This is a genomic window from Micromonospora sp. CNZ299 (assembly GCF_002754415.1).
Window position 1 is genome coordinate 1,019,189 of the sequence record NZ_PEFG01000001.1, and the last position, 114,052, is coordinate 1,133,240.

Annotated in this window: 102 protein-coding genes, 3 tRNA genes, 1 other RNA gene and 4 pseudogenes (2 of these 110 cut by a window edge); 47 read left to right on the top strand and 63 right to left on the bottom strand. The window is 71.3% G+C overall.

Annotated elements, in window-relative coordinates; all coding sequences use genetic code 11:
• Together CLT68_RS04880 and CLT68_RS04885 are read left to right on the top strand one after the other, a co-directional pair.
• Positions 1-77 carry the 3' portion of an FtsK/SpoIIIE domain-containing protein gene (locus CLT68_RS04880; protein WP_099849132.1) on the top strand. It extends 2,485 nt beyond the left edge of the window, so 77 of the gene's 2,562 nt are visible here — the last part of the coding sequence; the start codon falls outside the window, past its left edge; its stop codon occupies positions 75-77.
• Positions 78-105: 28 nt separating this feature from the next.
• Positions 106-825: a hypothetical protein gene (locus tag CLT68_RS04885; RefSeq protein WP_099849134.1), complete on the top strand. Its 720-nt coding sequence runs from the start codon at positions 106-108 to the stop codon at positions 823-825.
• A gap of 90 nt (positions 826-915) precedes the next feature.
• Here the strand turns inward: CLT68_RS04885 and folE are convergent, their stop codons facing one another.
• From folE to CLT68_RS33070, 4 genes are all read right to left on the bottom strand, one after another.
• On the bottom strand, positions 916-1,575 hold the full coding sequence (folE, locus tag CLT68_RS04890; protein WP_088950542.1) for a GTP cyclohydrolase I FolE: 660 nt from the start codon (positions 1,573-1,575) through the stop codon (positions 916-918).
• Between the two features lie 35 nt (positions 1,576-1,610).
• The gene (ftsH, locus tag CLT68_RS04895) at positions 1,611-3,629 is read right to left on the bottom strand and encodes an ATP-dependent zinc metalloprotease FtsH (protein ID WP_088950543.1); all 2,019 of its coding nucleotides are present in this window, start codon (positions 3,627-3,629) and stop codon (positions 1,611-1,613) included.
• A 524-nt stretch (positions 3,630-4,153) separates the two neighbouring features.
• Positions 4,154-4,729 carry a hypoxanthine phosphoribosyltransferase gene (gene hpt, locus CLT68_RS04900; RefSeq protein ID WP_088950544.1) on the bottom strand — a complete coding sequence of 192 codons (576 nt, stop codon included), beginning with the start codon at positions 4,727-4,729 and terminating at the stop codon, positions 4,154-4,156.
• A 100-nt stretch (positions 4,730-4,829) separates the two neighbouring features.
• Entirely contained in the window at positions 4,830-4,967 is a 138-nt protein-coding gene (locus CLT68_RS33070; RefSeq protein WP_185755438.1) for a hypothetical protein, read from the bottom strand.
• Between the two features lie 150 nt (positions 4,968-5,117).
• On the opposite strand from CLT68_RS33070, the gene CLT68_RS04910 reads away from it, so the two are divergent.
• Complete coding sequence (locus CLT68_RS04910; protein WP_099849138.1) at positions 5,118-6,080, top strand: GlxA family transcriptional regulator; 963 nt, start codon at positions 5,118-5,120, stop codon at positions 6,078-6,080.
• 7 nt (positions 6,081-6,087) lie between these two features.
• Here the strand turns inward: CLT68_RS04910 and tilS are convergent, their stop codons facing one another.
• The 3 genes from tilS to dacB form a co-directional block, all read right to left on the bottom strand.
• Positions 6,088-7,080, bottom strand: a complete 993-nt coding sequence (tilS, locus tag CLT68_RS04915; protein ID WP_099849140.1) for a tRNA lysidine(34) synthetase TilS — start codon at positions 7,078-7,080, stop codon at positions 6,088-6,090.
• Between the two features lie 10 nt (positions 7,081-7,090).
• Positions 7,091-8,161 carry a zinc-dependent metalloprotease gene (locus CLT68_RS04920; RefSeq protein WP_088950548.1) on the bottom strand — a complete coding sequence of 357 codons (1,071 nt, stop codon included), beginning with the start codon at positions 8,159-8,161 and terminating at the stop codon, positions 7,091-7,093.
• Positions 8,162-8,264: 103 nt separating this feature from the next.
• Positions 8,265-10,001, bottom strand: coding sequence for a D-alanyl-D-alanine carboxypeptidase/D-alanyl-D-alanine endopeptidase (gene dacB, locus CLT68_RS04925; protein WP_199176988.1), 1,737 nt, complete (start codon positions 9,999-10,001; stop codon positions 8,265-8,267).
• Between the two features lie 302 nt (positions 10,002-10,303).
• On the opposite strand from dacB, the gene CLT68_RS04930 reads away from it, so the two are divergent.
• On the top strand, positions 10,304-10,810 hold the full coding sequence (locus CLT68_RS04930) for an inorganic diphosphatase (protein ID WP_099849144.1): 507 nt from the start codon (positions 10,304-10,306) through the stop codon (positions 10,808-10,810).
• 32 nt (positions 10,811-10,842) lie between these two features.
• On the opposite strand, the gene eccD is transcribed toward CLT68_RS04930, so the two are convergent.
• On the bottom strand, positions 10,843-12,246 hold the full coding sequence (gene eccD, locus CLT68_RS04935) for a type VII secretion integral membrane protein EccD (protein ID WP_099849146.1): 1,404 nt from the start codon (positions 12,244-12,246) through the stop codon (positions 10,843-10,845).
• Between the two features lie 101 nt (positions 12,247-12,347).
• Between eccD and eccCa the strand changes: the two genes are divergently transcribed.
• From eccCa to CLT68_RS04955, 4 genes are all read left to right on the top strand, one after another.
• A complete protein-coding gene (gene eccCa / locus CLT68_RS04940) occupies positions 12,348-16,331 on the top strand; it encodes a type VII secretion protein EccCa (protein ID WP_099849147.1) in 3,984 nt (1,327 codons plus the stop codon).
• Positions 16,332-16,405: 74 nt separating this feature from the next.
• Positions 16,406-17,746: a type VII secretion-associated serine protease mycosin gene (gene mycP / locus CLT68_RS04945; RefSeq protein ID WP_099849149.1), complete on the top strand. Its 1,341-nt coding sequence runs from the start codon at positions 16,406-16,408 to the stop codon at positions 17,744-17,746.
• A 52-nt stretch (positions 17,747-17,798) separates the two neighbouring features.
• Positions 17,799-18,590, top strand: coding sequence for a phosphatase PAP2 family protein (locus tag CLT68_RS04950; RefSeq protein ID WP_099849151.1), 792 nt, complete (start codon positions 17,799-17,801; stop codon positions 18,588-18,590).
• A gap of 37 nt (positions 18,591-18,627) precedes the next feature.
• Positions 18,628-19,335 (top strand): phosphatase PAP2 family protein, encoded by a 708-nt coding sequence (locus tag CLT68_RS04955; protein ID WP_099849152.1) that lies wholly within the window; start codon positions 18,628-18,630, stop codon positions 19,333-19,335.
• A gap of 13 nt (positions 19,336-19,348) precedes the next feature.
• On the opposite strand, the gene CLT68_RS04960 is transcribed toward CLT68_RS04955, so the two are convergent.
• The 6 genes from CLT68_RS04960 to CLT68_RS04985 all read right to left on the bottom strand — a co-directional run bounded on the left by CLT68_RS04960 (position 19,349) and on the right by CLT68_RS04985 (position 24,638).
• The gene (locus CLT68_RS04960) at positions 19,349-20,527 is read right to left on the bottom strand and encodes a MarP family serine protease (RefSeq protein ID WP_099849154.1); all 1,179 of its coding nucleotides are present in this window, start codon (positions 20,525-20,527) and stop codon (positions 19,349-19,351) included.
• 63 nt (positions 20,528-20,590) lie between these two features.
• Positions 20,591-21,283, bottom strand: coding sequence for an NUDIX hydrolase (locus tag CLT68_RS04965; protein ID WP_088950556.1), 693 nt, complete (start codon positions 21,281-21,283; stop codon positions 20,591-20,593).
• Positions 21,280-21,915 (bottom strand): TlpA family protein disulfide reductase, encoded by a 636-nt coding sequence (locus CLT68_RS04970; RefSeq protein WP_088950557.1) that lies wholly within the window; start codon positions 21,913-21,915, stop codon positions 21,280-21,282. Before CLT68_RS04970 ends, CLT68_RS04965 begins: the two co-directional genes overlap by 4 nt.
• Entirely contained in the window at positions 21,912-22,700 is a 789-nt protein-coding gene (gene nth, locus CLT68_RS04975; RefSeq protein ID WP_099849155.1) for an endonuclease III, read from the bottom strand. The genes CLT68_RS04970 and nth overlap by 4 nt, the downstream gene beginning before the upstream one ends.
• 40 nt (positions 22,701-22,740) lie before the next feature.
• On the bottom strand, positions 22,741-23,919 hold the full coding sequence (locus CLT68_RS04980) for a CapA family protein (protein WP_088950559.1): 1,179 nt from the start codon (positions 23,917-23,919) through the stop codon (positions 22,741-22,743).
• A gap of 56 nt (positions 23,920-23,975) precedes the next feature.
• Positions 23,976-24,638, bottom strand: a complete 663-nt coding sequence (locus CLT68_RS04985) for an adenosylcobinamide amidohydrolase (RefSeq protein WP_099856798.1) — start codon at positions 24,636-24,638, stop codon at positions 23,976-23,978.
• A 143-nt stretch (positions 24,639-24,781) separates the two neighbouring features.
• Here CLT68_RS04985 and CLT68_RS04990 point away from each other — a divergent pair, with 143 nt between their 5' ends.
• The 8 genes from CLT68_RS04990 (at position 24,782) to CLT68_RS05025 (ending at position 35,005) form a co-directional block, all read left to right on the top strand.
• Entirely contained in the window at positions 24,782-25,459 is a 678-nt protein-coding gene (locus CLT68_RS04990; protein WP_007466162.1) for a Crp/Fnr family transcriptional regulator, read from the top strand.
• A gap of 412 nt (positions 25,460-25,871) precedes the next feature.
• The gene (locus CLT68_RS04995; protein ID WP_088950560.1) at positions 25,872-26,477 is read left to right on the top strand and encodes a TetR/AcrR family transcriptional regulator; all 606 of its coding nucleotides are present in this window, start codon (positions 25,872-25,874) and stop codon (positions 26,475-26,477) included.
• 37 nt (positions 26,478-26,514) lie between these two features.
• Positions 26,515-27,312, top strand: a complete 798-nt coding sequence (locus tag CLT68_RS05000) for a TIGR03084 family metal-binding protein (RefSeq protein WP_099849157.1) — start codon at positions 26,515-26,517, stop codon at positions 27,310-27,312.
• A complete protein-coding gene (locus CLT68_RS05005) occupies positions 27,231-28,985 on the top strand; it encodes an acyclic terpene utilization AtuA family protein (RefSeq protein ID WP_486482076.1) in 1,755 nt (584 codons plus the stop codon). Before CLT68_RS05000 ends, CLT68_RS05005 begins: the two co-directional genes overlap by 82 nt.
• A complete protein-coding gene (locus CLT68_RS05010) occupies positions 28,982-30,178 on the top strand; it encodes an acyl-CoA dehydrogenase family protein (protein WP_099849161.1) in 1,197 nt (398 codons plus the stop codon). Before CLT68_RS05005 ends, CLT68_RS05010 begins: the two co-directional genes overlap by 4 nt.
• Positions 30,175-31,776, top strand: a complete 1,602-nt coding sequence (locus tag CLT68_RS05015; protein ID WP_099849162.1) for a carboxyl transferase domain-containing protein — start codon at positions 30,175-30,177, stop codon at positions 31,774-31,776. Before CLT68_RS05010 ends, CLT68_RS05015 begins: the two co-directional genes overlap by 4 nt.
• A 14-nt stretch (positions 31,777-31,790) precedes the next feature.
• Positions 31,791-33,845, top strand: coding sequence for an ATP-binding protein (locus CLT68_RS05020; RefSeq protein WP_099856800.1), 2,055 nt, complete (start codon positions 31,791-31,793; stop codon positions 33,843-33,845).
• Complete coding sequence (locus tag CLT68_RS05025) at positions 33,842-35,005, top strand: acyl-CoA dehydrogenase family protein (RefSeq protein WP_099849164.1); 1,164 nt, start codon at positions 33,842-33,844, stop codon at positions 35,003-35,005. Before CLT68_RS05020 ends, CLT68_RS05025 begins: the two co-directional genes overlap by 4 nt.
• A 176-nt stretch (positions 35,006-35,181) precedes the next feature.
• Here the strand turns inward: CLT68_RS05025 and CLT68_RS05030 are convergent, their stop codons facing one another.
• Entirely contained in the window at positions 35,182-36,372 is a 1,191-nt protein-coding gene (locus CLT68_RS05030; RefSeq protein WP_099849165.1) for a hypothetical protein, read from the bottom strand.
• Positions 36,369-37,310 (bottom strand): transporter substrate-binding domain-containing protein, encoded by a 942-nt coding sequence (locus CLT68_RS05035; RefSeq protein ID WP_099849166.1) that lies wholly within the window; start codon positions 37,308-37,310, stop codon positions 36,369-36,371. The genes CLT68_RS05030 and CLT68_RS05035 overlap by 4 nt, the downstream gene beginning before the upstream one ends.
• A 176-nt stretch (positions 37,311-37,486) precedes the next feature.
• On the opposite strand from CLT68_RS05035, the gene CLT68_RS05040 reads away from it, so the two are divergent.
• Positions 37,487-37,822 carry a hypothetical protein gene (locus CLT68_RS05040; RefSeq protein WP_141911636.1) on the top strand — a complete coding sequence of 112 codons (336 nt, stop codon included), beginning with the start codon at positions 37,487-37,489 and terminating at the stop codon, positions 37,820-37,822.
• On the opposite strand, the gene CLT68_RS05045 is transcribed toward CLT68_RS05040, so the two are convergent.
• The 8 genes and pseudogenes from CLT68_RS05045 to CLT68_RS05075 form a co-directional block, all read right to left on the bottom strand.
• A complete protein-coding gene (locus CLT68_RS05045) occupies positions 37,806-39,305 on the bottom strand; it encodes a serine/threonine-protein kinase (RefSeq protein WP_099849168.1) in 1,500 nt (499 codons plus the stop codon). The two genes, CLT68_RS05040 and CLT68_RS05045, sit on opposite strands and share 17 nt — an antisense overlap.
• A gap of 30 nt (positions 39,306-39,335) precedes the next feature.
• A complete protein-coding gene (locus CLT68_RS05050; protein ID WP_088950570.1) occupies positions 39,336-39,839 on the bottom strand; it encodes a hypothetical protein in 504 nt (167 codons plus the stop codon).
• Positions 39,840-39,958: 119 nt separating this feature from the next.
• Positions 39,959-41,968 (bottom strand): annotated as a pseudogene (locus CLT68_RS33655) (ATP-binding protein); the annotation flags it as partial.
• A gap of 141 nt (positions 41,969-42,109) precedes the next feature.
• Positions 42,110-43,678, bottom strand: a pseudogene (locus CLT68_RS33660) (adenylate/guanylate cyclase domain-containing protein); the annotation flags it as partial.
• Positions 43,675-44,511, bottom strand: a complete 837-nt coding sequence (locus CLT68_RS05060) for an MBL fold metallo-hydrolase (RefSeq protein WP_099849171.1) — start codon at positions 44,509-44,511, stop codon at positions 43,675-43,677. The pseudogene CLT68_RS33660 and the gene CLT68_RS05060, both read right to left, overlap by 4 nt.
• A gap of 132 nt (positions 44,512-44,643) precedes the next feature.
• A complete protein-coding gene (locus CLT68_RS05065; RefSeq protein WP_088950573.1) occupies positions 44,644-45,105 on the bottom strand; it encodes a RidA family protein in 462 nt (153 codons plus the stop codon).
• Positions 45,102-45,257, bottom strand: coding sequence for a Sp36 family protein (gene sp36 / locus CLT68_RS05070; protein ID WP_088950574.1), 156 nt, complete (start codon positions 45,255-45,257; stop codon positions 45,102-45,104). The genes CLT68_RS05065 and sp36 overlap by 4 nt, the downstream gene beginning before the upstream one ends.
• Before the next feature lie 44 nt (positions 45,258-45,301).
• Positions 45,302-45,784, bottom strand: a complete 483-nt coding sequence (locus CLT68_RS05075) for a hypothetical protein (protein WP_099849172.1) — start codon at positions 45,782-45,784, stop codon at positions 45,302-45,304.
• A 561-nt stretch (positions 45,785-46,345) separates the two neighbouring features.
• Between CLT68_RS05075 and CLT68_RS05080 the strand changes: the two are divergent.
• The 3 genes and pseudogenes from CLT68_RS05080 to bagB form a co-directional block, all read left to right on the top strand.
• A pseudogene (locus CLT68_RS05080) lies at positions 46,346-46,933 on the top strand (Rv0361 family membrane protein); the annotation flags it as partial.
• Between the two features lie 26 nt (positions 46,934-46,959).
• Positions 46,960-47,937, top strand: a complete 978-nt coding sequence (bagA, locus tag CLT68_RS05085; RefSeq protein ID WP_099849175.1) for an ATPase BagA — start codon at positions 46,960-46,962, stop codon at positions 47,935-47,937.
• A gap of 54 nt (positions 47,938-47,991) precedes the next feature.
• A complete protein-coding gene (gene bagB, locus CLT68_RS05090; RefSeq protein ID WP_199176989.1) occupies positions 47,992-49,143 on the top strand; it encodes an ArsA family ATPase in 1,152 nt (383 codons plus the stop codon).
• Between the two features lie 6 nt (positions 49,144-49,149).
• On the opposite strand, the gene CLT68_RS05095 is transcribed toward bagB, so the two are convergent.
• Positions 49,150-49,470 carry a WhiB family transcriptional regulator gene (locus CLT68_RS05095; RefSeq protein WP_007466209.1) on the bottom strand — a complete coding sequence of 107 codons (321 nt, stop codon included), beginning with the start codon at positions 49,468-49,470 and terminating at the stop codon, positions 49,150-49,152.
• Positions 49,471-49,877: 407 nt separating this feature from the next.
• On the opposite strand from CLT68_RS05095, the gene CLT68_RS05100 reads away from it, so the two are divergent.
• Positions 49,878-52,319, top strand: coding sequence for a transglycosylase domain-containing protein (locus CLT68_RS05100; RefSeq protein WP_099856802.1), 2,442 nt, complete (start codon positions 49,878-49,880; stop codon positions 52,317-52,319).
• A gap of 118 nt (positions 52,320-52,437) precedes the next feature.
• Here CLT68_RS05100 and CLT68_RS05105 read toward each other — a convergent pair whose 3' ends face one another.
• Positions 52,438-52,893, bottom strand: a complete 456-nt coding sequence (locus CLT68_RS05105; protein WP_088950579.1) for a GatB/YqeY domain-containing protein — start codon at positions 52,891-52,893, stop codon at positions 52,438-52,440.
• Positions 52,894-52,918: 25 nt separating this feature from the next.
• Between CLT68_RS05105 and CLT68_RS05110 the strand changes: the two genes are divergently transcribed.
• Together CLT68_RS05110 and CLT68_RS05120 are read left to right on the top strand one after the other, a co-directional pair.
• The gene (locus CLT68_RS05110; protein WP_099849178.1) at positions 52,919-53,812 is read left to right on the top strand and encodes a metallophosphoesterase; all 894 of its coding nucleotides are present in this window, start codon (positions 52,919-52,921) and stop codon (positions 53,810-53,812) included.
• A 268-nt stretch (positions 53,813-54,080) separates the two neighbouring features.
• A tRNA-Pro gene (locus tag CLT68_RS05120) sits at positions 54,081-54,157 on the top strand.
• Between the two features lie 65 nt (positions 54,158-54,222).
• Here the strand turns inward: CLT68_RS05120 and CLT68_RS05125 are convergent.
• From CLT68_RS05125 to CLT68_RS05150, 6 genes are all read right to left on the bottom strand, one after another.
• On the bottom strand, positions 54,223-55,386 hold the full coding sequence (locus CLT68_RS05125; RefSeq protein ID WP_099849179.1) for a site-specific integrase: 1,164 nt from the start codon (positions 55,384-55,386) through the stop codon (positions 54,223-54,225).
• Positions 55,383-55,601, bottom strand: a complete 219-nt coding sequence (locus CLT68_RS05130) for a helix-turn-helix domain-containing protein (protein ID WP_099849181.1) — start codon at positions 55,599-55,601, stop codon at positions 55,383-55,385. The genes CLT68_RS05125 and CLT68_RS05130 overlap by 4 nt, the downstream gene beginning before the upstream one ends.
• 82 nt (positions 55,602-55,683) lie before the next feature.
• Positions 55,684-57,177: a replication initiator gene (locus CLT68_RS05135; RefSeq protein WP_199176990.1), complete on the bottom strand. Its 1,494-nt coding sequence runs from the start codon at positions 57,175-57,177 to the stop codon at positions 55,684-55,686.
• Positions 57,174-57,407: a hypothetical protein gene (locus CLT68_RS05140; RefSeq protein ID WP_099849182.1), complete on the bottom strand. Its 234-nt coding sequence runs from the start codon at positions 57,405-57,407 to the stop codon at positions 57,174-57,176. Before CLT68_RS05140 ends, CLT68_RS05135 begins: the two co-directional genes overlap by 4 nt.
• Entirely contained in the window at positions 57,404-57,826 is a 423-nt protein-coding gene (locus CLT68_RS05145; RefSeq protein WP_099849184.1) for a hypothetical protein, read from the bottom strand. Before CLT68_RS05145 ends, CLT68_RS05140 begins: the two co-directional genes overlap by 4 nt.
• A gap of 511 nt (positions 57,827-58,337) precedes the next feature.
• Positions 58,338-58,550 carry a helix-turn-helix transcriptional regulator gene (locus CLT68_RS05150; RefSeq protein WP_099849185.1) on the bottom strand — a complete coding sequence of 71 codons (213 nt, stop codon included), beginning with the start codon at positions 58,548-58,550 and terminating at the stop codon, positions 58,338-58,340.
• Between the two features lie 435 nt (positions 58,551-58,985).
• On the opposite strand from CLT68_RS05150, the gene CLT68_RS05155 reads away from it, so the two are divergent.
• Together CLT68_RS05155 and CLT68_RS05160 are read left to right on the top strand one after the other, a co-directional pair.
• Positions 58,986-60,269, top strand: coding sequence for an NsdA family TPR-like regulatory protein (locus CLT68_RS05155; RefSeq protein WP_486482077.1), 1,284 nt, complete (start codon positions 58,986-58,988; stop codon positions 60,267-60,269).
• 14 nt (positions 60,270-60,283) lie between these two features.
• Complete coding sequence (locus CLT68_RS05160) at positions 60,284-60,841, top strand: GNAT family N-acetyltransferase (RefSeq protein ID WP_099849189.1); 558 nt, start codon at positions 60,284-60,286, stop codon at positions 60,839-60,841.
• Here CLT68_RS05160 and CLT68_RS05165 read toward each other — a convergent pair.
• The 5 genes from CLT68_RS05165 to CLT68_RS05185 all read right to left on the bottom strand — a co-directional run bounded on the left by CLT68_RS05165 (position 60,838) and on the right by CLT68_RS05185 (position 65,973).
• Entirely contained in the window at positions 60,838-61,569 is a 732-nt protein-coding gene (locus tag CLT68_RS05165) for a HEPN domain-containing protein (protein ID WP_158240862.1), read from the bottom strand. The genes CLT68_RS05160 and CLT68_RS05165 overlap by 4 nt on opposite strands.
• 121 nt (positions 61,570-61,690) lie before the next feature.
• Complete coding sequence (locus CLT68_RS05170; protein WP_099849192.1) at positions 61,691-61,975, bottom strand: DUF3027 domain-containing protein; 285 nt, start codon at positions 61,973-61,975, stop codon at positions 61,691-61,693.
• Positions 61,976-61,989: 14 nt separating this feature from the next.
• Entirely contained in the window at positions 61,990-63,828 is a 1,839-nt protein-coding gene (locus tag CLT68_RS05175) for an IS481 family transposase (RefSeq protein ID WP_433653345.1), read from the bottom strand.
• A gap of 726 nt (positions 63,829-64,554) precedes the next feature.
• Positions 64,555-64,722, bottom strand: a complete 168-nt coding sequence (locus CLT68_RS32795) for a hypothetical protein (protein WP_158240863.1) — start codon at positions 64,720-64,722, stop codon at positions 64,555-64,557.
• Between the two features lie 492 nt (positions 64,723-65,214).
• Entirely contained in the window at positions 65,215-65,973 is a 759-nt protein-coding gene (locus tag CLT68_RS05185; protein WP_143743131.1) for a hypothetical protein, read from the bottom strand.
• Between the two features lie 691 nt (positions 65,974-66,664).
• Here CLT68_RS05185 and CLT68_RS05190 point away from each other — a divergent pair.
• Both CLT68_RS05190 and CLT68_RS05195 read left to right on the top strand, forming a co-directional pair.
• Positions 66,665-69,256: an AAA family ATPase gene (locus CLT68_RS05190; RefSeq protein ID WP_099849197.1), complete on the top strand. Its 2,592-nt coding sequence runs from the start codon at positions 66,665-66,667 to the stop codon at positions 69,254-69,256.
• Between the two features lie 75 nt (positions 69,257-69,331).
• Complete coding sequence (locus CLT68_RS05195) at positions 69,332-70,156, top strand: class I SAM-dependent methyltransferase (RefSeq protein WP_099849199.1); 825 nt, start codon at positions 69,332-69,334, stop codon at positions 70,154-70,156.
• A gap of 49 nt (positions 70,157-70,205) precedes the next feature.
• On the opposite strand, the gene CLT68_RS05200 is transcribed toward CLT68_RS05195, so the two are convergent.
• Entirely contained in the window at positions 70,206-70,679 is a 474-nt protein-coding gene (locus tag CLT68_RS05200; protein ID WP_099849200.1) for a hypothetical protein, read from the bottom strand.
• Between the two features lie 153 nt (positions 70,680-70,832).
• On the opposite strand from CLT68_RS05200, the gene CLT68_RS05205 reads away from it, so the two are divergent.
• Positions 70,833-72,116, top strand: coding sequence for an MFS transporter (locus tag CLT68_RS05205; protein WP_099856806.1), 1,284 nt, complete (start codon positions 70,833-70,835; stop codon positions 72,114-72,116).
• A gap of 378 nt (positions 72,117-72,494) precedes the next feature.
• Here the strand turns inward: CLT68_RS05205 and CLT68_RS05210 are convergent, their stop codons facing one another.
• Positions 72,495-74,222 (bottom strand): bifunctional metallophosphatase/5'-nucleotidase, encoded by a 1,728-nt coding sequence (locus CLT68_RS05210; protein WP_099849202.1) that lies wholly within the window; start codon positions 74,220-74,222, stop codon positions 72,495-72,497.
• Between the two features lie 278 nt (positions 74,223-74,500).
• Between CLT68_RS05210 and CLT68_RS05215 the strand changes: the two genes are divergently transcribed.
• The gene (locus CLT68_RS05215; protein ID WP_199176991.1) at positions 74,501-75,298 is read left to right on the top strand and encodes an alpha/beta fold hydrolase; all 798 of its coding nucleotides are present in this window, start codon (positions 74,501-74,503) and stop codon (positions 75,296-75,298) included.
• A gap of 110 nt (positions 75,299-75,408) precedes the next feature.
• On the opposite strand, the gene CLT68_RS05220 is transcribed toward CLT68_RS05215, so the two are convergent.
• Complete coding sequence (locus CLT68_RS05220) at positions 75,409-76,104, bottom strand: histone deacetylase (RefSeq protein ID WP_099849203.1); 696 nt, start codon at positions 76,102-76,104, stop codon at positions 75,409-75,411.
• 11 nt (positions 76,105-76,115) lie between these two features.
• Positions 76,116-76,895 carry a phosphodiesterase gene (locus tag CLT68_RS05225; RefSeq protein WP_099849205.1) on the bottom strand — a complete coding sequence of 260 codons (780 nt, stop codon included), beginning with the start codon at positions 76,893-76,895 and terminating at the stop codon, positions 76,116-76,118.
• 228 nt (positions 76,896-77,123) lie between these two features.
• Between CLT68_RS05225 and CLT68_RS05230 the strand changes: the two genes are divergently transcribed.
• Positions 77,124-78,533, top strand: coding sequence for a diguanylate cyclase (locus CLT68_RS05230; RefSeq protein WP_099849207.1), 1,410 nt, complete (start codon positions 77,124-77,126; stop codon positions 78,531-78,533).
• A 122-nt stretch (positions 78,534-78,655) separates the two neighbouring features.
• Here the strand turns inward: CLT68_RS05230 and CLT68_RS05235 are convergent, their stop codons facing one another.
• Together CLT68_RS05235 and CLT68_RS05240 are read right to left on the bottom strand one after the other, a co-directional pair.
• Positions 78,656-79,717 (bottom strand): aspartate-semialdehyde dehydrogenase, encoded by a 1,062-nt coding sequence (locus CLT68_RS05235; protein ID WP_099849209.1) that lies wholly within the window; start codon positions 79,715-79,717, stop codon positions 78,656-78,658.
• Between the two features lie 5 nt (positions 79,718-79,722).
• Entirely contained in the window at positions 79,723-80,988 is a 1,266-nt protein-coding gene (locus tag CLT68_RS05240) for an aspartate kinase (RefSeq protein WP_088950592.1), read from the bottom strand.
• 259 nt (positions 80,989-81,247) lie between these two features.
• Between CLT68_RS05240 and CLT68_RS05245 the strand changes: the two genes are divergently transcribed.
• Positions 81,248-82,036 (top strand): hypothetical protein, encoded by a 789-nt coding sequence (locus tag CLT68_RS05245; RefSeq protein ID WP_486482078.1) that lies wholly within the window; start codon positions 81,248-81,250, stop codon positions 82,034-82,036.
• An 84-nt stretch (positions 82,037-82,120) separates the two neighbouring features.
• On the top strand, positions 82,121-82,651 hold the full coding sequence (locus tag CLT68_RS05250) for a nitroreductase family protein (protein WP_088950593.1): 531 nt from the start codon (positions 82,121-82,123) through the stop codon (positions 82,649-82,651).
• A gap of 13 nt (positions 82,652-82,664) precedes the next feature.
• Here CLT68_RS05250 and CLT68_RS05255 read toward each other — a convergent pair whose 3' ends face one another.
• Positions 82,665-83,651, bottom strand: a complete 987-nt coding sequence (locus tag CLT68_RS05255; protein WP_099849214.1) for a helix-turn-helix domain-containing protein — start codon at positions 83,649-83,651, stop codon at positions 82,665-82,667.
• A gap of 75 nt (positions 83,652-83,726) precedes the next feature.
• On the opposite strand from CLT68_RS05255, the gene CLT68_RS05260 reads away from it, so the two are divergent.
• Both CLT68_RS05260 and leuA read left to right on the top strand, forming a co-directional pair.
• Complete coding sequence (locus tag CLT68_RS05260) at positions 83,727-84,998, top strand: MFS transporter (RefSeq protein WP_099849216.1); 1,272 nt, start codon at positions 83,727-83,729, stop codon at positions 84,996-84,998.
• A 237-nt stretch (positions 84,999-85,235) separates the two neighbouring features.
• The gene (gene leuA, locus CLT68_RS05265) at positions 85,236-86,987 is read left to right on the top strand and encodes a 2-isopropylmalate synthase (RefSeq protein WP_099849218.1); all 1,752 of its coding nucleotides are present in this window, start codon (positions 85,236-85,238) and stop codon (positions 86,985-86,987) included.
• A 25-nt stretch (positions 86,988-87,012) separates the two neighbouring features.
• On the opposite strand, the gene CLT68_RS05270 is transcribed toward leuA, so the two are convergent.
• Positions 87,013-88,506 (bottom strand): MFS transporter, encoded by a 1,494-nt coding sequence (locus tag CLT68_RS05270; protein WP_099849219.1) that lies wholly within the window; start codon positions 88,504-88,506, stop codon positions 87,013-87,015.
• Between the two features lie 107 nt (positions 88,507-88,613).
• On the opposite strand from CLT68_RS05270, the gene CLT68_RS05275 reads away from it, so the two are divergent.
• Positions 88,614-89,270, top strand: a complete 657-nt coding sequence (locus tag CLT68_RS05275; RefSeq protein WP_099849221.1) for an HNH endonuclease family protein — start codon at positions 88,614-88,616, stop codon at positions 89,268-89,270.
• The gene (locus CLT68_RS05280; RefSeq protein ID WP_486482079.1) at positions 89,267-89,644 is read left to right on the top strand and encodes a hypothetical protein; all 378 of its coding nucleotides are present in this window, start codon (positions 89,267-89,269) and stop codon (positions 89,642-89,644) included. The genes CLT68_RS05275 and CLT68_RS05280 overlap by 4 nt, the downstream gene beginning before the upstream one ends.
• Positions 89,645-89,677: 33 nt before the next feature.
• On the opposite strand, the gene CLT68_RS05285 is transcribed toward CLT68_RS05280, so the two are convergent.
• The 7 genes from CLT68_RS05285 to CLT68_RS05315 all read right to left on the bottom strand — a co-directional run bounded on the left by CLT68_RS05285 (position 89,678) and on the right by CLT68_RS05315 (position 96,801).
• A complete protein-coding gene (locus CLT68_RS05285; protein ID WP_099849225.1) occupies positions 89,678-90,781 on the bottom strand; it encodes an oligopeptide/dipeptide ABC transporter ATP-binding protein in 1,104 nt (367 codons plus the stop codon).
• Positions 90,778-91,791 carry an ABC transporter ATP-binding protein gene (locus CLT68_RS05290; protein ID WP_088950601.1) on the bottom strand — a complete coding sequence of 338 codons (1,014 nt, stop codon included), beginning with the start codon at positions 91,789-91,791 and terminating at the stop codon, positions 90,778-90,780. The genes CLT68_RS05285 and CLT68_RS05290 overlap by 4 nt, the downstream gene beginning before the upstream one ends.
• A gap of 65 nt (positions 91,792-91,856) precedes the next feature.
• Complete coding sequence (locus CLT68_RS05295; protein WP_088950602.1) at positions 91,857-92,819, bottom strand: ABC transporter permease; 963 nt, start codon at positions 92,817-92,819, stop codon at positions 91,857-91,859.
• Positions 92,816-93,820 (bottom strand): ABC transporter permease, encoded by a 1,005-nt coding sequence (locus tag CLT68_RS05300; RefSeq protein WP_088950603.1) that lies wholly within the window; start codon positions 93,818-93,820, stop codon positions 92,816-92,818. Before CLT68_RS05300 ends, CLT68_RS05295 begins: the two co-directional genes overlap by 4 nt.
• An 82-nt stretch (positions 93,821-93,902) precedes the next feature.
• Entirely contained in the window at positions 93,903-95,567 is a 1,665-nt protein-coding gene (locus tag CLT68_RS05305) for an ABC transporter substrate-binding protein (protein WP_099849227.1), read from the bottom strand.
• A 323-nt stretch (positions 95,568-95,890) separates the two neighbouring features.
• The gene (gene recR, locus CLT68_RS05310; RefSeq protein ID WP_088950605.1) at positions 95,891-96,484 is read right to left on the bottom strand and encodes a recombination mediator RecR; all 594 of its coding nucleotides are present in this window, start codon (positions 96,482-96,484) and stop codon (positions 95,891-95,893) included.
• Between the two features lie 8 nt (positions 96,485-96,492).
• Positions 96,493-96,801 (bottom strand): YbaB/EbfC family nucleoid-associated protein, encoded by a 309-nt coding sequence (locus tag CLT68_RS05315; protein ID WP_007466279.1) that lies wholly within the window; start codon positions 96,799-96,801, stop codon positions 96,493-96,495.
• A 212-nt stretch (positions 96,802-97,013) separates the two neighbouring features.
• On the opposite strand from CLT68_RS05315, the gene CLT68_RS05320 reads away from it, so the two are divergent.
• Entirely contained in the window at positions 97,014-97,688 is a 675-nt protein-coding gene (locus tag CLT68_RS05320; RefSeq protein WP_099849228.1) for a DUF998 domain-containing protein, read from the top strand.
• Positions 97,689-97,771: 83 nt separating this feature from the next.
• Here the strand turns inward: CLT68_RS05320 and CLT68_RS05325 are convergent, their stop codons facing one another.
• On the bottom strand, positions 97,772-100,801 hold the full coding sequence (locus CLT68_RS05325; protein ID WP_099856812.1) for a DNA polymerase III subunit gamma and tau: 3,030 nt from the start codon (positions 100,799-100,801) through the stop codon (positions 97,772-97,774).
• A 266-nt stretch (positions 100,802-101,067) separates the two neighbouring features.
• Positions 101,068-101,157: signal recognition particle sRNA small type (ffs, locus tag CLT68_RS05330), an RNA gene on the bottom strand.
• A gap of 82 nt (positions 101,158-101,239) precedes the next feature.
• On the opposite strand from ffs, the gene CLT68_RS05335 reads away from it, so the two are divergent.
• Positions 101,240-101,324 (top strand) — tRNA-Ser (locus tag CLT68_RS05335).
• A gap of 109 nt (positions 101,325-101,433) precedes the next feature.
• Here the strand turns inward: CLT68_RS05335 and CLT68_RS05340 are convergent.
• Complete coding sequence (locus CLT68_RS05340; RefSeq protein WP_099849230.1) at positions 101,434-101,676, bottom strand: flavin reductase; 243 nt, start codon at positions 101,674-101,676, stop codon at positions 101,434-101,436.
• Between the two features lie 190 nt (positions 101,677-101,866).
• Here CLT68_RS05340 and CLT68_RS05345 point away from each other — a divergent pair, with 190 nt between their 5' ends.
• Positions 101,867-102,634 (top strand): helix-turn-helix domain-containing protein, encoded by a 768-nt coding sequence (locus CLT68_RS05345; protein ID WP_099849232.1) that lies wholly within the window; start codon positions 101,867-101,869, stop codon positions 102,632-102,634.
• Positions 102,625-102,816 (top strand): DUF397 domain-containing protein, encoded by a 192-nt coding sequence (locus CLT68_RS05350; RefSeq protein WP_099849233.1) that lies wholly within the window; start codon positions 102,625-102,627, stop codon positions 102,814-102,816. Before CLT68_RS05345 ends, CLT68_RS05350 begins: the two co-directional genes overlap by 10 nt.
• Positions 102,817-102,874: 58 nt before the next feature.
• On the opposite strand, the gene CLT68_RS05355 is transcribed toward CLT68_RS05350, so the two are convergent.
• Positions 102,875-103,513, bottom strand: coding sequence for a DUF1349 domain-containing protein (locus CLT68_RS05355; protein WP_099849235.1), 639 nt, complete (start codon positions 103,511-103,513; stop codon positions 102,875-102,877).
• 134 nt (positions 103,514-103,647) lie between these two features.
• Between CLT68_RS05355 and CLT68_RS05360 the strand changes: the two genes are divergently transcribed.
• Both CLT68_RS05360 and CLT68_RS05365 read left to right on the top strand, forming a co-directional pair.
• Positions 103,648-104,202 carry a hypothetical protein gene (locus tag CLT68_RS05360; protein ID WP_099849237.1) on the top strand — a complete coding sequence of 185 codons (555 nt, stop codon included), beginning with the start codon at positions 103,648-103,650 and terminating at the stop codon, positions 104,200-104,202.
• A gap of 92 nt (positions 104,203-104,294) precedes the next feature.
• Positions 104,295-104,789, top strand: a complete 495-nt coding sequence (locus tag CLT68_RS05365) for a hypothetical protein (RefSeq protein ID WP_172862127.1) — start codon at positions 104,295-104,297, stop codon at positions 104,787-104,789.
• A gap of 125 nt (positions 104,790-104,914) precedes the next feature.
• On the opposite strand, the gene CLT68_RS05370 is transcribed toward CLT68_RS05365, so the two are convergent.
• The gene (locus tag CLT68_RS05370; protein WP_099856814.1) at positions 104,915-105,547 is read right to left on the bottom strand and encodes a TetR/AcrR family transcriptional regulator; all 633 of its coding nucleotides are present in this window, start codon (positions 105,545-105,547) and stop codon (positions 104,915-104,917) included.
• 130 nt (positions 105,548-105,677) lie between these two features.
• On the opposite strand from CLT68_RS05370, the gene CLT68_RS05375 reads away from it, so the two are divergent.
• Entirely contained in the window at positions 105,678-106,427 is a 750-nt protein-coding gene (locus CLT68_RS05375) for an SDR family oxidoreductase (protein WP_099849238.1), read from the top strand.
• A 62-nt stretch (positions 106,428-106,489) separates the two neighbouring features.
• Here the strand turns inward: CLT68_RS05375 and CLT68_RS05380 are convergent.
• Positions 106,490-106,576 (bottom strand) — tRNA-Ser (locus CLT68_RS05380).
• Between the two features lie 75 nt (positions 106,577-106,651).
• Here CLT68_RS05380 and deoD point away from each other — a divergent pair.
• A complete protein-coding gene (gene deoD, locus CLT68_RS05385) occupies positions 106,652-107,359 on the top strand; it encodes a purine-nucleoside phosphorylase (RefSeq protein WP_074315244.1) in 708 nt (235 codons plus the stop codon).
• A gap of 195 nt (positions 107,360-107,554) precedes the next feature.
• Here the strand turns inward: deoD and CLT68_RS05390 are convergent, their stop codons facing one another.
• From CLT68_RS05390 to CLT68_RS05400, 4 genes are all read right to left on the bottom strand, one after another.
• Positions 107,555-108,001, bottom strand: a complete 447-nt coding sequence (locus tag CLT68_RS05390) for a nucleoside deaminase (protein WP_172862243.1) — start codon at positions 107,999-108,001, stop codon at positions 107,555-107,557.
• A gap of 145 nt (positions 108,002-108,146) precedes the next feature.
• On the bottom strand, positions 108,147-108,674 hold the full coding sequence (locus CLT68_RS05395; protein WP_099849242.1) for a tRNA adenosine deaminase-associated protein: 528 nt from the start codon (positions 108,672-108,674) through the stop codon (positions 108,147-108,149).
• 118 nt (positions 108,675-108,792) lie between these two features.
• Positions 108,793-108,960, bottom strand: coding sequence for a hypothetical protein (locus tag CLT68_RS33075; RefSeq protein ID WP_172862128.1), 168 nt, complete (start codon positions 108,958-108,960; stop codon positions 108,793-108,795).
• 142 nt (positions 108,961-109,102) lie between these two features.
• The gene (locus CLT68_RS05400) at positions 109,103-109,495 is read right to left on the bottom strand and encodes a hypothetical protein (protein WP_370453060.1); all 393 of its coding nucleotides are present in this window, start codon (positions 109,493-109,495) and stop codon (positions 109,103-109,105) included.
• A 64-nt stretch (positions 109,496-109,559) separates the two neighbouring features.
• On the opposite strand from CLT68_RS05400, the gene CLT68_RS05405 reads away from it, so the two are divergent.
• Positions 109,560-110,321 (top strand): M23 family metallopeptidase, encoded by a 762-nt coding sequence (locus CLT68_RS05405; protein WP_099849243.1) that lies wholly within the window; start codon positions 109,560-109,562, stop codon positions 110,319-110,321.
• A gap of 29 nt (positions 110,322-110,350) precedes the next feature.
• A complete protein-coding gene (locus tag CLT68_RS05410) occupies positions 110,351-111,421 on the top strand; it encodes a PHP domain-containing protein (RefSeq protein WP_099849245.1) in 1,071 nt (356 codons plus the stop codon).
• Here the strand turns inward: CLT68_RS05410 and CLT68_RS05415 are convergent.
• Positions 111,304-112,497 (bottom strand): annotated as a pseudogene (locus CLT68_RS05415) (DMT family transporter); the annotation flags it as partial. The gene CLT68_RS05410 and the pseudogene CLT68_RS05415 sit on opposite strands and share 118 nt — an antisense overlap.
• 130 nt (positions 112,498-112,627) lie before the next feature.
• Here CLT68_RS05415 and CLT68_RS05420 point away from each other — a divergent pair.
• A protein-coding gene (locus CLT68_RS05420) for a DUF885 domain-containing protein (protein WP_088950624.1) crosses the window boundary here: on the top strand, positions 112,628-114,052 show its 5' portion. 246 nt of this gene lie beyond the right edge of the window; 1,425 of the gene's 1,671 nt are visible here — the first part of the coding sequence; its start codon is at positions 112,628-112,630; its stop codon lies off the right edge, out of view.

The following is a 114,052-nucleotide window of genomic DNA, read 5'->3' on the forward strand; positions in this document are numbered from 1 at the left end:
CCGACCGGGCGGTGCTCTGGGACGGCCCGGACGAGCGGGGCCGGGTCCTGGTGCCGTTCGCCGACGAGGCCGGCTGATCCGGTGACGCGAGCGGGGGGTGTCGAGATGGGTCCGAACGCGACGGTGACCGGGCCGGGGCGGCAGCGGGCCGCTGCGGCGGGCGGAGACGCCACGCCGACGGCGATCGAGCCCGGCGCGGCCTGGGGTGAGTATCTGGCCGCGGCACGTCAGCTGGACGGGGTACGCCGCAGCGCGGCTGCCGCAGCGGGTGAGCAGGCCCGGTCGGCGGAGGCTGCCCGGGAGGAGCTGACGGTGGTCCGTAGTGGGCTCGCGAGTCAGCAGGAACTTCTGCGGGAGCTGGGCGTACCGGCGATCTCCCTGGTGCCGTCGCCGCCGGAGCTGACCGAGGCGGCCCGGTCGATGGCGGGCGGCCCGGCTGCGGTGTTGGCGGCGCTGCGGGCCGCGCGAGGTCGGGCCGAGGCGGCGGACGCGGCCCTGGCCGCGCGCGGTCGGTTCCGGCCGGGGTCGTGGCCGGCGCGGGCCCGCAACCTCCTGGTGTACGGGCCGTTCGCGCTGGTGGTGCCGCTGATCCAGGTCGCGGTGTACGCGGCCACGGGAATCGGGCCGGCCAGTGTGGCGGCGTTGATCTGCGGTCTGCCGATGCCGGCGGTCGCGTTCGTCGCCGGGTGGGTGGGCATCGGTCGGTTGTTCCGTGTGGGCCCCGCCGAGCGGCTGGACCGTACGGTCCGCTTCGGTGCGCTGGTGTGCCTGGTGCCGGCGGTGCTGGTCACGGCAGGCCTGTTGCTGGCCCTGCTGGCCGGCTGACCCACCGGGGTCTCCCGGGAGGACGGGCAGCAACGGAAACGGCCGGCCGCCCCGGGAGGGGGTCGGCCGGCCGTGGTGTGTCCAGGGGTGTCAACGGGGGATGATCAACGCCATCGCCTCAGCCCGCGACTTGGAGTCCGTCTGCAGGATGCCGCGCACGGCTGAGGTGATGGTCTTGGCACCGGACTTCTGGATGCCGCGCATCGCCATGCACATGTGCTCACACTCCAGCACGACGACGACGCCGCGTGGGGCGAGCTTGCTCATCAGCAGGTCGGCGACCTGCGAGGTGAGCCGCTCCTGCACCTGGGGTCGACGGGCGAAGACCTCGACCAGTCGGGCCAGCTTGGACAGGCCGGTGATCCGCCCGTCCGGGCCGGGGATGTAGCCGATGTGCGCGCTGCCGCGGAACGGCAGCAGGTGATGCTCACAGAGGCTCATCACGTCGATGTCCCGGACGATCACCAGCTCTTCGTGGTTGGCCTCGAAGGTGGTGCTGAGCACCTGAGCCGGGTCGACCCGCAGGCCGGCGAAGAGTTCGGCGTACGCGCGGGCGACCCGGGCCGGGGTCTGCTGGAGCCCGTCGCGGTCCGGGTCCTCACCGACGGCGATCAGGATCTCGCGGACGGCCTTCTCGATCCGGCCGAGGTCGACGGCGTCCTCGACGGGACGGCCGGTCAGCTTGCCGCTGATCAGCCGCGCGGCCACGAAGTCGAGCTCGTCGTCGGGTTCGGTCGCGGAGACGGCCAGCTCCCGGTGGGGGGAGCTGGCCGTCGGGTCGTTGCTCAGTGCGTGCCGTCCGAGTTGTTGGACGGCGCCCCGCCACCGACGGACGCCTGCGCGCCGTCAGCCTCGGCCTGCGCCTTGAGCTTGTCCTTCTCCGCGGGGGTGAGCACGGGCGGCTCGGTGGACGGCTGGCGCTTGCCGAAGCCGTTGTACGGAGCCAGCGGCGGGCGCTTGACCACCCGGGAGCAGATCCGCGCCATGTCGGCCGTGGAGAGGGTTTCCTTCTCCATCAGCTCGAGCACGATGTTGTCCAGGACGTCCCGGTATTCCACCAGGATCTCCCAGGCCTCGTCGTGCGCCAGCTCGACGAGTGCCCGCATCTCGCCGTCGATCTCGGCGGCCACCGAGTCGGAGTAGTCCCGCTCGTGGCCCATGTTGCGACCGAGGAACGGCTCGTCTCCGCTGGTGCCGTACTTGATCGCACCGAGCTTGGAACTCATGCCGTACTGGGTGATCATCGCGCGGGCCAGTTGGGTGGCCTTCTCGATGTCGTTGCCGGCACCGGTGGTGGGCTCGTGGAAGACCAGCTCCTCGGCGGCCCGGCCGCCCAGCGCGTACGCCAGGGTGTCGATCATTTCGGCGCGGGTCTGGGTGTACTTGTCTTCGGTCGGGAGCACCAGGGTGTGGCCCAGCGAGCGGCCACGGGACAGGATCGTCACCTTGTGCACCGGCGCGGCGTGCGGCAGCGCCCAGGCGACCAGCGCGTGCCCACCCTCGTGGTACGCGGTGATCTTCTTTTCGTTGTCGCTCATCACCCGGGTCCGTCGCTGCGGACCGGCGACCACCCGGTCGATCGACTCTTCCAGCGAGTCGTTGGTGATCGCCCGCTGCTCCTTACGAGCGGTGAGCAGGGCCGACTCGTTGATCACGTTGGCCAGGTCGGCGCCGCTGAAGCCCGGCGTGCGACGGGCCACCGCGTCGAGGTCGACGTCGGGCGTGAACGGCTTGCCCTTGGCGTGCACCCGCAGGATTGCCTTGCGGCCCTCCATGTCGGGGGCGTCCACCGGGATCTGCCGGTCGAACCGGCCCGGGCGCAGCAGCGCCGGGTCGAGGATGTCCGGCCGGTTGGTGGCCGCGATCAGGATGACTCCACCCTTGGTGTCGAAGCCGTCCATCTCGACGAGCAGCTGGTTGAGCGTCTGCTCCCGCTCGTCGTGGCCGCCACCCATGCCGGCGCCACGGTGCCGGCCGACGGCGTCGATCTCGTCGACGAAGACGATCGCCGGGGCGTTCGTCTTGGCCTGCTCGAACAGGTCACGGACCCGGCTGGCGCCGACGCCGACGAACATCTCCACGAAGTCGGAGCCGGAGATGGAGTAGAAGGGCACCCCGGCCTCGCCGGCGACCGCGCGGGCCAGCAGCGTCTTGCCGGTGCCGGGCGGGCCGAACAGCAGCACGCCCTTCGGGATCTTGGCGCCCAGGGCCTGGTACTTCGCCGGGTTCTGCAGGAAGTCCTTGATCTCGTACAGCTCCTCGACGGCCTCCTCGGCACCCGCGACGTCCGCGAAGGTCGTCTTCGGAGTGTCCTTGGTGATCATCTTGGCCTTGGACTTGCCGAAGTTGAGCACCCGGGAGCCGCCGCCCTGCATCTGCGACATGAAGAACAGCAGCAGGAGCACGAGCAGCGCGATCGGCAGCAGGTTGACCAGCAGGCTCACCCAGATGCTGTCCGACGAGACCTTGGCGTCGGCCGGGCCGGTGACCCGGTTGTTCGCCTTGGCGTCCAGCACCTCGTTCCAGATCTGGTCGCCAGCCTGGTACGGGAACTGAGCCTCGATCTTGTTGGTCTCGGTCTTACCGAACTTGGTCTTCTGGGCCAGGTCGAGCTGGAGCGTCTGCTCCTTGTCCTGGAAGACAACTTTGTTGATCTTGGCGGTGTGCAGCTGATCGAGCGCAACGGAAGTGTCCACGCGGTGGTAGCTGGGACCAGCGGTGAACAGCTGACTGAGCACAACGGCGCCGAGGATGACCAGGATGATCCAGACCACCGGTCGGCGGAAGAAACGCGTACGTTCCATACTGTTGTCGAGCGCCGGGGCGCCCGCATCCTCCTGATCGACGTCCTGACCGTCTGATGGTGTCGCCGCGGTGAGCGGCAGCCGGAGCCGCCGTGCGGGCCGGCCTCGACCCCGAGGCGCGAAACTGCCGCGCCGCGGTCATTCGACGGTACACCGTGTACGCGAGGAGTGAGCTTGCGAGCCCCGCAGTCGTGCACCATCAAAAGCCGCGCGTACGCGAGAAGCGAGCTTGCGAGCCTCCGCACCAGGCGCACCTTCGGGATCGACGGCACGCACCGTGGGCAGGCCCACCAGCCCGGCACCGAACGTACGGCGGGTCCGGGTAGGAACCGGCGTGGCGGGGAGTCCTGCCCGGCCACCTGAACGCCCGGTCACGCGGTCGAGGGGGTCGGGCGCGGAGTTACCTCCGGGCCACCGTGGTCCACGGTAACCGCAAGAGCTGAGAGCGCGCTGAACGTCGGCTTGATGGATGCCGATGCGAGTTGGCCTCACTACGCCGCCGGGTCGTCCCGACAGCTCCCGCGTCAGGTGCGGGCGTAGACCTCGGGCTTGAGCACACCGACGTACGGCAGCTCCCGGTAGCGCTCACCGAAGTCCAGGCCGTACCCGACCACGAACTCGGTGGGGATGTCGAAGCCGACGTACTTCACCGGGACCGGCACCTTGACCGCGTCCGGCTTGCGGAACAGCGCGACCACCTCGACGCTGGCCGCCGAACGCGACTCCAGGTAGCGCAGCAGCCAGGAGAGGGTGAGCCCGGAGTCGACGATGTCCTCGACGACCACCACGTGCCGGCCGGCGATGTCCCGGTCCAGGTCCTTGAGGATGCGGACCACCCCGGAGGAGGTGGTGCCCTGGCCGTAGGAGGAGATGGCCATGAAGTCCAGCTCGGCCGGCGGGCCGTTGCGGCCCAACGCCCGGGCGAAGTCCGCCATGAACATCACCGCGCCCTTGAGTACGCACACCAGCAGCAGGCCGTCAGTCACGTGGGAGTAGTCGGCGGAGACCTGCTTGGCCAGCTCCGCCGTCTTCTCGCGGATCTGCGCCTCCGAGATGATCACGTGGTCGATGTCGGCGTCGTACCAGGAGCCGTCAGCCATGACTCCTAGCCTGCCGTACGTCGGATGGCCTCCGTCGGCGGGGCCGCACCTTTTGGCGCGGTCCCGCCGGGGATTTTCTCGGCAAATTACGCTAATCACATCAGTTGGTGCGTGACCGCCAGCGGCGGCCGTCGTCGGTGGGCTTCCAGTCGGCCGAGTCGTGGCTGTCGGCGGTGAGGCCGGCGGCCGAGGCGGCGACGAGCAGGACGAGGAACAGGAGGAAGAACAGGAACTCCATGGCGGCGCTCGCTTTCGCATGATTGCTGTCGGTTTCGCCGCCGGTGCGCACCGGACTGAGACCAGTCTGCGACCACTCACGCCGACCGGACAGTGGCAGCAATGCCATTGGTCATCGATTTACTGCCACCCGTCGGGTTACCCTCGTCACATGCTCCGGTCCATCGCCGTTCTCGCTCTCGACCAGGTCGCCCCCTTCGAGCTCGGCGTGCTCGCCGAGGTGTTCGGCACCGACCGCACCGCCGACGGTTTCCCGGGCTACCGCTTCCAGGTGTGCAGCCCCGACGGTGCTCCGGTGCGTACGTCGTCCGGCTTCCACCTCACGCCGCACGCCGACCTCGGCCCGGTCGACGAGGCCGACCTGGTGGCCATCCCCGCGCACAGCCAGGGCACCACCGTTCCCGGCCCGGTGCTGGACGCGCTGCGCCGGGCCGACGCGCGCGGCGCACACCTGTTCAGCGTCTGCTCGGGCGCCTTCCTGCTCGGCGAGGCCGGCCTGCTCGACGGCCGGGAGTGCACGACCCACTGGCGGTACGTGGACGAGTTGCAACGCCGCCACCCGCTCGCCCGGGTGCGCTGCAACTCGCTCTACGTCCAGGACGGTCGCCTGCTCACCAGTGCAGGCACCGCGGCCGGCATCGACGCCTGCCTGCACCTGATCCGCCAGGAGCACGGCTCGGCCACCGCGACCCGACTGGCCCGGCGGATGGTGGTCCCGCCGCACCGCGACGGCGGTCAGTCCCAGTACGTCGAGGCCCCCATCCCGAAGGCACCCGAGGCACCCACCCTGGAGCCGGTGCTGGAGTGGCTGATGGGTCACCTGGACCGGGCGATCACCGTGGAGGAGTTGGCCGCCCGCGCCGGGATGGCGCCTCGCACGTTCGCCCGCCGTTTCCGCGCCGAGACCGGCACCACCCCGCACGACTGGCTCACCAACCAGCGGGTGCTCCTCGCCCGACGGCTGCTCGAAGAGACCCCGTTGAGCGTGGAGGCGGTCGCCGACCAGGCCGGCTTCGGCGACGCTGCGGCGCTGCGGCACCACTTCAGCCGCCGGGTCGGTGCGACCCCGCACAGCTACCGGACCACCTTCCGGGACCGGGCGCACAGCGCCTGACCAGGACTCAGCCCGGGATGACGGGTGACAGTCGGTCGGCGCGGCGGAGCACCCGGACACCGCCCGGCAGATCGGTCGGGCCCTGGCCGTGCCAGTCGGTGACCAGCGCGTCCAGCGCGGCGACGTGCCGGTGCGACAGCGCCCCCGGCAGGGCGCCCAGCTCACGAGCCCAGGAGTGCAGCACCCGGCCGCGCACGGCGGGAACCAGGCCGACCAGCTCCGGCACCGACAGGCCGCCGGCAGGGTGCCGGACCGCCGCCAGTGCCGTTTCCGCCAACTCGTCCAGCGCGGCGTTGTCGGCCGCCACCAGCCGGGCGGTACGCGCGAGGTTGTCCACCACGCCGGGCCCGAGCGCGCGTACCAGCGCCGGCAACAGGTCGGCCCGCACCCGGGACCGGGCGTACGACGGATCGGCGTTGTGCGGGTCCTGCCATGGGCTCAGCCCCAGCACGGCGCACGCGGCCCGTGTCTGGTCCCGGCTGATCTCCAGCAGAGGGCGCAGCAGCGGCACACCGTCCAACTCCCGCCGGGCGGGCATCCCGGCCAACCCGCGGGGGCCGGCGCCCCGGGCAAGCGCGAGCAGCACCGTCTCCGCCTGGTCGTCGCGGGTGTGCCCGGTCAGCACCGCTACCGCGTTCTGCTGTTGGGCCGCCTCGGTCAACGCCTCGTAGCGGGCCTCCCGGGCGGCCGCCTCCGGCCCACCTGGGCGCCCGGCCACCTCCACCGGCACCACTGTCGTCGACGAGAACCCGGCCTCGCGGCCCCAGGCGGCCACCGCCTCGGCGCGCTCGGTGGAGCCGTCCTGCAAGCCGTGGTCGACGGTGACGAGCATCGCGCTGCGGCCCATCCGAGGCGCCACGAACACGGTGGCTGCCGCGAGGGCGAGCGAGTCGGCGCCGCCGGAGCAGGCGACCAGCACCGGCCCGTCGGACGACAGACCGGTCAGAGCGCGGCGAACCGCCACCCGGATCGCGGCCACCGGCGGGGCGAGCGCGGCCACCGGCGGGTGATCAGCCAGCGGCCGGGATGGTGCCGGCCGGGCCGTGCACCCGGGCGACCCAGGCGTCCGGGTCACCCAACTCCGACAGCCGGGGCAGGGTGAGCGGCGAGTTGAAGATCGAGTTGAACCCCTCCATGCCGACCCGTTCCACCACACCGTGGACGAACTTGCGTCCCTCGGCGTACTGGCGCATCTTGACGTCCACCCCGAGCAGCCGGCGGATCGCCTTCTCCACCGGGTTGCCCGCCTCCCGGCGTCGGTTGAACGACGCCCGGATCCGCTCCACGCTCGGGATCACCTGGGGGCCGACGCCGTCCATGACGAACTCGGCGTGCCCCTCCAGCAGGGTCATCAGCGCGGTGAGACGGTCCAGTACGGCCCTCTGCGCGGGGGTCTGCACGATGTCCAGCACGCTCGTGCGGCTGTCCGGGTCGCGGACCACGTCGGACAGGGTGGAAACCCCCCGCCGCAGGCGCTCGACCATGTGCTCGCCGCCGCTGGACGAGGCGTCCACGAAGGCCTGCACCTCGCTCAGGAAGTACGCGCGCATCCACGGGACCGCCGTGAACTGGGTGCGGTGGGTCACCTCGTGCAGGCAGACCCAGAGCCGGAAGTCCCGGGGGTCGGCGCCGAGCTTGCGCTCCACCTCGACGATGTTCGGTGCGACCAGCAGCAGTTGGCCCGGGTCGGCCGAGAAGACCTCGTACTGGCCGAGCACCCGGCCGGAGAGGTACGCCAGCACGGTGCCGGCCTGGACCCCGGTCAACCGGGACCCGATCGCCTCGGTCAACGCGCCCGGCTGCTTGTCACCGGAGAGCCGGCTCACCAGCGGAGTGATCACCTCGCGGAGACCGGCGATGTTGGTCGCAGCCCAGTCACGCCGGTCGACCACCCGCACCGGCGGGTGCGCCACCTGCGCCTTCAGCCCCGTGTAGTCGGCCACGTGCCCGGCCGCCTCGTCGGTCAGCCGACGCAGGTCGCCGACCACGTCGGTGGCCTCGGTGTACGACACCCGGGGGCCCGACTTGCTCAGCGCCCCCGCAGTGGCGGCGGCCAGATCCCAGTCCACGAACTGCGCCATGGACCCACCGTACCCGCGCCGCGACACCCCGGCCCGGCCTCGCGCCCTCGATCGACGCCGATGGCGGTGGCCGGCAGGCGCGGAGACCCGCGACCGGCGACGGTCAGCGGCAGCCGCAGCCGGCCAGTGCGGCGGCGATCCGGTCCAGCGCCGGTTGGGCGGTCTCCTTGCCGCCCGGCACCTGGTCGGTGAGCACCGCGAAGGTGAGCAGCCGACCGTCGGCGGTGGTGACCAGGCCCGCGATGGAGTGCACGGCGGTCAGCGTGCCGGTCTTGGCCCGGACGCTGCCCGCACCGGGAGCGGTGCCGGGTGCGGTGCGGTAGCGCTCGTCCAAGGTCCCGGACCAGCCACCCACCGGCAGACCACCGAACACGCCGGCCAACTCCGGGTGGTCCGGGCTGGCCGCCAGCCGGACCAGGTCGGTCAGCAGCGACGGGCTGATCCGGTTGCGTCGGGACAGCCCGCTGCCGTCGGAGAGGGTGATCTCGTCCGCCGGCAGGCCCAGCTCGGCCACCTCCGCGTCCATCGCGGCGGCGCCCCCGTCGAACGAGGCCGGCTGGTTGCGGGCCAGCGCGACCTGACGGGCCAGCGCCTCGGCCACCAGGTTGTCGCTCTCACTGATCATGATGTCGACCATCCGGATCAGCGGTGGGGACTGCACCACGCCCAGCTCGGTGCCCGGTGCCGGGGTGCCACCGGCGGCGGCCTGGGCCGGCGCCGCGCCACGCTTCACGGCGTCGGTGGGCACGCCGAGCAGTCGGGCGAACGACTTGCCGGCGGCCAGGTCCGGCTCGGCGAACCGCGCGGCGGCCCCGTGTTCGGCGCCCGGGTCCCTGCGCCCGCCGTCGGTCATCAACGCGGTCACCGCGCCCCCGGACCCGCCGGTGGGGATGTCGGCGTCCCAACCTGGGCCGTAGATCGGGCCGGAATAGACCGAGCCGTCCACTGTCACGCTGGTCGGGGTGGTGCCGCCGAGCGCGGCGCGCACCTGGGCGGCCAGGTCGTCGAGGCGCGCAGCTCCCGGGTAGTAGCCCTTCTTGTCGATCGCCAGGGTCGGATCGCCGCCCCCGATGATCACCACTTCGCCGGCCTTCGCGCCGGCCACCGCGCGAGTGGGTACCCGGTAACCGGGTTCCCGGGCCGCCAGGACGGTCACCGCGGTCGCCAGCTTGGTCACCGAGGCGGGCACGGTGCCGTCGTCCGCCCCCTTGGCGAACAGCGTCTGGCCGGAGATCACGTCGGCCACCGAGACGTTCACCCGGCTGCCCAGGACGGCGGCACCGACCAGCGGGTCGAGCACGGCACGTACCCCGTCGGGGGTGGGCACCGGGGCGTTCGGGTCCGGGCCGGCCAGCACGTCCGACGGGTTGGGCTCCGGGGTTGCCCCGGCGGCGTTCGACGCAGACTCGGGCTCGTCGCCCAGCCACCCGGCGACCGGGCCGGGCCGGGCGACGACGACTCCGACGCCGGCGAGCACCAGCAGCAGCACGACCGCCAACACCACAGGTAGCCGTCGGCGGCGCTGCGCGACGGGCGCGGGCGCCGGCCCGGCGTCACCGGGCGCGGGCAGTGCGGAGATCGGCGGACCCAGCGGTGGAACCCGACCGGGGTCACTCGGACCGGGGCCCTGCGGGCCGGTCGGTGCCGGACTGACCGGAACCGAAGCGCTCCCACGCGACGGGCCGCCCGAGGCGGGGCTGACCGGAACCGAGGCGCTGCCGCGCGACGGACCGCTCACCGGCCGGTCGCCACCGACCACCGGAAAGCGACCCGGATTCGGGTTGGGCGAGGGCGACCCGGTCGGCGAGCGCCAGGGCAGCGGCGCGGGCCGCTCGGGCATCCGCTCCGGGCCCGGATTCGCAGACTCGGGGGCCCGTGGGAGGTGGGCGTCAGGCACCGGGACCCGCCCCGTCGCACCGCCGGATCCGGATCGTCCAGTACCGTGCGCGGAGCCCCCGTCCGGGCGGTAGTGTGAATCTTCCCTCCCCACGACCCCCTCCTCCCCCAGCGAAAATCGGCTTGGGTGACACTACTTCGGTCCGAAGACTATGCGGCGGCCGGAGTCGGCGGGTGGGCATTCACCTGTCCGGAGGGCCGCCAGTGGTTCCGTTAGCCAGCGTGGGCAGACGAGGGAGCGTGCAGATGGATTTCGACGTGACGGTTGAGATCCCCAAAGGTCACCGGAACAAGTACGAGGTGGACCACAAGACCGGCCGGATCCGGCTGGACCGCACCCTCTTCACCTCGACTCAGTACCCGGCCGACTACGGGTTCATCGAGGGCACTCTGGGCGAGGACGGCGACCCGCTGGACGCGCTGGTGCTCGTCCCCGAGCCGACCTTCCCGGGCTGCCTGATCCGCTGCCGCACCATCGGCATGTTCCGGATGACCGACGAGAAGGGCGGGGACGACAAGGTCCTCTGCGTGCCCTACGAGGATCCTCGCCAGGAGCACCTGCGCGACATCCACCACCTCGGCGAGTTCGACCGGCTGGAGATCCAGCACTTCTTCGAGGTGTACAAGGACCTGGAGCCCGGCAAGTCGGTGGAGGGCGCGACCTGGGTCGGCCGCACCGAGGCCGAGGCCGAGATCCACGCCAGCTACAAGCGGGCCCGGGACGCCGAGGCGCGCGGCGAATCCATGCACTGACCGATCGCTGACGCACCGGGCCCGGGGGCCGCTCAACCGAGCAGCCCCCGGGCCCGGTCGTACAGGTCGAGCACCGCGCAGGCGATCGGCACCACGGCGACCACCAGGGCCGTGTCGGTGAGGTCCGCGACCCTTCCGACGTACGGCGAGACCGGCCGACGGGCGTACGAGGTGCCGGCCGCGGCGGCCACCAGGGCCAGCGCCGCACCGCCCAGGACCAGCGCCAGCCGCCCCGTGTCGTCGGCCCGGCCGACAAGTGCCGCGCCCAGCACCGCGTAGCCGGCCAGCCCGGCGAGCACCGTCGGGACCCGGTGTCGCAGTGCCACGAACAGCCGCGATCGCAGCAGCAGCACGGCCGAGGTGACCGCCACGAGCACCCGGCTGGCCGTGCCGCCGACCGCCCCGAGGACGACCGCCGCGGCCACCGCCAGCAGGGCGTGCCCGATCAACATCCCGGTGAGCATCTCCTCGGTGCGGGTCACCGCGGCGTGTACCCGACTCCGGTCCGGCAGGTCCCGGGTCCGCTCCGGCTCTTCGGCGGGGGCCGAGGTCGGCAGGGTGATGGGCGGCAGGGGCAACTTGCCCAGCCGGATGGCCAGCAGCGGGATCACGCCGACGGCGAAGACCAGTGCGCTGAGCAGCACCGCCGCCGTGCCGGCCGGGGTCAGCAGCAGCCCGCCGAGCGCTGCGCAGGCGCCGGTCAGCCCGACCGTGACACCGGCCACGAAGACCCTCAGCCGGCTGGCCACCCCGAGCAGGCCGATCAACGCCACCAGCAGCAGCGCCACCGAGCCGGCCAGCAGCTCGGGAGCGCCCAACCAGCGGGCCGGCCCGAACGGCACGACCGGGTCGCCGGAGCCGACCGCGAGGGCGCCGGCCGTGAACGCGTACGGCAGCGCGTAGCCGCCGAGCGTCGCCCCGGCGGTGCCGTCGCCGTTGGCGCGGGAGGCCACCGCGCCGGCCACGGTGAGCAGCAGCGCCACGGCAGCGGCCGCCAGCCAGCCAGGCCGGTACGTCGGCCCACCGGCGAGCAGGGCGAGCAGCCCGACGGCGAGCGGCACGCCGGCACCGGCCAGACCGGCGGCCCGGGTGGCGGTGGGCGACCATGCGCCGCCCCGGCGACGGGCACCGTCGGCGATCGCCTCGACCACGTCGTCGTACTCCAGCTCGGGCCAGTGCGCGCGGGCCGGCACCAGGTGCAGCACCTCGCCGTCGCGGACGCCCTGGGGAAGCAGCGCCTGGGCGGTCGCGAGCAACGCGCCGTCGGTGCGGCGCAGGACCCAGCCGCCGTGCTGTTCGCCGTCGTCGGCCAGCCCGACACCGGCGTGCCGGAGCACGTCGGGCAGCAGCTCGGCCAGGGGCACCTGCTCCGGCAGGGCGACGTCCACCCGTCGTTGCGGCGCGCTGATGGTGACGCGTGCCAGCCCGGTAGTCATCGACTGGTCTCCATATCGAGGGGGATCGGAGGCTGCGCGGACGACAGGACTTTACCTACCATGAGTCCGGCTCGGGTTACCCAGCGCTGTCAGGAGGCCGAGTGTCCACCGTCGTCATCAAGCGTCCGCCACGTCGACCAGCGCCGGAGATCCCCAACGGCGAGCTGCCGGTCGAGGCCCCACCGGAGATTCCCGTGGTGGCCGGCGGGCGGTGGCAGCAGATGCTCATGCTGCTGCCCATGCTCGGCGGCACGGTGGCGATGGCCATGATGTTCGGCCGGGGCGGTGGCGCCTACTCGTACGTGGTGGGTGGGATGTTCGGGCTCTCCTCGCTGGCGATGTTGGTGACGTCCTGGGGCAGCGCCTCCGGCACCCCGAAGAAGTCCGAGATGATGGCCGCCCGCAGGGAGTACCTGCGGCACCTGGCCACGCTGCGACGGCGGGTGCGGCGGACCGCCGGGCAGCAGCGGGCCGGGCTCTTCTACCGGCACCCGGACCCGGGCGGGCTCTGGTCGACGGTGGACAGCCACCGGGTCTGGGAGCGGCGCCCCGTCGACCCGGACTTCGCGGTGGTGCGGGTCGCCGTCGGGCCGCAGACACTGGCCACCCCGCTCGTCCCGCCGGTCACCCGGCCACTGGAGGAGCTGGAGCCGATGACTGCCGGCGCGTTGCGTCGCTTCCTGGACGCGTACTCCGTGGTGCCGGACCTGCCGGTGGCGCTGTCGCTGCGCAGCTTCGCCCGGGTGCACGTCCGGCCCGCCGGCCGCACCGGGGGTGGCGGGCCCGCCGCCAGCGGGCCGCCCACCGGTGACCCGGGGGCGCAGGCGCTGGTCCGGGCCGTGCTGACCCAGCTGGCGGTCTTCCACGCCCCCGACGAGCTGCTCGTCGCGGTGTGCGCGGGACCGGAACGCCGCGCCTGCTGGGAGTGGGTGAAATGGCTCCCGCACGCCCACCACCCCAGCCGCACCGACGCGCTCGGCCCGGTACGACTGGTGACCAGCTCCGCCGCCGAGCTGGAAGCACTGCTGGCCGACGTGCTGGCCAGCCGCTCCCGGTTCAGCCCGGCCGGCCCGGCCACCGACGGCCCGCACGTGGTGGTGGTCCTCGACGGCGGCGAACTGACCGGGGCCAGTGACCTGACCGGTGACGGCGGCATCGACGCGGTCACCGTGCTGGACCTGGACACTCCGCCGCCCCGGCTGCTCGACCGGTACGCGCTGCTGTTGGAGCTGCACGGCCGGAGACTGCACTCGCGGTCGTCCGACGGGCATGCCGAGGTGGGCATCGCCGACCAGCTCGACCTCGCCGACGCCGAGGCGGTCGCCCGACGGTTGGCGCCGCTCCGGCTCGCCGGTACGGCACGCGGGCCGGACGCCCCGCTACAGGCCGACCTGGGCCTTCCCGAGCTGCTCGGTCTCGGCGACCCGGAGAGCTTCACGGCCGAGCAGGGCTGGCTGCCACGCTCGGCGCGAGAGCGGCTGCGGGTGCCGATCGGGGTGGGCACCGACGGCGGTGCCATCGAACTGGACCTCAAGGAGTCCGCCCAGGACGGGATGGGCCCGCACGGCCTGCTCATCGGGGCGACCGGTTCCGGCAAGTCCGAGCTGCTCCGCACGCTGGTGCTGGGGTTGGCCGCCACGCACAGCTCCGAGCAGCTCAACTTCGTGCTGGTCGACTTCAAGGGTGGGGCCACCTTCGCCTCGTTCGACCGGCTGCCGCACACCGCGGCCGTGATCACCAACCTGGCCGACGCGTTGCCCCTGGTCGACCGGATGGTCGACGCCATCAACGGGGAGCTGGTCCGCCGCCAGGAGCTGCTGCGGCGCGCCGGCAACTTCGCCAGCGTGCGCGACTACGAGCGGGCCCGGGCGGCCGGCAGCCCACTGGCCCCGCTGCCGTCGCTGCTGCTGATCTGCGACGAGTTCTCCGAGCTGCTCTCCGCCAAGCCCGACTTCATCGACCTGTTCGTGCAGATCGGCCGGCTGGGCCGGTCCCTCGGTGTGCACCTGCTGCTCGCCAGTCAGCGACTTGAGGAGGGACGGCTTCGCGGGCTGGACACCCATCTGTCGTACCGGATCGGACTGCGTACCTTCTCCGCACTGGAGTCCCGCACGGTGCTCGGGGTGCCGGACGCGCACGAGCTGCCCCGCTCGCCCGGCCACGGCTACCTGCGCGCCGGCACCGACCCGCTGGCCCGGTTCAAGGCCGCGTACGTCTCCGGTGCCGTCCGCCGTCGGAGCGCGACGGCCGGCGTCGCCGTCGAGGGCGGCGCGCGGCTGCTCACCTTCACCACCCACGTCGTGCCGGTGCCCGAGCCGACCGCCCCGGTCGTGCCCGTCGTCGCCGAGGAGGAGGGCAGGGGCACACTGCTCGACCTGCTGGTGGACCGGCTCGTCGGGCAGGGCCCACCGGCGCACCAGGTCTGGCTCCCGCCGCTCGGTCAGCCGCCGACCCTGGACGAGCTGCTCGGCCCGGTCGAGGTGGACCCGCAACGCGGCCTGACAGTGGGCAACCCGGAGCTGCACGGCGCACTCGGCGTGCCGCTGGCCGTCGTGGACAAGCCGTTGGAGCAACGCCGGGACCTGCTCTGGCTGGCCCTGGACGGCGCCGCCGGGCACGTCGCGCTTGTCGGCGCGCCGCAGAGCGGCAAGTCCACCGCGCTGCGCACGCTGATCTGCGCGCTGGCGCTCACCCACACACCGGCCGAGGTGCAGGTCTACTGCCTGGACTTCGGTGGTGGCGGGTTGGCCGCGCTGCGCGACCTTCCGCACGTGGGCGGGGTCACCGGCCGGGCCGACCCGACCGCCGTCCGGCGCACCGTCGGCGAGATGACCACCCTGCTGGCCGATCGGGAGCGCCGCTTCGCGGAGCTGGGCGTGGAGTCGATGGCCACGTACCGGCAGCGCCGCGCCGCGGCGGGAACGACCAACCAGCCGGGCACCGACCCGTTCGGTGACGTGTTCCTGGTGATCGACGGTTGGAGCACCGTCCGAGGCGAGTACGACGACCTGGAACCCCTGGTCACCGACCTGGCCACCCGGGGCCTGTCGTACGGGCTGCACGTGGTCGCCACCGCACTGCGCTGGCTGGACTTCCGCCCGGCGATCCGGGACCTGTTCGGCTCCCGCCTGGAGTTGCGCCTCGGCGACCCGTCCGACTCGCTCGTGGCCAGGCGTGCGGCGGCGAACGTGCCGGAGCGCCCGGGTCGAGGGGTGACCGCGGAGGGGCTGCACTTCCTCACCGCGCTACCTCAGCTCGCCGCCACCAACGGGGACACCGCCGACCTGGTCAAACGGGCTGCCGACGGGTGGGCGGGTCCTCCGGCGCCCCGGGTCCGGCTGCTCCCGCCCGTGCTGCCGTACGCCGATCTGGACCTCGTCGCGACGACCGGGCTGCGCTTGCCGATCGGGATCGCGGAGGCGGACCTGCGCCCGGTGCTGCTCGACTTCGCTACCGAGCCACATTTCGTGATCTTCGGGGACTCGGAGTGCGGCAAGTCCTCGTTCCTCCGCGCGCTGGCCACGTCGATCACCACCCGGTTCACTCCCGAGCAGGCCCGGGTGATCCTGGTCGACTACCGGCGCAGCCTGCTGGGGGCCATCGAGACGCCACACCTGATCGGGTACGGCACCGCTGCGGCGCACACCGCCGAGCTGGTCGAGTCGGCCGCCGGCTATCTGGAACGGCGGGCCCCCGGGCCGGAGGTCACCCCGCAACAACTGCGGGACCGCTCCTGGTGGTCTGGCCCGGAGCTGTTCGTGCTGGTGGACGACTACGACCTGGTGGCGTCCGGTCCTGCAAACCCGCTGCGGGCGCTGGAGGAGCACCTGCCGCACGCCCGTGACGTCGGGATGCACCTGGTGCTGGCCCGTCGCTCCGGTGGCGCGGGCCGCGCCCAGTACGAGCCGATCGTGCAGCGACTGCGGGAGCTGTCCACCGCTGGTCTGGTGATGGCGGGCAGCCCCGAGGAGGGCGCACTCGTCGGATCGGTGCGACCCGGTCCGCTGCCGCCGGGCCGTGGCCGACTGGTCACCCGGCGAGAGGGCGTACGCCTCGTTCAGCTCGCGCAACTTCCGCCACCGTGACCTGACTCGCCGGTTCTTCCCGTGACAGGTGGGGAAACCGGTAATCTCCGATCGTCATGGTTCCGTCGGGATGAATGGCTGAGGATGTGACTGGGGTTCGGCACAGCGGTCCGTCAGTGGCCCGCCGGACGGCAGGCCGGGCGCTGCTCGGTGTGGCCGCGGCGCTTGCTGTCGTGGCCCCGACCGCGGCGGCCGCCCCCGTCGCCGCGCCCACCAACGGCGGACAGCTCGCCGGCGCGCCGATGGCGTTCGCCCCCGGTGACACCGTCACCCGCACCGACCAGGTCCGCGACGAGCAGTGGCAGCTCGACGAGTTGCGGGCCGACACGGCCTGGCGCAGCTCGACCGGCCGGGGCGTGATCGTCGCGGTGGTCGACTCCGGAGTGGACGGCAATCATCCCGACCTGGTCGGCCAGGTGCTGCCCGGTAAGGATCTGGTCGGCCCCGAGGGTGGGGCTGGTCCGGATCCGGTGGGGCACGGCACGACGGTCGCCGGCCTGATCGCCGGGCGCAGCGACGACAAACGAGGCGTGGTGGGCCTGGCACCGGACGCCCGGATCCTGCCGGTCCGGGTGCTCGACGAGCAGAACCGCTACGACGACGCCTTGATCGTCGCCCAGGGGGTCCGCTGGGCCGTCGACAACGGCGCCCGCGTGATCAACCTGTCGCTGGGCGGCAGCGGCGACAGCCCGGCCCTGGCCGCGGCCCTGGACTACGCATTCGTTCGGGACGTTGTCGTGATCGCCTGCACCGGCAACCTGGCGACCTCCACGAGCACCAAGGTCTGGTACCCGGCCCGCGAGCCGGGCGTGATCGCGGTCGCGGGCCTCGAACGCAGCAGCGACAACCTGTGGTCCGGGTCGATCACCGGCCAGGCGACGGTGCTCACCGCTCCCGCCAGCGGGCTCGTCGGCGCCAAGTCTCCCGACGGGTACTGGCGGGTGCAGGGCACCAGCTTCGCCGCGCCACTGGTGACGGCCACCGCCGCGCTGGTCCGGTCCCGCTACCCGCAGATGCCCGCCGGCGAGGTCGTCAACCGGTTGCTGGCCACCGCCCGGGACCTCGGCCCGACCGGGCGGGACGACCGCTTCGGGTACGGGGTGGTCGACCCGGTGGCCGCGCTGACCGCCCAGGTGCCGCCGGTGACCGCCAACCCACTGGACGACCAGACGTCGCCGGGCGTGACGGGTTTCGGCCCCGCCCCCGGCTCGGCCGACGACGAGCCGGTGGCCGGCGCCGGCAGCGACCCGCTCGGTCTCGCCGCACCCCGCCAGCAGACCAGGTGGACGGCCCGGGCGGCGGGCGGCCAGGACACCTCGGCACCGGAACAGCTGTGGACCGGAGTCGTGCTCTTCGTCGCCCTGGTCGGGGGCGCCGCCCTGGTGGTGCGCCGGCTCCGGCAACGGGCCCGCTGATCGCTGCCCACCGTCAGGCCTGACCGATCGCCAGGTCGGGTAGAACCGACCCATGAGTACGCATCGGCCGCCCACCCTCGCCCCCGCCGGCCAGCCGTCCTGGCGGCGGCGCCGACTTGATCCGGACCATTCGCTGGGTCTGCGGCTGACGCTGGCCGCGACGGCGGCGTTCCTGGTGTTGGTGCCCTTCGCGCTGCTCACACTGCTGGTGCTCGGCGCCTGGGCGCCGCTGCACCGGCTGGACACGGCGGTCACCCACGCGTTGCACGGTTACGCGCTCGACCACCCGGCCTGGGTCACGCTGATGCGGATCTGGACCGAGGTGTTCGCCCCGATGCCGCTGCGCGCCGTCGCACTGGTCCTGGTGATCTGGCTGCTGCGCCGGGGCGCCCGTCGGTTGGCCCTCTGGGCGACCACCACAATGGTGGTCGGTGGGCTGATCGGTCCGCTCCTCAAACTGCTCGTCGGCCGGGACCGGCCGGAGCTGCTGGACCCGGTGGCACGGGCCGCCGGTTACTCGTTCCCCTCCGGGCACGCGTCGAACGCCACCCTGGCCGCCGGGGTGCTTCTGCTGGTGTTCCTGCCGTTCGCCGGGCGGGGGGCGGCGCGGGCCGCGCTCTGGGCCGCCGCGCTGCTGATCACCGTGGTGACCGGGCTGAGCAGGGTGGCGCTCGGCGTGCACTTCGCCAGTGACGTGCTGGGCGGTTGGCTGCTCGGTGTGGCGGTGCTGGCGGCGACCACCGCCGCGTTCACCAGTTGGCGGGCGCACACCGGCCTCCGGCCGGTCCGACCGACCCGTGACGGCGTCGCTCCCGAGGTGGAGCGTCACCCGGGATCGGCCTGAGGCGTGCCGACGAGGTCGGCCGGGTAATGGGCGGCACATGTCCGAGACCGCGCTCCAGATCGTCCGCCGGGTGCTGCTGCCGGTGTCCCTCCTGCTCGGCGTCATGGTCCTGCTCGGGGTGCTGGTCACCCGCGTGTTCGCCCGAACCTGGCCGTTCACAGTGGAAGACGCGGTGAACCGGGAGTTGGCCGCCGACCGCACCGGCGGATGGAACGACGTCTCTCTGGTGTTCAGCACGCTGGCCAGCACCCAGATGATCGTCGTGGTCACGGTGTTGGTGGCGCTGGCGCTGCGGCTCTGGTTGAAGCGCTGGCGGGAGCCGCTGTTCCTGTGCGCGGCGGTGATCGCCCAGGCGCTGGTGTTCCTGCTGACCACGCTGGCGATCGACCGGCAGCGGCCGGCGGTGGAGCACATGGACGTCTCACCGCCCACGTCGAGCTTCCCGTCCGGGCACACCTCCGCGGCGGTGGCGCTCTACGTCGGCATTGCCGTGCTGATGGCGTTGCGGGCGCGCAGCACCGGGGCGAAGGTCGCCTGGTGGAGCCTGCTGCTGACGGTGCCGCTGGGGGTGGCGCTGACCCGGATGTACCGGGGGATGCACCACCCGAGCGACGTGGTGGCGTCCTTCCTCAACGGCGGCACCTGCGTCGTGATCATGGCTCGGGCCGTCCTCGACCGGGGGCTGCGGTGGGGGCGGGCGAAGCTGCCGACCGTGGGGCAGCCGGCGCTGTCGACCCGGGGCTGACTCCGCGCGGCTCTCAGGTGCACTCGCCGGTGGCGACCTGCCGGTTGCGTTCGGCGCCGGCCAACGCCACCGGGCGGGCCTCCGCGGCGGTCACCGCGAAGCCGGTGTTCGGGTCGTCGGCCGCCGCCGCGAAGATCACGCCGAGCACCAGGCCGTTGGCGGAGAGCAGCGGGCCGCCGGAGTTGCCGCTGCGGACCAGCGCTCGGATGGTGTAGATCTCGCGGGTGACGTCGCCGGACGAGTAGATGTCCGGGCCTTTGATCCGGTCGACGTCGCGGACCCGCGCCGACTGCGCGTTGTAGGGGCCGTCGAGCGGGAAGCCCAGCACGATGGCGTCGGAGCCGCTGCCCGCGTTGCCGGCGGCGAACCGCAGGGACGGGCCGGGCAGCCCGGGCACGAGCAGCACGGCCAGGTCCCGGTCCGGGTCGTAGACCACCACCTTGCCGTCGTACCGCTCGCCGCCCAGCTCCACAGCGACCGAGCGGGTGCCTGCGACGACGTGCGCGTTGGTCATCACCCGGTCGTCGGCGTACACGAAACCGGAACCCTCGATGCGGCGCGAGCAGCTGGGCGCCGAGCCGAGCACCTTGACGACCGACTTCTGGCCGTTGACGACGACCTGCGAGCCGGCCAGGGCCGGGTCCGGTGGGTCGACCTGCCGGGCCCGGGTGGGGGTGAGGTCACCGAAGACGTCCGGGAACCCGTCGGTGTCGACGGTGTCCTCCAGCGCGGTCGACAACTGGTGGGCCTGCTCCGGCACGACCCGGTTGACCACCGAGATCAACGCGCTGTTGCGCACCGCGGCGGCAAGCCAGGGCACTGACGACGAGCCGAGCGGCACCGCGACCAGCCAGGCGAGCAGCAGCACCGCGAGCAGTGAGACGAACGCCCCGCCCACGTCGTCGACCCGTTTGCCGACGTCGCTGGTGATGGTCTTACGCAGGTGCGAGCCGAGCCAACCGGCCAGCGCCTGCCCGACCACGGCCAACCCGAAGATCGCCACGAGCGAGATCAGCACGCGGGTGCCGGCATCCACGAACTGTCTGGCGAACAGCGGCCCGAGCTGGAGGCCCAGCAGCAGACCCAGGAAGAAGCCGGACAGCGACGTGATGCCGATGACGAAACCCTGGCGGTATCCGCTGATCGCGAACACGAGCATGAGCAGCAGGAGGACGAGATCCACGACGGACACGGGTCAAGCGTACGGGCAGTGCGCCGCCCAGATGACCATCGCTTGCCGAAGGTGACCGTGCGATCAGCGCAGGGCTGTCTCGTCCGCGTTGTCGGTGCCCGCCGAGGGCGCCGGCGTCGCCCCGCTCGGCGGGAGCTCGACCACCCGGCCGTGCGGCCACGGACGCGCCCAGCCCCCCATCTCCAGGAGGGTGGCCAGCACCCCGGCGGTGAAGCCCCAGACGAGCATCCCGCGCGCCGAGAACGCCGGCCCGATCCAGCCGCTCGGGTGGCGGACCCGCATTCGGTTGGCCGGATCGACCAGCTCGCTGACCGGCAACCGGGCGACGTGCGCCACCTCGGCCGGCTCCCGGGGGTGCACCGGGTGCGGGTCGTGCCACCAGGCCAGCACCGGGGTGACCACGAAGTCGCTGACCGGGATCCACAGTTTCGGCAGCTCGGCCAGCACGGTCACGCTGGTCGGGTCGAGACCGACCTCCTCGTTCGCCTCGCGCAGGGCGGTGGCGCGGACGTCGGCGTCCTCCGGGTCGGCCGCGCCGCCGGGAAAGGCCGGCTGGCCGGCGTGGTTGCGCAGGGTGGCGGCGCGTTGCAGCACCAGCACGTCGGGGCCGGCTCCGGGTTGCTCACCGAGCAGCACCAGCACGGCGCTCTCCCGGCCGCCCTCGGCCGGGGTGGTCAGCCGGGTGAAGTCCTCGGCGCGGGCGGTGCCGAGCCGGGTCAGCAGGGGCTCGATCCACTCGGGTGGTCGACGGGTCACGCCGGCACCGCCAGGCCGAGGTGCTGGCGGACCAGCTTGGCGAGCTGGGCATCGTCGAGCGCGCCGGTGGCGTCGATGTGCCGGATCTGGCCTTGCGCGTCGACGAAGAGGGTGAGCGGGAAGGCGTTGCGCTTCAACTCCCGTTGCAGCGCGTCGCCCTGGTCGACCAGGATCGGGAAGCGTACGCCGAAGTCCTCGCCGATGGACTGGGCGCCGCCCCGGCTGTCGCGCGTGTTCACCCCGACCACCTGGAGTTGACCGGCGGTCCGTTCGCTCAGCCGTTGGAAGGCGGGCAGTTCCTTGCGGCACGGCCCGCACCAGGACGCCCAGACGTTGATCACGGCCGGCCCGGCCACGTCCCGCAGGGCGACGGGGGCGCCGCCGGTGAAGCAGGACAGCGTCAGCTCCGGCAGCGCCTTTCCACCGGCGGCGGCCGTCGTGCCGGTCGTGGTGGGGGCCGTCGTCGCGGTCGACGTCGGCGCGGTGCCGAGCTTCGAACAGTCCCGGAAAGGCGACGGCCGCTCAGCGGCGGCCGGCGGCCGGGGGGCCGGGTCGTCGTCGGCCTTTCCTGCGGTGCAGCCAGCGACGACCAGCAGCAGCGGCAGGGCGAGCAGGGCGAGCCGCCGGTTCACGGCACCTCCGCGGCGATCGCCTGTGCGGGCACCAGCTCCGGGTCGACCCCGGCCGCCACCGCCAGGTCACGCGCCCGAGGGCCCTTGAGAAGCTTCGCGGCGGCGGCCGGATCGGTGGGCCCGGCGCCGTACGAGGGGCAGAGCTTCGCGAGTGTGCACGCCCCGCAGGCGGGCTTGCGGGCGTGGCAGACCCGTCGCCCGTGGAAGATGATCCGGTGCGACAGCATCGTCCAGTCGCGCTTCGGGTAGAGCGCGCCGACCGCATGCTCGATCTTGACCGGGTCGGTCTCGGTGGTCAGCCGCCACCGATGGACCAGCCGCTGGAAGTGCGTGTCGACGGTGATGCCCGGGACGTCGAACGCGTTGCCGAGGATCACGTTGGCGGTCTTGCGGCCGATGCCGGGGAGGGTCACCAGGTCGACGAGCCGGCCCGGGACCTGGCCGTCGTACCGGTCGAGGAGCGCCTGGCCGAGCTTGAGCAGCGAGTCGGTCTTGTTGCGGTAGAACCCGGTGGGCCGGATCAGCTCCTCCATCTCGGCCCGGTCGGCCCCGGCGTACGCGGCGGCGCTCGGGTAACGGGCGAAGAGCTTGGGGGTGACCTCGTTGACCTTCTTGTCCGTGCACTGCGCGGAGAGGATGGTGGCGACGGCCAACTCCAGGGCGTTGGAGTGGTCCAGCTCACAATGCGCGTCGGGGTGCGTTTCGGTCAGCACTCGACCGATCTTGCGGGCACGGCGGGTGCGCCCAAGGTCGGTCTCGCTGGCGCCGGGAGGACTGTCGGTCACGACGGTCAGCCTACGTCGCGCCCCGGACGTTCCTGGCGGGTCAACCGCCGGCCGGCGGCGAGATCTTGCCCTGCCCGTCGAGCCGGGCGCCGCCCTTGGGGAAGTCCGTGCGGCTCAGCTCGGTGACCAGGCCCAGACCCCGGTCGTTCGGGTCCATCGTCGGCTTGCCGGCGTCGTTCATGTACGTCGAGGTGAACGAGCCGCCGGCCCAGGTGCCGTCCGGCTTGAGCGACACCTTCAGCACCCCGCCCCAGCCGAGGCGGCCGTCGTTGTTCAGCGAGTTGCCGCCGCCGGCGAAGTTGCCCAGGCTGTACGCGATCAGCCGCCCCTGGTAGAACTCCATGCCGCGCAGCACGTGCGGCCCGTGCCCGACGATCAGGTCGGCGCCAGCGTCGATCATGGCGTGGGAGAACTTGACCGGGTCGCCCCGATTCTCGCCCAGGAACATCTCGGTGCCCGGCTTCACCCGGGTCTTCTCCGCGCCCTCGCCACCCATGTGCACCTGCACCACGACCAGGTCGGCCATGGTGGCGGCCTTGGCGACCACCGTCTTCGCCTTGGCGATGTCGACCAGGCTGTTGGACCAGACGTACGACGAGAAGCCGGCCACGGCGACCTTGACGCCCTTGACGTCGACCACGGTGATCTGGTCCGGGGCACCGGTGTGCTTGAGGTCGTACTTCTCCAGCGCCTTCTGGGTGTTCTCGTAGCCCTTCGGCCCGTAGTCGTAGCCGTGGTTGTTGGCCTGGTTGAGCACGTCGAAACCCGCGTCACGCAGGTGTGCGGCGTATTCCGGTGGGGCCCGGAACTGGAAGCAACGGGTGGAGTTGGCCCCGCACTTGCCGGTGCCGGTGTCCACCGTCAACGGCTCCTCCAGGTTGCCCATCACCAGGTCGGCCTTGAGCGCCTCGGTGACCGAGGTGAAGAAGCCCTTGCCGCCGGCTGAGGGCAGCCGGCTCGGCGCGTTGCCCATGATGATGTCGCCGGTGGCGGAGAGCGAGATCGCGCCACCCGCGCCGGAGGTCGCGCCCCCGCTGGCATCCGGGCCGGCCGTGGCCACCGGAGCGCCCGTGCCGCCACCACCGGCGCCGGGCTGCCACACGGGGGCCTCGCCGCCTGCATCGGAGCAGCCGGCGACGAGCAGGGCGGCCAGCAGCGCGGCGAGGCCGAGGGCGACGCGGCGACGCGGGCGGGACGCAAGGGGGGCGGGAGCATACATCGCCCGCGACCCTACCGGTCGGCAAACGCGCCGACGACAGCCGATCGGTCGAATCTTCAGCTGGTCAGCTGGTCCGACCAGGGCACGACCGCCCGGGAACCCCCGGCGAGCACCGCCGCGTGCACCGCGCGAGCCAGCGGGGCGCCCCAACTGGAGCGCGGTCCCCCGTACGCGGCCTCGGGCCCGTCGACCGGGCAGAGGACGGTGACCGCGTCGGTCGGGGTGCCGGTCCCCGGCAGTCCCAGCTCGCTGATCGCCTGGGTCTTCGCCTCGGTCGCGGTGGCCACCGCGTTGACCAGTGCCGAGTCGGCGAGCCGCGCCGGCACGTACACCACGATGTTGACCGTGCCGACCCGCTGAAAGAGCCCGGCCGGAGCTGGCGCGGCCGCGAGCACCGGCGTGCCGAGCCCGACCGTCGCCCAGGCCCGCACGCCGGTGTCGGTGCGCGCCACCACCTCGCCCACGTCCACCCCGGTCAGCAGACCCACCCCGGGCCCGTCGAGGGCCAGGTCGGCGGCGAGGGCCGTCAGGTGCGCGGCGGGGTCATCCCGGTCGTACGACATCGGTACGGTCGCGTTCAGCACCCAGTGCCGGACGCCGATGCCACCGCCCAGTGGGCCGCTGCTGACAGCTCGTAGGGGCACTTCCGCGCGCCAGACGAGCAGCGGAATGTGAAGCCCATCCTCGGCGCGGCTGGTCAGGGTTGGCTCGCTCAGCACGTCGGGCAGGTTACGCCCACCGATCAAGATTCCAGGGGCGACCTCTGATTCGTGCTCACGTGCGCCTAGACTTGGCGGCGCGCGAGGGGATCAGCGGACGGCGGACCCGGCCGACGGACGGCACGCGTAAGCGGAGGTGCGCGATGGACGAGGTACTGGCCCGCAGCGGGATCTTCCAGGGTGTTGACCCGGAAGCTGCCGAGGCGCTTGCCAAGGAGATGGAGACGATCGAGGTCCGCAAGGGCGAGATCGTCTTCAATGAGGGCGAGCCCGGTGACAGCCTCTATATCCTGCTGTCCGGGAAGATCAAGGTTGGTCGCCGCGCAGCGGACGGCCGACAGAACCTGATCGCGGTGATGGGGCCGTCGGACATGGTTGGTGAGCTGTCGCTCTTCGACCCTGGCCCGCGTACGGCGACCGCCACCGCGGTGACCGACACCCGGCTGGTGCGACTGCGCAAGCAGGCGCTGCGGCCGTGGCTGAACAACCGCCCGGAGATCGCCGAGCAGTTGCTGCGGGTGCTCGCCCGGCGGCTGCGTCGGACCAACGACTCGCTCGCCGACCTGATCTTCACGGACGTGCCGGGCCGGGTCGCCAAGAACCTGCTCCAGATGGCTGGGCGGTTCGGCACCCGCGACGGCGGTGTCCTGCGGGTGACCCACGACCTCACCCAGGAGGAGATCGCCCAGCTCGTCGGCGCCTCGCGGGAGACGGTCAACAAGGCACTGGCCGACTTCGCCTCGCGCGGCTGGCTGCGTCTGGACGGCAAGAGCATCATCATCCTGGACCCGGAGCGCCTGGCCCGTCGCGCCCGCGTCTGAGCGGTACGTCCCGTCCCCGCCTTCCGTCACCGACGGACGGCGGGGACGTTTCGTCTGCCCGGGCGCAGGAACGCTGGCTCGGGGGCGGCCGAAGCGGTGAGGGGTGGGCCATGGTGAACAGCGTTGCGGTGCTTTCCGACATCCACGGAGTGCTGCCCGACGCCGACGCGCTGGCCGTCTTCGGCCCACGCGACGGCCGTTGACCCGGCCGGTCGGGGACCTGGGTCAGCGTCCTTTGGAGCTGAGTCGTCTGCGACATCGGCCGGCGCGTTCGGCTGGATGACTCGTTTGCGATATCAGCTCCACAGCGAGCCAACAGTCCGTAACCCACCCCCCTGAGCCGTCCCCCGCGCCGAGCGACACAGAAAAAGTCAGTCTTGACTGTTTGTTTCTCAGGCCGCAGGCTGTTCGCGTGTCCCCCGCATCAACCCGCGTCCCTCAGCAGGAACGCAGCCGCGCCACTCAGGCCCGGCTGCTGGAGGCGACCGTCGACTGCCTGATCGAGCACGGCTGGTCCGGCACCACGACCACCGTCGTCGCCGCGCGCGCCGGTGTCTCCCGCGGGGCCCAGCTGCACCACTACCCGACGAAGGCCGCGCTGGTCACGGCCGCCGTGGCCCATCTCGCCGAGCGACGGGCGGCCGAGTTGCGCAGCGAAGCCGAAGCCCTGCCGGCCGGGCCGCAGCGGCTGGACCGGGTCATCGACCTGCTTGGCGTGGCGTTCACCGGGCCGCTGTTCGTGGCCGCTCTCGAACTCTGGGTCGCCGCCCGCACGGATCGGGAACTCCGGGACGCCCTGGTGCCGTTGGAGGCGATGGTCGGCCGGGAGATGCACCGGCTCACCGTTGCCCTGCTGGGCGTCGACGAGCGTCGACCCGGCGTCCGCGAGGCGGTGCAGGCCACCCTCGACCTGCTGCGCGGGCTCGGGGTGGCCAACCTGCTCAGTGATGACTCGGCCCGTCGTACCGCCCTGTTGACCACCTGGAAACGCCAGCTCGCCACCCTGCTCACGCCCTGACCGCCGGCCGCACCGGCCACCACCGACCGGAGGCACCATGGTCGACCTCACCGACCTGCTCGCGGATCTGGCCGCCGAGTCCGCCCAGCTCGATGCCCTGGTGGCTCCGCTGCCGGCCACCGACTGGGCCCGGCCAACCCCTGCGCAGGGCTGGAGCATCGGGCACCAGATCGCCCACCTCGCCTGGACCGACCATGTGGCGTTGCTCGCCGCCACCGATCCCGAGGCGTTCTACGCGACGGTGACCACCGCCCCGGACGCGACCCGGCTGGTCGACGCGGGCGCCGAGGAGTTCCTCGCCCCACCGGTGGAGCTGCTCGAACGCTGGCGGGCCGGCCGGACGGCTCTCGCCGACGCGCTGGCCGCCGTTCCGGCCGGCGAGAAGCTGCCCTGGTACGGCACCCGGATGTCTGCCACCTCGATGGCGACGGCCCGGATCATGGAGACCTGGGCGCACGGTGAGGACGTGGCCGACGCGCTCGGCGTCGTCCGTCCCGCCACTGACCGGCTCCGGCACGTCGCGCACCTCGGTGTGCGTACCCTCGGGCACGGCTTCGCCGCCCACGGCCGGGCGACACCGACGTCGCCGGTCCGGGTCGAGCTGCTCGGGCCCGGCGGCGACACGTGGAGCTGGGGTCCGGCGGACGCCGCCGACCGACTGAGCGGCCCGGCACGGGACTTCTGCCTGCTGGTCACCCAGCGCCGCCACCGCGCGGACCTCGCCCTGGTCGCCACCGGTCCGGTCGCCGACGAATGGCTCGACGTGGCGCAGGCGTTCGCCGGCCCGCCGGGTGTCGGCCGCGAGCCGGCCAGCGCGGACGGAGCACGAGCGTGATCCGGATCGGCAACGCCTCCGGCTTCTACGGTGACCGGTTCACCGCCTGGCGGGAGATGCTCGACGGCGGCGAGCTGGACGTGTTGACCGGCGACTACCTGGCCGAGTTGACCATGCTGATCCTCGCCCGGGACCGGCTGCGCGACCCCGACCTGGGCTACGCGAAGACGTTCCTCCGTCAACTGGAGACCTGTCTCGGCACCGCCCTCGACCGTGGGGTGCGGATCGTGACCAACGCCGGCGGGTTGAACCCGGCCGGCCTGGCCGCAGCCATCGACACCCTGGCCACCCGGTTGGGCCTGCCCGCCAAGGTGGGGTACGTCGAGGGCGACACGATCCAACGCCCGGACGCGCTGAGCGCGAACGCCTACCTCGGCGCGTTCGGCATCGCCGCCTGCCTGGACGGCGGCGCGGACGTGGTGGTCACCGGCCGGGTCACCGACGCGTCGCTGGTGGTCGGCCCGGCCGTCGCCCGGTACGGGTGGGGCCGCGACGACCTCGACCAACTGGCCGGGGCGACAGTCGCTGGGCATCTCATCGAGTGCGGCGCACAGGTCACCGGAGGCAACTTCAGCTTCTTCACCGAGCTGCCCGACGGCGGGCACCGGCCCGGCTTCCCGATCGCCGAGGTGTCCGCCGACGGCTCGACGGTGCTCACCAAGCATCCGGGCACCGGTGGCGCGGTCACCGTGGAGACGGTCACCGCACAACTGCTCTACGAGGTCGGTGGGCCGGCGTACCTGGGACCGGACGTGGTCGCCCGACTGGACACGGTGACGTTGCGCACCGACGGGCCGGACCGGGTCCGGGTCTCCGGCGTCCGGGGCACCCCGCCACCGCCCACGCTGAAGGTGGGCGTCAACAACCTCGGCGGCTTCCGCAACTCGATGACGTTCGTCCTCTGCGGACTGGACATCGAGGCGAAGGCGGCACTGGTCCGCGGGCAGGTCGAGGAGTCGGTCGGCAAGGACGGCCTGGAGTTCGTGCTGGCCCGGACCGACCACCCGGACGCCGCCGACACCGAGGCGGCCAGCGCCCTGCTGCACGTCCACCTGCGCGACGGCGACAAGGCGCGGGCCGGCCGGGCCTTCTCAGCCGCCGCCGTGGAGTTGGCCCTGGCCTCGTACCCGGGCTGCACGTTGACCACCCTGCCGGGCGACGCGACACCGTACGGCGTCTTCACCGCCGACGTGGTGCCGCAGGACGCGGTGCCACACGTGGCGGTGCTGCCCGGCGGCGCACGGGTCCCGATCGCCCCGCCGATCCGCACCGCGCCCATCTCGGCGGCCGAGACGGCTCCGGAGGGCGACTCGACCCACGACGGTCCGACCCGGCGCGGCCCGCTCGGCGAGCTGGTCGGTGCGCGTTCCGGGGACAAGGGCGGGGACGCCAACCTCGGCGTCTGGGCGCGCAACGACGAGGCGTACGCGTGGCTGCGCGGCTGGTTGACCGTCGCGCGGCTGGCCGAGCTGCTGCCGGAGACCGCGCCGCTGTCGGTGCGGCGCTACGACCTGCCGAATCTGCGCGCGGTCAACTTCGTGATCGAGGGCCTGCTCGGTGCGGGGGTGGCCGCGTCCACCCGGTTCGACCCGCAGGCGAAGGCGCTCGGTGAGCTGCTGCGCGCCCGGATCGTCGACCTGCCCGCCGACGCGCCGACGGGGGCTGCGCGATGAGCATCGTGGACACTCCGGAACGACGGCAGCTGCGGGAGCTGACCCGCGCCTTCGTGACCCGCGAGGTGCTGCCGCACCTGGACGACTGGGAACGGGCCGGCGAGGTGCCGAGAGCCCTGCACGCCACCGCCGCGAAGCTGGGCCTGCTCGGCGTCGGCTTTCCCGAATCGGTCGGCGGCAGCGGCGGTGACCTGCTCGACTCGATCATCGTGACCGAGGAGGTGATCCGCTCCGGCGGCTCGTCCGGCCTGATCGCGGCCCTGTTCACGCACGGCATCGCCCTGCCGCACATGGTCGCGGCCGCCGGTGTGAGCATCGGCGGATCGCTGGGCGGCCGGCTCGGTGGCACCTCAACGCCCGGCGACGATGACCTGGTCCAGCGGTACGTCCGGCCGACCCTGGCCGGCACGATGATCGGGGCGTTGGCGATCACCGAGCCGGACGGCGGTTCGGACGTGGCCGGCATTCGCACCACCGCCCGCCGCGACGGCGACCACTACGTGGTGAACGGGTCGAAGACGTACATCACCAGCGGCCACCGGGCGGACTTCGTGACCACGGCGGTCTGCACCGACTTCCCCGGCAGCGGCGAGCTGACCCTGCTGGTCATCGACAAGGGGCTGCCCGGGTTCACTGTCGGGCGCCGGTTGGAGAAGCTGGGCTGGCACTGCTCGGACACCGCCGAGCTGTCGTTCGTCGACGTGCGGGTGCCGGTGGCCAACCGGATCGGCGCGGAGGACACCGGCTTCCTGGCGATCATGCAGAACTTCGCCGCGGAACGGCTCTCGCTGGCCACCCAGGCGTACGCCACCGCGCAGCGCTGCGTCGAGTTGGCGGTGCGCTGGTGCCGGGACCGGGAGACCTTCGGGCGTCCGCTGGTCAGCCGGCAGGTGGTCCGGCACCGGCTGGCCGAGATGCACACCCGCGCCGAGGCCGCCCGGGCGTACGTGCACGAGGTCGCCGTTCGGGTGGCGGCCGGTGAGCCGGTGGTGACCGAGGTGGCGATGGCCAAGAACGTGGCGGTGGCCGCCTGCGACGAGGTCGTCGACCAGGCGTTGCAGTTGCACGGCGGGTTCGGCTACATGCGCGACGCCGAGGTGGAGCGGCACTACCGCGACGCCCGGATCCTCGGCATCGGCGGCGGCGCCACCGAGATCATGAACGAGATCATCGTGAAGGGGATGGGCCTGTGACCACACTGGACACCACGGTCGATCCGTCCGCGCCCGGCTTCGTGGCGAACCGGGCGGCGCTGCTGGAACGGCTCGCCGAGCTGGACGCGGCGCTGGACCAGGCCCGCGCGGGCGGCGGCGAAAAATACGTGGCCCGGCACCACAAGCGGGGCAAGCTGCTGGCCCGGGAGCGGATCGAGCTGCTGGTGGACGCCGACAGCCCGTTCCTGGAGCTGTCGCCGGTCGCCGCGTACGGCACGGACTTCCCGGTGGGCGCCAGCGTGGTCACCGGCATCGGCGTGGTCGAGGGCGTGGAGTGCCTGATCGTCGCGAACGACCCGACGGTACGCGGCGGCGCGGTCAACCCGTGGTCGCTGGCGAAGACGCGGCGGGCCGGTGAGATCGCGCTGGCCAACCGGCTGCCGATGGTCAACCTGGTCGAGTCGGCCGGGGCGGACCTGCCCACCCAGGCGGAGATCTTCATCCCGGGTGGTCGGGTGTTCCGTGACCTGACCCGGCTCTCGGCCGCGGGCATCCCCACGGTCAGCGTGGTCTTCGGCAACGCCACGGCCGGTGGCGCGTACGTGCCGGGGATGTCCGACCACGTGATCATGATCCGGGACCGGTCACAGGTCTACCTGGCCGGGCCGCCGCTGGTGAAGATGGCGACCGGCGAGGTCACCGACGACGAGTCGTTGGGCGGTGCGGCGATGCACGCCGGCACGTCCGGGCTCGCCGACCACCTGGCCGAGGACGAGCGGGACGGCATCCGGCTGGCCCGGCAGTGCGTACGACGGCTGAACTGGCGCAAGCACGGCCCGTCGCCGCGTACGGCGGTGCCGCAGCCGCCGAAGTACGACCCGGACGAGCTGCTCGGGATCGCCAGCGCCGACCTGAAGGTGCCGTTCGATCCCCGTGAGGTGCTGGCCCGGATCCTCGACGGCAGCGACTTTGACGAGTTCAAGCCCGCGTACGGGGGCGCGTTGGTCACCGGTTGGGGCGAGCTGCACGGCTACCCGGTGGGCGTGCTGGCCAACGCCCGCGGTGTGCTGTTCAGCGAGGAGGCGCAGAAGGCGGCTCAGTTCATCCAGCTCGCGAACGCCTCGAACACCCCGCTGATCTTCCTCCAGAACACCACCGGCTACATGGTCGGCACCGAGTACGAGCAGCGCGGCATCATCAAGCACGGCGCGTTGATGATCAACGCGGTGTCCAACTCGATGGTGCCGCACCTGACGGTGAACCTGGGCGCCTCCTACGGGGCCGGCAACTACGGCATGTGCGGCCGGGCGTACGACCCGAGGTTCCTGTTCACCTGGCCGAACGCCAAGTCGGCGGTGATGGGCCCGGCGCAGCTCGCCGGGGTGCTGTCCATCGTGGCCCGGCAGGCGGCGGCCGCACGGGGGCGCGACTACGACGAGGACTCCGACGCGGCGATGCGGATGATGGTCGAGCAGCAGATCGAGTCCCAGTCGGGCGCGCTGTTCCTCTCCGGCCGGCTCTACGACGACGGCGTGATCGATCCCCGGGACACACGGACCGTCCTCGGGCTCTGCCTCTCGGCGATCCACAACGGCCCGGTCAAGGGTGCCGACGGCTACGGCATCTTCCGGATGTGAGAGGCGAACTGATGATGATTCGGAAACTGCTCGTTGCCAATCGCGGTGAGATCGCACGTCGGGTCTTCGCGACCTGTCGCGCGCTCGGCGTGGAGACGGTCGCCGTGCACTCGGACGCGGACGCCGCCGAGCCGTTCGTCGGTGAGGCCGACCAGGCGGTCCGGCTGCCCGGGGCCACGCCGGCCGAGACGTACCTGCGGGTCGATCTGATCCTGGACGCGGCCCGGCGCAGCGGCGCGGACGCCGTCCACCCGGGTTACGGCTTCCTCGCCGAGAACGCCGAGTTCGCGGCGGCGGTGACCGACGCGGGGCTGACCTGGGTGGGTCCACCGGCCAAGGTGATCGCGGCGATGGGAGACAAGCTCGCGGCCAAGGCGATGCTCGCCGAGGCGGGCGTGCCGATGCTGCCGAGCTGGACCGACACCGATGGGATCTCGGCCTTCCCGGTGCTGGTGAAGGCGTCCGCCGGCGGTGGTGGGCGGGGGATGCGGATCGTCCGGGACGCCGCCGAGTTGGCCGAGGCCGTCGCATCCGCGCGCCGCGAGGCGGCCGCCGCGTTCGGCGACGGCACGGTCTTCATCGAGCGGTACGTCGAACGCGGCCGGCACGTCGAGGTGCAGATCTTCGGTGACGCCCACGGCCGGGTGGTGGCCCTCGGTGACCGGGAGTGCTCGATCCAGCGCCGGCATCAGAAGATCGTCGAGGAGGCGCCGGCGGTCGTTCCGGAGCAGGTGCGCACGGCGTTGCACGAGGCTGCGGTGGCCGCCGGTCGCGCTGTCGACTACCTGGGTGCGGGCACTGTTGAGTTTCTGCTCGCCCCGGGCGGCGAGTTCTTCTTCCTGGAGATGAACACCCGCCTCCAGGTGGAGCACCCGGTCACCGAGCTGTGCACCGGCCTCGATCTGGTGGGGTTGCAACTGCTCGTGGCCGAGGGTGAGCCGCTGCCGGCGACCCTTCCGGTCAGCACCGGGCACGCGATCGAGGTGCGCCTCTGCGCCGAGGACGCCGGGGCGGGTTGGCGTCCGGCAACCGGCACCCTGCACCGGTTCACGGTGCCCGCGGTGGCTGCCGAGTTCGGCGGGCTGACCCGGCCGGGGCTTCGGCTCGACTCGGGCGTGGTGGTCGGCTCGGTGGTCGGGGTGCACTACGACTCGATGCTGGCGAAGCTGATCGCCTGGGGGCGTAACCGTGCCGAGGCGACGCGGGTGTTGTCCACCGCGCTGGCCCGGGCCGAGTTGCACGGGGTGACCACCAACCGGGACCTGCTGGTGCGGGTGCTGCGCAGCCCCGCGTTTGCCGCCGTGGAGATCGACACCGGATTTCTGGACCGGCACGCGGAGGTGTTCGCCCCGCTGCTGCCCACCGATCGGCTCCCGCTGGCCGCGCTCGCCGCGGCCCTGGCTGCGGCTGCCCAGCGTCGGGCGACCGCACCGGTGCTCGCCGGGCTCCCGTCCGGCTGGCGAAACGTGCCCGCCGTTCCCCAGACCACCCGTTTCGCCGTGACGGGCGGCGACGAGATCGAGGTCCGCTACCGCCTGGACCGGGCCGGCCGGCTCGCCGAGTGGTCCAGCACCTCGGCGGCCTCCGACTCCGCAGATGGACCCGAAGCTCCCGAGCCGGGCGTCGAGCCCAGCGTGGCGCTGGTCGAGGCCACCCCGGAGCGGGTGGTGCTCGACGTCGACGGGGTGCGGCGCGCGTACCGCGTACACCGGGTGGGGTCGGCGGTCTTCGTGGACGGCCCGGACGGGGCGGCGAGCCTGGCCGAGCTGCCGCGTCTCCCCCTGCCGACGGCGGAGGTGGCCGCCGGGTCGCTGCTCGCGCCGCTGCCCGGCGCGGTGACCCGGGTGCATGTCCAGGTCGGTCAGCGGGTCACGGCCGGCGAACCACTGCTCACGCTGGAAGCGATGAAGCTGGAACATCCCGTGCTCGCCCCGACCGACGGTGTGGTCGCCGAACTGCCGGTGCCGGCCGGCGGTCAGGTCCAGACGGGCGCCGTGCTGGCCGTCATCGACAGCTCCCCCGCTACCGGCGACCTGGAGCCGTCGAATCCCGAGGAGGACCCCCGATGACCTTCGACCTCACCCCCGAGCAGGACCAGTTGCGCGACGCCGTGCGGGCGTTGGGCCGTCGTTACGGCCACGGCTACTTCGTCGAGAAGGCGAAGTCCGGCGAACACACCACCGAGCTCTGGGCCGACGCCGGACGGCTCGGTTACCTGGGCGTCAACATCCCCACCGAGTACGGGGGCGGGGGCGGTGGCATCACCGAGCTGGCGATCGTCTGCGAGGAGTTGGCGGCCGCCGGCTGCCCGTTGCTGCTGCTGGTGGTCTCTCCCGCGATCGCGGCCACCGTGCTGAGCCGGCACGGCACCGAGGAACAGCGCAAACGGCACCTGCCCGGCCTCGCCGACGGCTCCCAGAAGATCGTCTTCGCGATCACCGAGCCGGAGGCCGGTTCCAACTTCCACCGCCTCGGCACTGTGGCCCGCCGCGACGGTGACGGCTGGGTGCTCAACGGCCGCAAGTGCTACATCTCGGGCGTCGACGAGGCGGATCACGTCCTGGTGGTGGCCCGAACCGAGGACTCCTCCACCGGCAAGCTCAAGCCGGCGCTGTTCCTCGTGCCGACCGACGCGGCCGGGCTGACCCGGTCCAAGTTGGACATGGAGATCCTGTCCCCGGAGAACCAGTTCCTGCTCTACCTGGACGACGTCCGGGTCCCCGCCGACGCACTGCTCGGTGAGTCGCTGGACGCCGGGCTGCCGGCGCTCTTCGCCGGGCTCAACCCGGAGCGGATCACAGTGGCCGCGATGGGGGCCGGCACCGGCCGGTACGCCATCGAACGGGCCAGCGAGTACACCGCCACCCGCAAGGTCTGGGGTGGTCGGAGCATCGGCTCCCACCAGGGGGTGTCGCACCCGTTGGCGCACGCGGCGGTGCAGGTGGAGCTTGCCCGCCTGATGATCCAGAAGGCTGCCACCCTGTACGACGCCGGCCGTGATCTGGAGGCCGGGGTGGCTGGCAACATGGCCAAGTACGCGGCCGGGGAGGCCGCCGCGCTCGCCGTGGACACCGCAGTCCAGGTGCTCGGCGGGGCCGGCATGACCACCGAGTACGGGGTGGCGACCCTGCTCGGCGCGGTGCGGGCCGGCCGGATCGCACCGGTCAGTCGGGAGATGATCCTCAACTTCGTGGCGCAACACGTCCTGGGCCAGGACAAGTCGTACTGACCCGGGCCTCCGCGTCCGCGCGGGCGTGCCGGGCCGTGGCCGCGCGCGCCCGCGTTCCCGCACGTGCCCCCGCTGCATGATCGACTCGGTTTTCTTGAACCTGCGGTGTCCAGGCGTCAGTGATGCCCCGACTTCCTGAAAACCGAGTCGATCAGCGCGAGCCACGCCGGCGGCGGTCAGCTCGGGGTACGACAGGTGGCATCGATGCGGTGGACCGGGCGGACCCGCCGACCCATGCCCTCCAACAGTGAATCCTCGACGTGGAAGTCGTGAATGCGCAGTTGGTGGCGGGGCAGCTCCTCCTCGCTCGGGCAGAGCACCTGCGCGCGGACCAGATCGACCGGCACGTACCGGACGCCGCCCTGCTCCTGAAGGATCACCATGTTGACGTCGTCAGTGGTGACCACGTGCCCGCGCACGTCCTCGGTCGGCCCGTTCTCCTCGCCGACGGTGGTGACGGTCAGCGGCAACACCGGCGTGCTGATCACCGGCACCGCAGCCCAGACCAGCGTGGCCAGCACCGCCACCTCGGTCGCCGACGCCAGCGGCCGGATCACCACACCCGGCAGCGGTCCGGCGATGAACAGGGCCAGCAGCGGAGGCACCACGATGAGCGCCAGCACCAGCCCCTCGTCGCCCTGCTGCACCGCTTCCCGCAGGGTGGGCAGCATCAGCCAGCCGTACCCGGCCAGCAGCGCGACGATGATCAGCAGCCGTGGCACCACCCGTTCGTGCAGGCGCGCGGGACGGAGTTGGAACGCGGCCACGAATGCCGGCAGCAGCAGCGGGAGGTAGAGCAGCGGCCAGGTGATCAGGGCGAGCAGGAAGCTGGCCAGCACCACCCAGGCGGGGGTGATGTCGGCCCAGCGGGCGAAGAGCGGACGGCGACGGGCACCCGGCGGCAGCCGGTCGGCGCTGACGGCCAGCACCGCGCCGAGCGCGAAGACGGCGACCATGCCGGTCGAGAGCAGCCGAGCTGCCGTGGTCAGGAAGCCGGCGAGAAGGTTGACCGGCCCGACGTTCGCCACCAGCAGCAGTGTGGTCTGGAGTTCGCCGCCGGCCTCCACCCCGAGGCGGAGCACCGAGAAGATCGCCGGTACGCCCACCACGGCGGTCCAGAAGGACTGGCTGGCGCGAGCGCGTCGCTCCGCCGGGTCCCAGCGGACCCGCCCGGGCTCGACGTCGGCGATGATCGGCTCGGCGGGTTCGGCGACGGGCACACCGGCTGGCCAGTCGACACCGTCCACCCCGGCGGGCGGCGCCGACTCCGTACCGTCGATTGTCGGCGCGGCTGCGACGCCCGGCACGGAGCTGCGGGGCGGCGGGACCGAGCCGTCGCCGCCGGCGGCGGTGGTCGCCGCGCTCACTTCGTGGGCGCCTTGTCGTCGAAGTCGACCAGCTTCGGCACCTCCAGCGGCTGCGGCTGGCGCTTCTCGGCCTTGAGCCACGGACCCAGCGTCCGGTTGTACGAGGTCTGCCACGGGCTCGCCTGCTCGTCGCGCCCCTGCTGGTAGCTCTTCTGCAGGAAGAACGCGACCAGGTCGCGCAGTGCCGGGTCACCGATCGGCACGCCGATGCCCAGCAGCTCGCTGGTGCCGAACGGCATGTCGACGATCTCGAACTCCTTCGGGTGGCGGGCCAGGAAGCCGGCGAGGATCGTCTCGTCGGAGCTGACCGCGTCGTAGCGGCCCGCCCGGATGCCGGCGACGCAGTCACCGACGGTCTTCACGACCAGGGCCTTGACCTGGTGACCTCCCAGCTCGGCCTCGGAGGTGGAGCCGCCACTGGTGCAGATCTTGTAGTCCGGGTTACGGAGGTCCTCGATGGTGCTGATCTTGCCTCTCAGCCGCGTCGGCACCATCACCTCCTGGGTGGTGACGAAGTACGGCCCGGCGAAGCTCACCACCTTCTTACGCTCCTCGGTGATGGAGAAGCTGGACACCACGAGGTCGACAGTGCCGCCCTGCAACGCGGGGATCCGCTCCTCGGTGGCCACCGGAACGAACTCCAGCCGCTGGTCCCCCTCGTAGCCGAGGGAGGCCGCTATGTATTTGGCGATCTCGACGTCGAACCCGACGTGCTGGCCGTTGCGCAGCTCACCCATCAGCGGCTCGTTCGTGGCGACGCCGATGCGCAACTTCGACTGACCGTAGATGTGCGTCTCGCGCATCTTCTCCTGCACCGAGGACAGGTCCGGTTCCTGCCGGCTGTCGCACCCAGCGGCGGCGGCAAGGGTGAGCGTGAGGGCCACCGCCAGCGTCGACGCGACCGAGCGGAGCCGGGACTGCGAACTGCCTGCGTTCATGGGCGACCTCGCTGCCGGATGAGCTTGCGGGACACCGAGAGTAGCGGCTCTTGTCCATTGAGTGTGGACGTCGTCGGCCTTGTCGGCGGGCCCGGCGGATCGACGGCGATCTGCGCGGCGGTCGGTTCTGCGGTTGACAGCCGGCCCCGTGACGACATGCTGGACAGGTGAGTCGATTGCCCAGACCCGATGCGCGGACGGTGGCGGTGCTCGCGGCGCTGGGAGCCCTCGCGCCGCTGGTCATGCTGGTCATCTGGCGCCGACAAGATCTTGTCGGCGTGGTCCTCGCGCTACTCTGCGTCCTGCTGACCATGGTGGCCGGGGTCGCCGTCTCCGCCGCCCGTCAGGCCGACGACCCGGAGCCGGCGGACCGGTCGGCGACCGTCGGGCCGCCCGAGCTGATGCCGTACGGGATCGACGCGGACACCCTCGACGCCCTGGACAGCCGGGCCACCTTGCGTGCGGTACGTGACCGGCGGCGCGGGTCGAACGGGCTCAGCGGCGGCCGGTGAGGGTGGGCGCGGCGAGCGCGTCCACGCCCCGCCCGGCCAGACACCGGTACGTCCGGTCGATGCTGCCGTCGACTGGCGGTAGCACCTCCAGGTGCCAGCCGATCGGCTCGGCGATCCCGGTGGTCAAACGGAACGTCGTGGCGCTGCACACCTGCCGGACCGGCGCAGCGGCGGCCACCTCGTCGTAGTCGGCACCGACCAGCGCCACCGGCAGAATCCCCTCGGCGTACGTCTCCCAGGTGTGCCGACCGACGCAGGGGAGCCTCGCCGCCTCGGCGCGGCTGCCGCGGATCCGTACCGGGCCGAAGCACTCCAGCTCGGGCAGACAGCGGGCGCCCTCGGGCAGGGCGGTCGGCGAGCCGGCGCCGGTCACGCAGCCGGGCAGCGGGCCGGTGGCCGGGGCGGCGACCTGGGTGACCGACGGGCTCGGGGTGGGTGATGGCGCCCGGTCGGCGACCCAGGCCCCGGCGGTGGCGGAAGCGGCGAGCGCCAGCACTCCCGCGCCGCCGAGGAACCAGCGCCGCCAGCGCCGGTCACCGGTCACCACCTGCTGAGTGTCCTCAGTGGGCGGGCGGGGCACCGGCTGACTGGCCGCGTACGGGCCGGAGAGGGTCACGCCGCCGCTGACCGGGGCACCGCTGACCGGTGCCGACGGTGAGCCGAGGGGCAGGTTGGCGAGCAGGTCGTGCAGTTCGAGGGCGGAGGGACGCGCGGCCGGGTCGTTGGCCATGCCGAGGCGCAGGACGTCGATCAGCTCGTCCGGTACGCCGGGCAGGGCGGGAAGCGGCTGGTTGAACAACTCCAGCACGGTGACCAGGCTGGGGTTGCGCTCGGACTGCCAGCGGGGCGGCCGGCCGTGCATCACCGCGTAGAGGGTGGCGCAGAGCGCGTACACGTCGACGGCCGGCGACGGCGGGCTGTGGCTGAACATCTCCGGTGGCGCGTACGCCGGGGTGAGCACCTCCAGGGTGACCGAGGCGTCCCGGTGCTCGGCGAGCACTGCCAGCCCGAAGTCGGCGAGCACTGCCGAGTTGAAGTGCGAGTGGAGGATGTTGGCGGGCTTGACGTCGCGGTGCAGCACTCCGGCCCCGTGCGAGTGGGCCAGCGCGTCGGCGATCTTGATGCCGAGGTCACGGGCCTCCACCGGGCCCAGCGGCGACGTACGCATCCGTTCGGCGTACGAGCCGTCGCAGAGTTCCATGATCAGGTAGGGGTGCTGGTCGACGGTGACCCCGACGTCGAAGAGGTCCACCACGTGCGGGTGTGACGACATCCGGCCGGCAGCCCGCGCCTCGCGCAGGAAACGGGCCTGATCCCGCTCGCTGTCCAGCGTCCGGTTTTCCACCTTGACGGCGACCTCGCGACCCACCGAGATCTGGGTGGCCTGGTAGACGGTCGCGTAGCCGCCCCGGGCAAAGACCCGCAAATCCGTCAGACCGGGCACGATCGGAACTCGCAAGCCGCCGGTCGGGGTGTCGGTCACCGCTCGAAAATACCCAACCCGACCGATGGCTCAGCGCACCGCGTCCGCCGGAGCGGCACCGGCCGGACCGGTACCCTCCTCAGCGTCCGCAGTCGCCCCGGCACCGTCGGACGTCACCACGTCGCCAGCCGGCGCGCCCCGGCGGGCGTCCAGGCGCAGGCCGACGGCGGTGGCCACCGCCCCCAGGCCCTCCCAGGCCGCCACGCCGAAGAACCGGCCCGGAGCGATGTCGGCCAGCACCGCGATGGTGAACACGGTGAACGTGACCAGCCGGAAGACAACGGTGAACCGGTAGAACACCCGCCACTCGGTGACCGTGGCCAGCAGGTAGTAGACGCCCATGTTGAACGCCGCCATCGAGGACGCCAGCAGGAACGTGCCGGTGTGGTCACCGACGGCACGCGTCTCCGGCACCTCGAACCCGAGCATGCGCAACTGCGCCTCCGGCCAGAGCAGCCCGACCGTGCCCATCACCAGCGCCAACACGCCGAAGACCGCGATGGTCCAGCCCGCGATGGAACGCGGCAGCTTCATGAAGGACCTCCCCAGGCACGGCGACGATCACACTGTGGACCGGCACACGGTGGTGACACGCTAGCCGCTCACCCCGACCGCCACATCCCCGGAACCGGCAGAAACCGTGCCGGGTGGGGTCAGGTGAGGGCGGGGGTCAGGCGGGCGCGGAGGGCGTCGGCGGCGGCGCGTTCGCTGCGCTGCTCGGTCGCGTACGCCAGGCGGACCGCCTCGTCCGCGCTGGCCAGGGCCTCCGTCGGCTGGCCGCAGGCAGCCAGCGCCTCGGCCAGCACGCTGGCCGCGATCACCTGACTGCGCACGTCCTCGGCCGGCGCGGTGACCGCCCGGCGGGCCCAGTCCAACGCCTGCTCCCGCTGACCGTGAGCGAGCAGCGCCGCCGCGTACTGGGCCATCGTCTGGCGACGGGAGAAGAGCAGCGAGGGCGCGTTCGCGGCGGCCGTGGCCACCGGGGCGAGCAACCCGACCGCAGTCGCCGAGTCACCGGCGGCCAGACGTGCCGTCGCCAGCAGCACCCGGGGCGCCACCTGCGCCGGGGCCTGCGGGTTGTGCGGCTCCACAGCGGTCAGCACCGAGCGGGCCACCCTCTCGGCCGTCTCGCAGTCGCCCATGTCCAACGCGACGAAGCCGCGCAACGTGCCGGCCATCCCGGTGAGCAACGGGTGCGAGGTGCGCTCCGCGTACGCCAGGGCGTCGGTGAGCAGGTCCGCCGCGTGCTCCGGCTCGCCCAGCCCACGCGCCACCACCGCGCGCACCACCAGCGCGAACCCGCGCCCCCAGTCGTCGGAGGCGGCGGCGAACTCCCGGTACGCCCGCCGGGCCTCCCGGTCCGCCTCGGCCAGGTCACCCAGCTCGGCGGTGGCGAAGGCGGCCACCGCACGCAGCGTGCCCACCGCCCACGCCTCACCGACCCGCTCCCCGAAGGGCAGGAACACCTGCGCCATCCGACACGCCTCGCGCAGTCGGCCGGCGAGCAGTCGGGCGAACGCCGTGGTGCCGCGCAGCCAGGCCCGCCCGTACGGGTCCTTCAGCTCGGCGAAGAGCCGGGCAGCCCTGCCGAGCACCGCGTCGGTGCCGGCGAAGTCACCCCGGGTGGTGGTCACCCAGGCCAGATTCTGCAACGACCAGGCCTGCCCGCGTCGGTCCTTCGCGCCGAGGCTGACCTGGTACGCGGCAGCCAACCGGCTGCTCGCCTGACTCAGCCGGCCAGCCACGAAGTCGGCCATGCCGAGCCGGCGCATCGCCGTGGCACGTTGGATGGGCAACTGGCCCGCCGTGGCCACCTGCAACGCCTCCTGCCAGGCGGTCACCGCCCGACCCTGATCACCGAGGGTTTCCTGGGCCTGCCCCGCGAGCAGCAGCGCGCTGACCCGGGTGACCTCGTCCCCCGCGTTCGCGGCGATCTTCTCGGCGTACGCCAGCGCGTCGGCCACCCGGCCGACCTGGAGCAGCGCCCGTGCGTGCACCACCCGATCGGCCGCCGGCATGCCGTCGCGAGCCAACTCGGTGGCACGCTCGGCGTACTCCACGGCCAGCACCGGCTCACCGGCGGAGAGCGACCGGCGGGCGGCCCGGCCGAGCGCGGCGACGCCGAGCGGGACCACCGCCCGGGCCGGCGCGTCCGGGCGCAGCTTCACCGCGTCGGCGAGCGTGGCGGCCCGCTCGACGTGCATCGCCACGAAGTCGTCCCGGGCCTCGTCAGTGAACCCGCCCGGCGCCCCGGCTGCGGCCTCGTTCGCGGGCGCCGCCCAGCGGGCCAGCGCGGCGTGCCGCTCGGCCAGTTCCGCCTTGCTCACCCCTGCGTACGCGGCCTCCCGCATCAGCGGGGTCGCGAACGAGTAGCCGGTGCGGGAGCGGTGCAGCATCCGGCGTTGCAGCAGCTCCTCGACAGCCCTGTCGAGTTCCACGGCGACCACGGCCGACGGCCGACCGTCGCGGCCGGCGCGCTGCTCACGCATCGCCTCCAGGGCCCCGGTCGGCACCGTGTCACCGATGACCGCGGCGTCACGCAGCACCGAACGGGCGTCCGGTGGCAGCGCGTCGATCCGGGCGGCGAGGACGGCGGCGAGGTCGCGGGAGAGCAGCCGGCTGCCCAGCGACCCGGGCACCAACCGCCAACCGGTCGACGGGCTCTGGTCGCGTTCGCCGGAGCCGGGACGATCAACCGAGGCACGCGCACCGCGCGCCGGCTCCGGGGCACCGACACCGAACGCCGACTCCGAGGCGCGGGCACCGCGCGCCGACTCCGAGGCGCGGATACCGCGCGCTGTTTCCGTGGTGAGCGCTCCGCGCTCGATGAGCAGGGTGACCAGCTCGGCCAGGTAGAAGGGGTTGCCCTGAGCGGTGGCGAGCAGCCGGTCCGTGTCGGCCTGCGGCAGCTTGCCGCCGCTGAGGTAACTGGTGAGCAGCCGCGCCGCGTCGGCACCGCGCAGTGGCGGCAGGGAGTGCACCTCGGCGTCCGCGACCCGGGTCAGCGCGCCGGCCGTACGCACCAGCTCCGGCCGACCGAGCAGCAGCACCAGCACCGGGCCGGTGAGCCGGGACAGGGTCAGCCCGAGGGCACTGATCGTCTCGGGGGTGGCGTCGTGCAGGTCGTCCACCACGATCACCAGTGGCGCTTCCGAGGCGAGCCCGCTGAGCAGGTTGGCGACAGCGTTCGGCACCGCCTCGGCATCCGCGGCCGGGACGCTCGACCCGCCCCACTCGCCCGAGTCGGTGCCGCCGTGGGCCGGGAGTTCGCCGTAGCCGAGTAGGGCGAGCAGTTGCTCGACGGCGATCGGGGTGGTCTCGCCGCCGGAGCGGGCGAGCCGCTGCCCGAGCCGTCGCAGCCTCTCGTCCACCGCCGGTCGGGTCAGTGCGGTGGAGGCGTCACTGGGCAGGCCGACGGCGGCACGCACCAGGTCGGCCAGCGGCGCGAGACGACGTCGCTCGCCGAAGGCGGCACACCGCACCGACAGCACCCGGGCGCCCGTGTGCGCCGCGTACCGGCCGGCGCCCACGTCGTACCCGGCGGCGAGGCGCTCGACCTCCGCGGCGAACCGGGACTTGCCGATGCCCGCCTCGGCGGTCATCAGCAGCACCCGCGGGTCACCCTGGTCGATCACCTCGGCGAGCCGGCCGGCGACCCGGCCGATCTCCGTCTCCCGGCCGACGTACGGCGCTTCGTCGCCCAGCCCCGAGCGGGTGCCCGGTGCGTCCAGCAGGCCCAGCAGCTCGTACGCCTCGACCGGCTCACGCTTGCCCTTGAGCCGCAGCGGGCGCAGCGCCCGCCAGGACGACACGTGTCGGGTGGCGGCGGCGGTGCGGCCGCCGGCGTAGACCGCGCCGACCGCTGCGGCGTCGGCCAGCCGGGCGGCGGTGTTCACCGTGTCGCCGATGACCGTGTATTCGATGGCGGCCTGGATGCCGGCGATGACGTCGCCGGTGTTCAACCCGACGCGCAGCCCGAGCGGCGCGCCGCCGCCCCGCTCGTCGTCGAGCACCCGGCGGACGGCCCGCTGCATGGACAGGGCGGCCCGGACGGCGCGTTCGGCGTCGTCCTCGTGCGCCACCGGGGCGCCGAAGACGGCCATGATCCCGTCGCCGGTCAGCTTGTCGACGTGCCCGCCGAAGGTCTTCACCGCACCGGCGAGCGCGGCGAGCACCCGGTCGGTGACCGCACCGACCCGTTCCGGGTCGAGGTCCTCCGACCAGGAGGTGAACTCGGAGAGGTCACCGAAGAGCACGGTGACCACCCGGCGCTCGGCTGCCGGCAACGTGGCGGCGGCCGGCAGCGCGGCACCGCAGTTGTGGCAGAACCGCGCGCCGGGAACGGCGACGGTTCCACACACGGGGCAGGTCACATGTGCTCCAACCCACTGACCCCCGGCGCAGATTCCCCGATGCCGACACCCAGATACTCAAGCTGCGCACGGACCGACCACTCGGCCGCCCACCAGAGTGAGCGGTCCACGTCCGCGTAGACCGCAGCCACCACGTCGGCGGGCGTGCGGGCGCCGGCCGCGACCGCCGCCCGAACCTGATCGAGCCGGGCGCGACGGTGCGCGAGGTAGAAGTCGGCGGCGGCGGCGCAGTCGGCCAGCGCCGGGCCGTGCCCGGGCAACGCCGGGATCCCCCGGTACGCGGACAGCAGCTCCAGGCTGGTCAGGTAGTCACCGAGGTGCCCGTCCGGATGGGCGACGACGGTGGTGCCCCTGCCGAGAATGGTGTCGCCGGTGAACACCACCCGCTCGTCACCGTGCCCGACCAGGAAGCAGACCGAGTCGGCGGTGTGCCCTGGAGTGCCCAGCAGGCTGATCTCCAGGCCGAAACCGCCGAGGCGTTCGCCCGGTTCGGTCAGTGGCTCGCCGCCGATGGTGTGCGCCGGGTCGACGGCGAGGACGTGCACGCCGCCGAGCAGTTCGCTCAGCCGGGCGGAGCCCTCGGTGTGGTCGGGGTGGCCGTGGGTGATCAGGACCAGCCCGATCGGGCCGTGCTCGGCGATCCGGGTCAGGTGTCCCTCGTCCGCCGGCCCCGGGTCGACCACGACGGCGTGCTCGGCCGATAGGGCGCGCAGAACCCAGGTGTTGGTGCCGTCGAGGGTCATCGGCCCCGGGTTCGGTGCACGCAGCAGTGTCACCCAGGTCGGCAGCTCGTCGGCCAGCGCCGCAGCCGGTGCCGTCACGTGCCCGCTCATGGCTGCGATGGTACGACCCCGCCCGCAACACCCCACGATCTTGCCCACCGAACCCGGAGGAAGGGCCCCGTCGACGCCCGGTGGCGAGGAAGGGCCCCTCCTGAGCGCGGATCGCGGGGTGCTGGTGACGCGTCAGGCGACCTCGACGATGAGTTCGATCTCCACCGGGGCGTCGAGGGGCAGTTCGGCCACTCCAACCGCGCTGCGGGCGTGGCGGCCAGCCTCGCCGAAGACGGTCCCGAAGAGGTCGGAGGCGCCGTTGATCACCGCCGGCTGACCGGTGAAGCCGGGCGCGGAGGCCACGAAACCCGTCACCTTGACGACCTTGACGACGTTCTCCAGGCCGACGAGCGAGTCGACAGCGGCCAGCGCGTTGAGCGCGCACCGCTGGGCCAGATCCTTCGCCTGCTCGGCGGAGATCCCGGCGCCGACCTTGCCGGTCGCGAGCAGCTTGCCCTCGGCGATCGGCAGCTGGCCGGAGACGTACACGTGCTGCCCGGACTGCACGGCCGGCACGTAACTGGCCACCGGTGGCACCACCTCGGGCAGTTCGAACCCCAGCTCGGCGAGTTTCGCGTGCGGACCGTTGCTCACGCCTTGGGCCGCTTCAGGTAGGCGACCAGCTGGTCCGGATTGGGCCCGGGGATCACGGCGACGAGCTCCCACCCGTCCTCGCCCCAGTTGTCGAGGATCTGCTTGGTCGCGTGGACCAGCAGCGGGACCGTGGAGTATTCCCACTTCTGCATCGCTGAAGGGCTCCCTCTCGGTGCGGAATTGTTCGAGGGACAGCCTACGGTCCGCTGGCGGGGCGAGGTGCGGGACGCTGCTCCGGAGCGGCCGGCAGCTCCCCGCAGAGCCCTTCGTGCTCGTATCCCTGGGGGCAGCGGGAGCGGTCGGGCAGCAGCAGGTCGCAGAACACCCGGTGCCGGTTGTTCTGGTCGTCGGCGTTGGACACGGTGGTCTCGCCGGCGTCCAGCTCGGGCAGGAAGCCCAGGGACACCGCGACCCGGCCGGCCAGTACGGTCGCCGCGGCCAGACTCGGCACCCGGATCGGCAGGTGGATGACGAAGCCCGGCTCGTCGTCTTCGCGGGCCCGCTCGGCGGGGCGGCCCGGCGCCCGAGCCGCCTCCGTCTGCTCCGGCATCCGGCGGTACGACCGTTCGTTGACCGGCTGGCTGCCGACGGGCCCGCCGGTCTCGACCACGGACCCGGGCCGGCGCGGCCGGTCGTTGGTCGGGAACTGGGTGCGAGGGATGTTGTCCGCGTCGCGCATGCACTGCCTCCGGTCGTACCTCTCGGATCATGCTTCCGGTCCGAACCCATTCGTCCGTTCCGGCCCCCGCACCGGGACGAAGGTAGGTCGGTGGCCGCAGTCCCGCCAATAGGACGCGCACAACCGGTCACCAACAGTCACATATGCGACAGATCGACAGTCGCAGGATGGACTGCCGATCCGAGCGCGGCTCAGCACCGACCGAGCCGACGGCCCGCGCGGCATGGCGGGGGCGACGCCGATCTGCTCATCGACCGCTACCCTTCCGGTCGGACGGTCGCGCTGCGCCCGGACGCCCGCTCGATCACGCTCGGCGCCAGGGGTGGCGGCGGGCGCCGCACCCCCGGGGGAAAGACCATGACCCAACCGCCCAGCGGCGACCAGGCCGGCCCACCCGCTCACCCGCCGGCGCACCCGGATCCCGCCGGTCAGCCCGGCTCTCCGAGCATTCCTGCCCAGCCAGCCCCCGCCGCACCGACCGGGCGGCTCGCCCTCCCCGCATCCCCGGCCCAGCCGGCGCTCCCCGCTGAGCCGGCCGCTCCCTCCCAACCGGCCTTCCCCAGCCAGTCGAGTGGCGCTGACGGTGCCGGGCAGGCGGAGGGGCCGGGTGGCTCCACGTCGACCGCGGCACCGACCCAGCCGGGCAGCCCGGAGATCCCGCCACCGCCGTCGGGGTACCCGCCCTACCAGGGCACGGCCGCACCGAAGAAGAAGCGCGGCCTGCTGATCGCGGCGATCGCACTGGTCGTGATCATGGTGCTCTGCGTGGGCGGCGGCGTGGTGGCGTTCCTGACCCTGCGCAATGCCGAGACCGGCGAGGGCGCGAAGGAGCCTGCGATCGCCGTCGACGAGTTCCTCACCGCGGTCTACAAGGATCGCGACGCCTCCAAGGCTGCCGATCGGGTCTGTGCCGCCTCCCGCGACGACGAGAAGATCGCCGCGAAGGTCGCCGAGGTGCAGAAGTACGCCTCAGCGCACCAGAATCCGCGTTTCCGGTGGACCACCCCGAAGGTGGACAACCAGACCGGGGACCGGGCCACCGTCTCCACCCGGATCACCATGACCACCTCCGACGAGAAGGTGGCCGACCAGGACCTGCGCTTCACCGTGGTGCAGAAGACGGGTTGGTGGGTCTGCGAGGTCGCGTGACCGTCGGGCCTGGATAGGCTCGACGGGTGTGTGCAGCTGAGCGGCCGATCGAGCCGGCCGGTACCGGATGGTCCGCCCGCCTTCATGTGGTGACCGGCAAGGGGGGCACCGGCAAGACCAGCGTCGCCGCCGCCCTGGCCCTCGCGCTCGCCGCCGGCGGCCGGCGCACCCTGCTGGTCGAGGTCGAGGGGCGGCAGGGCATCGCCCAGCTGTTCGGCATCGACCCGCTGCCCTACGAGGAGCGGCACCTCGCCGACGCGCCGGACGGCGGCGAGGTACGCGCTCTCGCGGTGGACGCCGAGGAGGCGCTGCTCGAGTACCTCGACATGTTCTACAAGCTGGGCGCGGCGGGCCGGGCGCTGCGCAAGCTCGGTGCCATCGACTTCGCCACCACCATCGCGCCGGGGCTGCGGGACGTGCTGCTCACCGGCAAGGTGAAGGAGGCCACCACCCGCACCTCCGGGCAGCGGCGGGTGTACGACGCGGTGGTGCTGGACGCCCCGCCGACCGGGCGGATCGGTCGCTTCCTCAACGTCACGGCCGAGACCGCCCGGCTGGCCAAGGTGGGCCCGATCAAGACCCAGAGCGAGGGGGTCGCCGCGCTGCTGCGCTCCCCGATGACCGCTGTGCACGTGGTCACGTTGCTGGAGGAGATGCCGGTGCAGGAGACGGTGGACGCGATCGCCGACGTGACCTCGCTCGGCTTCGGCATCGGGAAGGTGATCGTCAACGGCGCCCGGCCCCCGCTACCCGCCGACCGGGCGATCACCGCTGCGGAGCTGCGGCGTGGGCTGGTCGCCGCCGGCCTGCCGGCCGATCGGGACACCGTGGCCGGTTTGCACGACGAGGCCCGGGACCAGGTCATCCGTCGCGAACTGGAAGATTCGCTCCGCGCCGAGCTGGTGGAGTTGGGGCTGCCGATGGTCGAGCTGCCGTTGCTGCCCGACGGGGTGGACCGTGCGGGCCTCACGACACTGGCCCGGGCCCTCGTCAGCGCCGATTGACTCACACCTGAGCTCAGCACCGGCGCATGGACCGACGCGGCCCGATACGCTCGATTGGTGCCTTCCGAAGACGCGGCGCCGCAGCTGGACGTCGACCAGATCCTCGCCGACCCCGGCGTGCGGATCGTCGTGTGTTGCGGTGCCGGCGGAGTGGGAAAGACGACCACCGCTGCGGCGCTGGCCCTGCGGGCCGCCGAGCACCACGGCCGACGCACCGTGGTGCTCACCATCGACCCGGCCCGCCGGCTGGCCCAGTCGCTGGGCCTGACCGAGCTGGACAACACCCCTCGCCAGGTCAAGGGCATCGACGTCGAGAGCAGCGGCGGCGAGTTGCACGCCATGATGCTGGACATGAAGCGCACCTTCGACGACGTGGTGCTGCAGCACACCGATCCGGCGAAGGCCGCGGAGATCTTCGCGAACCCGTTCTACCAGGCGATGAGCTCGACCTTCGCCGGCACGCAGGAATACATGGCGATGGAGAAGCTGGGCCAGCTGCACGCCCGGGGCGAATGGGACCTGATCGTGGTGGACACGCCGCCGTCCCGCTCGGCACTGGATTTCCTGGACGCGCCGGCCCGACTCTCCCGCTTCCTCGACGGACGGATGCTGCGACTGCTGCTGGCTCCGGCCCGCAGCGGCGGGCGGAGCATGTTCAGCCTGGTCACGGCCTCGTTCGGGATGTTCTCGAAGGTGGTGCAGAAGGTGCTCGGCGCACAGCTGCTCACCGACCTGTCCGGCTTCGTGGCCGCACTGGACTCGATGTTCGGTGGTTTCCGGCAGCGCGCCGAGCAGACGTACCGCATCCTCCAGGCCGGGGAGACGGCCTTCCTGCTGGTCGCGGCGCCCGAGCCGGACGCGGTCCGGGAGGCCGCCTACTTCGCGGGCCGTCTGCGGGACGAGCGGATGCCGCTCGCCGGCCTGGTGCTCAACCGGGTGCACCGACCGGCGGTGCCGCAGCTGGACGCCGAGCAGAGCCGGCTCGCCGCCGAGCGGCTGACCGAGCTGGGTGGGCACGAGGCCACCGCCGACGTGCTGCGGGCGCACGCGGCGCTGGCTCGTCAGGCGGTACGCGAGCAGCAGGTCGCCGCGCGGTTCACCGAGGCGTTCCCGGCGGTGCCGGCGGTGTCGGTGACGGCACAGCCCGCCGACGTGCACGACGTCGACGGGCTGCGGACGATCGGCGCGGCGATCAGCCGGCCGTGACCGGCGTCAGGTGGCCGCGCTGACGAGGATCTTGTCCTTGCCGGCCTTGTCCTTGCTGTTCTTCTTCATCGCTGCCTCGAACATCTTGCGCCAGCTCGTCACCTGCGGGTGACGACGCAACAGCGCCCGCCGTTCGCGTTCGGTCATGCCACCCCACACACCGAACTCGATCCGGTTGTCCAGCGCGTCGGCCAGGCACTCGTACCGAACTGGGCAGCTCCGGCAGATCCGCTTCGCCACGTTCTGTTCGGCGCCTTGTACGAACAACGCGTCCGGGTCCCCGTTCTGACATGCCGCCAGCGACGGCCAGTCAGTGATCATGCCCATGTGTACACGTCCCCCCTTGCAGTACCTACCGACCTCGTCGATGCACGTCAGCCGGCAATTCCCCCCGATCGCCCGGCCTGCCTTCCCCAAGGCGGCGCGGACGACATGTGGCGCTGTCGCCGCCCCCATCATGCTCTGTAGTCACCCGATTACGCAACGTTGTCGGCGAAATCCATCATTCCGGACACTCCCGGCTTCCCGGGCCTTCAACCGCCGGTTACCCCGCCGAGGTCAGCGATAACGCCGCGCCGCCTCCCTGAATTGGAGGAGACTCACGCCAGGTCACACGCAACCAAGCACGGGGGGTCGTGCGTTTAGCACAACGAGGGCAGCGCACGCAGGAAATGGGGAAAGAACGCCCCAGCGCACCTCGTTCCCTACTCGCGTACCCTGCTGAGGTGACCTGGATGCGGAAACGTGACCACAATGTGCTGACCAACGCCGCATCGCTACTCGTGTGTGGCCTGTTGGCCGGCGTGGTGGTCGCTGCGGCGGCCTTCCCCGCGGTGGCGATGTCCGGCTTGGCCGCGAAGGCGGGCGCCGAGACATTCGGCAACCTGCCCACGGAGCTGACGGTGGCCCGAGCGCCGCAGATCAGCTACCTGCTGGCCTCGGACGGCAAGACACCGCTCGCAACGATGTACGACGAGAACCGGCGCGACGTGAAGCTCGCCGACATCTCTCCCTACATGCAGAAGGCCATCATCGCGGCCGAGGACCACGACTTCTACAAGCACAACGGCGTCGACATCAACGGTGTCGCACGCGCGTTCGTCAACAACCAGGCCGAGGGCTCCGGCCGGCAGGGCGCCTCGACGCTGACCATGCAGTACGTCCGGCTGGCCATCGCCTACTCGGCCACCCACCCGGCCGACGTGGTCGCGGCGACCGAGGACACCAGCGCCCGCAAGCTCCGCGAGATGCGGCTGGCCCTCCAGGTCGACAAGGAATTCTCCAAGGACGAGATCCTCACCCGCTACCTCAACCTCGCCTCGTTCGGCAACGGCGCGTACGGCATCTTCGCCGCCAGCCAGGTCTACTTCGGTAAGCCGCCGAGCAAGCTCACGATCGATGAATCGGCGCTGCTGGCCGGCATGGTCAAGGCACCGACGACGAACGACCCGACCACCCCGGCCGGCCGCCCGCTCGCACTGGACCGACGCAACTACGTCATCCAGAACATGGTCGAAACCAAGGCCATCACCCAGCAGGAGGCCGACGCGGCCAAGGCGATCAAGCTGGTGGTGAAGGACAAGCGCACCCCGAACGGTTGCGTCTCCGCCAACGTCAACAGCTGGGGCTTCTTCTGCGACTACTTCTACCGCTGGTGGATGCAGCAGGAGACGTTCGGTTCGACCACCTACGACCGGGAGCGGCGGCTGAAGAGCGGCGGCTACACCGTCGTGACGTCGATCGACGTCCAGGCGCAGAAGGGCGCCGACAGGGCGGTCCGGAAGGCCAAGAGCGAGAACAGCAAGGAAGCCGCCATGGTCGCGGTGGTCGAGCCCGGCACCGGCCGGGTCCGGGCGCTCGCGGTGAACCGGCAGTTCAAGCTGGACGACCCGAAGAACCCGAAGAACAAGATCTCCAGCGATCCCGCGAAGAGCAAGAAGAAGATCCGGGGCAACTACCCGGCGACGGTCAACCCCCTGCTCACCGGTGGCGACGGCATCACCGGCTACCAGGCCGGCTCGACCTTCAAGATGTTCACGATCGTGGCGGCGTTGGAAAAGGGCATCCCGCTCAGCTACCCGATCAACGCGCAGAAGCAGTTCAAGTCGGAATACATCATCCAGCCGGGCCCCGCAGCCTGCCCAGGCACCAACTTCTACTGCCCCACCAACTCGACCGAGAGCATGGCCGGCCCACACAACATGTGGACCGCGTTCGGCCGTTCGGTGAACACCTACTTCGTGCCACTGCAACAGCAGGTCGGCGCGGAGAACGTGGTCAAGGCCGCCAAGCGGCTGGGCATCAACTTCCGGGCCCAGGAGGATCTGGACCTGGAGAAGGGTGCGCACCAGTGGGGCGCGTTCACCCTGGGCGTCTCGCAGACCACCCCGCTGGATCTGGCCAACGCCTACGCCACCCTGGCCGCGGACGGCACGTTCTGCGAACCGATCCCGGTGCAGGAGATCCGCGACCCGGAGGGCAACAAGCTCGACATCGCCAACCCGCGCTGCGAGAAGCGGTTCAGCACCGACGTGGCCCGCGCCGCGGTGGACGCGGCCCGATGCCCGGTCGGTGACAAGTCGTCGTCCTCCCGGTGCGCGGGAGCGACCGCCCCCAACGTCCGCGGCGACGTCGGTTTCCCGGTTGCCGGCAAGTCCGGCACCACCGACTCGGAGAAGACCGCCGCACTGGTCGCGATGACCAAGCAGTACGCGGTGGCGGGCATCATGGCCGACCCGGACTGGCCGCAGACCAACGTGAAGATGAAGCACGGGGAGAAGGACGGCATCAATCCGCCGGTGTGGGAGACGCTGCGGGACGCCATGAAGGGCAAGAAGGCGATCCAGTTCGAGCCGCCGGGCCAGAAGATCTCCGAGGGTGACCAGCGGAGCATCCCGAGCGTGAGCTGCATCCCGCTGGATCAGGCGAAGTCCCGGATCAAGGGTGCCGGCTTCGAGCCGGTGGTCTCCGACACCAAGGTCAAGTCTTCCTGTCCTCCGGGCACCGCCCACGGCACCAGCCCGGACGGGCGCACCATCAAGGGTGGCGTGGTCACCATCCAGGTCAGCAACGGTGGTGGCGGCACCACGCCGGGCAACACCGGTGGTCCCGGTGGCCCCGGGCAGCCTGGCAACCCGCCCGGTCGACCCGGTGGCGGGGGTCGTCCCGGCGGCTGAGCCGACGCGCAGGACACAACGGGCGGGCACCCTTCTCGGGTGCCCGCCCGTTCGTCTGTCCGGTCGACCGGCTACCGGCGCCGATCCCGAGGGCGGCAGTCACGGTGCCCCCGGTGAGTCAGAGGCCCAGCTGTCGGCGTACCTCGGAAGCCACCCGGCCGCCCTCGGCCTGGCCCGCCACCGCGGCCTGGGCCGCCTTCATGGCCGGGCCCATCTGGGCCTTGCCGGTGAAGCCGCCCGCGGCGAGCGCCCCCGACACCAGCTCGGCCAGCTCGGCGTCCGAGAGCTGCTTGGGCAGGTAGCGGTCCAGCACCTCACCCTCGGCCGACTCCTTCGCGGCCTGCTCGGCGCGACCGGCGTCGGCGAACGCGGTGGCTGCCTCCCGGCGCTTCTTGGCTTCCTTGGTCAACACGGCGAGCACCTCGTCATCGGTGAGCTCGCGCTTGGCCTTGCCGGCGACCTCCGCGGTGCCGACGGCGGCCAGGGCCATCCGCAGCGTGGAGGTGGTCAGCTCGTCGCGCGCCTTGAGCGCGGAACGCATGTCGGCAGTGAGGCGGTCCTTCAGCGTGCTCATGGACGGTCAAACTACCCTGAACGCCATGCGAAAGCGCACACTATTCCGGCTTGCCGCCGGAACCGCCACGGTCGGCGCGGCCACCCTCGCGTACGCGTCGCTCATCGAGCGCAACATGTTCACCCTGCGGCGGTACGACGTGCCGGTGCTGCCGGCCGACGCGGAGCCGCTGCGTGTGCTCCACCTGTCGGACCTGCACATGATGCCCGACCAGGCGCGCAAGCAGCGCTGGGTGGCGTCGCTGGCAGCCCTGGACCCCGACCTGGTGGTGGTGACCGGCGACAACATGGCGCACCCGGACTCGGTGCCCGGGGTGCTGCGCGCCCTACAGCCGCTGCTGGACTATCCGGGGGCGTTCGTATTCGGCTCCAACGACTACACCGGGCCGGTCCTGAAGAACCCGTTCACCTACTTCCTGCCCGACCGTGAATACACCGAGGGCGTCGAGCTCCCCTACGAGGAGCTGCGTCAGGTGTTCACCGGCGCCGGCTGGGCGGACCTCAACAACGTCCGGACCACGTTGAAGGCCGGCGGTCGACAGCTCGACCTGGTCGGCGTTGACGACCCCCACATCGACCGGGACGACTACCCCTCCGTGGCTGGCGCGGTCTCGTCGTCGGCGGATCTGTCCATCGCGCTGACGCACTCCCCGGAGCCACGGGTGCTCGACCAGATGGCGGCGGACGGCTTCGGGCTGATGCTGGCCGGGCACACCCACGGCGGTCAGGTCTGCGTACCGGGCTTCGGCGCGCTGGTCACCAACTGCGGCCTGCCCCGCTCGATGGCGCGCGGTCTGCACCGCTGGCCGGGCTCGGACTCCTGGCTGCACGTCTCCGCCGGCCTCGGCACCCACCCCACCGCCCCGATCCGCTTCGCCTGCCCCCCGGAGGCCAGCATCCTCACCCTCATCCCCCGCTGACCAGCCCACACCGCCTGCGCCCCGCCCACACCGCCTGCGCCCCGCCCACACCGCCTGCGCCCCGCCCACACCGCCTGCGCCCCGCGCAGGCCTCAAGATCCGCGCGGGCCTCAAGATCCGCGCAACATCAGGGATGTTGCTGCCTCATGCCGCAGCGAGGCAGCAACATCAGGGATGTTGCGCGGATCTTGGCTCTCTCCGGGGTCCGGGCAGCGGGGTACCGAGTTTGACCATCGGGTCGGGTGGGCTACTATTTGTCGGCACGCCTCGGGGTGTGGCGCAGCTTGGTAGCGCGCTTCGTTCGGGACGAAGAGGTCGTCGGTTCGAATCCGGCCACCCCGACCAGGTCAGAGGGCACATCCGATCCATGGATGTGCCCTCTAGTGCTTCCTGGGTGACCAACTGAGTGACTACGCCTCAGCAGACGGCGCGAAGATGCGATCCATGACCGCCGCCCCTTGCAGCAGCACCGGCCGAAGCTGGTGACGGTAGACCAGCTCGGTGACAGTGGTGCCGGAGTGCCCGCACAGGTCGGCGATGTCCTCCAGGCTCACCCCGCTGTCGGACAGCAGCGACACAAAGCTGTGCCGCAGCTCACGAGGTGTCCAGGCAGCCGGATCAAGGCCAGCCAGGGCGAGGACTCGGCGGAAGGCCCGGCGGACGTTGGCCGCGTCGAGGGCAGTGCCGACAGTCGAGGCGAAGACCACCCCAAGCGGCTGCCAGTCCTTGCCGGCAGTCTTGCGCTCCTGTTCCTGCCGTTCCCGGTGATGAGTCAAGGCGGTGACGCACCGGGCAGATAGAGCGAGGGTGCGTCGGGACTTGCGGGTCTTGGTATCGCCGCCGTCCCGGTCAGAGCGCCACACCTGGATCGAAGGCGGTAGCGGCGGATCCATGTCGAGTTGGCCGTCAAGGTCAACGTGGTCCCAGCGCAGGGCGCGGAGTTCTTCGGTGCGCGCGCCGGTCAGCAACGAGAGCACGACATAGGCGTGCAGGCGAGTTCCCTCGGACGCGCCGAGGACGGCCTTCGCCTGGTCCAAGGTGAGGGACTTGGAGGCGCGACCCTCCTGGCCGCGCGGGACGGTGCACAGCGCGACGACGTTGCGCTTCACCTTGTCCCGGGCCATGGCTCGGTTCACCGAGCGGTTGAGGCACCCGTAGAGGTCACGAAGGGTGCGAGTGCTGAGGGTGGTGGCCTTGTCGGCTAGCCAGCGGTCGACGTCCTGGGCGCGAAGCTCGCGGAGCTTCCGAGCGCCCAACGCCGGGATGATGTGGGTACGGCACAGGATCTCGCACTTGGTCTTGGTGCGGTCTGATCGGCCGTTGAGTCCGTAGGTCAGCCAGTCGGTGACGGCTTCGGTGACGGTGTAGTGGTGCTCGGCGATGGCGAGCCCGTCTTCGTAGTCGCGGATCTTCTCCCGCAGTTTCGCGCGGGCTTCGGTCTTGGTCTTGCCGCTGCCTTTGCGCACGATGCGTTTGCCGGCCGGGGTGTAGCCGACGGTGATGGTGGCCATCCAGCGTTGCCGGGACTCGTCCCAGTGCAGGCCGCCTTCGCCTCGGGCGCGGCGTGTGGTCATCGGGTGCCTCCTTTCTGGGCTTCGTGTTCGAGCAGGTCGACGTAGGCGGTGATCGCGGCGGCGGGGACGAGACGGGACCGGCCCTGTCGGACGGTGCGCAGTCGGCCAGCGCGGATCTGTTCGTAGATCACGGTCCGCGACAGGCTGAGCAATCGCATGGCCTCAGTGATCCGGTAGAGCGCCTTGGCCGGCGCGTCGATGGCTGGTGCGGTCAAACGGGGTGGTCCTTCCTACTCGGGGCAGCAGGTTCTTGACACGTACGTGTCAAGGGCGGGTGGGTTGGTTGACACGTACGTGTCAGCCGACGAGTTCGCGCATGGCTTCGCGGCCGGCTTCTGCTCGTTCGCGGGCCATGGCTGCGGCGGTGTTGGCGAGCAGGGCGTCGCCGGTGGTGAGCCACCCGCAGCCGGTGTAGGCGAGGGTGTTGATGACGACGGTGGTTTCCGCGTCGTGCTCGGCGTCCTGGTCGTGGTCGACCGTGCGGCGCCACACGACGCGGGCGTCGCGGAGAATGCGGAAGGTGACGGAGTAGCGGCGGCTCTTGGTGAGGAAGTGGCCGCCGAAGCCGAGCATGTGCGCCCACCGTCGCAGCCCGTTCCAGTCGGGTGCGCCGCCGAGGGTCCAGGCCGCGTCGATGAGTCGTTCGGTGTGGGTGCCGTCGGGGTTGGCGTACAGGTCGATGGTGTCGCCGTTGAGCCGGCCCGAGGCGTGGCCGGTGGCTTCGGTGCTCTTGGTGGCGTACTTCGCCAGGTACGCGGCGACCATGGCGTCGGTGATCTCGCCGTCGCCGGCCAGTCGGACGGGTCGGATGTCGGCGTAGCGGCCCTTGCCCTCATCGCCCCACCCGATCGGCCAGCCGGCGGGCTGGTGCGGGTGGGCGTCGGTGGTGAACGAGGTGGAGGCGGCAGCCTGCTCGACGGCGGCGACCAGGTCCAGCAGCCCGAGCGGTGCTGGGGGCGCGACGATCGCGCCGGGGCAGTCGGGTTCGTTGCCGTCGAGGCGGATGATGACGTGGTAATGCACGACGCCGCGTCGTTGCATCTCGGCGACCTTGCCGTAGGACAAGCGCAAGGAGCCCGCGGTGAGGCCAAACGCGCGGGCGGTCTTGGCCAACTCGCGGCGGATCGCGATGGTGGTACGCCGCCACAGCTCCCCGGCCTGGTTGTTGAACACGACCTGGGCGTGGTGGTCGTAGCAGTCCAGGCACAGCGGTGTGCCGAGGGCTTTCTCGTCGGCGGCGTGCAGCCGCTGGCAGCGCAGGTCCACCCCATGCGAGCACAGCACCTCAGCACGGCGGGGACGGCAGGGGATGGCCTGTCCGGTCTTGCTGGTGCGGCGGGTGTGCACCGCGCCGAACGACGGAGCGGTCAGGGTGACGAACACGGCGGGGTGTGCGGAGACGGCGGTGGGGATTCCTTTGCCGCCGATGAGGCCGGCGCGGATGAGGTGGAAGGCATCGCGGCGGTACACCTCGGCGCAGGACGGGCAGACGGCGGCGCGGCGGTTGCCGCACGGCTTGTAGATCTGCCCGTCGGGCATGTCCTCGGTCGAGGCCAGCGCGAGGAGTTCCCCGGTGGCGGGGTTGATGGTGGCGCACTCGCCGGTCAGACGCACGGGGCGGGTGCAGCCAGCGGCCGGGCGGACGTGGTGCAGCCACGCGAAGTAGTTCGGGTCCTGGGCGCGGAGCCGGCCGAAGTCGGCGGCGTCAACAGCGCGGCGGCCCGAGACGAACGGCTGTGGTCCCGGACGACGGATGCCGCCCGGGGTCACAGGTTCGATGGTGACCGTCACGCAGTGACCCGCGTGCCGGTCGTGGGCAGCTCACCGTAGATACGGGTGAGCAGTGCGGCGTAGTAGCCCGGCACCTGGGCACGGTGGTTCTCCCACAGGAAGACCAGCCGCACGAGGAGGTACACCTTGGGCAGGGTCATGCCGTCCCGGGCGGCCAGGATCTTCATCCGGCCAATCAGTTGGGTCGGTTCCCAGCCTCGGGACAGACGCGCCAGGCGCAGCGGACTCATGCCGCCACCCCCGAAGCGGTGGCCTGCTGCCAGGCGGTCAACGCGGCATCCGGGCGGGTGGCCCGGCGGTGCATCCGCACGAACTTCGCCGCGATCGACATGGCGTCGCCACGGCTGTCGAGCCCGGGCAGCAGCGCCTCCCAGTCCCGCCACTGGCAACCGTCCAGGGCGTTCCGGATGCGGGCACCGATGTCCCGCACCGTGTTCCAGCCGAGGGTGGTGATCTGGTCCGTCACGAGACGGGCCATGTCCTCGTAAGGCAGGTTCCCGTGGGTGGCCCAGCGGGCACCAGCGGCGAAGAACACCGCCTGTAGCTCCCACTCGGTCAGAGAACCGAGATCGGTCGGTGCCGACTCCACCGGACGGGTCGACGTCGGCAGGTGCAGAACCTTCGCGGTCGGCACCGTCGTCGCGATCATCGCGCGTCCTGCTGGGTCGATGGCCTGTTCATCAGGGCCTGGTGGACCATCAGATCCGCGAGACTGCCGTCATCCCAGACGGCAACGCCGCGCCACGCCTTGCGACGCGGGGTCGGCACAACCTCGGGCGGGCAGCACGAGTCACAGCAGCAGTACGGGTTGGCGGGGTTCGGGCAGACGTCGGCGCGGATGACGGGTTCGGGGTAGGAGACGGAGTTGACAGTGGGCGGCAGTCCAGAAACCTCAGCAGGGGTCGAAGCAGCGAGCAAGCCAGGAAGCTCGGAGACGAGCGAGACGGCGGCACGCGCCACGGGGTACAGACCCGAGGTCGATGGGACAGGAACGCGGGTACGCTGATAGAGCATCGTGTGGTCCTTTCGCGAGGTAGACCGATGCGCCCGGCCTCAGCGGGTGGCAGCCCGCTGGGGCCATCTATTGGAGTGCTGTACAGCGTCGGTGCTGTATTGAGGCCGACTTTACAGCACCGATGCTGTAGAGGGAAGGATCGAAGCTACTTGCCGTGGCGGGGGCGTGACTCCGCCCAGCTCTTGACCGTCTGGGGCCGCCAAGCCGGCGATCGACCGAACATCCGCTCCGGAGCGGGAGCCTGCTCGCGGGCCACGTAGGCCGCCCAGGTGCCCCGCGCGATTCCGAGATAGGCCGCGCATTCCGCCGCTGTCCACCAGTCGTTGGGCAGCGCGGGCGGGTTCGTCATCCGTGTCATTACGGGTGAGGATACGGGACGGGGCAGCACCCGCGCTGTAGCGGATACTGCCCCTCGCTCCGCTGCCGCTCGGCCTCCGGACCTGCTGCTGCCGGTTGCGGGAAGCGCCGTGGTTGATGCGGATCATGATGTAGATCTGCAAGCTCAGCAGTGTCGTGCCGACAATCATGGCGATCGCTGGCATCAGCAGAGAATTTGCCATGGCGCTGCCCTCCCCGTCGCTACTCGCTCGTCACGGTGTGCCTGTTTGGCTCACACTGAGAGTGGCGTCATCGACCAGGACCTATCGAGGTCCCGGCCGGGACCTCTGGCGGACAACTGACGGACAACTGGCGGACATCCGTTGAGGAAGCCATAGCAGTGCGCGACCGTCGACGTAGGAGCCCAGAGCGAGGAGGGGAACAGGTGGCAAGCACTCGCCGCACACCCCGAACGATGCTGGAGTACTTCATCCAGCAGCGCGATCGCACCTACGAGGAGATGGCCGACGCCTTCCTCCGCTTGGAGGAACCCGCCGCGATCAGCGCTCGTCACCTTGGTCGACTAGCCAGAGGCGAGCGAGGTTCTGCCGGTGCGACGCCGGCCACGAGGCGAGCGCTACAGGCGATGTTTGGCATGCCGCTTGATGATCTTCTCCGGCCCTGGACTCCGGAACTTGTCATAGCCCAGCCGGCTACCGACGACGGCTCATTGGTGCTGCCGTCACCCGGCAACGAAAGGAGTCTGATCAGAATGGCAGCCGAACGAGCCCGTCGCTTCACCCTCCTCGCCGCCGAGAGCACTACCCCGGAGGCGGTCCAGCAACTCCGCGACGACGTCCAGCGGCTGGCGCTGGCCTATCCACAGCGCCCACTCACCGAACTGCTCGGCGACATGGTCGAAACTCAAGACACCTTGTTCGCCCTGCTGGAGCGGAGGCAGACGCCGCAGCAGGCCCGGCAACTGCACTTCCTCACCGCTGTTACGAGCGGACTGCTCGCCAAGGCTTCTCACGACCTTGCCGACCCACACGCCGCGATGCTGCAAGCCCGCACCGCCGTCCTCTGCGCCGATCAGGCCGACCACAACGGGCTGAGAGCCTGGCTTCGTGGTCTTCAATCCATGGTCGCCTACTGGGCGGGCCGGTACGCCGAGGCCGTTCGGTTCGCCGAAGCGGGCACGAACATCGCCGCCGGCACCGCCGGCACGACCTCCGTGTGGTTGCCGGTGAGCGCCGCCCGTGGATATGCCGCACTCGGCAACAGCGCCAAGGCCCTCAGCGCGATTCGGGCAGCCGAAGAGGCGTGGAACCGTGTCGAGCCGGACGAGGTCGATGAGCTAGGGGGCATCTGCACGTTCAACCAGCCTCGTACGCTCTACTACGCCGCCGACGCCCTCGCATGGCTACCCAACGAGGCAGACCAGGCAGTCGACTTCTCCACCCGCGCCGTCAACGCCTTCGCCAACCCGAACGACCCTGCTTGGGCCTTCGGCGACCAGGCCGGGTCGCACTCGGACCTAGCGATCGCACGGATCGCCGCCCGTGACCTGGAGGGTGCCATCGAGGCCGTCACTCCGGTGCTAGACCTGCCGCCGAGCCAGCGCATCAACGGGATCGTTCACTCCGTGCAGCGGGTGCACCAGGCCGTCATCCGAGCCGGGCTGGCGGCCGAAGGACGCGACCTGCTCCAGCAGATCGAGGACTTCACCAGCACGCCTCTGAAGGCACTTCCCAGGTAAGGCAAGATCGGGGCATGTACCCCGTGACGTTGAAGGGCCGCGCCGTCATCCTGCGAGAGTTCCGCAGCGACGACGCGGCCCCTTCGCTTGCCCTCGTAGGCGACGAGCGCGTGACCCGGTGGCTCTCGTTCGACAACCGGGACCTCGAAGCAGCGACCGCGATGATCGAGGGAGCGGTATCGCGGGCCAAGACGGAGCCCCGCAACGAGTACTACCTTGCAGTGACTCTCCCGGGAGACGAGCTAATTGGCTTTGCTCGGTTGGGCCTCGACGGCGTGAAGGCCGCCAAGCTTGGATACGCCATCCGCACCGAGCAGTGGGGCCACGGCTATGCAACCGACGCGGCACGGACCCTGACGGACTTCGGCTTCCGAGAACTGGGGCTACACCGCATCTCCGCAGCTATTGGCCCAGACAACACCCCGTCGATCGCCGTAGCCCAGCGGCTTGGTATGCAGTATGAAGGCCGAATTCGGGACCACGTCTTCACTAATGGAGCATGGCGCGACTCGCTGCTCTATGCAGTACTGGCCAACGAATGGACCGATGTTGCGGGCCTCCAAGAGCGCTAGGTCGCACGAGATCGCGCGTAGACAATCATTTCGTCTACAATGTCTAGAAGTTGTTCAAGCTCGTCGTCGGAGATGTCGAGGCTTCCGTCCGCGTATCGCGCTGCCGCTCGTGCTCCATGCAACGCTCTGAGGGTTGCAGCGTGACTGCTAGGAGCGTTGGCATGCGCGACCCACTGGTCAAGCCATTCCTGCCGGTACGAGTGATTTTTAGTCCGTTGCTGCTGTAGCAGCATACTCGCTTGCACAGTCAGCTCTGCGGCGGAGTAGGCGACGTCGCATGCGACGGCAGGTGCCGTTTCGGAACAGGTCCGCGCCACAACGAGAAACTCTTCGGCCCGCTGTATAAGCCCGGAAGCCTGTTCGCGGTTGTAGCGAAAATCGAATGTCACGTACCTTGCGCCAGCAATAGTCGCCAGGCACACATACCCGCTGTTGGGGCCCACGTCGGGTGGCAAGACTGCAAGGACTTCCTCGATGTCAGCCTCGGTAACTGGCTGCCCCTCTTCGACCTTCGACGCCCGAACCTGAACCGAAATCCGCGCCTGATCGTTGATCCACACCCTCGGGTGCTTCCGGCCTGGATCGATCTCGACCACGACCTTGGTGATCGCGTCCCGTTCGAGCGTGAGTCCGCGTCGGGAAAGCTCTGGCTCAACGAAGACGTCAAATATTGAGTTCACAACGTTGCGGGCGAACTCATCGTTCGGAGGACTAGTCGACTCGCTCACGGCAAAGATCTTACCCTTCGATGGCTAGCCGTATGTCGAGTCTCAGGACGTGCGTGACAGATCAGTCTCGGGACGTGGGTGACACGTCCGGCTAGACGATCTTCAGTTTGCTTGCGTTGGGTTATCCGAAGGAGCCGTCGTCGCGGTTGGCGAAGGCGGCGCATCCGTCGTGTTCGAAGCGGACCCGTCCGTCGAAGTTCGAGGCGGGGTTCGTGCAGGCACCGTAGTCGTGGCCGAGTTCGCCGTCGAGGGGGATCCAGAATCGACATCCGCCGCATTGCTCGTCGTACCAGGCTGCTGGGTAGGCCGGGTCGGCGGTGTCGCGGTTGCGTTGTTTGATCCACCGCTGGTGGCAGTGGTTGTTGTGGTCCGCGTCGTTGCCGGTCCACGGTTTGCCCTGTGCCATGGGATCAGGGTGCGTCACGAGAGCCGATCGGAGGAGGGATTTTCGGGCGGGTAGGACGTCGAGGCGGCGTGCCGTTGCCGGGGCAGCTCCGGCTTGCGGACCTTGAATCGTGTGATGGGCTTGGTGGTGGTGCGCGGCACTTCGGTGAGGAGCTGGTCGCCGTCGTGGACGCGGAAGGTGGTGTCGGCGGCTTCGACGGTGAGGGTTGTTCCGGCGTGGGCGATGCCGACGTGGATGCGTTGACCGGCGATGACCAGAGATCCTCGGCAGCTGACACGGCGTTCGACCCGGACCGGCTCGGGTGCCGGGGTGGGTGGTGGTCCGGCGGGGCGGGCGTCGCGGATACGGGCCTGTTCGGCCGGGGTGAGTGGGTTGGGCAGGCTGCGCAGCAGGACACCGTCGGCGGTGATCTGCATGAGGCCGCGGTCGAGTCGGACGGTGACACGCCTGCCGGCGAAGTGGTAGCCGACGGGGTGTTGCCGGCCGGCGAGGCCGATCAGGCCGGTGGCGTTGACGAGCCGTTCGACCTCGATCGGGGCACCGACCTGGACGGGCCCTGTGGTGATCGGTGGTGGCCCGGCGGGTTGGCCGTCGTCGTCGAGGAGCTGCCGCAGGTGGGCAGGGGTGAGCCGGGACGGCACGGTTTTGAGTCGGACACCGTCGATGAGCAGGTGGATGACGGTGGTGTCGGCCCAGAGTGTGACCGGGAGTCCGGCGCGGGTGGGGCTGAGCCAGAACTGTTGCCCGCAGACGGTGAGGTTGCCCGAGGCGGGGACGATCCGGGTGACCTCCACGGCCAGGCCGACACCTTCGCCGGTTGTCACTGGTGCGGCTGCAACGGTGGCCGACCCAGTGGGCGCCGGGGGCATCGGCAGCGGCTTTCGGGGCGCGGGGATTGTGGTGGCCAGCGTCGGGGGCAGCCGCAGCGGCAGCTGCTCGTCGGCTGGTGGGGCGGTGAACCGGTCAGCGGGGAATGCCATGTTCAGGGACTGGTGCGGCCGTTGGGTGTTGTATTCGTCCCGGAACGCGTCGATGGCGGCTTGGGCCTCTTCCGGGCTGGCCCAGACTTCGACCTCGTCGAGGAGTTCGCGTTGCAGGGTCTGGTGGAACCGTTCGACCTTGCCGGTGGTGGTCGGGGTGCGGGGTTTGGTGTTGCGGGACACGATGCCGTTCTCGCGGCAGACGCGTTCGAACATCACCTCGGCCGGGCGGGGCTGGTTGAACCGGCCGGTGAACTGCTTGCCGTTGTCCGTCAGGACCTCCTCGGGGATCCCGAACCGCTGCAAAGCTTCGGTGAAGGCCAGGCACACGGCCCGGCCGGTGGCCCGGCGGACTACGGCAGCGATGACGCAGAACCGGGAGTGGTCATCCACGCCGGTGACGACCTTCGCCTCACCACCGTCGGCCAGTCGGATGCCGCCGACGATGTCCAGCTGCCACAGTTCCATCGGCCGGCTACGTTCCCACCGCTTGTAGTCCTCCCGACGACGACGGCGAGGTGTCGGGTTGACCAGGCCGTGCCGGATCAGCACCCGATGCACCGTGACCCGCGACGGGATCGGACCAGGACAGTCCCGACGGCCCAGCTCGAAGACCAAACGACGCGCACCCCAGCGAGGATGATTCCGCCGCAGCTCACAAATCAGCGCCTCCACCTCCGGCGGGGTCTGACTGGGCGAGGAACGCGGCCGGCTGGACCGGTCCGCGAGGCCTTCCAGGCCCTCGTTCTGATACCAGCCAAGCCAGCGATGCACGGCCTGGCGGGAGACTCCGAACCGTTCGGCGACGTCCCTGACCGTGGATCCGGCGAGCACGTCCTGGACGGCTCGGTACCGCTGTTCCATCACGCTCATCTCCACCAACACTCGGCGGAGTGTCACCCAGGTCCTGATACCGATGTGTCACGCAGGTCCCGAGACCGGACACGATGGCTAGCCGTAAATGGTGAGAACTTTCTATACGTCTTCAAGGCGGCCCGCTTCGCAGGCCGCTCGCGCCGCCGACCAGGGGCCGACCCCAACGGGGCCGCCGACCGGGGACCCCGCCGCCTTGGCGCAAGCGCCCGGCGGCACCCCGGCGGTTGCAGCCCCGCCGGCGGCGCGAAGAGGATGCGAAGAAGCCCCGGTCCGCCAAGAGTGGTTGGCAGATCCGGGGCTGTGATGGTGATCGGGACACAGGCAGGTGCCTCCGGCGGGGTGCTCTGGCGCTCTGGGATGGTGTCGCCATCCCGGCAACCTTCGTCCGGGCGGAGCCGAGCAGGTGGGGCCTGCCTGGTCAAGGTCGTTCAGACAGTGGTGTGCTCCACCTTGACCAGGCAGGCCCCACCCACTCCACGCGTGTGCGGACGAAGGCCGACGGGATGGCAAGGCTGGTAGCAACGGCGGAATGCACAGGAGCTTACGAACGAGCGGACCTCAGTAGGCGAATCGTAGAGGCCCTGAGCAGCGGGTCATGTACCAGCAAGAACCCGCGTAACCTCATCCGTGTTATCTTGGTAGTAGAATCAACTATCAAGTTCAAAGCAGGCGAGGGGCCGCGAACGCGACCCCCCGCCTGATGGTGGAGCGCCGGTCCCGTCGTCAGTTTCGTCGGCCGTCGACGAGGACCAGCAGGAAGACCAGCAGGACGAGCTCGGGGATACCCAGCTCGTCCCTGCCGGTCGCCGCCGTGAAGTTGGCGACCACCTCGCAGGCCAGAGCCAGGCTCACGAGCGAGCCGGACCGTTGATCCTGATCTCCTGGTGTCATCTAGATCCTTTCTTCCGTGGGGTTCCGGGCTAGGACATCGCCTAGCCCCGGACCGTCCGGAAGACCGGTCATAGATCACACCGTCCCCAATGGTAACCGACGGGGCTTCGGCGGAGGAAACCGGACGACGGCGGGGCGCGCCCGGAAGGCCATCCGGGTGACTATTTGGGTGACGACAGACCCGAACAGGGACGGACGACGGCGGACACCGGCGGACCACCGCAGCAGCTCAACGGTCGACGCCGGCCAGCTACCAGTCCTGCGGTTGTTCCTTCGGGACGAAGAGGTCGTCGGTTCGAATCCGGCCACCCCGACCAGGTCAGAGGGCACATCCGATCCATGGATGTGCCCTCTAGTGCTTCCTGGGTGACCAACTGCGGCCGGATCGAGGCCAGCCAGGGTTGCGACCCGGCGGAAGGCCCGGCGGACGGTGGCCGCATTGGGGGCAGTGCCGACAGTCGAGGGAAGATCAGCCCGAGCTTGACGTTTGGCCTAGGCGTCGTCGCCCGCGCTCTTCCAACCGTCCCGCTCGGGTAACTCGGCGAGAAGCCGCTCGTACTCGGCCTGGCTACCGATCGTTGCCCGGTGTTCGGGGTGAGCGACGTAGTGCCCGATCACAGCAGCGAGAAATTGTGCGTCGACGTTGTCGGTGCGCATGGCCTTCCGGCTCCACGGAATACCGCGTCGCCGCACCAGCTGGGGTTCCGCGATCGCCATCCGGAGCCGCGAGGGGCGGTCGACACCTGGGGGGATCTGAGCGGCCGGTAGGGCCTCCCACGGCACAGTGAGTGAGCCGAGAGCCCAACGCTGCCGTATCCCGTAAGGATGGAGCTGTACCCCGTAACCCCGCCACGCCTCGACCAGCAACAGCGCGACCAGCAAAAACCAGGGAATATTGACGACCACGTCGAACGTCGACGCAATGCCTGCCCTGGTCGAACGCACCACTGCGCCGATGCTGGCCGATGCAGGCGCGAGGAAGCCCAGGGCAATGAGCACCTTCCACGCCGGAGCGGGTGTGGCGAAGGCCGGAACCTGCGGCTGCACCACAAGGTAGACCGGACGGATCCCCATGGCGATGAGCGCCAGGACCAGGACCGCCAAGGTAGGGAAGAGCAGCGGGAAGAACAGGCGCTGCCCCAGGGTAGGCACGAACCCGACGGCCGCGACGTTCACGCCGGCCACCAGTAGACCAAGCATCAAGACAAGGTGCCGGTGACGCACCATGGCATCCGAAACCTTGCCGATCATGCCCGTGACCATACGAGCCGGCGGTTGCAGGACTGGCTAGCCGATCGGTCGACGCTGAACAACGAAGCGTCGATCATGTCAAGCATCCTGTCGCTCACCGATCGCGCGGGTGTGCCGGATCCCCAGAGCTCGAACCCCCTACCTGAAGTAGCCGGCCTGTCGGGGTGGGCGGTGAGTCAGCGGTCCGGGAAGCTGAACGGCGCAGCGATGATCATCGGGCAGAGATCCGGCACAACTGACATCGGCAAGGGCTGTCGACCGCCGTAAGGCAGCGGAAGAAATCGCCCTGGTCACGTGGCCGATCCGTCCGGTTGGGGATGATCGACGCAGCGCCGGAAGGGTTCAGGGTTCCAGTCCGCCCCGGCGGTCCGAACCACGGCGAGCGGCTGCAACCGCACAACCTGAGCTGTCCAGCAGTCCGACGATTCGGTCGCGACCTCTGCCCCACAGTTGCACACCAGGTTGGGGCAATGAGTTCCGCGTCTCCCAGCTGCCGCCCGCCAGTTCCTTCACCCGCGCGGGCGACGTTGGAGGGCTCGTCGGTGGAGGGCACATCCGATCTACGGATGTGCCCTCCACCGTTCCCGGGCGTGCCTGCGCGCTCAACCCACAAGGATGAGTTCCGGGACCAGGGGATGCTGCCGTCGCGGCTGACGACGGAGCGACGCCCCGCTGACTAGCATCGATCGCGATGGAGCTGCTGGAGCGCGCGGACGCGCTCGCCACCCTGGACCGGCTGCTGGCCTCCCCCGGTGGCGCGATCGCGCTCGTCGCGGGCGAGGCAGGAGCCGGCAAGTCCACAGTGGTCGGTGCGTTCGCGTCGACGGCCGGGGCCAGGGTGCTCTGGGGCAGCTGCGACCCACTGCTGACCCCACGGGCGCTCGGCCCGGTGCACGACATCGCCCGGCAGGTCGGCGGCGTACTCGCGGAACGACTGAGCGCACTGCACACGGCGACGGAGGCCGAAGGGCGCGGCGCCGTGTTCGACGCGCTTCTCGGCGAGCTGACCAACCCCCGGCCCGGTCACCGGACGGTGATGGTGGTGGAGGACGCGCACTGGGCGGACGGTGCCACCCTGGACCTCATCGCGTACCTGGGGCGGCGGCTGACCCGCCATCCGGCGCTGCTCGTGCTCACCCTGCGCGATGACGAGGTGGGGGCTGATCATCCTCTGCACGCCGTGCTCGCAGGGCTGCCCCGGCCACTGGTCCGCCGGTTGCCGCTGCCGGCCCTGTCCACGGATGCCGTCGCGCGGCTGGCCCGCCGCGCCGGCCGCGACCCTGACGGGTTGTACCAGGCCACCGGCGGCAACCCGCTGCTGGTCACCGAGGTGCTGGCCGCTACCGGCCCGGGTGTGCCGCCGACCGTACGCGATCTGGTGTTGGCCCGGCTGGCCGCGTTGTCGCCGCCGGCCCGGGAGGTCGCCGCCCTGGTCTCGGTGGTCCCGTCCCGGGCCGAGCCGTACCTGCTCGACGGTCATCCACCGGCTGCCGTGCAGGAGTGCCTGGATCGGGGGGTGCTGGTGCCGGCGGGCAATGCGGTGGCGTTCCGGCACGAGTTGCTGGGTCGGGCGGTACGCGAGTCACTGTCCCCGGTGCACCGGGTTGCGCTGCACGCCGCCGTACTGGCCCGGCTCACGCCCCGGCCGGACGTGGACGCCGCCCGGTTGGTGCACCACGCCCACCACGCCGACGATCCGGCGGCCGTGCTGCACTGGGCGCCCGTAGCGGCCCAACGGGCCAGCCGGGCGGGCGCGCACCGGCAGGCAGCGGACCACTACACCGTCGCACTCCCACACGCCGCGGGCCTGCCGGCACCGCGCCGGGCCGAGTTGCTCGAGGCGTACGCGACTGCCGCGTACCTTGCCGGGCTGGCCGCGCAGGCGCTGGACGCCCGGCAGGCCGCGCTCGCCCTGCGGGAGGCCGAGGGCGATCCGCTGCGGATCGGCGAGAACCTGCGCTGGGTGTCCCGGCTGTGCTGGTGGACCGGGGACAGCACTGCGGCCCGGACGACGGGTACCCGGGCGGTTCAGGTGCTGGAGTCCGCGCCGCCCGGCAGGCAGTTGGCGATGGCCTACAGCAACATGTCGCAGCTGCTCATGCTCGCCGACGACAACGGTCGGGCCATCGACTGGGGTGACCGGGCCCGGGAGCTGGCCCGGCGGCTCGGCGACGTGGAGACCGAGGCGCACGCCCTGGTCAACGTCGGTTCGGCCCGCCTCCAGAACGGTGATGTCGCCGGCATCATCGAGCTGGAACGTGGGCACACCCTGGCCGTCGCCCACCATCTCGACGACCACGCGGCCCGGGCGCTGGTCAACCTGGCCACCATGTCGGTGGAGTGGCACCGGATCGGGCGGGCCGCCGAGGCCCTGGACCGGGCGTTGCGTTTCACCGAGACCCGGGACCTCGACGGGTACGCCCGGCACCTGCTCGGACACCGGTCCCGACTGCGGCTGACGACCGGAAACTGGGCAGGTGCCCGCGCCGACGCCGAACGGGCGCTGACCGGCACCGTGCAGCCCGGCGGGAGCCTGGTCCCGGCCCTGGTCGCACTGGGCCGGCTCCATGCACGCCGGGGCGAGCCGAGCACCGAGGACCATCTGGACAGGGCGGCGCGCTGGGCGACGCAGAGCCGGGAACTCCAGTTCGTCGTGCCGGTCGCCGCGGCCCTGGCCGAACGACACTGGCTGGCCGGCGAGCCGGAACGGGCGGTCCCCGAGCTGCGCCGTGCCCACCGGCTGGCTCTCGACGCGGGCCAACCCTGGTACGCCGGCGAGCTGGCGTACTGGCTGTGGCGGGTTGGCGAGCCGCTCGGGGACACCGACGCGCTGGCGTCGCCGTACCGGCGGCTCATCGAGGGTGACTGGGCTGGTGCGGCCGAGGAGTGGCACCAGCTCGGCTGCCCGTACCCCCGGGCCGAGACGCTGGCCTGCGGCGACGACCCGGCGGCCGCTGAGGCGCTGCGGATCCTGGACGGGCTGGGCGCGGTCGCCGTGGCCCGCCGGATCCGGGCTGAGCTGCGCGGCCGCGGGATGGCCCGAGTGCCAAGAGGGCCGCGCCCGAGGACGGCCGGGGACCCGGCGGGCCTGACCGCCCGGCAGCGGGAGGTGCTGGCGCTGCTCGCCGAAGGGCTCAGCAACGCCGAGATCGCGGCCCGGCTGTCGCTCTCCGTTCGGACCGTCGGCCACCACGTGTCGGCGGTGCTGGACAGGCTCGCGGTGCCCAGCCGGGGCCAGGCTGCCGCGACGGCCCGCCGGCAGGGCCTGGCGCCCCCAACATAGGTGTTTCTACCGATCCCTCGCAGTGCCACTCCGCCTACGGTCGGTGACACACGAAACGTCCGAGGGGGACCATCGATGACCACCGCAATCGATCTCAACGCCGTCAAGGCACGCCAGCAGGTGACCTGGGCCAGCGGCGACTACGGCGCTGTCGCCGCCCTCATCCACCCGATCTCCGAGTTGCTGGTGACGGAGGCCGACCTGTCGGCCGGCGCCCGGGTGCTGGACGTGGCGACCGGCACCGGCAACGCCGCCATCGCCGCCGCGCGCTGCGGCTGCGTCGTGACCGGCGTCGACTACGTACCCGAACTGCTGGAACGGGGCCACGCCCGCGCCGCTGCGGAACGACTCCCGGTCACGTTCGTGACCGGGGACGCGGAGCGCCTGGCGTACGCCGATGGGTCCTTCGACGCGGTGCTCTCCGTCGTCGGCGTGATGTTCGCGCCCAACCAGGAACAGGCGGCAGCCGAGCTGGTCCGGGTCTGCCGGCCCGGCGGCACGGTGGCGCTGGCGTCGTGGACGCCGCAGGGATTCATCGGCGACCTGTTCCGCACGGTGGGGCGGCATGTGCCGCCGCCGGCAGGGCTGCGCCCACCGGTGCAGTGGGGCGACGAGGGCCGGGTCCGCGAGCTGCTCGGCGGGGCCGTGGGTGAACTGCGGGCGGTACGCCGGGAGTACGTCTTCCGCTTCGGCACCCCGGAGGAGTTCGCCGACTTCTTCCGGGCCAACTACGGGCCGACGCTGAAGGCGTTCGAGGCGCTGCCCGAGGAGCAACGATCGAATCTGCACGCCGATCTGGTGGAGCTGGCCCGTACCCACAACCGCGCCACCGACGCCACGCTGCGGATCCCCGCGGAGTACCTGGAGGTCGTGGCACGGCGGACCCCCGACCCGGTCTGACGCCTGACATGTCCGACGGGGCGGCTGCCGGTGTGGCCGCCCCCGCCGGTCAGTCCTGTCGTTCGGTGCGCTCGATCTCGGAGAAGGCGGCGGCCAGGTAGTCGCCCAACGGCACGCCGGTCGCCGCCAGCAGATCGGCCACCAGCAGCGGGGCATGCCGGGCCAGGGCGGACGCGTCCGGGGGTGACTCGTCGCCCTCGGGGTCGTACACCCCCAGAGCGCCGGCCAGCAGGACGAGCACCACGTGCGGGTCGACGTCCGAACGCCACCGTGCCGCACCCTGCACGCAGCGGGTCAACACGTGGCGGATGTCGTCGCCGGTCAGCCCGTCCGGGTGGCTCTCCTCCAGCAGCAACCGGACCACCGCGCCGAGCACCAGCCCGGAACGCTCGTCGGCGGCGAGCTTGCCGACCACCTCGTCGTACGCCTGACCGTCGCATGCCTGGGCTGCGGCGACGGCCGCGGTGGCGGTCACCGCGATGGCGCGGGCGGTAGCGGGCAGATGTCGCCAGGTGCCGGTCATCGGGTCAGCATCGCAGACCCGGCGGACACCGCCGGACCGGCGAGAGGGTCAGGTGGATCATCGTGGGATCGGTCACTCGTCGACCTCGACGACGGCGCGGCACGGCCGAAAACGAGTCGCGTGGTGTCACACCCGACCAACAGAATGCCGGACATGCTGCGCCGCGCTCTGCCCCGCCGTTCGGAAGCTCGCCGGATCCTTCTCGGCACCCTGCTGTCGGCGATCGGGCGCGGCTTGACCCTGCCGTTCCTGTTCATCTACCTGACCGACGTACGCGGGCTCACCGACACCCGCGCCGGGCTCGTGATCGGCTGGTACGGCGCCGTCACCCTGGCCCTGTCACCGCTGGGCGGGACGCTGATCGACCGGTTCGGCGCACGCCGGGTGGTGGTGCCCTGTCTGCTGATCGAGGCGGTCGGCACCGGCTCGCTCGCGCTGGTCGACTCGAGCGGATCGGCGCTGCTGGTGATGACGGTGATCGCCGTCGGCAGCTCGGCGATCTGGTCCGGGCAGAACACGATCCTCGCGTCGCTGACCGACGACGATGAGCGGCAACGCGTCTTCGGGCTGAACTTCGCCCTGCTCAACCTGGGCATCGGCATCGGTGGCATGACCTCCGGTGCGATCGTCGACACCGGCCGGCTCGCCACCTTCCAGGTGATCTACCTGCTGGACGCGGTGACCTACCTGCTGCCGGCCCTGATCCTGCTCACCCTGCCCGGCGTGGGCCACCGACTCGGCAACCGTCGGGGCGTCGACGAGCCGTCGGCCGGCGGCTACCTGACCGTGCTCCGGGACCGCCCGTTCCGGCGGCTGGTGATCTTCGGGTTGATCCTCACCACCTGCGGCTACGCACAGGTCGAGGTGGGCTTCGCCGCGTACGCGGTGCGGGTCGTCGAGGTGAACCCCCGGGTGGTGGCGTGGGCGCTCGCGGCGAACACCGTGATGATCGTGCTCGCGCAACTGCTGGTGATCCGCCGGATCGAGGGGCGCAGTCGCACCCGGGCACTGGCGGTGGTGGGTGCGGTGTTCGCCGCAGCCTGGTTGGTCCTCGGCGCGGGCGGTCTGGTCAGCGGCGAAAGCGCCCTGTTCGCCGCCCTGTGCGTGGTGGCCTGCTCGGCGATCTTCGGCTTCGGCGAGACGATGCTCTCGCCGGTGATGCCCGCGCTGACCAACGCACTGGCCACCGACGAGCTACGCGGCCGATACAACGCCATGAGTTCGATGATCTTCGGGGTCAGCGGTGTGATCGGTCCGGTGACCGCAGGCCCGCTCATTGGCGCCGCCAACGGCATGGTCTGGGTAGCGACTGTGGTCGGCGGCTGCCTGGTCGCCTCGCTGGTCGCGCTGTCCCTGCGCCGCCTGCTCAGCACCGAGCAGGACGGCCTCGCAACCACCGCCCCAGCATCCCCCGCCCCCACGCCCGCCACCGCCTGACGACCTCCGAGGCCCCTCCCCCGCGCCACCCCACGCCCGGGCGCTGCGCCCCGCACCCGCGCGCTGCGCCCGCGCCCGCACCCCGCACCCCGCACCCCGCACCCCGCACCCCGCACCAAGATCCGAGCAACTTCCCGGATGTTGCTGCCTCCGGCGCGCAGGAAACAGCAACATCCCTGATGTTGCGCGGATCTTCCTCGTTGATCTCGCCGCGGCAGGCGCGGGCGGGCGCGGCAGGCGCGGGCGGGCGCGGCAGGCGCGGGCGGGCGCGGCAGGCGCGGGCGGGCGCGGCAGGCGCGGGCGGGCGCGGCAGGGGGACGGAACGGGTCGGGCCCCGGAGCGGATGCTCCGGGGCCCGACGTGGCGCGGGGTCGGCCGTCAGGCGGCGGGGACCTCGGCGGTGGTGCGGATCCGGTCCAGCGTCGGCGCGGAGACCGGCGACTGGGCGGTCAGGTACGCCACGAAGGCGTCCAGGTCGATCTGGCCGGTGACCAGGTTCGTCCCGCCGGTGAGGACGCTGAACCCGTCACCACCGCCGGCCAGGAAGTTGTTCACCGTCACCCGGTAGGTGGCGGCGGTGTCGACGGCGGTGCCGCCGATGGTCAGGCTGCCCCGGACCACGCGGGTGCCGGCGCACGGGTCGGCGGCGGTGGCGCTGGTGCCGTTCAGGTCGACCACGTAGCGCAGGGTGGAGGAGGGGTACAACGTCCGCCCGGTGACGAACTGCTGCTCCAGGACGCAGTAGAGCTGCGCTCCGGTCAGGTCCAGCGTCACCAGGTTGTTGGCGAACGGCTGCACCGTGAAGGCCTCCCCGTAGGTGACCGGTCCGGCGTCCAGGGGCGCCCGGACACCACCCGGGTTCATGAGGGCGGCAACCGCGCCCTGCTCGTCGTCGGTGGCGGCGAGTTGCGCGTCGGCGATCACGTTGCCGATCGGCGACTCACCGCACGAGTTGGGCACCTGCGCTGAGCAGGTGCCCAGCAGGTTCTCCTGCGTCGTGGGAAGTGCGGTGGCGGTCACGCCAACCTGGCGGTCGGCGACCGGGCCGAGCACCGTCTTGTACCGGTCGATCAGCGCGGTCTGCTTCGGGTCCTTGGCGACGTCCCGGGTGACCACAACGTTGTTCGCGGCGGCGGAGATGACATCGCCCGACCGGCGGTCGATCTTGAGGTCGATGTCGGTGACCAGGCGGCCGAACGAGCTGGCGCTGGTCACCAGCTTGCCGTTGATGTCGCAGTTGTACGCCTGGTGGGTGTGCCCACTGACCACCACGTCGATGGAGGGGTCCATCCGGTTGGTGATGTCCACGATGGGGCCGGTCATGCCGACGCAGTCGTTGATGCCACCGGTCGCCGCCTGCGCACCGCCCTCATGCAGCAGCACGACGATCGTCTCCACGCCCTTGCGGCGCAGCTCGCGGGCGTACCGGTTGGCGGTGTCCGCCTCGTCGGCGAAGCTGAGGCCGGCGACGCCCTGCTGGCTGACGATCTGCGGGGTGCCCTCCAGGGTCATCCCGATGAAGCCGACCTTGACGCCCTGCACCTTGTGAATGGCGTACGGCGCCATCAGCGGCTTGCCGGTCGCGGTCTTGAAGGCGTTCGCGGAGAGGTACTTGAAGCCGGCGCCCCGGTACGGGGTGCCGTCGGCGCAGCCGTCGACCGGGTGGCAGCCGCCGTTCTGGATCCGCAGCAGCTCGGCGGCACCCTCGTCGAACTCGTGGTTGCCGACGCTGGCGTAGTCCAGGCCTGCCATGCTCAGCGCTTCGATGGTCGGCTCGTCGTGGAACGCGGCGGAGAGCAGCGGGGACGCACCGATCAGGTCACCGGCGGCGACGGTGATGGTGTTCTTCTTCTTGGCGGCGGCGCGCAGCTCGGCCAGGTGCGTCGCCAGGTATTCGACACCACCCGCGGTCTGTCCGGCGATGGTGCCGCTGGAGCCGCTCGGTGGTTCGAGGTTGCCGTGGAAGTCGTTGAGGGCCAGCAGGGTGACGTCGACCGGCTTCGGCCGTGCGTCGGCTTGCTCAGGGCTGGTGGCGACCGCGCCGAACGCGGCCACCGCAAGCACGGTCAGGCCGACAGCGGCCCGACGCATCCTGGTTATGGACATGGATCTCCTTGTGAGAATCGGCGCGTGCGGTGCCCGGCCTCTGGGTCGACCGGGCCGCCGGCCAGCGCCGTCGAAAGGGTCGCGATTGGCGGCGGTTGGGGTTGGCCGCCCGCCCCGACAGCCTCTCATCCGGACGCCGCCCGGTCGACCCAGGCAGCACATCAGAGCTGCGGGTACGCCCCGACCTCGGATCGACGGGCGTTTGGTGGGTCTGCCAGACAGTGTCGGACCCAGGGTCTAGAAAGGACGGGACGGTCAGCGCGGACGGAGGCGGCATCGTGAGCGGAACGACACCGGTGGTCGAGCAGGTGAGATCGGCGGATGGCACGCCCATCGCGTTCGAACGGGCCGGGACCGGGCCTGCGATGGTCCTCGTCGGTGGCGCGTTCAACGACCGCAACACGACCCGCGCACTAGGTGCGGCGTTGGCACCGGATTTCACCGTTTTCTGCTACGACCGCCGAGGTCGGGGCCAGAGCGGCGACACCCTGCCATACGAGATCGGCCGCGAGATCGATGATCTGGCTGCCGTGATCGCGGCGGCAGGTGGTTCCGCCGCTGTCTACGGGGTCTCTTCGGGGGCGATCCTGGCCGCCCTGGCCGCCGCGCAGGGTCTGCCGGTGACCGGGTTGGTCCTGTTCGAGCCGCCGTTCCAGGTGGGCTCACACGTGGGCGTCCGGAAGGACATCACCGCGCAGCTCATCGAGCTGATCGCCGCCGATGACCGGGATGGCACGGTGGAGACCTTCCTCAGCGTCTCGGTCGGGCTGCCCGCCGAGGCGATCACCGGGATGCGGGCGCAACCGGTGTGGGGCGCACTGACCGCCATCGCGCACACGTTGCCGTACGACGCCATCGTGAGCGCGGGAGGGCGACTGCCGGCCGACCGGCTGGCCGCGATCACCGCTCCGACCCTCGCGGTGGACAGCACCGGCAGTCCACAGTGGTTGCGGGGTGGGAGTCGGGCCGCGGCCGAGGCGGTCCCTGGCGGTCGGTCCATCAGCCTCGACGGTGGCTACCACGAGGTGCCGCCTGCGACGCTCGCTCCCGCGCTGCGCGAGTTCCTGCTCGACTGACGACCACACCGGCGCACGGCCCGCCAGCCGGGCGCGCGCGACGCAGGGTCAGCCGCCGGGCCGGCACGAGACGCAGGCGTCAGCCGCCGGGCCGGTGCGCGACGCAGGCGTCAACCGTCCTGCCGGCCTGACGTCGACCGTGAGCCGCCGACCAGCGCCTCGTCGACCAGGGCTTCGTCGACCAGCGCCACGACGGCGTCCGGCGACCAGGCGTCCGCCACGCCGGGCCGGCCTGCCAGATAGCTCGCGATCCGCTCGGCTGGCCAGCCGTGCGACTCGCGCAGGCCTCGGGCGATCATGCCGAGGTAGGTCGGCGCGGGCGGCCGACACCGCACGCCGGACGCACCCTCGGGTGCGGTGAAGGTGAGCATCGGGACGCCGCTGCGGCTGCCGGGGCAGACCAGCGTCTCGTACCGTCCGGGGCCGAGCGTCGCCCGCCCGGTGGCGACGGCGGCGTCGATGGCCGCGCCGGTCGCCGGGATGAGGTCGGTGGTGTCACCCACTGGGCGGTACATCTCCTGTGCCGCGATGTCGGTGAACTGCTCCAGGGTGACCAGGTAGGCGCGTGCGGCGGCCTCGCCCGGCAGGTGCGGGTCGTAGAAGGCCATTCCGCCGGTCCAGGCGCCGGACTCGCCGGCGAAGTAGATGCCGCCGGGCAGCGACACCGGCACCGACCGGCTCGGTGGGCGTCGGTCCCGGCAGCCCGGGTACGTCCGCCTTCCGCCGGGCGGGCAGCCTCCCCCGATGTACCACGCCAGCCGGGCGGCGTGCATGTTCGAGCCGTACGCGACGTACCAGACCTCCATGAGGGGTGCCGTCAGAAGCCGCCGGTCTGGCCGGCGGCGTGGCTCACCTGCACGGTGTGTGTCACGCAGCCGCCCGCCTCTACCAGGTGCAGCAGGAAGGCGGTCGGCTCGTCGACCCAACCGAACTGCTCGTCGGCGCTCATGGTGAGCGCGCTCTGCCTCCAGGTGCTGGGCGCCACGGTGAGCACCGTGCCCGCGTACGCCGTGGTGACCGCGCGGTGCAGGTGGCCGGCGGCTACCCGGACGACGTGCGGGTGCCGGCCGATCACCTCGGCGAGCGCGTCACCGTCGGCGAGCCGGATGGAGTCGGCCGCGGGGAAACCGACAGCGACCGGAGGATGGTGCAGGCAGACCACGGCGGGCACCTCGGGTCGCCCGGCCAGCACCCCGTCGAGCCAACCGAGCTGCTCTTCGCCGAGTTGACCGCCGTCGCTGCCGGCGACGAGCGAGTCGAGCACCACGACCGTCGCCGCCTCGTGGTCGACGTGGTAATAGGCGGAGAAACCGCCGCCGAGCCACGGCGTACCCCCGAAGGCGTCGAGCAGCGACTCCCGGTCGTCATGGTTGCCGGGAACGAGGTGCACCGGCAGCGGGAACCGGCCGATCAGCTCGCGCAGTGCCGCGTACTCGTCGGGTCGTCCGTGGTCGACCAGGTCACCGGTGATCACCACGCAGTCCGGTCGGGGCCGCAACGCGAGTACCCGGCCGAGCGCACGGTGCAGCCCCGCGGTCGGTGCGGCGGCGAGCAGGCCGGTGGTCAGGTGCGGGTCACTGAGCTGGGCGATGATCATGGGTCGCTCCTCCGCGCCGGGATCTCCACGCTATCGCCGGTCACCGTTTCGCGTTGCCCGCGACCGGGACCCACAGCGCGAAGCCGCGAGCCCGAAGCCCACAGGCTGCGTCCACAGCCTGTGGATAGAACATGCGTACGACGTCAGTCGACTCTCAGCAGCCGGAAGTACGCTTGATCGCGCGGCTCGGCGACGCCGGGCTCCTCCCCTACCTGGAACGACGTGCGAGTGGATCATCAGCGAGTCATCCGTGACGTCACCGTCCGCCTGCCGATGGCGTCGAGCACGCCGGAGGCCTGTCGGTGGACGGTCAGCGCACTGTCCCGCCACACCCCGGCGACCATCTCCGTACTGCTCGCGGTTCACGACCGCCTGCGCTGCGTCGCGGCGACCGGGGCCTGGCAGGTCTTCGCGACCGTGCCGGCGCGGACAGGCATCGTCGGCCGGGTGTACGACAGCGGCGCCCCGGCTGTCGTCCCGGACGTCACCGTCGACCCGGACTACCTACCGGTACGCCCGGACGTGACCGCCGAGCTGTGCGTACCGGTGCTGGATCCGACGGGCCGGGCGATCGGCGTCCTCGACCTGCAGTGGAGTGAGCCGATCGACCTGGAGCCGTGGCGGGAGACCACGCAACAGCTTGCCGACCAGCTCGGCGCGCGGATCGCCGCCCTCGGTGGCCCACCGGCGGAGAGCCGCAGCGAGAAGCTGCTCCGGCACGCTGCCGCCCTCTCCACCGCACCGACCGAGGCGGACGTACTGGACGTGGCGGCCTGCGCCGCGCGCGAGGTCTCCGGCCTCTCCACAGCGGTGCTGCTGATCGCGGGGCGGCTCGGCGCACCCCCGGCGGCCCCGAGCGACCTGGAGACCCGGATCCGCGCCGAGCTGACCGAGTCAGGTCCGGCCGCACTGGTCCGGATGGTCGATCGGGCACACCGGTACGGCGCGGGGTACACGCTGGGCGAGGCAGGACACCCTCCGACCGAGGACTATCGACCGCTGACCCGGGCGGGGGTGCGCACGCTGGTCGCCGTTCCGGTCGGGCCGCCGGACGCCGGCGGGGTGCTCCTGGTCGCCGACGAACGCGCACTGCGCCCGGACCCGACCACGGTCAGCCTGATGGAACTGCTCGCCGGGCAGGCCTGGACGAGCCTGGACCGGCTGCGCACTCTGGCCCGGCTGCGCGAGCAGGCCAGCTCCGACCCGCTGACCGGGTTGCGGCACACCGGCCCGTTCGGGCAGCGGATCGCGGCGGCCACCCCGGGGCGTACGGCCCTGCTGGCGATCGACGTGGACGGCTTCAAGACCGTCAACGACACGTACGGCCACCAGGCTGGCGACCGGGTGCTGGTCGGGTTGGCCCGGGCGCTGGAGGGGGCGCTGCGCCACGGTGACGAGCTGTACCGGATCGGCGGCGACGAGTTCGTCGCGGTGATCGAGGTGAGTCGCCCCGAGGAGGCGGTCCGGATCGCCGAGCGGCTGACCGAGGCGGCCCGGCGAGTCGGCCGCACGATCAGCGTGGGCGTCGCGCTACCCCGCCCCGGCGAAACCCCCGACCGCACCCTGAGAAGAGCTGACCAGGCCCTGTACGCGGTGAAACGCCAAGGCCGAGACGGAGTCCACCTCTCCGCCGCGTAACCCCAACCCCCACCCCGTCGATCATGCAGTTGTGGTGGGGATATTTGCCGCTGCCGGTGTTGAAGCGCCCACCACAACTCCATGATCGACCCCGCAGGCGGGGCGGGGCGGGGAGTCGCTGGTCAGGGGGTGCGGAGTTCCTTGGCTAGGAGCTCGGCGATCTGGGCGGTATTGAGGGCAGCGCCCTTGCGGAGGTTGTCGCCGGTCACGAAGAAGTCGAGGGCGCGGGGGTCGTCCAGGGCACGGCGGATCCGGCCGACCCAGGACGGGTCGGTGCCGACGGCGTCGATCGGCATCGGGAACTCCCCGGCGGCGGGGTCGTCGACAAGGATCACCCCGGGCGCGTTGCGCAGTGCCTCGCGGGCGCCCTCGGCGTCCACCTCGGTGGCGAAGACCGCGTGCACGGCCACCGAGTGGGCGGTGACGACCGGCACCCGGACACAGGTGGCGGACACCTTGAGGTCGGGCAGGCCGAGGATCTTCCGCGACTCGTTGCGGATCTTCATTTCCTCCGACGACCAGCCACCGTCTGCGGGCGAGCCGGCCCACGGCACCACGTTGAGCGCCATGGGGGCCGGGAACGGGCCCAGGTCGTCGCCGACCGCCTGCCGCACGTCGCCGGTGCGCGAGCCCAGCGCCCGATCGCCGGCGACCTTGGCGAGCTGGTCGTGCAGGATGTCGACGCCGGACTTGCCCGCGCCGGAAACCGCCTGGTACGAGGCGAGCACGAGCTCCCGTAGGCCGTACTCGCGGTGCAGCGGCGCGACCGCGACGATCATCGCGAGGGTGGTGCAGTTGGCGTTGGCGATGATGCCCCGGGGCCGGTTGCGGACCTGCTCGGGGTTGATCTCGGGCACGACCAGCGGGACGTCCCGGTCCATCCGGAACGCGCCGGAGTTGTCGACCGCGATCGCGCCTCGGGAGACGGCGATCGGTGCCCACTCGGCCGAGACTTCGTCGGGCACGTCGAACATCGCCACGTCGACCCCGTCGAATGCCTCGTGGGTCAGCGCCTGGACGACCATCTCCTCGCCCCGGCAGCGCACCCGGCGCCCGACCGAGCGTTCGGAGGCGAGCAGCCGGATCTCACCCCAGACGTTGCGACGCCCGGTGAGCAGCTCACACATCACGGTGCCGACGGCACCGGTCGCTCCGACCACTGCGAGGGTGGGCAGCGCCGTCATCGGCGCTACCTACCCGTCCCCGCGTAGACCACGGCTTCGGTGTCGCCGCCCAGCTCGAACGCGTCGTGGATGGCGCGGACGGCGGCGTCGAGGTCGGTGTCCCGGCAGACCACGGAGACCCGGATCTCGGACGTGGAGATCATCTCGATGTTGACCCCGGCGGCGCCGAGCGCGGCGAAGAACCCGGCGGCCACACCGGGGTGCGAGCGCATGCCGGCACCGATCAGCGAGACCTTGCCGACGTGGTCGTCGTAGAGCAGGCCCTTGAACTTGACCGGCTCCTGGATCTTGCTGAGCGCGGCCATCGCGGTCGGGCCGTCGGTCTTGGGCAGGGTGAACGAGATGTCCGTCCGGCCGGTGCCCTCGGTGGAGACGTTCTGCACGATCATGTCGATGTTGATCTCGGCGCCGGCGACCGTGTCGAAGATTCGCGCGGCGGCACCCGGCTCGTCGGGCACCCCGACGATCGTGATCTTGGCTTCGCTGCGGTCGTGCGCGACTCCGGTGATCAGTGCCTGCTCCACGGAAAGGTCCTCCATCGATCCGGTGACCATCGTGCCGGTGTTGGTCGAGTATGACGAACGGACGTGGATCGGCAACCCCGCCCGCCGGGCGTATTCCACGCTACGCAGGTGCAGAACCTTCGCGCCGCACGCGGCCAGCTCCAGCGTCTCCTCGTAGGTGATGTGCTTGATGTGCCGGGCGTTGGGCACGATCCGAGGGTCGGCGGTGAAGATGCCGTCGACGTCGGTGTAGATCTCGCAGACGTCGGCGTGCAGGGCTGCGGCGAGCGCCACGGCGGTGGTGTCCGAGCCGCCCCGGCCCAGGGTGGTGACGTCCTTGGTGTCCTGGGAGACGCCCTGGAAGCCGGCCACGATGACCACCGAGCCCTCGTCGAGCGCGCCCTTGAGGCGCCCGGGGGTGACGTCGATGATCCGCGCGCGGCCGTGCACCGAGGTGGTGATCACGCCGGCCTGAGAGCCCGTGAACGAGCGGGCTTCGTACCCCAGGTTGTGGATGGCCATGGCGAGCAGCGCCATGGAGATCCGCTCCCCGGCGGTGAGCAGCATGTCCAGCTCGCGGCCCGGCGGCAGCGGGCTGACCTGGTTGGCCAGGTCGAGCAGCTCGTCGGTGGTGTCCCCCATCGCGGAGACCACCACCACCACGTCGTCGCCGGCCTTGCGGGCGGCGACGATGCGCTCGGCCACCCGCTTGATCCGCTCGGCGTTGGCGACGGAGGACCCGCCGTACTTCTGCACCACGAGTGCCACGACGGTGCACTCCCTCCCAGTAACCCTGAGCGTGCCGACGCCGCCGGAACCGGGGCCGGCGGCGCGTGTCAGACCCCTTGAGGGTATCCGGCGGGCAACGACGGCGGGTCAGGTGATCCCACCATCCGGCCCGCACGGGCCGGCGAGGGGCGGTCCCACCAGGTTGGGCGGTACGCGGGGACGACCCCGTCCGACACGCCGGAACGAGCCCGGTACGCGTCGGCACCCACCAACGGCCCGCACCCACCAGAATGGGCCGGTGCCCGCCCTCATCCGCCCGACCGGCCGTGTGCTCGGGCCGCTCGTGATCGCCCTGCCAGCACTCCTGATTGCCTGCACCAGTGCGCAGCCCCCGAGCCCGATGCCCACGGAAACCGGGGCGGTCGAGGTGGAGGCGGCCCGGGACGAGCTGGCCGCGCTGGCCGCGGCCGCCCAGGACCGCCACCTGGTGGCTCAGTACGTGTACAGCCGGACGGGTCAACCGGACCGCACCATCGTCTTCACCAGCGCGAACGATGGCAGCTGGCGGGTCGACGTGCCCGGGGGCGCCCTGGGTGGCGCCGCCGATGTCTCGATGGCCGCCACGGTCGACGGGCTGTTCCAGTGCGCCCTGCCGTCGGTCGGCCGACCGGAGTCGGCGAGCTGCGTACGCCTCGGTGACCGCGACGACGCGATCCCGCGCCGGTCGGACCCCCGGATCCAGCATCCGCTCACCGACTGGCTGGACGTGCTCACCGACCGGCGCGCGCCGTTGGCGGTGGCCCCGGCCAGCGCGCCGGAGGGCGTCACCGGCACCTGTTACTCGGTGGAGTCCACCTCGGCGTCGCTCAACGCCCCGCTGGACGTGGGCATCTACTGCTACGACCGGGACGGCACGACGACCGGCGTGCGGACCGGAGCGGGGACGCTGCGGCTGGCCGCGCCACCCGGCCCGGCACCGGCCACCGTGCAACTCGCCGGGCCGGTGGTGGTCGACCGGGACCCGCTCGACACCGCGGCGCCGCCGACGCCTGACCCGTCGGACAGCCCGAGCGCGGGAACGTCCTGATCTTCGTCCCGTTACGGGTGCGTTTGACCACATTTTTCAAGCCCGCCCTGAGCCGCGAATCACCCATACAGGACGATTCACGCCATGGCTGACCTGACCCCGCTGCTCGCCTACCGCTGGAGCCCCTGGGCCTTCGACCCCAGCGCCGAGCTGACCCCGGACGAGGCGGCCTCGCTGCTGGAGGCGGCGCGCTGGGCGCCCTCGGCGGAGAACCGGCAGCCCTGGCGGTTCGCCGTGGGCCACCGGGAAGACGAGACCTGGAAGCGCATCCTGATCAGCCTCCCGGGCAGCGACCAGGGTTGGGCTCGACATGCCGCCACCCTGGTCGTCGGGGCGCACACCGGCGGCGACGCCGAGCGGGCCGCGTACGACCTCGGTCAGGCGATCGCCCACCTGACGTTGCAGGCCACCGCGCTCGGCCTGCACGTGCGCCAGCTCACCCGCTTCGACCAGGCCGGCCTCGCGACCGAGCTCGACCTGCCCGGCGCCGTCCGTCCACTGGTGGTCGCCGCCGTGGGCCGGCTCGGGGACCCGTTCGCCCTCCCGCCCGACCTGCGCGCCCGGGAGATCGGCCTGCGCCGCCGTCGCCCGGTCGCCGACCTGCTGCTCGCCTGATCACCCAGGCAGGTCACCCTCCCCGGCTGGCCCGGAGCAGGACCCTCGCGGCGTCGCTGTTGCGGTAGAGGACGTGCCGACCCTGTCGAGACCGGTGGACCAGCCCGGCTGCGCGGAGCGCGGCCAGGTGCTGGGAGACGTTTCCGGCGGACATGCCGGTGACTCGGGCCAGGTCGGTGGTGGTGGTCGCCGTGTCGAGCGTGTGCAGCAGTGCGGCGCGGCCGGGGCCGATCACCCGTGCCAGCGGGTCGCCGGGCGGTGTGCCGGTCGCCTCCCAGAGCGTCCCGACCCCCCGGACCGGATACGCGCCGACCGGCAGCGAGTCCTCCAGCAGGTTCCACAGCACGTGCCGCTCGCTGAACACCGTCGGGTTCAGCGCCAGCCCACGACCGCGGAGGTCGAAGTCCCGCTCGAACGTGTCGTCGCTGATCACCCGGTCCCCGTGCCAACGCAGGCTCGGGTGGAGCTGCTCGAAGAATCGACCGGCACCACTCTCGGCGAGCTGCGCGGCGCGGTACGCCACGTCGGCGTCGAGCAGCGCCCGCATCCGCGGCCAGTCCGGGGCGATCGCCTCGTCGTACCAGACCCGCACCGCGTCGACGAGCTGTGGCAGCAGCCCGCCGGGGTCGGCGAGCAGCGCCTGCCCGAACGGATTGAGCGGCCGGCGCGGGGTGGTCGCCAGCAGGTCCTGGACCACCACGGCCGGTGGGGTCGCCGCAATCTGGTCGAGCTGCTCGGCCACCTCCACGTTCGGCCGGGCCGCCGGGGTGAGGAAGTCGGGCAACCAGCGCCCCCGCCCGACCAGGTGCGTCAGCGGTCCGACCCGGTCGGCCACCTCGGGACGACGCAGAGTCACCCGGGCCCGGTCGATCCAGGGCAGGTGCACCGCGTAACGGACCGGGCTGGCCAGCGCCCACATGCTCATGACCGTCTCGTTGACCGGCGACACGGCGAGGCGCACTCCCGCCACGTCGGCCAGACTGAACCGCAATTCGGACATGCCACCCCCGGCGCAGGATTTGGTTCAGCCTAAAAGGCTCGACCGAGGCCGTGGGGGCACGGTTCACTGCCGGCCATGGGGGCCAGAGAAACCATCCGTACCGCTGTCCGAAACGTCGTACCGCCGGCCGGGTTGACCCGCGCCCTGGCGGTGCAGGCGATGGTCTACGCCGTCGGCAGCGGCCTGTTCCACGCCGGCAGCGCCGTCTTCTTCACCCGGGCGCTGGGGCTCAGCGCCGCCCAGGTCGGGCTGGGGCTGTCCATCGCGGCGGGGGTGTCGCTGCTGGGCACGGTGCCGCTGGGCGGGCTCACCGACCGGTACGGGCCGCAGCGGGTCTGGATCGTCGGGCTGGTGCTGAACGCGGCGCTCTTCGCGACCTACCCGTTCGTGGGCGGCTTCGCCGGGTTCCTCGCCGTGGTGGTGGCGCTGGCCGCCGTGGAAGCCGCGAGCGGCGTGGCAGTGCAGGTCTACTCGATCAACGCGCTTCCCCCGGAAGAACGGGTCACGGCGATGGCGTACCAGCGCTCGTCGCTGAACGTCGGCTTCGGGCTGGGAGCGGTGATCAGCGGCCTGGTGCTGGCGGTGGACACCATCGAGGCGTACCGGGGAATGGTGTGGTTCATCTCGACGGTCTTCCTGGTCACGGCTCTCTTCGTGCGGCGACTGCCCCGGCTGCCGCAGGTGGCCCGGCCGACCGAGCCGATGAGTCGCCTCGCCGTGCTGCGGGACCGCCCGTTCATGGCGGTGTCCCTGTTCTCCGGGCTGCTCACCGCGCACCAGACGCTCTACCTGACGGTCATGCCGCTGTGGATCCTCACCCACACCGACGCCCCGAAGACGATCATCGCCGGGCTGGTGCTGCTCAACACGGTCCTGATCGTGCTGCTCCAGGTACGCGTCAGCCGGGGCGCCGACACCGCGTCGGGCGCGGCTCGGGCCTCTCGCCGGGGCGCCCTGCTGATCGCCCTGTTCTGTCTGGTCCTGCCGATCTCCGGGCTGACCCGGGGCGCGCTCACCGTGGTGGTGCTGGTGGCCGCCGCGACGGTGCTGATCCTGGCCGAGCTGATCGAGTCGGCGGGCGCCTGGGGCCTCACCGCCACCCTCCCGCCGGCCGACCAGCGCGGCGCGTACGTGGGGGCGTTCCGGCTCGGCTCCCAGGTGCAGTATCTGATCGCCCCGGTCGGTCTGACCGCGCTCGGGGTGACCACCGGCGGGTGGGGATGGTTACCGGCCGCAGCGATCTTCGTGCTGGTCGGGCTGGCGATCGTACCCGTGGTGGGTTGGGCCGGGCGGACACCGCGGCTGGGTGCTGCGGCGCCGGAGCGGACCATGACGCCGGTCCCATAGTCCGGACCTACCTTCCCACCCCCCTCTTCATCACGTAGGGTGACCTGGTCATGTGGCAGGCGCTTGTTCTCCTTAGCCGCCGCGACGAGGCCTGACCGGCCGGCACCTCGTCGCGGAGTTGCATCGCGCCGTCCAGCACATCCGATTTTCTTCTCGGCACCGCCGCGCACCGTTGCCCGGCATCTCGCCGACACCTTCCGATCTGCTGACGCCACATGTTCCAGGGAGCACTCTGAGATGGCTCAACCTGTCACCGACGCCGAGACCGATCCGTTCGCTCGGCAACACCCGAGCCGGATGCCGTACCACCGCTACCAGCCCTACCGGGAGCAGTTCCGGGTCGAGCTGCCGGACCGCAGCTGGCCCACCCGCACCGTCGAGGCGGCCCCACGGTGGTGCGCGGTGGATCTCCGCGACGGCAACCAGGCACTGATCGACCCGATGTCGCCCGAGCGCAAGCGGCGGATGTTCCAGCTGCTGGTCCAGATGGGCTACAAGGAGATCGAGGTTGGCTTCCCGTCGGCCAGCCAGACCGATTTCGACTTCGTCCGGCAGCTCATCGAACAGGACATGATCCCGGACGACGTGACCATCCAGGTGCTCACGCAGTGCCGGGAGCACCTCATCGAGCGGACCTTCGAGTCGCTGCGGGGCGCGAAGCGGGCCATCGTGCACTTCTACAACTCGACCTCCACCCTCCAGCGTCGGGTGGTCTTCGGCCTGGATCGGGACGGCATCTCCGACATCGCCACGACCGGCGCTCGGCTCTGCCAGAAGTACGCGGAGATCCACACCCCGGACACCGACATCTTCTACGAGTACTCGCCGGAGTCGTACACGGGCACCGAGCTGGAGTACGCGCTGGAGGTCTGCTCCCGGGTGATCGACGTGATCGACCCGACGCCGGACCGGCCGCTGATCATCAACCTGCCGGCCACCGTCGAGATGGCCACCCCCAACGTGTACGCCGACTCGATCGAGTGGATGCACCGGCACCTGCCGCGCCGCGACAGCGTGATCCTGAGCCTGCACCCGCACAACGACCGGGGCACCGGGGTGGCCGCCGCCGAGCTGGGCCTGCTGGCGGGCGCGGACCGGATCGAGGGCTGCCTGTTCGGCAACGGCGAGCGCACCGGCAACGTGGACCTGGTGACGCTGGGGCTCAACCTCTTCTCCCAGGGCATCGACCCGATGATCGACTTCTCGAACATCGACGAGATCCGGCGGGCCGTCGAATACTGCAACCAGCTGCCGGTGCACGAGCGCCACCCGTACGCGGGCGACCTGGTCTACACCGCCTTCTCCGGCTCCCACCAGGACGCCATCAAGAAGGGCTTCGACGCCCTGGCGGCCGACGCGAAGGCTGCCGGCGTACCGGTGGACGAGCAGACCTGGGCCGTGCCGTACCTGCCGATCGACCCGAAGGACCTGGGCCGCACCTACGAGGCGGTCATCCGGGTCAACTCGCAGTCCGGCAAGGGCGGCGTCGCGTACATCATGAAGAGCGAGCACCAACTGGACCTGCCGCGGCGGCTCCAGATCGAGTTCTCCGGGGTGGTGCAGCAGGTCACCGACCACGACGGTGGCGAGGTCGACCCGGGCGCCATGTGGGAGATCTTCGCGACGCACTACCTGCTCGACCACCAGCCCGACCCGGCCGTCCGGTTGTCCAGCTACACGATCGGCACGATCGACGGCAAGGTCGAGATCGAGGCCCAGGTCGGCGTGGGCGACGAGCAACGCTCGCTCACCGCGGTCGGCAACGGCCCGATCGACGCGTACGTGAACGCGCTGCACTCGATCGGCGTGGGCGTGCGCGTGCTCGACTACCACGAGCACGCGCTCTCCTCCGGTGGGGACGCGCAGGCCGCCGCGTACGTGGAGTGCGAGGTGGACGGTCGCACGGTCTGGGGTGTCGGCACCGACGCCAACATCGTCACCGCCTCGATCAAGGCGGTCACCAGCGCCGTCAACCGCGCCCGCCGCTGACCTACGCGCGACACCCCCGGAGCAGCTACTTCGGGGGTGTCGCGGCGGGCATCGAGTGGCAGGGCTGCGACGGCGGGGCTGCCCGGGGCGGTCGGTGGACCAGCACGAGGGCCAGCACCGCCCCGGCCACGAGCAGGCCGGCGCACCACTCCATCGCGCCCCGGAACGCGTCGGTCAGCTCGGCCTTCTGCTCGTACCCGCCGCCGGACAGGCCGACCAGCAGCGGCAGCGCCGCCACCGCGAGCAGACCGCCGGCCCGGGACGCCGCGTTGTTGAAGCCGCTGGCGACGCCGGAGAACCGGTCCTGCACGGCGGCCAGCACCGACGCGGTCAGTGGTGCCACGACCAGGGTCAGCCCGATGCCGAAGAGCAGCACCCCGGGCAGCACGTCGGTCCAGTACGACGCGCCCGGTCCCACGCCGCGCAGCAGCAACAGACCGATCGCGGCCACCACCGGTCCGATGGCCAACGGCAGCCGGGGGCCGATCCGGGCCGACAACGCTCCGGCTCGGGCCGACCCGACCAACAGCAGCAGGGTCATCGGCAGCAGCGCGATGCCGGTGCGGAAGGCCGACCACTCGACCACGTTCTGCAGGTAGACGGCGAAGAAGAAGGTGAAGCCGCCGAGCGCCGCGTAGACGACCACTGTGAAGATGTTCAGCACCGAGAAGAGCCGGCTGCTGAACAGCCCGGTGGGCAACATCGCGGCGTCGCCGCGCCGCCGTTCCAACAGGACGAAGGACACCGCCGACAGCACTCCGACCACTGCCGCGACCAACACCGGCGCGGAGTCGAAGCCGCGCGCCGGTGCGTCGATCAGGGCGTACGTGACACCGGCGAGCGCGAGTGCTCCGAGCAGGGCTCCGGCGACGTCGAACCGCCGTGGGGTCCGCCCCGGGCCTTCGGTCCGGGAGGCGCTCTCGTCCCGGCTCTCCGGCACCCAGTGCATCGCGGCCAGCACCACCAGCACGGCGATCGGCAGGTTGAGGAAGAAGATCCAGCGCCAGGAGAGCGCGTCGATCAGCCAGCCACCGATGAACGGGCCGAGCGCTGTGGACACCCCGGACAGCCCGGCCCAGGCGCCGATCGCCCGGCCCCGGTCGTCCGGGTGGAAGCTGGCCTGGAGCACCGACAGCGACCCGGGTGTGAGCAACGCCCCGCCGGCTCCCTGGAGGAAACGGGCCGCGATCAGCCAACCGGTGCCCTGGGCCAGCCCGCACAGCACGGACGCGGCGGTGAACCAGACCACGCCGATGAGGAAGATGCGTCGCCGGCCGAAGCGGTCCCCGAGTGCGCCGCCGAGCAGCACGAAAGCCGCCAGCATCAGCAGGTAGCCGTTGATGGTCCACTGGAGATCGGCCACGTTCGCGCCGAGATCCTGCCCGAGTTTCGGCAGCGCCACGTTGACGACAGTGCTGTCGAGGAAGACCATGCCTGAGGCGAGTACGGCGGCGAGCAGCGTCCCACGGCCGGCGGCGGTGCCCATTCGGAGGGCAGGCGCCGGTACGGGTGCGGTCATCCCACCAATCTGCCCTGCCTGATGTGGGAGACGCCACGAAATGCCAAAACCATCCCCGGGTACTGTGCGCAATCGCCGGGAGACCGCAAGCTGGAGAGGTGTCGTCTGTGCGTACCACATCAGGACCGCGAGCGGCGGTGATCGCGCTCGCCGCGACGCTGACGCTCGGCGTGGCCGGTTGCGTCCCGCAGGACGAGCCGGACACTCCGCCGTCGAGCGGCGGCGGCAATGCCGTGCAGCAGCTCGGCCAGCTCACCGTCGCCACCGCAGGCTCGATGAAGGGCTACAGCCGGGACCACTTCCCGCACTGGCGGGACACCGGCAAGAACTGCGACGTGCGGGACAGCATCCTCCAGCGCGACGGCAAGGACGTGAAGCTCTCCGGCTGCAACGTGGTCGGTGGTCGCTGGGAGAGCGTGTACGACGGTCGCAGCGCCGCCGATCCCGCCGATGTGGACATCGACCACATGGTGCCGTTGGCCAACGCGTGGCGCTCGGGTGCCGACGAGTGGGACGACCAGAAGCGCGGCGATTTCGCCAATGACACGACACGCCCGCAGCTCATTGCGGTTTCGGCGTCCTCGAACCGGTCAAAGGGTGACCAGGACCCGTCGCAGTGGAAGCCGGCGAACCGCGAGTACTGGTGCAAGTACGCTGAGAGCTGGGTGACGGTCAAGCACTACTGGCGGCTGACGGTGACCACCGCCGAGAAGGCTGCCCTGACCGACATGTTGGAGGGCTGCACAGTGGGGAGTGAATCGTGACCGCCGCCGAGGAGAGCGCTGGCACCGGCTCGGCCGCCGCCGGCATGACCGCGGACGGCACCGCCGAGGCGCCCGCCGCGGTGCCGGGTGCCGGCATGGTCGCGGATGCGGGCGGGGCCTCTGGCCCGCAGAGCCGCACCACCGACATCGTGCCCGGCCCAGGCGGGGTGATGACCGACGAGGTCGGCGTCGTCACCGGCGACCTGACCCTGCGCACCGAGTACGCGGACGGCAAGGTCACCCTGCGGGTGCAGTACAAGGATGCCGACGAGTGGTATGTGGTCACCGGCGCGTCGGTGGCGTTGGCCGACCCGGCGGGGCTGGACGCGGTGCACGGCGTCGCGGTGGGACTGCTCAACCGCCCGGAGGGCTGAGCAGCTCCGACGTCGCCGGCACCGCGTCCAGTCTCAGACGTACGAGCCGGGCTCGGTGGGCGCGGAGACCACGGCCGCCGCGTCCCCCTCGCCCTCGGGGCGGACGATCTGCGCGCTGACCCCGTGCGGGCGCAGCTCGCCGCTGGCGATCTGCTCGGCCCAGTGGCAGGCCACCCGGCTGACACCGATGTCCCGCAGCACGGGCCGCTCGTCCGCGCAGCGGGTGGGCTGCGCCCACGGGCAGCGCGTGTGGAAACGGCAGCCGGACGGCGGGTTGGCCGGCGACGGCAGGTCACCGGCGAGCAGGATCCGCTCACGACGGTCCTCCACGTCCGGGTCCGGCACCGGCACCGCGGACATCAACGCCCGGGTGTACGGGTGCAGCGGCTCGTTGTAGAGACGGTCGCTCGGCGCCTCCTCGACCAGCGCGCCCAGGTACATGACGCCGACGGTGTCGGAGATGTGCCGGACCACCGCGAGGTCGTGCGCGATCACCAGGTAGGTCAGCCCCAGGCTGTCCTGAAGTTCGTCGAGCAGGTTGACGACCTGGGCCTGGATCGACACGTCGAGTGCCGAGACCGGCTCGTCGGCCACGATCAGCTCCGGCCCGAGCACCAGCGCCCGGGCGATGCCGATGCGCTGCCGCTGCCCGCCGGAGAACTCGTGCGGATAGCGGGACAACGCCCAGCGGGGCAGCCCCACCGCGTCCAGGGTCTCCCCGATGATCCGCCGGCGGTCGGTGCGGTCGGCGCCGATCCCGTGGGTCTGGAGGCCCTCGGTCAGGATCGACTCGACGTTCTGCCGCGGGTCGAGGCTGGACATCGGGTCCTGGAAGATCATCTGCATCCGGCGACGCATGCTGCGCAGCTTGCCGGACGCCAGCGTGGTCAGCTCGACGCCGTCGAAGCTCACCTCGCCCGCGGTCGGCGGGGTCAGCTGGAGCAGCGCCCGACCGAGCGTGGACTTACCGCAGCCGGACTCGCCGACCAGGCCGTACGTCTTTCCACGCGCGATGCTCAGGTCGACCCCGTCGACGGCCTTCACGTGGCCGACCACCCGGTCGAAGAGCACACCCCGCTTGATCGGGAAGTGCACCTTCAGGTCACGGACCTCGACGAGGATCTCGTTCTCGCTCACGCTGATTCCTCCTCGCGCGGGGCGGGCACCGTGCCGGGCACCGGCTCCGGGTTCACGCACCGGTAGCTACGTCCGTCGTACGCCTGCACCAGCTCCGGCGGCTCGCCCACGCACTCGTCGATCCGTCGGGAGCAGCGCGGGGCGAAGGCACAGCCGTCCGGCCAGGGCAGCAGGTCGCGGACCGAACCGGGGATCGGGTTGAGCTTCTCGCCCCGCCCGGCGTCCAGGCGCGGCACCGAGCCGAGCAGACCCACTGTGTACGGGTGCCGCGGCTGGCGGAACAGTGGACGACGGCGGGCCGTCTCCACCACCCTGCCGCCGTAGAGCACGTTGACGGTGTCGACCATGCCGGCCACCACACCGAGATCGTGCGTGATCATCAGCAGCGCGGTGCCGGAGTCCCGGACCAGTTCCTTGAGCAGCTCCAGGATCTGGGCCTGGATGGTGACGTCCAGAGCGGTGGTCGGCTCGTCGGCGATGAGCAGCCGAGGCTGGCAGGCCACCGCCATCGCGATGAGCGCACGCTGGCGCATGCCACCGGAGAGCTGGTGCGGGTATTCCTTCAGCCGCCGCTTCGGGTCCGGGATGCCGACCCGGTCCAGCAGCTCCGCCGCCTCCTTGGCGGCGGCCGCACCCTTCATCCCCCGGTGCCGGGTCAGCACCTCGGTCACCTGCAACCCGATCGGGATCACCGGGTTCAGCGAGGAGAGCGGGTCCTGGAAGATCATCGCGATGTCCCGGCCACGGATGTCCCGCCGTGACCGGTCGTCGAGCTGGAGCAGGTCCGTGCCGTCGAAGACGGCCTTGCCGCCGACCCGGAGGCCGGGTTGCTTCGGCAGCAGACCCATGATCGCGAGCGAGGTGACGCTCTTGCCGCAGCCGGACTCGCCGACCAGGCCGACCACCTCACCGGCGTCGACCGAGAAGGACACCCCGTCGACCGCGTGCACGGCCCGCTGGCCGCGCCGGGCGAACGTGACGGACAGATCGTCAACTTCGAGCAGTGCCATTACCGGCCTTCCGTTCGCGACTGCGGGGCTCGCAAGCTCACTCCTCGCGCTTCACACATGGGGGCCTACTTCCGCAGCTTCGGGTCGAGGGCCTCACGCATCGCCTCACCGAGCAGGGTGAAGCCGAGCGCGGTGATGATGATCGCGACGGCCGGGTAGATCGCCAGCGACGGCCGGATACCGAGGTACTGCTGCGCGTCGGCGAGCATGACACCCCACTCCGGTACGGCCGTGTCCGGGTTGCCGAGGCCGAGGAACGAGAGCGCCGCAGCCTCGATGATCGCGGTGGCCAGGGTCAGCGTGGCCTGCACGATCACCGGGGCGAGCGAGTTCGGCACCACGTGGGTCAGCGCGATCTTCGACTTCTTGACACCGAGCGAGGTGGCCGCCAGCACGTAGTCGCTGTTGGCCTGGGAGATCATCGAGCCGCGCAGCAGCCGGGCGAACACCGGCACCGAGACCACGCCGACCGCGATCATCACAGTGGTCAGGCTGGCCCCGAGCAGGGCGGCGATGCTCACCGCGAGCAGCAGACTCGGCATCGCCAGCAGCATGTCGATGAACCGCATCAGGGTCGTGTCGATCCAACGCCCCCACCGGCCACCGAGACCGGCTGCGGCACCGGAGACGCCACCGATGACCGCGCCGATCGCCAGACCGATCAGGGTGGAGACCACACCGACGAGCAGGGTCTGGCGGGCACCCACGATCATCCGGCTGAACTCGTCACGGCCCTGGTGGTCGTAGCCGAACCAGTGGTCGCCGTTCGGGCCGGGAATGACACCGGGCTTGATCAGCCCTTCCCGGATGCCGATGGTGTCCGTCGCCGCGTACGGCACGAGGAACGGTCCGATGACCGCGACCAGCACGAACAGCGCCAGGATGACGGCGCCGACGATCGCGGCCGGGTTGCCGCGCAGCCGGCGGAACGCCTCCTGCCAGAGGCTGACGCCACGCTCGTCGTCACGGGCGGCCAGTTCGGAGAGCCGGTCGATCTTCTCGCGCTTCTTGCCCGGGCTGAGTGTCATCGCACCCTCACCCTCGGGTCGATGAAGCTGTAGGAGAGGTCCACCAGGAGGTTCACCAGCACGTACACCACCGCGATGATCAGAATGAAGCCCATCAGCACCGGATAGTCGCGCTGGCCGATGGCCTCGGCGACGAATGCTCCGATGCCACTGAAGGCGAAGACGGTCTCGGTCAGCACGGCGCCGGAGAGCAGGCCGCCCGCGAGCAGACCGATCGAGGTGGCCACCGGCAGCATCGCGTTGCGCAGCACGTGCCGGCGACGGACCGTCTGCTCAGTCAGGCCCTTCGCCTCGGCGGTGCGCACGAAGTCCTCGTTGAGCACCTCCAGCACGCTCGCCCGGGTGATCCGGACGATGATCGCCAGCGGGATGCTGGCCAGCGCGATGGCGGGCAGCACCAGATGCCAGAGCGCGTCGGCGGCGGCGTCCCACTCGCGGGTCATCAGGCCATCGAGGACGAAGAAGTTGGTGACCCGGGTCGCCTCCAGCGTCGGGTCCTGCCGGCCGCTGGACGGGAACCAGTGCAGGTTCTCCGAGAAGATCGCCTTGAGCACGTAGCCCAGGAAGAACACCGGGATGCAGATGCCGATCAGCGAACCGCCCACGGACGCGTGGTCCAGGAAACGGCCGCGACGACGGGCGGCCAGGTAGCCCAGCGGGATGCCGATGCCGATCGCGATGATCATCGCGGTGATGGTCAGCTCGACGGTGCCGGGGAAGCGCTCGATGAACTCCGTGGTGACCGCCCGCTTGGTGGAGGTCGAGGTGCCCAGGTCGAGCTTGATCATCCGCCGGACGAACCGGCCGTACTGCACCAGGATGGGCTCGTCGAGCCCCATGTTGCGGCGGATGGCGGCACGCATCTCGGGCGTGCCGCGCTCGCCGAGGATGGCGGTCTCGGGGCCGCCGGGGAGCCGGCGGAGCCAGATGAAGAGCAGAAGGGAGAGCCCGAACAGCGTGGGTATCAGCTGAAGCAGGCGCCTGACGATGAACCGGAACACGGCGGCCTCGAAGGGGTGCGGAGGGTTGCGGGCGGGCGCTGTGCGACAGCGCCCGCCCGCGTTCCTTGCGTCAGATCAGGACTTACTTGAACTCGGCGGTTGCGAAGCGCTCGTCGGTGAGCGGGCTCGCCTTGACGCCGGTCACGTCCTTGCCGAACACGATCGCCGGCGGCGAGTGCGAGATCGGCACACCGGGCAGGAACTCCATCACGGACTTGTTCAGGGCCTTGTACTTCTCGGTCCGGGCCGCGATGTCCGCGGTGGTGTCCGCGTCCTTGAACTGGTCGAACAGGGCCTTGTTGTTGAAGCCCCACTCGTCCTTCGGCCGGTCGAAGAAGGTGCCGATGAAGTTGTAGGCGTCGCCGTAGTCACCGGTCCAGCCCAGGAAGTGGATGTCGTGCTTGCTGCCCGAGGTGGTGGCGTTGAGGTAGTCCGGGCTCCACTTGAGCGGGATCGCCTCGACGGTGATGCCAACCGCCTTCAGGTCCGCCGACAGCAACTCGAAGATGTCCTTCGGGTTCGGCATGTACGGCCGGGTGACCTCGGTCGGGTAGTGGAACTTCAGCGTCAGGTTCGACGCGCCCGCCTCGGCCAGCAGCGCCTTCGCCTTGGCCGGGTCGTAGTTGTACTTCGGAACGTCGCCGCTCCAGCCCTCGACGGTGTCGGGCATGAAGTTCTCGGCGACCTTGGCGCCCGGGGGCAGCTTCGAGTCGACCAGCTGCTGACGGTTCAGCGCGTACGCGATGGCCTGCCGGACCTTCGGGTCGGCGAGCTTCGGGTTGCCCTTCTGGTTGATTGCCAGGTAGAGCACGTTGAACGCCGGGCGGGTGAGCATGTTGAAGCCCTCGCCCTTCAGCGGCTCGACGTCGGCCGGGCCAACCAGGTCGTAGCCCTGGATGTCACCGGAGCGCAGCGCCTGCTTGCGGGCGTTCTCGTCCGAGATCGTCTTGAAGATCAGGGTCTTCAGCTTGGCCTTGGCGCCCGAGTAGTCCTCGTTGCGCTCCAGGGTCAGCGTCTTGTTGGCGACGTCCCAGGCCTTGAACTTGAACGGGCCGGTGCCGGTCGGGTGCGCCGTCGCGTACGCCGGGTACTTGATGTCCTCGGCGGTGCCCGCGACGTTGCTCGCGTCGAACTCCTGCAGCGCCTTCGGGCTGTGGATGGAGAACGAGGGGAGCATCAGCGCGGCCGGGATCTTGCTGGAGACCCGGGTGAACGCCAGGTCCACAGTGGTCGCGTCCTTGGCGGCGCACGACTTGAAGAGGCTCGCCGGCAGGTCTTCGCTCTCGTTCTTCGCGAAGCCACCCATGACGTCCTGCCAGTACGCGGTCACGTCCGGGCTCTGCATGAGGCCCTTGGCGTTGTACCAGCGGTTGAAGTTGACGCAGACGGCCTCGGCGTTGAAGTCGGTGCCGTCGTGGAACTTCACGCCCGAACGGAGCTTGAAGGTCCAGGTGGTGCCCGCGGCGTCCGGGGTCCAGGACTCGGCCAGGCCGGGGGTGACCTTGGTGCCACCCTCCTCCGGTCGGACCAGGGTCTCGAAGACCTGACGCGCCACGCGCAGCGACTCACCGTCGCTGGCGAAGCTCGGGTCGAGCACCTTCGGGTCTCCGGCGACGCCGAAGACGAGGGTGTCCTTCTTGCTACCGCCGGATTTGTCGTCGTCGCGGTTGCTCTCGGCGCAGCCTGCTACCGCGAGGGCCGCGACCGCGATGGCCGCGATCGCGACCTTCGGCCTGGGTGCACGCATGTGTGCTTCACCTCGTCCTTGGGGGTACGGACAACGTGGTGACAGGGGTCACCGATGGCGGTGACCATAGCTCCCGTTGCGTCCACCCGGAAACCGCCAGGTGGACGGTTGGTATCGGATCGTGCCTCAACCGCCGCTTGACATTCGATTCGAAGGTAAACGGCCCCAAAAACCGATCAATCTGCATCCGCGATGCCAAACTGTTACGTCGAACAGCCCCGATGAGGGATCAAGTGTCAGATCAATTCCGGGCAGTGACGCCCACCGACACGACGATGGCCGGCGCCCCGGTTCGGGCGCCGGCCATCGACCGTGGATGAATTTCAGACCGCCCGGCGACCCTCGAAGGCCCGACCCAGGGTGATCTCGTCGGCGTACTCCAGGTCGCCGCCGACCGGCAGCCCACTGGCCAGTCGGCTCACCGCGATGCCCATCGGCTTCACCATCAGGGCCAGGTAGGTGGCGGTCGCCTCGCCCTCGGTGTTCGGGTCCGTGGCCAGGATCAACTCCCGCACCCCGCCACCACCCAGCCGGATCAGCAGCTCCCGGATGCGCAGATTGTCCGGGCCGATCCCCTCCAGCGGATTGATCGCGCCGCCCAGCACGTGATAGCGACCGCGGAACTCACCCGTCCGCTCGACGGCCACCACGTCCTTGGGCTCCTCCACCACACACAGCACCTCGTCGGTGCGGCGTGGGTCGCGGCAGATCCGGCACTGTTCGGACTCGGCCACGTTGTAGCAGGTCGTGCAGAACCGCACCAGCTCCTTGACCTTGCGCAGCGCGCCGGCCAGCCGGTTGACGTCGGCAGGGTCCGCCGACAGGACGTGGAACGCGATCCGCTGAGCGCTCTTCGGGCCCACGCCCGGCAGCCGACCCAGCTCGTCGATCAGGTCCTGGATGGCACCTTCGTACATCTGCCGCCTCAGAAACCGGGCAGGCCGAGGCCGCCCATGCCACCGGCGACCGGGCCCATCTTGCGCTCGGTCAGCTCCCGGGCCGCCTCGGCGGCGTTGTGCACGGCCGCGACGACCAGGTCCTCCAGCGTCTCCACGTCATCCGGGTCGACGGCCTTCGGGTCGATCTTGATGGCCTTGAGCTCACCGGAGCCGGAGACGGTCGCGGTGACCAGCCCACCGCCGGCGGTGCCGGTCAGCTCGGCCTCGGCCAGCTCAGCCTGGGCGGCGGCGATCTGCTGCTGCATCTTCTGCGCCTGCTTCAGCATCTGCTGCATGTTCGGCTGTCCACCTGGGCGCACGGAAGGCTCCTTCTCGCACTCGTCTGCTCGGCCGCCGCCCAGCCTATCCGCTGGGACCGACCCCGCCCCGCCCGGAGGCGTCCGCCCACGCCGGGGCCGTCCACCCGCAATGGGTACGGCTACCACTACCCCGAACCGGGCATCTGCCGGTAGTGCGCACAGAGCCGTCGCACTGGTGTGCTCGTGGCATGAATCTCAACCCCACCGGCCGGGTCGGCGCGCTGTGCTGGGCTGCGGCAGCACCGATCTTCCTCGTCGCCAGCCTGGTCACCGGCCTGCGGTGGCGCGAACCGACCTACAGCTGGGCCCTGCACAACATCAGCGACCTCGGCAACGCCCACTGCGGCATCTGGGACACCACCAGGCCCCGCTACGTCTGCTCGCCCTGGCACCCGCTGATGAACGCCGCGATGCTGACCACCGGAGTGCTGCTCGCCGCCGGGCTCCTGCTGACCTGGCGACTGCTCGGTCGCGGCGGCGTGGTGCGCTCGGCCCAGACGCTCCTGCTGGTGGCCACCGGCGGGTACGCCCTGGCGGCCCTCTACCCGGCCGACGTCGACGAGAACCTGCACGTCCTCGGCGCATTCCTGATCATGGGTCTGGGCAACGTCGGCCTGCTCCTCGCCGGCTTCGCGCCGGGCACCACGACGCTCGGCCGGTGGCGACCGCTCACCCTCACCGCAGGGCTCGTCGCCCTGGTCGGAACGGTGTTGTTCTTCGCCCAACAGGGCGTCGGGATCGGGGTGGGCGGCATGGAACGGGTCGCAGTGCTGCCCTTCCCCCTCTGGGCCTGCTGCCTCGGCGTCCTGCTAGCCGAAAGACCTGCCAGCCTGCCTCGCTCAAACCCAAGCAAGGTCCACTAGTTCCTTGATCGTTGGCAGCTGAGCAACTTGACACGCCGCACACGGCACTGCTGAGCTGCCACCGATCGCCGCGACGCAGTCCCCTACCGGGCGTCGACCTCGTTGATCTTTTCCGCTCCGAAGGTCTCCCGGAGCAGCCGTACCGCCTGCTCCTCGCTGGACTCCCGGGCGGTCTTCTCGTCGATGACCTCGTCCAACGGCTCGTCGCCCGGGTCGAACCCCTCGTAGACCGGGGTCGCCGGCGCCGCCCCACCCGGCCGACCACCGCGCGTCGGGCCGTCGAAGTCCGGGTCGTAGGGAGGCTCGCCCGCCCATTCGGCGTCCGCGACGGGCCGGGCTGCCGCTGGGGTACGCGCACCGCGCCCCGCCGCCGCCGCGCGAGCCGCGGCGATGGCGCTGCTCACCGGTGCGTTCCCGGCTGTCGCCGGCTGCCGGGCCGCCGGTGTCGGGTTGTCCCGTCCGCCCGGCTTACCGCCACCGGCCGATGCGCCAGGGCCACCCGCAACACCTGGTCCACTGCCGTTCGCGGTGCCGCCGTTCGCGGTGCCGCCGTTCGCGCTGGCCGATGCGGGGGCCGAGCCGGAGCCGCCCGACGCGGCGTCGGCACCTGATCCGTCGGCCGACGCGCCGCCGGGGCGGGCGGCCTCCGGCCAGTCCTCGTCATCGGTCGCCGCCGCGGCGGAGGCACCGCCGCCGGGGCGCGCCGCCTCCGGCCAGTCGTCCTCGTCATCGGCCGCGCCGGGCTGCGCTGCGCGAGGCCCACCCGCGCCGTCCGCGGCAGCGGGCTGGGCTCCGCCCTGCCGACCTGCACCGTGATCATCCGCAGCGGTACGCGGTGCTGCGCCCTGCTGACCCGCACCGGAGCCGCTTCCGTTCACGCCGACAGCGCCGCGCGCACCCGGGCCGGTGGTGCCGGTCGCATTCGCTGCGCTGGACGGCGCATGAGTCGGCCCAGCGGCACCGGTCGAGGTCGGTGCGACGGGCGGCACGCTCGCCGCGCTGGTAGCAGTCGGTGCGGCCGGCGGCGCACTCGTCGGGCTGGTAGCAGTCGGTGCGACCGGTGGTGCACTCGTCGGGCTGGTAGCGATCGGTGCGGCCGTCGGGTTGGCAGCAGTCGGTGCGGCCGGCGGCGCGCTCGTCGGGCTGGCGGCGGGTCGGGCCGGAGCGGCCTGTTGTGAGCGCTGCGAGCCGGACAGCGACACGCCACCGCGCTCACCGGCCACCTCGCAGCGGATCTGCCAGCGCCCGCCCAACTCCTCGTAGAGCGCGTCGGTCAGCACAGCCGCGTGGTCGGCCATCATCTTGGCCAGCACTGTCGACTTCACCGTCAGCACCAGCATGTCGCCGTCGAGTTCGCGTACGACCGCGTCGCGCATCAGGGCCGCGATCCGCTTGTTGGTCCGGTTGACCTTGCCGACCACGTCGGGCCAGACGCGGCGGACCGCGACCGCGTCCAACGCGGCAGCCGGCGCACCCGGCCGGGGTGGCACGGGCGTGGCCGGGTCGGGGAGCACCGCCGACGGCGGCACCACGCGACGCTGGGAGGGTGAGCCGGCGCCCGGCCCGGCGGGCGAGACTGGTGCGCCCTGATCAGCGGGTGCCGACCCGACGGTGGCACCGGGTGACGCCGGGATGGGCGAGTCCGCGGCCGAGGCCGGCACGCCCGACACTGGCGCGCCCGAGGTCGGGACGCCCGAAGCCGGTGCGTTCGACGCCGGAGCGGTCGGGACCCGGCCGGCCGAGGCCGGAGCACTCGACACCGCAGCGCTCAGGTCGACGGCGTTCCGGGCCGGGGACGCCGCACTGTCGACCTCCCACGGCGGTGCGGAGGTCGGGGCGTTGGTGGGTGCGGGGCCTGCGGCAGCCGGGACCGGTGGGGCCTGCTGTGGGCGTACCCCTGGGTGGGCTGCTGGCGCGAAGCCGGCGGCGGCCGGCGGCGCGTCGGTGCCGCTCAGGGTGAGCCGACGTTCCATCCGCTCAAGCCGCTGGAGGAGACCACCGGCGGAGTCGTCCACGCCGGGCAGCAGCATCCGGGCGCAGATCAGCTCCAGCAGCAGGCGGGGCGCGGTGGTGCCACGCATCTCCACCAGGCCGTCGTGCACGATGTCGGCGCAGCGGGAGAGCGTGGCCGGGCCAAGCTGGGAAGCCTGGGCGGCCATCCGCTCGATCTGGTCGGCCGGGCCGTCGATCAGGCCCTTCGCGGCGGCGTCCGGCACCTGCTGGATCACGATGAGGTCGCGTAGCCGTTCCAGCAGGTCGGCGGCGAACCGGCGCGGGTCGTGCCCGGCCTCGGCGACCCGGTCGACGGTGGCGTACGCGGCGGCGCCGTCCCCGGCGGCCAGCGCGTCGCACATCTCGTCGATCAACGCGGCATCGGTGACCCCGAGCAGCGCGGCGGCCCGCGCGTAGGTGACACCCTCCGGGCCGGCCCCGGCCATGAGCTGGTCGAGCACCGAGAGGCTGTCCCGGGCGCTGCCTCCACCGGCGCGGACCACCAGCGGGAAGACCGCCGGCTCGACGGCGACGCCCTCCGCCTGGGTGAGCTGCTCCAGGTACGGGCGGAGCACCTTCGGCGGGATCAGCCGGAACGGGTAGTGGTGGGTCCGCGACCGGATCGTGCCGAGGACCTTCTCCGGTTCGGTGGTGGCGAAGATGAACTTGACGTACTCCGGGGGCTCCTCGACCAGCTTGAGCAGGGCGTTGAAGCCCTGGGTCGAGACCATGTGCGCCTCGTCGATGACGTAGATCTTGAAGCGGCTGCTGGCCGGCGCGAAGAAGGCGCGCTCACGCAGCTCGCGGGCGTCGTCGACACCACCGTGGCTGGCCGCGTCGATCTCGATCACGTCGATCGAACCGGCACCGTCGGTGGCCAGCGAGCGGCAGGACTCACACTTGCCGCACGGCTCCGGGGTGGGGCCCTGCTCACAGTTGAGCGAGCGGGCCAGAATCCGGGCGCTGGAGGTCTTGCCGCAGCCGCGCGGCCCGGAGAAGAGGTAGGCGTGGTTGAGCCGTCCGCTGCGCAGCGCCTGCGACAGCGGCTCGGTCACGTGCTCCTGACCGATGACCTCAGCGAAGGTACGCGGCCGGTACTTGCGGTAGAGCGCCAGCGTCACTCGTCCCGCCTCCTCTCGACCGAGCCATTCTGCGCCGGTCGGGCGCGGGTGACCACCCACCACCCCGGCGCCTGGGTTGCCGTGCTTGATCGACCGGGCCCGCCAGGGCTTGATCGGCCCCGCGTCGCGCCTGACCGGCCCCGCGCGGCGCTTGATCGACGCTGCGCCGCGCTTGATCGACTCGGCTTCCTGGAAACCGCGGTGTCCACGTGGCCGGGACACCCCGACATCACGGAAGTCGAGTGGATCAACCGGCCCACAGACAAAAAGGCCTCCCGTGCACCCGGCAGAGCTCGCTTATCCTTGCTGCCTTCCGGCCCTGGGGAGGTTCACGAGATACCGCCGCACGGGAGGTGCCGCCCAGCCTACCCGACCGCCCGTCGATCTTCAGGGGGTGGTGGGGTGGCCCGGCCGACGGAGGCCTGTATCCTGGCTCGCGGAGGATTCGCCTAGAGGCCTAGGGCGCACGCTTGGAAAGCGTGTTGGGTTTACACCCTCACGAGTTCGAATCTCGTATCCTCCGCTCTCTTGAGCAGCACCAACGACAGGGCCGGCCCCCACGGGGACCGGCCCTGAATCGTTCTGCAGGCCCCTCGCCGGGAACCACGCCCGACCCGGTGCCCCGACCCCCTTCAGGCGCGGGCGCGCGCCCAGGAGAGGAAGCGGTCGGTCAGCCGACCTGGGTCAACCTCGCTGAGCTGCGCGCTGGCCTCGGCTTGGAGCGTCGCCAGGTAGACGGTCAACGCCAGCCGGTCGTGCCGGTATTCGCCGAGCAGCCGCAGCTTTGCCGCCGAGCAGGGCCAGGCGATGCCGCACGCGGCACAGCGCCAGGTGGGTCGGGTCGGCAGATGGTTCCGGTAGCGGCGGCGGGGCACAGGCGAACCTCCTTCGCGGTGGACGGGGGTCGCCCCGTCGGGGCGACCCCCGGACTGACGCCGACCGCCGGGCTCCTGCGCCTCCACCGGTCACGCCGTCTTCTGCGGACCACCCTCTGGCGCGTCACCGGACAGGTACACCGCGTAGCGATATGGTCCTCAGATATTCGAGACATCCGATGGAGGGGCCGTGAACGATGCGCTTCGGGTGGCGCTCAGCGACACCGGGCACACCACCGAATCCCTCGCCGAGACCGTGGGCGTCGACCCGAAGACCGTGGGGCGCTGGTTGACCGAGGGGCGCATCCCGCACCCCCGGCACCGCCTGGCGGCAGCGGAGGCCCTCCACAAGGACGTGTCGGACATCTGGCCGGACACTTCAAGACGTCGTGACCCCATCTGGTTTCGTCCGTGGCAGGAGATCGAGCGCGAGGCGGTGTCACTGCGCTCGTACGAGTCGACCGTCCTGCCGGGGCTGTTGCAGACCGAGGCGTACGCCAGGGCGGTGCTGAGCGGCGCGGGCCTGATCCCCCGGGGTGACATCGAGCGGCTTCTCACGGTCCGGCTCGGTCGACAGGGCGTCCTCAGGCGGGATGACCCGCCGCAGTTCACGGCGGTCGTCGACGAGGCGGTCATCCGTCGCCCGGTGGGCGGCGGATCGACAATGCGCGAGCAACTGTTGGCCGTCGTCGCGGCGTGCGCCGAGCCACACATCCGGGTGCACGTCGTGCCCAGCACGGTCGGCGCCTACGCCGGGTTGAACGGGCCGTTCGTGATCGCACACAGCCACGACCACCGGGTCGCCGGTTACCTGGACAACCAACTCCAGGGACAAGTCGCTAGCGACCCCGAGGACATCGCGGCCATGATGGCGGCATGGGAGAACGTGCGCGGGGAGGCGCTGTCCCACTGGCAGTCGGTCGACCTGATGAGGGAAGTGGCGCAGACATGGAGCTGAACGGCGCACGGTGGCGTAAGAGCAGCCGCAGCAGCGGCAACGGCGGCAACTGTGTCGAGGTCGCCGACAACCTGCCCGGCGTCGTCGGCGTACGGGATTCCAAGGACCCGACCGGCCCGGCGCTCACCTTCGCGCCGGCGACCTGGCGCGCGTTCATCAGCCGGCTTGCCATGCGGCTCTGACCAGGGCCTCAATCCGTCGTACACATGTTCTATCCACAGGCTGTGGACAGGGCTTGTGTCAGGAGCCGTCGCGGAGATCGGCGAGGCGTTCCGACCGAAAGTTGATCTCGTCGAACGTCACATTGCACCCGTCGCCGGTCGGCGACTGGCCGGCGAAGCCGATCCGGTCGCGGGTCGTCTCGCCGTCGAAGCTGAAAACGCGGATCAACTGCCAGGTCGTGCCGTCGCCCGAGGCGTGGTACGCGTAGACCCGGCCGATTCGCGAGACGCGCAGCCACACCGACCGGTCGGCCACGACGAAGGCGTTCGCGTCGTCGGCGACACCACGGCAGATGACGGAAACGATCATGGGCTTACCCTCGGGTGAGAACTCGAAGCACAACTTGCCCCAGCACCGCTCGTCACGCCAGAGCAGCAGCACCCCGGCGTCGAAGGTGGCGGCGAAGGCAACGCTGACCCGGGCGCTGAACTGGAAGTCGCCCTCCGGCGGCAGGTCACCGAGCAGCGTCGCCGCGTTGAGGACGGGCACGGCGTTCTCGTACCCGTCGACGCCGACTCCGCTCGGGTCGATGAAGATGTCCGTGCGCGGCTGCGCCGACACAGTCACGGCGCCGGTCGTCTCGTCCACCCGCCAGAGCCCCTCGGGTGAGGACACGAGCGGAGACGGCATACCGGGGACGGTCAGTTGGTCAGCCATGACCAGGACCGTACAACGGGTCCCGGCAGGGAGTCTGTCGCCGCTGGGCGGGTACGGTCCGGGAATCGACGTCGGCCCGACCGGAACCGTCGTACACATGTTCTATCCACAGGCTGTGGACGGCGGAGGGTTCGATGGCTTACCAGCTCAGCGCGGTGGTCGCGGACGCCGAGCTGCTCCGCGAGCAGACCGCCGAGCTGGATCACGCGGTCCTCGGCGAGCTGCGCCAGGATTTCGGGTTGTTGCCGGTCACACCGCAGTTGGTGGTGGAGCTGACCGGGTCGCTGCCGGATTTCGCGACGGACGACCGGACCGCCGAGCACCCGTTCGGCCTGGTGCTGTCGCCGACGCTGACCGAGTTGCTGACCCGCTGGTCAGAGGCGGGGCCGGTGGCATACCTGGAGGCGGAGTTCTTTGGTGGCACCGGCTACCAGTCGGCGGCGGTGTGGCTGGGCGGGAGGCTGTCGTGGGGTCCAGGCTTCGACGACGTGTTGGACGCGCCGCGCGAGCAGTGGCCGATCAACGCGGCGCTGACCCGGCTCGGTGTCGAGCCCGGCGAGTGGATCGACCCGTTCGCCGAACTGGGGTTGCACCTGGAGCGCAACACCGAGGGTTGGCTGGCGCACGGGCGGCGTCGACTCAGCGCCGACTACTGGGACGAACTGGTCGAGCAGTGGGAAAATCAGTAATCCGGCGAACGCCAGCAACCTGAACGCCCTCGTTCCGTTGGGGACTGGGGGATTCCATGAAATTGCGACAATTTGCTTTTATAGCCATGCTGATGACGGCTGCCTCGATCGCTGGCAGCGGCGTACCGCCAACCGGGTCGATCCCGCACGGCCGGCCCGCCGGCAGCGTGGAGATCATCGACCTGAACGGCCTGCGCAACATCGAGTTCGGTGACACCGAGGATGAGCTGACCCAGCGCGGCATCCTGCGTACCAGCCTGGACGCCTGCGGGCCGATGCTCGTCGGCCACGACACGGTCAGCCCGGTCTTCATGGACGACAGACTGGTGCTGCTCTGGGTCGGCGACCCGATGCGGACACCGGAGGGCATAACGGTGGGCTCGCCCGTCGACCAGGTCTGGGCCCGCTACCAGTTGGTGACCAGACTCGATGCTCCACAGGGGACGCACCGCCTCGACGGGTTGCTCGCCCGCAGCGGCGACCGCGCGTACCTGTTCCTGCACGACGGGCGCACGGTCCGAAAAACCATCGCGGGGTACGCCGACTGGGCCCGCCGCCTCTTCGACGAGGGCGTCGGCCCCTGCTGAGGCGAACCGCACCGACGTGGCGCTGACGGGCGGGCTGATCCGATGTGGATCGACCCGCCCGGCACGTCGGGTCGATGCTTCAGTGTCGGGAACACCCGGCGGGCTGTTCGCGGCTCGCTGAGCGCTCAGACCGTCCCGGTGGCCTGTTCGGGCAGCCGCGCCCCGGACGCCGCGGCGAAACCGGCGAGCGCGATCTCCGCGGCCTGTCGCAGGTCCTCCCGGCTGACACCGGCGGCGGCATGCACCGCCTGCCCCTCGCTGACGATCATGACGAAGCGGGCGAGCGCGACCGGGTCGGCGTGAGCGGGTAGGTCGCCTTCGGCGACAGCGCGGGCGAACCGGTCGGCGAGAGCCCCTTCGCCGGCCAGGCGGCTGGCGGCGAGGAACCCGGCGACGGGTGCGTTCTCGCTGGAGCAGGCGGTGCCGCCCTGGATCGACAGGCACCCGGCCGGACGGTCGGGCCGGGTCACGGCGAGCACGTTCTCCCGCAGCAGGGTGGCGACCACCTCGTACGCGGTGGGTTGGGCGAACGCGCTCCGGGCGTACGCCATGTCCTTTTCGGCGTAGCGGGCCACGGCCTTGCGGAACAACTCCTCCTTGCCCCCGTAGGCGGCGTAGAGGCTGGGTTTGTTGATGCCCATCGCGGCGGTGAGGTCGCTCACCGACGCGCCCTCGTACCCCTGACGCCAGAACACCTCCACTGCGCGCTCCAGCGCCTCGTCGGCGTCGAAACCCCGTGGTCGCCCTCGCTGTGGCACGGCCACCACCTCCCTCGGCCCATCTTACCCGCAGCCCAACCGATCGGTACAGAAATTTGCGAACGCTGCCGCCGGTTGCTACGGTCGGATCCGTACCGTTCGGTACAGAAATAGCCAAAGGAGATCCATCGTGGGACAGCTCGACGGCAAGACCGCCCTCGTCACCGGGGGTACCACGGGCATCGGCCTGGCCGCCGCCCGCCGCTTCGCCGCCGAAGGCGCGTACGTCTTCGTCACCGGCCGGCGCAAGGGCCCGCTGGACGAGGCCGTGGCCAGCATCGGCACCAACGCCACCGGTATCGCCAGTGACGTCGGCAACCTCGACGACCTGGACCGGGTGATGCGGGCGATCGAGGCCCGGGGCGCCGGGCTGGACGTGGTGTTCGCCAACGCCGGCGGCGGCGAGTTCCTCCCGCTCGACTCGATCACGGTCGAACACATCGCCAGCACCTTCGACACCAACATCTACGGCACGGTCTTCACCGTGCAGAAGGCCCTGCCCCTGCTCAACGAAGGTGCCTCGATCGTGCTGACCGGCTCGACGGCCGCCAGCAACGGCACCCCGGCGTTCAGTGTCTACGCCGCATCCAAGGCCGCCATCCGCTCGTTCGGCCGCACCTGGGCCGCCGAGTTGGTTGGCCGGAACATTCGGGTCAACACCCTGGTCCCCGGCTCGACCGAGACCCCCGGGCTCGCGGGTCTCGCGCCCAGCCCCGAGGAGGCCCCCGGCCTGCTCCAGTCCATCGCCTCGGGCGTGCCCATGCGCCGGATGGCCCACCCGGACGAGATCGCCAACGCGGCGCTCTTCCTCGCCTCCGACCAGAGCAGCTTCATGACCGGCGGCGAGCTGTTCGTCGATGGCGGCGAGCAGCAGCTCTGAGACCGAACGCGGAACGCCCGGTCGATCCTCGCGGATCGACCGGGCGTTTCTGCACTACAGAGCGGTGGCGGAGGGATTTGAACCCTCGGAGGGCGTTAACCCTCACACGCTTTCGAGGCGTGCTCCTTAGGCCGCTCGGACACGCCACCGCCGACGAGGGTACAGGACCGCTGGTTCCGACGCCGAACCGGTATCGCCCGTGCCGGCCTGGCAGGATCTTTGCCATGAGTACGCACATCGGCGCGAAGCCGGGCGAGATCGCCGAGCGGGTCCTGATGCCGGGCGACCCCCTGCGGGCCAAGTGGATCGCGGAGACCTACCTCGAGGGCGCCACCTGCTACTCGACGGTCCGGGGCATGCTGGGTTTCACCGGCCGCTGGAACGGCGTCGAGGTTTCCGTCCAGGGCTCCGGCATGGGCATGCCGTCGGCCTCCATCTACGCACACGAGCTGATCAACGAGTACGGCGTGAAGACGCTGATCCGCGTCGGCTCCTGTGGTGCCCTCAGCACCGACCTGCAACTGCGGGACGTGGTGGCGGCCATCGGGTCCTCCACCGACTCCAACATGAACCGGATGCGCTTCGACGGGCTGATCGACTACGCCCCGGTGGCCGACTTCGGGCTGCTGCGTACGTCGGTCGAGGTGGCTGAGCGGCGCGGCATCACGATGCACGTCGGGCCGATCCTGGCGGCGGACGCCTTCTACACCGACCGGCCGGACCTCTACGACACGCTCGCCGACTACGGCGTGCTGGCGGTGGAGATGGAGTCGGCGGCGCTCTACACGATCGCCGCCCGCTTCAAGGCCCGCGCGCTGACCGTGCTGACCGTCAGCGACCACATCAAGACCGGCGAGAAGACCACCTCCGAGGAGCGGGAGCAGACCTTCAGCCAGATGGTCGAGATCGCCCTCGACACGATCATCGCCTGACCCGTCCGGGCGGCGTCACCGCGGAGAGCGTGATGACTGTGAGGCATATTTATGCCACACAGTCATCACGCTCTTCAGCATCAGGCCGGCCCGATCCCGCCACGTCAACCCGCGCCACGCCACGCGAGCCCGATCCAGCCACCCAGGTCACACGGCGGCCAGCGCCCACGTCGGCGAGAGGCGAGCGGCCCGGCCTCAGCGGAAGAACGCGCGCAGCACGGCGGCGGTCTCGGCCTCCAGCACCCCGCCGTAGACCTCGGGGCGGTGGTTGAGCCGGCGGTCACGCAACACGTCCCAGAGCGATCCAGCTGCGCCGGTCTTGGGCTCCCACGCGCCGAAGACGACGGTGGAGACCCGGGCCAGCACCAGCGCACCAGCGCACATGGTGCACGGTTCGAGGGTGACCACCAGGGTGCAGCCGTCCAGCCGCCACCGGCCGACCTGCTCGGCACCTCGGCGCAGGGCCAGCACCTCGGCATGGGCGGTGGGGTCGCCGGTCAGCTCCCGCTCGTTGCGCCCGATGGCCAACTCGGTCCCGTCCGGCCCGTAGAGCACCGCGCCCACCGGCACGTCGTCCACATCCGTGGCACCGGTGGCAGCGTCGGCAACGCCCGTGACGGCGACCTCCAGGGCGCGGCGCATCCACAGCTCGTGCCGCTGCCGCCGGCCGACTTCGCCCAGGTCGGCCAGGCCCTCGTGGGCGCCCGGGCCGGCCCGGCCCACCGCACCGGGGGTCGGCTGCCCGGGCCGGATCGACTCCAGCGACGGATCGGTGGCGTCGGCCGGCTCAGACCTCACGCAGCTCCTCGACCTCGTCGACGCAGCCGAGCACCTCGCAGATCTCGGCGGTGACGTCCGCCGGCATCATGCCCTCGTGCGTACACAGGGTCAGCAGCTTCTGCGCGGAGATGCCCAGGTTGGCCAGCAGGTCGGCATCGCCCACCGGGTCGGCCTCCGGGTCGACGACGGGCTGCTCGCTCTCCTCGTCACCACTCGTCACCGGGCGCGGCTCCTCGTCGCCGTCGAGCCCGGTGACCGAGGTCTTCAGGTCACCGACCAGCAGCGAACCAAGAGGGGACTCCTCGGCGAACGCGGAGTCCGAACCGAACACCCGCAGGTCGTCGCCCTCGTCGAGACGCAGGACCACCAGATAGGCGTCATCGGCCTCGACGAACAGCAGCGACACGTCGGCCTCCAGGTCGACGTCACGCAGTCGGTCAGCGACCTCGTCGATGTCGGTGGCGCCGCGCAGGCTGACCTCGGCGGCGGTCCAGCCACTGTCGTCGCGCACCACGGCCGCAGCGAAGTACGACACGGTCCCCCCAATAGCCCCTCGGCACAACGCCGACCCGTTACGCGTGCACGTTAGCCGGTCGGGTCGGCAGGCGACCGGTCAACGCCCCGAAGCGCCGGTCATTCCTGACAAAGTCGGATCAGCCGACGACCCGACGGCGGGTGGCGATGAGCTGGCGCAGACGCTCGGTGCGCTGCCGCTGCGGTCGGCTGCGCTGACGGACCGCGCGGGCGCCCGCCAACTCGGCCAACAACTGAAGGCGGCGGCGGGTGCGATCCGGGTCCTGTCGCGGGGTGGTCCAGGCCATAGTGCCGAGCGTGCCGAGTCTCGGCGGCCACGTCAAGACGGCGTTCGCTACGCAGCCAACCGGGCACACGGCGCAGTCATGGACACTCGTTTCGGAGCCGTTTCGGCACTGTCACGGGAGTAGTCGGTGACGCAGTCGGCGGTCACCACAACGGCCAGTCACCGCTGGTTCCCCAGCGGACCGCCAGCACGGCGGCGGCGATGCTCCAGCCTCCCGCCGTGACGATGGCGACCCCGGTGGCGACCCCTCGGTCGCCATAGCGGACCAGCACCAGGGCGGTCAGCCACGCCAGCAGACCGGCCACCACCGTCCACCACGCGTAACTGGCCACATCGGTGCCGAGCAGCCCGAACAACAGGAACCAACCGGCCGCCGCGCCGCCGCCAGCGGCGACACCACCGCCGGTGACCGGGTGCGGCTCGCGGTAGGTGGGCCGGGCCGGCGGGCCGGCGGGGAAAAGACCCGAGGGGGTACGCGCCACCGGGCGGACGAAGGCACCGGGATCCGAGCCAGGTTCTGGTCGGGCGATGGTCACCGTCGCTGCCCTCCCTCACGCGCGTCGCTCGTGCCCACGGTACCGGCTCTGCCAGGATGACCGGATGCCGTCGCCGACGATCGGCCGCCGCGCGCGTCCGGCGTACCCGATCCTGCTGCTGCTCGTCCCGGTGCTGGCCGCCGGCTGCGCGACGACCCGGCCGGGGGTGCCGGCCGACGGCGCCGCGCCCACGCCGCCAGGGGTCTGGGCGACCGCCGAGCAGCCGGCGGCACCGTCGCCGTCGGCTGCCACCCCGACCCCGGCCTCGACACCGTCGTCGGCCGCGCCGTCGGCGGCGGCACCGCGCACCGGGCTGCGGCATGTCTTCCCGGTACGCGCCGACAACGTCGACTACCACCCGACGCACGGGGCGTATCCGGCCACGGATCTCTTCGCCGACTGTGGTGAACCGTTCGTCGCGGTGACCGACGGGACGGTGCTGGAGGTGAGTCGGGTCGACCGGTACTCGAAGCGGGGGCCGCAGGGCCCGGAGAACGGCGGCCTGTCGGTCTCCCTGCTCGGCGACGACGGGGTGCGCTACTACGGCTCGCACCTGAGTGCCGTGTCCGGCGGGGTCGACGCCGGGGTGCGGGTCCGCGCCGGGCAGCAGCTCGGCAAGGTGGGGCGCACCGGCAACGCCAACAACGTGTGCCACGTGCACTTCGGCATCTCGCCGCCGTGTGCGGGCAAGGACGGTTGGTGGATTCGGCGCGGGGTGCTCTGGCCGGCCCGCTACCTGGATTCCTGGCGACGCGGCGGCAATCGGGAACCGGCCACCGAGGTCACCGCGTGGCAGCGCAAACACGGCTGTCCGAAGGCTCCCTGACCGGCGCGGCACCGACTAGGTTCGGTGGGATGAAGGCCCGGGACCCCATCGCCGACCTGCGCCGGATCGCGTTCCTGTTGGAGCGTGCGAACGAGGCCACCTATCGGGTCCGGGCGTTCCGGTCGGCGGCGAAGGCGCTGGCCGGCCTGCCTGCGACCGAGGTGGCCGACCGGGCCGGCAACGGCACGCTCACCGAGCTGGCCGGGGTTGGTGACGTCACGGCCCGCTGTGTGGCGGAGTCGCTTTCCGGTGAGGAGCCGGTCTACCTGCGGCGGTTGGTGGCGACCGAGGGCAGCGACCTGGATGCCGAGGCGACGGCGCTACGCGCCGCTTTGCGGGGCGACTGCCACACCCATTCGGACTGGTCCGACGGCGGCTCGCCGATCGAGGAGATGGCGCTGGCCGCTGTGGAGCTGGGCCACGAGTACCTGGTGCTGACCGACCACTCGCCACGACTGACGGTGGCCCGGGGCCTGACCGCGGCCCGGCTGCGCCGGCAACTCGACCACGTCGCGCAGGTCAACGCGGCGCTGCCCGAGGGTTTCCGGATCCTCACCGGGATCGAGGTGGACATCCTCGCGGACGGCTCACTCGACCAGGACGACGAGCTGCTGGCCCGGCTGGACGTGGTGGTCGGGTCGGTGCACAGCAACCTCAAGGACGAGCGGTCGAAGATGACCCGTCGCATGCTGACCGCGGTCGCCAACCCGCACCTGGACATCCTCGGCCATGTCACCGGTCGGATGGTGTCGTCCCGCCCGGCCGGAGTGACCGGCCCGGGCGACCGGGGTCACCGGGCCCGGACCCGGGCGGAGAGCGATTTCGACGCGGACGCGGTCTTCGCCGCCTGCGCCGAGCACGACACCGCCGTCGAGATCAACTCTCGGCCGGAGCGCCAGGATCCACCGAAGCGGCTGATCCGCCGCGCGCTGGAGGCGGGCTGCCGGTTCGCCATCAACACCGACGCCCACGCGCCCGGCCAGCTCGACTGGCAACGGTTCGGCTGCGAACGGGCCGCCCTCTGCGGCGTCCCCGCCGACCGGGTGGTCAACACCTGGTCCGCCAAGCAACTCGTGGACTGGACCCACAACCACGCCTGACCTGGAGGCCCCGCCCGACCCCTTCCACGGGCCGGCCCGAGGTGGCCGGCCTCCAGAGACCCCTTCCAGCCGCCGCCCCGGGGGCACGGCGGGCCTCAGTGGCGGACCGGCTCGGCGGCGGGTGCTGCGGGCGCACCGACCCCGACCACCGGCCGGGGCTGTCGGCGGCCGAACACGCCCTGCGAGACCGCGACCCCGAGCAGCACGATCAACGCGCCGACCGGTTGGTGCCAGTTGAGGCGCTCGTCGAGCGCCACGGCTCCGATCAGCACCGCGAAGATCGGGATCAGGTAGGTGACGGTGGAGGCGGTGCTCGCGCCAGCCACCCGGATGTTGCGCATGTTGATCACGAAAGCGAGCCCGGTGCCGAGCGCGCCGAGGGTCAACACGCTGGCCACCACTCCCGCCGACAGCTCGGTGGGCAGCGGCGGCATGCCGGCGACGAACGGGGTGACGATGGCCAGTTGCCCGGCGGCGAGCAGCAGCTGCGCGGCGGACAGCGACAGGCCGGAGTGCGCGCTGCCGGCGACGAACCGCTTCTGGTACGGGATGGCGACGCCATAGCAGGCGGCCGCGCCGAAGCACATCAGCTGGCCGGTGAAGTGGGCCCCGCCGATGCCCTCCCAGACCCCAAGCACCACCAGCACACCGAGGAAGCCCAGCCCGAGCCCGACCGCACGGCGCACGGTCAGCCGCTCGGTGCGGAAGACCAGGACCGCCAACGGCAGCACGATCAGTGGCGTGGTGGCGTTCCAGATGCCGGCCAGCATCGACTCGACCCGCTGCTCGCCGTAGCCGAAGAGGGTGAACGGCACTGCCACACCGAACGCGGCGACGACGCTCAGGTGTGCCCAGACGCGAGGCTCTCGGGGCAGCCGGTCGCGCAGCATGGCGAGGACGACGAGCAGGGTCAACGCGCCGGCAACGACCCGGTAGAGAGTGAGCTGGACCGGGTGCAGCTCGGCCACCCCGACCTTGATGAAGAGGAAGCTGGAGCCCCAGATCGCGGCGAGGGCGACGAAGCCTGGCAACCAGGAACGGATTGGCGCTTTGTCAGGAGTGGTATCGGCGTTCACCCCTGACACTCTGCCGTAGCGCTCCGACAAAGTCGCACGCCTTTTCGGACGTCACACGCTGCCGGAACCTGTTGCTGAACACGACAAACGTCATCGACACGGGGGCGGGGTGGTCACGTAGTGTCGCAGCGTGGGACGAATCGATGAGCTAGCCAACCGATACGTGGCCGAGTGGGCGCCCTTGAGCCCCACCGGCGCGACCTTCGTCGGCATCGCCGGCCATGACGACCAACTCGACGACCTCTCGCCCGAGGGTTACCGGGCGCGCGCGGACCTCACCCGCCGGACTCTCGCCGACCTGGAGGTGACCGAGCCGGCAACCGAGTTGGAGCGGACCGCCAAGGAGGCCATGCAGGAAAGGCTCGGTCTGGACCTGGCCCGGTACGACGCCGGCGAGGTGACCAGCGAGGTCAGCGTCATCACCAGCGGGCTGCACGAGATTCGCATGGTCTTCGACCTGATGCCGACCGCGACGGCCGACGAGCAGGCCAACATCGCGGCCCGGCTCAACGGCTTCGCCGGCGCGCTGGAGGGCTACAAGACCACGCTGCGCGAGGCGCTCGCCGCCGGTCAGGTCAGCTCGAAGGTGCAGCTGGTCGAGGTGGCCAAGCAGTGCGACATCTGGGTCGACCCGACCGGGGACAACTTCTTCCACGGGCTGGTCGAGCGGCTGGACGCGGAGGGCTCGCTCGGCGCGGAGCTGCGTAGGGGTGCGGCGGCGGCGACCGCGGCGACCGCCGAGTTCGGCCAGTTCCTGCGTACCGAGATGGCCCCGCACGGGCGGGACAAGCAGGCCGCTGGCCGGGAACGCTACGAGCTGGCCTCGCAGTACTTCCTCGGCGCCAAGGTCGACCTGGACGAGACGTACGCCTGGGGTTTCGCGGAGCTGGCCCGCCTGGAGGCGGAGATGCGGGTCGTCGCCGGGCGCATCGCCGGGTCCGGCGCCACCGTCGACGAGGCCGTGGCCCGGTTGGACGCCGACCCGGCCCGGACCATCCAGGGCAAGGAGGCGTTCCGGGACTGGATGCAGGAGCTCGCCGACAAGGCGATCACCGAGCTGAACGGCACCCACTTCGACATCCCGGAGCAGGTCCGCCGCATCGAGTGCTGCCTCGCCCCGACCAGCGACGGCGCCATCTACTACACCGGCCCGAGTGAGGACTTCTCCCGCCCGGGCCGGATGTGGTGGGCGGTGCCGCAGGGCATCAGCGACTTCTCCACCTGGCGGGAGGTGACCACGGTCTTCCACGAGGGCGTGCCGGGTCACCACCTCCAGGTGGCACAGACCGCCGTCCGGGCCGACCTGCTCAACCGCTGGCAGCGGCTGCTCTGCTGGGTCTCCGGGCACGGCGAGGGCTGGGCGCTCTATTCCGAGCGGCTGATGGACGAGCTGGGCTACCTGGAGGATCCGGGCGACAAGCTGGGCATGCTCGACGGTCAGGCGATGCGCGCGGCGCGGGTGATCGTGGACATCGGCATGCACCTGGAGCTGGAGATCCCGAAGGACAACCCGTTCGGCTTCCACCCGGGTGAGCGGTGGACGCCCGAGTTGGGC

Excerpts from the sequence above, each read along its gene's own strand:
- CLT68_RS04885 (WP_099849134.1), top strand. The coding sequence starts at position 106 with ATGGGTCCGAACGCGACGGTGACCGGGCCGGGGCGGCAGCGGGCCGCT.
- ftsH (WP_088950543.1), bottom strand. The coding sequence starts at position 3,629 with ATGGAACGTACGCGTTTCTTCCGCCGACCGGTGGTCTGGATCATCCTG.
- hpt (WP_088950544.1), bottom strand. The coding sequence starts at position 4,729 with ATGGCTGACGGCTCCTGGTACGACGCCGACATCGACCACGTGATCATC.
- CLT68_RS33070 (WP_185755438.1), bottom strand. The coding sequence starts at position 4,967 with ATGGAGTTCCTGTTCTTCCTCCTGTTCCTCGTCCTGCTCGTCGCCGCC.
- CLT68_RS04910 (WP_099849138.1), top strand. The coding sequence starts at position 5,118 with ATGCTCCGGTCCATCGCCGTTCTCGCTCTCGACCAGGTCGCCCCCTTC.
- CLT68_RS04920 (WP_088950548.1), bottom strand. The coding sequence starts at position 8,161 with ATGGCGCAGTTCGTGGACTGGGATCTGGCCGCCGCCACTGCGGGGGCG.
- dacB (WP_199176988.1), bottom strand. The coding sequence starts at position 10,001 with ATGCCCGAGCGGCCCGCGCCGCTGCCCTGGCGCTCGCCGACCGGGTCG.
- CLT68_RS04930 (WP_099849144.1), top strand. The coding sequence starts at position 10,304 with ATGGATTTCGACGTGACGGTTGAGATCCCCAAAGGTCACCGGAACAAG.
- eccD (WP_099849146.1), bottom strand. The coding sequence starts at position 12,246 with ATGACTACCGGGCTGGCACGCGTCACCATCAGCGCGCCGCAACGACGG.
- mycP (WP_099849149.1), top strand. The coding sequence starts at position 16,406 with ATGGCTGAGGATGTGACTGGGGTTCGGCACAGCGGTCCGTCAGTGGCC.
- CLT68_RS04950 (WP_099849151.1), top strand. The coding sequence starts at position 17,799 with ATGAGTACGCATCGGCCGCCCACCCTCGCCCCCGCCGGCCAGCCGTCC.
- CLT68_RS04955 (WP_099849152.1), top strand. The coding sequence starts at position 18,628 with ATGTCCGAGACCGCGCTCCAGATCGTCCGCCGGGTGCTGCTGCCGGTG.
- CLT68_RS04980 (WP_088950559.1), bottom strand. The coding sequence starts at position 23,919 with ATGTATGCTCCCGCCCCCCTTGCGTCCCGCCCGCGTCGCCGCGTCGCC.
- CLT68_RS04990 (WP_007466162.1), top strand. The coding sequence starts at position 24,782 with ATGGACGAGGTACTGGCCCGCAGCGGGATCTTCCAGGGTGTTGACCCG.
- CLT68_RS05000 (WP_099849157.1), top strand. The coding sequence starts at position 26,515 with ATGGTCGACCTCACCGACCTGCTCGCGGATCTGGCCGCCGAGTCCGCC.
- CLT68_RS05005 (WP_486482076.1), top strand. The coding sequence starts at position 27,231 with ATGGCTCGACGTGGCGCAGGCGTTCGCCGGCCCGCCGGGTGTCGGCCG.
- CLT68_RS05010 (WP_099849161.1), top strand. The coding sequence starts at position 28,982 with ATGAGCATCGTGGACACTCCGGAACGACGGCAGCTGCGGGAGCTGACC.
- CLT68_RS05020 (WP_099856800.1), top strand. The coding sequence starts at position 31,791 with ATGATTCGGAAACTGCTCGTTGCCAATCGCGGTGAGATCGCACGTCGG.
- CLT68_RS05025 (WP_099849164.1), top strand. The coding sequence starts at position 33,842 with ATGACCTTCGACCTCACCCCCGAGCAGGACCAGTTGCGCGACGCCGTG.
- CLT68_RS05035 (WP_099849166.1), bottom strand. The coding sequence starts at position 37,310 with ATGAACGCAGGCAGTTCGCAGTCCCGGCTCCGCTCGGTCGCGTCGACG.
- CLT68_RS05050 (WP_088950570.1), bottom strand. The coding sequence starts at position 39,839 with ATGAAGCTGCCGCGTTCCATCGCGGGCTGGACCATCGCGGTCTTCGGC.
- CLT68_RS05060 (WP_099849171.1), bottom strand. The coding sequence starts at position 44,511 with ATGAGCGGGCACGTGACGGCACCGGCTGCGGCGCTGGCCGACGAGCTG.
- sp36 (WP_088950574.1), bottom strand. The coding sequence starts at position 45,257 with ATGCAGAAGTGGGAATACTCCACGGTCCCGCTGCTGGTCCACGCGACC.
- CLT68_RS05075 (WP_099849172.1), bottom strand. The coding sequence starts at position 45,784 with ATGCGCGACGCGGACAACATCCCTCGCACCCAGTTCCCGACCAACGAC.
- CLT68_RS05095 (WP_007466209.1), bottom strand. The coding sequence starts at position 49,470 with ATGGGCATGATCACTGACTGGCCGTCGCTGGCGGCATGTCAGAACGGG.
- CLT68_RS05100 (WP_099856802.1), top strand. The coding sequence starts at position 49,878 with ATGCGGAAACGTGACCACAATGTGCTGACCAACGCCGCATCGCTACTC.
- CLT68_RS05105 (WP_088950579.1), bottom strand. The coding sequence starts at position 52,893 with ATGAGCACGCTGAAGGACCGCCTCACTGCCGACATGCGTTCCGCGCTC.
- CLT68_RS05110 (WP_099849178.1), top strand. The coding sequence starts at position 52,919 with ATGCGAAAGCGCACACTATTCCGGCTTGCCGCCGGAACCGCCACGGTC.
- CLT68_RS05125 (WP_099849179.1), bottom strand. The coding sequence starts at position 55,386 with ATGACCACACGCCGCGCCCGAGGCGAAGGCGGCCTGCACTGGGACGAG.
- CLT68_RS05140 (WP_099849182.1), bottom strand. The coding sequence starts at position 57,407 with ATGAGTCCGCTGCGCCTGGCGCGTCTGTCCCGAGGCTGGGAACCGACC.
- CLT68_RS05145 (WP_099849184.1), bottom strand. The coding sequence starts at position 57,826 with ATGATCGCGACGACGGTGCCGACCGCGAAGGTTCTGCACCTGCCGACG.
- CLT68_RS05150 (WP_099849185.1), bottom strand. The coding sequence starts at position 58,550 with ATGACACGGATGACGAACCCGCCCGCGCTGCCCAACGACTGGTGGACA.
- CLT68_RS05155 (WP_486482077.1), top strand. The coding sequence starts at position 58,986 with ATGCTGGAGTACTTCATCCAGCAGCGCGATCGCACCTACGAGGAGATG.
- CLT68_RS05160 (WP_099849189.1), top strand. The coding sequence starts at position 60,284 with ATGTACCCCGTGACGTTGAAGGGCCGCGCCGTCATCCTGCGAGAGTTC.
- CLT68_RS05170 (WP_099849192.1), bottom strand. The coding sequence starts at position 61,975 with ATGGCACAGGGCAAACCGTGGACCGGCAACGACGCGGACCACAACAAC.
- CLT68_RS05175 (WP_433653345.1), bottom strand. The coding sequence starts at position 63,828 with ATGAGCGTGATGGAACAGCGGTACCGAGCCGTCCAGGACGTGCTCGCC.
- CLT68_RS32795 (WP_158240863.1), bottom strand. The coding sequence starts at position 64,722 with ATGACACCAGGAGATCAGGATCAACGGTCCGGCTCGCTCGTGAGCCTG.
- CLT68_RS05185 (WP_143743131.1), bottom strand. The coding sequence starts at position 65,973 with ATGATCGGCAAGGTTTCGGATGCCATGGTGCGTCACCGGCACCTTGTC.
- CLT68_RS05190 (WP_099849197.1), top strand. The coding sequence starts at position 66,665 with ATGGAGCTGCTGGAGCGCGCGGACGCGCTCGCCACCCTGGACCGGCTG.
- CLT68_RS05195 (WP_099849199.1), top strand. The coding sequence starts at position 69,332 with ATGACCACCGCAATCGATCTCAACGCCGTCAAGGCACGCCAGCAGGTG.
- CLT68_RS05200 (WP_099849200.1), bottom strand. The coding sequence starts at position 70,679 with ATGACCGGCACCTGGCGACATCTGCCCGCTACCGCCCGCGCCATCGCG.
- CLT68_RS05205 (WP_099856806.1), top strand. The coding sequence starts at position 70,833 with ATGCTGCGCCGCGCTCTGCCCCGCCGTTCGGAAGCTCGCCGGATCCTT.
- CLT68_RS05210 (WP_099849202.1), bottom strand. The coding sequence starts at position 74,222 with ATGTCCATAACCAGGATGCGTCGGGCCGCTGTCGGCCTGACCGTGCTT.
- CLT68_RS05220 (WP_099849203.1), bottom strand. The coding sequence starts at position 76,104 with ATGGAGGTCTGGTACGTCGCGTACGGCTCGAACATGCACGCCGCCCGG.
- CLT68_RS05225 (WP_099849205.1), bottom strand. The coding sequence starts at position 76,895 with ATGATCATCGCCCAGCTCAGTGACCCGCACCTGACCACCGGCCTGCTC.
- CLT68_RS05235 (WP_099849209.1), bottom strand. The coding sequence starts at position 79,717 with ATGACGGCGCTGCCCACCCTCGCAGTGGTCGGAGCGACCGGTGCCGTC.
- CLT68_RS05250 (WP_088950593.1), top strand. The coding sequence starts at position 82,121 with ATGGCTGACCTGACCCCGCTGCTCGCCTACCGCTGGAGCCCCTGGGCC.
- CLT68_RS05255 (WP_099849214.1), bottom strand. The coding sequence starts at position 83,651 with ATGTCCGAATTGCGGTTCAGTCTGGCCGACGTGGCGGGAGTGCGCCTC.
- CLT68_RS05260 (WP_099849216.1), top strand. The coding sequence starts at position 83,727 with ATGGGGGCCAGAGAAACCATCCGTACCGCTGTCCGAAACGTCGTACCG.
- leuA (WP_099849218.1), top strand. The coding sequence starts at position 85,236 with ATGGCTCAACCTGTCACCGACGCCGAGACCGATCCGTTCGCTCGGCAA.
- CLT68_RS05270 (WP_099849219.1), bottom strand. The coding sequence starts at position 88,506 with ATGACCGCACCCGTACCGGCGCCTGCCCTCCGAATGGGCACCGCCGCC.
- CLT68_RS05290 (WP_088950601.1), bottom strand. The coding sequence starts at position 91,791 with ATGGCACTGCTCGAAGTTGACGATCTGTCCGTCACGTTCGCCCGGCGC.
- CLT68_RS05295 (WP_088950602.1), bottom strand. The coding sequence starts at position 92,819 with ATGACACTCAGCCCGGGCAAGAAGCGCGAGAAGATCGACCGGCTCTCC.
- CLT68_RS05305 (WP_099849227.1), bottom strand. The coding sequence starts at position 95,567 with ATGCGTGCACCCAGGCCGAAGGTCGCGATCGCGGCCATCGCGGTCGCG.
- recR (WP_088950605.1), bottom strand. The coding sequence starts at position 96,484 with ATGTACGAAGGTGCCATCCAGGACCTGATCGACGAGCTGGGTCGGCTG.
- CLT68_RS05315 (WP_007466279.1), bottom strand. The coding sequence starts at position 96,801 with ATGCAGCAGATGCTGAAGCAGGCGCAGAAGATGCAGCAGCAGATCGCC.
- CLT68_RS05320 (WP_099849228.1), top strand. The coding sequence starts at position 97,014 with ATGAATCTCAACCCCACCGGCCGGGTCGGCGCGCTGTGCTGGGCTGCG.
- CLT68_RS05350 (WP_099849233.1), top strand. The coding sequence starts at position 102,625 with ATGGAGCTGAACGGCGCACGGTGGCGTAAGAGCAGCCGCAGCAGCGGC.
- CLT68_RS05355 (WP_099849235.1), bottom strand. The coding sequence starts at position 103,513 with ATGGCTGACCAACTGACCGTCCCCGGTATGCCGTCTCCGCTCGTGTCC.
- CLT68_RS05360 (WP_099849237.1), top strand. The coding sequence starts at position 103,648 with ATGGCTTACCAGCTCAGCGCGGTGGTCGCGGACGCCGAGCTGCTCCGC.
- CLT68_RS05365 (WP_172862127.1), top strand. The coding sequence starts at position 104,295 with ATGACGGCTGCCTCGATCGCTGGCAGCGGCGTACCGCCAACCGGGTCG.
- deoD (WP_074315244.1), top strand. The coding sequence starts at position 106,652 with ATGAGTACGCACATCGGCGCGAAGCCGGGCGAGATCGCCGAGCGGGTC.
- CLT68_RS05390 (WP_172862243.1), bottom strand. The coding sequence starts at position 108,001 with ATGCGCCGCGCCCTGGAGGTCGCCGTCACGGGCGTTGCCGACGCTGCC.
- CLT68_RS33075 (WP_172862128.1), bottom strand. The coding sequence starts at position 108,960 with ATGGCCTGGACCACCCCGCGACAGGACCCGGATCGCACCCGCCGCCGC.
- CLT68_RS05405 (WP_099849243.1), top strand. The coding sequence starts at position 109,560 with ATGCCGTCGCCGACGATCGGCCGCCGCGCGCGTCCGGCGTACCCGATC.
- CLT68_RS05410 (WP_099849245.1), top strand. The coding sequence starts at position 110,351 with ATGAAGGCCCGGGACCCCATCGCCGACCTGCGCCGGATCGCGTTCCTG.